The organism is Empedobacter sp. UBA6745 (assembly GCF_002453775.1).
Taxonomy (GTDB): Bacteria; Bacteroidota; Bacteroidia; order Flavobacteriales; family Weeksellaceae; genus Empedobacter; species Empedobacter falsenii_C.
The window spans coordinates 1-106,181 of sequence record NZ_DKHL01000043.1; the positions used below are offsets into that span (position 1 = coordinate 1).

The 106,181-nt window shown below is 32.1% G+C and carries 94 protein-coding genes, 1 tRNA gene and 2 pseudogenes; 48 read left to right on the forward strand and 49 right to left on the reverse strand.

Features of this window, described 5'->3' with window-relative positions:
- Positions 1 to 101: 101 nt before the first annotated feature.
- The 5 genes from B4H69_RS11880 to B4H69_RS11900 all read left to right on the forward strand — a co-directional run bounded on the left by B4H69_RS11880 (position 102) and on the right by B4H69_RS11900 (position 4,291).
- Positions 102 to 449 (forward strand): hypothetical protein, encoded by a 348-nt coding sequence (locus B4H69_RS11880; RefSeq protein WP_280063233.1) that lies wholly within the window; start codon positions 102 to 104, stop codon positions 447 to 449.
- A 7-nt stretch (positions 450 to 456) separates the two neighbouring features.
- Entirely contained in the window at positions 457 to 837 is a 381-nt protein-coding gene (locus B4H69_RS11885; protein ID WP_291094120.1) for a DUF2809 domain-containing protein, read from the forward strand.
- Between the two features lie 84 nt (positions 838 to 921).
- Complete coding sequence (locus B4H69_RS11890) at positions 922 to 2,901, forward strand: urocanate hydratase (protein ID WP_291094122.1); 1,980 nt, start codon at positions 922 to 924, stop codon at positions 2,899 to 2,901.
- Between the two features lie 211 nt (positions 2,902 to 3,112).
- A complete protein-coding gene (locus B4H69_RS11895; protein ID WP_180905278.1) occupies positions 3,113 to 3,985 on the forward strand; it encodes a pirin family protein in 873 nt (290 codons plus the stop codon).
- A gap of 24 nt (positions 3,986 to 4,009) precedes the next feature.
- Positions 4,010 to 4,291: a GNAT family N-acetyltransferase gene (locus B4H69_RS11900; RefSeq protein WP_180905279.1), complete on the forward strand. Its 282-nt coding sequence runs from the start codon at positions 4,010 to 4,012 to the stop codon at positions 4,289 to 4,291.
- 68 nt (positions 4,292 to 4,359) lie between these two features.
- Here the strand turns inward: B4H69_RS11900 and B4H69_RS11905 are convergent, their stop codons facing one another.
- The 7 genes from B4H69_RS11905 to B4H69_RS11935 form a co-directional block, all read right to left on the reverse strand.
- Complete coding sequence (locus tag B4H69_RS11905) at positions 4,360 to 6,321, reverse strand: GEVED domain-containing protein (protein ID WP_180905280.1); 1,962 nt, start codon at positions 6,319 to 6,321, stop codon at positions 4,360 to 4,362.
- A 167-nt stretch (positions 6,322 to 6,488) separates the two neighbouring features.
- The gene (gene ggt, locus B4H69_RS11910) at positions 6,489 to 8,156 is read right to left on the reverse strand and encodes a gamma-glutamyltransferase (RefSeq protein ID WP_180905281.1); all 1,668 of its coding nucleotides are present in this window, start codon (positions 8,154 to 8,156) and stop codon (positions 6,489 to 6,491) included.
- 76 nt (positions 8,157 to 8,232) lie between these two features.
- Complete coding sequence (locus B4H69_RS11915) at positions 8,233 to 11,034, reverse strand: TonB-dependent receptor (RefSeq protein ID WP_280045791.1); 2,802 nt, start codon at positions 11,032 to 11,034, stop codon at positions 8,233 to 8,235.
- A gap of 239 nt (positions 11,035 to 11,273) precedes the next feature.
- On the reverse strand, positions 11,274 to 14,360 hold the full coding sequence (infB, locus tag B4H69_RS11920; RefSeq protein ID WP_280045792.1) for a translation initiation factor IF-2: 3,087 nt from the start codon (positions 14,358 to 14,360) through the stop codon (positions 11,274 to 11,276).
- Between the two features lie 63 nt (positions 14,361 to 14,423).
- Positions 14,424 to 15,659 (reverse strand): transcription termination factor NusA, encoded by a 1,236-nt coding sequence (gene nusA, locus B4H69_RS11925; RefSeq protein WP_038335048.1) that lies wholly within the window; start codon positions 15,657 to 15,659, stop codon positions 14,424 to 14,426.
- Positions 15,660 to 15,674: 15 nt separating this feature from the next.
- Positions 15,675 to 16,136 (reverse strand): ribosome assembly cofactor RimP, encoded by a 462-nt coding sequence (gene rimP / locus B4H69_RS11930; protein WP_219033837.1) that lies wholly within the window; start codon positions 16,134 to 16,136, stop codon positions 15,675 to 15,677.
- A gap of 110 nt (positions 16,137 to 16,246) precedes the next feature.
- Positions 16,247 to 16,732, reverse strand: coding sequence for a DUF456 domain-containing protein (locus tag B4H69_RS11935; RefSeq protein ID WP_125350498.1), 486 nt, complete (start codon positions 16,730 to 16,732; stop codon positions 16,247 to 16,249).
- A gap of 65 nt (positions 16,733 to 16,797) precedes the next feature.
- Here B4H69_RS11935 and B4H69_RS11940 point away from each other — a divergent pair, with 65 nt between their 5' ends.
- From B4H69_RS11940 to B4H69_RS11950, 3 genes are read left to right on the forward strand one after another with little or no spacing between them, the layout of a single operon-like run.
- A complete protein-coding gene (locus B4H69_RS11940; RefSeq protein WP_280051226.1) occupies positions 16,798 to 18,057 on the forward strand; it encodes a mechanosensitive ion channel family protein in 1,260 nt (419 codons plus the stop codon).
- Positions 18,058 to 18,066: 9 nt separating this feature from the next.
- Positions 18,067 to 18,792: a pyridoxine 5'-phosphate synthase gene (locus B4H69_RS11945; RefSeq protein ID WP_125350500.1), complete on the forward strand. Its 726-nt coding sequence runs from the start codon at positions 18,067 to 18,069 to the stop codon at positions 18,790 to 18,792.
- A 3-nt stretch (positions 18,793 to 18,795) separates the two neighbouring features.
- Positions 18,796 to 19,572 (forward strand): alpha/beta fold hydrolase, encoded by a 777-nt coding sequence (locus B4H69_RS11950; RefSeq protein ID WP_280049062.1) that lies wholly within the window; start codon positions 18,796 to 18,798, stop codon positions 19,570 to 19,572.
- Between the two features lie 88 nt (positions 19,573 to 19,660).
- Here B4H69_RS11950 and B4H69_RS11955 read toward each other — a convergent pair whose 3' ends face one another.
- Entirely contained in the window at positions 19,661 to 20,200 is a 540-nt protein-coding gene (locus B4H69_RS11955; protein ID WP_125350502.1) for a GNAT family N-acetyltransferase, read from the reverse strand.
- Positions 20,191 to 21,204 (reverse strand): ABC transporter ATP-binding protein, encoded by a 1,014-nt coding sequence (locus tag B4H69_RS11960; protein WP_280049061.1) that lies wholly within the window; start codon positions 21,202 to 21,204, stop codon positions 20,191 to 20,193. The genes B4H69_RS11955 and B4H69_RS11960 overlap by 10 nt, the downstream gene beginning before the upstream one ends.
- Positions 21,205 to 21,304: 100 nt before the next feature.
- Here B4H69_RS11960 and B4H69_RS11965 point away from each other — a divergent pair, with 100 nt between their 5' ends.
- The 3 genes from B4H69_RS11965 to B4H69_RS11975 all read left to right on the forward strand — a co-directional run bounded on the left by B4H69_RS11965 (position 21,305) and on the right by B4H69_RS11975 (position 23,269).
- Positions 21,305 to 21,991, forward strand: a complete 687-nt coding sequence (locus B4H69_RS11965; RefSeq protein ID WP_291094130.1) for a YceI family protein — start codon at positions 21,305 to 21,307, stop codon at positions 21,989 to 21,991.
- 161 nt (positions 21,992 to 22,152) lie between these two features.
- A complete protein-coding gene (locus tag B4H69_RS11970; RefSeq protein ID WP_291078248.1) occupies positions 22,153 to 22,653 on the forward strand; it encodes a hypothetical protein in 501 nt (166 codons plus the stop codon).
- A 55-nt stretch (positions 22,654 to 22,708) separates the two neighbouring features.
- Positions 22,709 to 23,269 (forward strand): cytochrome b/b6 domain-containing protein, encoded by a 561-nt coding sequence (locus B4H69_RS11975; protein ID WP_291078249.1) that lies wholly within the window; start codon positions 22,709 to 22,711, stop codon positions 23,267 to 23,269.
- 32 nt (positions 23,270 to 23,301) lie between these two features.
- Here the strand turns inward: B4H69_RS11975 and B4H69_RS11980 are convergent, their stop codons facing one another.
- From B4H69_RS11980 to B4H69_RS12005, 6 genes are all read right to left on the reverse strand, one after another.
- The gene (locus B4H69_RS11980; protein ID WP_291078250.1) at positions 23,302 to 23,439 is read right to left on the reverse strand and encodes a hypothetical protein; all 138 of its coding nucleotides are present in this window, start codon (positions 23,437 to 23,439) and stop codon (positions 23,302 to 23,304) included.
- A 409-nt stretch (positions 23,440 to 23,848) separates the two neighbouring features.
- Positions 23,849 to 24,232, reverse strand: a complete 384-nt coding sequence (locus tag B4H69_RS11985) for a DUF423 domain-containing protein (RefSeq protein WP_114997942.1) — start codon at positions 24,230 to 24,232, stop codon at positions 23,849 to 23,851.
- An 18-nt stretch (positions 24,233 to 24,250) separates the two neighbouring features.
- Positions 24,251 to 24,922, reverse strand: a complete 672-nt coding sequence (tsaB, locus tag B4H69_RS11990) for a tRNA (adenosine(37)-N6)-threonylcarbamoyltransferase complex dimerization subunit type 1 TsaB (RefSeq protein ID WP_038335034.1) — start codon at positions 24,920 to 24,922, stop codon at positions 24,251 to 24,253.
- 152 nt (positions 24,923 to 25,074) lie between these two features.
- Entirely contained in the window at positions 25,075 to 26,397 is a 1,323-nt protein-coding gene (locus B4H69_RS11995; protein WP_291094133.1) for a TolC family protein, read from the reverse strand.
- A 96-nt stretch (positions 26,398 to 26,493) separates the two neighbouring features.
- Entirely contained in the window at positions 26,494 to 26,820 is a 327-nt protein-coding gene (gldC, locus tag B4H69_RS12000) for a gliding motility protein GldC (protein ID WP_038335027.1), read from the reverse strand.
- A gap of 17 nt (positions 26,821 to 26,837) precedes the next feature.
- Positions 26,838 to 27,887 (reverse strand): gliding motility protein, GldB, encoded by a 1,050-nt coding sequence (locus B4H69_RS12005; protein ID WP_180905290.1) that lies wholly within the window; start codon positions 27,885 to 27,887, stop codon positions 26,838 to 26,840.
- 100 nt (positions 27,888 to 27,987) lie between these two features.
- Here B4H69_RS12005 and nadE point away from each other — a divergent pair, with 100 nt between their 5' ends.
- The gene (gene nadE / locus B4H69_RS12010) at positions 27,988 to 28,782 is read left to right on the forward strand and encodes an NAD(+) synthase (RefSeq protein ID WP_180905291.1); all 795 of its coding nucleotides are present in this window, start codon (positions 27,988 to 27,990) and stop codon (positions 28,780 to 28,782) included.
- A 255-nt stretch (positions 28,783 to 29,037) separates the two neighbouring features.
- Here nadE and B4H69_RS12015 read toward each other — a convergent pair whose 3' ends face one another.
- The 16 genes from B4H69_RS12015 to B4H69_RS12090 form a co-directional block, all read right to left on the reverse strand.
- Entirely contained in the window at positions 29,038 to 29,448 is a 411-nt protein-coding gene (locus B4H69_RS12015) for a hypothetical protein (RefSeq protein WP_180905292.1), read from the reverse strand.
- 51 nt (positions 29,449 to 29,499) lie between these two features.
- Complete coding sequence (locus tag B4H69_RS12020) at positions 29,500 to 29,880, reverse strand: VanZ family protein (RefSeq protein ID WP_291094136.1); 381 nt, start codon at positions 29,878 to 29,880, stop codon at positions 29,500 to 29,502.
- A complete protein-coding gene (gcvH, locus tag B4H69_RS12025) occupies positions 29,873 to 30,253 on the reverse strand; it encodes a glycine cleavage system protein GcvH (RefSeq protein ID WP_219033849.1) in 381 nt (126 codons plus the stop codon). Before gcvH ends, B4H69_RS12020 begins: the two co-directional genes overlap by 8 nt.
- A gap of 21 nt (positions 30,254 to 30,274) precedes the next feature.
- The gene (gene sprA, locus B4H69_RS12030; RefSeq protein WP_291094139.1) at positions 30,275 to 37,444 is read right to left on the reverse strand and encodes a cell surface protein SprA; all 7,170 of its coding nucleotides are present in this window, start codon (positions 37,442 to 37,444) and stop codon (positions 30,275 to 30,277) included.
- Positions 37,444 to 38,025: a Holliday junction branch migration protein RuvA gene (gene ruvA, locus B4H69_RS12035; RefSeq protein ID WP_280045802.1), complete on the reverse strand. Its 582-nt coding sequence runs from the start codon at positions 38,023 to 38,025 to the stop codon at positions 37,444 to 37,446. The genes sprA and ruvA overlap by 1 nt, the downstream gene beginning before the upstream one ends.
- A gap of 92 nt (positions 38,026 to 38,117) precedes the next feature.
- Positions 38,118 to 39,035 carry a hypothetical protein gene (locus tag B4H69_RS12040; protein ID WP_280045803.1) on the reverse strand — a complete coding sequence of 306 codons (918 nt, stop codon included), beginning with the start codon at positions 39,033 to 39,035 and terminating at the stop codon, positions 38,118 to 38,120.
- Positions 39,036 to 39,178: 143 nt separating this feature from the next.
- The gene (locus tag B4H69_RS12045; protein ID WP_280045804.1) at positions 39,179 to 40,471 is read right to left on the reverse strand and encodes a serine hydrolase; all 1,293 of its coding nucleotides are present in this window, start codon (positions 40,469 to 40,471) and stop codon (positions 39,179 to 39,181) included.
- Positions 40,472 to 40,582: 111 nt separating this feature from the next.
- On the reverse strand, positions 40,583 to 42,088 hold the full coding sequence (locus B4H69_RS12050; protein ID WP_180905296.1) for a serine hydrolase domain-containing protein: 1,506 nt from the start codon (positions 42,086 to 42,088) through the stop codon (positions 40,583 to 40,585).
- Positions 42,089 to 42,213: 125 nt separating this feature from the next.
- Positions 42,214 to 43,350, reverse strand: coding sequence for a helix-turn-helix domain-containing protein (locus B4H69_RS12055; protein ID WP_180905297.1), 1,137 nt, complete (start codon positions 43,348 to 43,350; stop codon positions 42,214 to 42,216).
- A gap of 72 nt (positions 43,351 to 43,422) precedes the next feature.
- Positions 43,423 to 44,139 (reverse strand): sulfite exporter TauE/SafE family protein, encoded by a 717-nt coding sequence (locus B4H69_RS12060; RefSeq protein WP_291094143.1) that lies wholly within the window; start codon positions 44,137 to 44,139, stop codon positions 43,423 to 43,425.
- The gene (locus B4H69_RS12065; RefSeq protein WP_038335014.1) at positions 44,124 to 44,567 is read right to left on the reverse strand and encodes a FixH family protein; all 444 of its coding nucleotides are present in this window, start codon (positions 44,565 to 44,567) and stop codon (positions 44,124 to 44,126) included. The genes B4H69_RS12060 and B4H69_RS12065 overlap by 16 nt, the downstream gene beginning before the upstream one ends.
- A gap of 4 nt (positions 44,568 to 44,571) precedes the next feature.
- The gene (gene ccoG, locus B4H69_RS12070) at positions 44,572 to 46,053 is read right to left on the reverse strand and encodes a cytochrome c oxidase accessory protein CcoG (RefSeq protein ID WP_180905299.1); all 1,482 of its coding nucleotides are present in this window, start codon (positions 46,051 to 46,053) and stop codon (positions 44,572 to 44,574) included.
- A gap of 103 nt (positions 46,054 to 46,156) precedes the next feature.
- Positions 46,157 to 47,104, reverse strand: a complete 948-nt coding sequence (locus tag B4H69_RS12075; RefSeq protein ID WP_180905300.1) for a cbb3-type cytochrome c oxidase N-terminal domain-containing protein — start codon at positions 47,102 to 47,104, stop codon at positions 46,157 to 46,159.
- A 196-nt stretch (positions 47,105 to 47,300) separates the two neighbouring features.
- The gene (gene ccoO / locus B4H69_RS12080) at positions 47,301 to 49,565 is read right to left on the reverse strand and encodes a cytochrome-c oxidase, cbb3-type subunit II (protein WP_291094146.1); all 2,265 of its coding nucleotides are present in this window, start codon (positions 49,563 to 49,565) and stop codon (positions 47,301 to 47,303) included.
- Complete coding sequence (gene ccoS / locus B4H69_RS12085) at positions 49,565 to 49,729, reverse strand: cbb3-type cytochrome oxidase assembly protein CcoS (RefSeq protein ID WP_019974626.1); 165 nt, start codon at positions 49,727 to 49,729, stop codon at positions 49,565 to 49,567. The genes ccoO and ccoS overlap by 1 nt, the downstream gene beginning before the upstream one ends.
- A gap of 79 nt (positions 49,730 to 49,808) precedes the next feature.
- Positions 49,809 to 52,205 carry a heavy metal translocating P-type ATPase gene (locus B4H69_RS12090; RefSeq protein ID WP_180905303.1) on the reverse strand — a complete coding sequence of 799 codons (2,397 nt, stop codon included), beginning with the start codon at positions 52,203 to 52,205 and terminating at the stop codon, positions 49,809 to 49,811.
- 75 nt (positions 52,206 to 52,280) lie between these two features.
- Between B4H69_RS12090 and B4H69_RS12095 the strand changes: the two genes are divergently transcribed.
- On the forward strand, positions 52,281 to 52,988 hold the full coding sequence (locus B4H69_RS12095; protein WP_125349884.1) for a Crp/Fnr family transcriptional regulator: 708 nt from the start codon (positions 52,281 to 52,283) through the stop codon (positions 52,986 to 52,988).
- A 59-nt stretch (positions 52,989 to 53,047) separates the two neighbouring features.
- Here B4H69_RS12095 and B4H69_RS12100 read toward each other — a convergent pair whose 3' ends face one another.
- Positions 53,048 to 53,755, reverse strand: a complete 708-nt coding sequence (locus B4H69_RS12100; protein WP_180905304.1) for a DNA alkylation repair protein — start codon at positions 53,753 to 53,755, stop codon at positions 53,048 to 53,050.
- Between the two features lie 293 nt (positions 53,756 to 54,048).
- Positions 54,049 to 55,275 (reverse strand): GTPase HflX, encoded by a 1,227-nt coding sequence (gene hflX / locus B4H69_RS12105; RefSeq protein ID WP_180905305.1) that lies wholly within the window; start codon positions 55,273 to 55,275, stop codon positions 54,049 to 54,051.
- A gap of 136 nt (positions 55,276 to 55,411) precedes the next feature.
- On the opposite strand from hflX, the gene B4H69_RS12110 reads away from it, so the two are divergent.
- The 16 genes and pseudogenes from B4H69_RS12110 (at position 55,412) to B4H69_RS12185 (ending at position 73,902) form a co-directional block, all read left to right on the forward strand.
- Entirely contained in the window at positions 55,412 to 56,299 is an 888-nt protein-coding gene (locus B4H69_RS12110) for a T9SS type A sorting domain-containing protein (protein ID WP_180905306.1), read from the forward strand.
- Between the two features lie 361 nt (positions 56,300 to 56,660).
- The gene (gene hisG / locus B4H69_RS12115) at positions 56,661 to 57,518 is read left to right on the forward strand and encodes an ATP phosphoribosyltransferase (protein WP_180905307.1); all 858 of its coding nucleotides are present in this window, start codon (positions 56,661 to 56,663) and stop codon (positions 57,516 to 57,518) included.
- A gap of 71 nt (positions 57,519 to 57,589) precedes the next feature.
- Positions 57,590 to 58,889 (forward strand): annotated as a pseudogene (gene hisD / locus B4H69_RS12120) (histidinol dehydrogenase).
- A gap of 72 nt (positions 58,890 to 58,961) precedes the next feature.
- The gene (gene hisC / locus B4H69_RS12125) at positions 58,962 to 60,008 is read left to right on the forward strand and encodes a histidinol-phosphate transaminase (protein ID WP_180905309.1); all 1,047 of its coding nucleotides are present in this window, start codon (positions 58,962 to 58,964) and stop codon (positions 60,006 to 60,008) included.
- A gap of 2 nt (positions 60,009 to 60,010) precedes the next feature.
- Positions 60,011 to 61,144, forward strand: coding sequence for a bifunctional histidinol-phosphatase/imidazoleglycerol-phosphate dehydratase HisB (gene hisB / locus B4H69_RS12130; RefSeq protein ID WP_180905310.1), 1,134 nt, complete (start codon positions 60,011 to 60,013; stop codon positions 61,142 to 61,144).
- A gap of 78 nt (positions 61,145 to 61,222) precedes the next feature.
- On the forward strand, positions 61,223 to 61,801 hold the full coding sequence (gene hisH / locus B4H69_RS12135) for an imidazole glycerol phosphate synthase subunit HisH (RefSeq protein ID WP_180905311.1): 579 nt from the start codon (positions 61,223 to 61,225) through the stop codon (positions 61,799 to 61,801).
- A gap of 19 nt (positions 61,802 to 61,820) precedes the next feature.
- Complete coding sequence (locus B4H69_RS12140; protein WP_280045811.1) at positions 61,821 to 64,940, forward strand: S41 family peptidase; 3,120 nt, start codon at positions 61,821 to 61,823, stop codon at positions 64,938 to 64,940.
- A gap of 75 nt (positions 64,941 to 65,015) precedes the next feature.
- Complete coding sequence (gene hisA, locus B4H69_RS12145) at positions 65,016 to 65,729, forward strand: 1-(5-phosphoribosyl)-5-[(5-phosphoribosylamino)methylideneamino]imidazole-4-carboxamide isomerase (protein ID WP_180905313.1); 714 nt, start codon at positions 65,016 to 65,018, stop codon at positions 65,727 to 65,729.
- Between the two features lie 47 nt (positions 65,730 to 65,776).
- Complete coding sequence (locus B4H69_RS12150) at positions 65,777 to 66,151, forward strand: four helix bundle protein (RefSeq protein WP_180905314.1); 375 nt, start codon at positions 65,777 to 65,779, stop codon at positions 66,149 to 66,151.
- 103 nt (positions 66,152 to 66,254) lie between these two features.
- Positions 66,255 to 67,007 carry an imidazole glycerol phosphate synthase subunit HisF gene (gene hisF, locus B4H69_RS12155; protein WP_180905315.1) on the forward strand — a complete coding sequence of 251 codons (753 nt, stop codon included), beginning with the start codon at positions 66,255 to 66,257 and terminating at the stop codon, positions 67,005 to 67,007.
- On the forward strand, positions 67,004 to 67,615 hold the full coding sequence (hisIE, locus tag B4H69_RS12160) for a bifunctional phosphoribosyl-AMP cyclohydrolase/phosphoribosyl-ATP diphosphatase HisIE (RefSeq protein ID WP_180905316.1): 612 nt from the start codon (positions 67,004 to 67,006) through the stop codon (positions 67,613 to 67,615). The genes hisF and hisIE overlap by 4 nt, the downstream gene beginning before the upstream one ends.
- Before the next feature lie 179 nt (positions 67,616 to 67,794).
- Entirely contained in the window at positions 67,795 to 69,258 is a 1,464-nt protein-coding gene (locus B4H69_RS12165; protein WP_291094156.1) for an ankyrin repeat domain-containing protein, read from the forward strand.
- An 8-nt stretch (positions 69,259 to 69,266) separates the two neighbouring features.
- Positions 69,267 to 69,758 (forward strand): DUF2271 domain-containing protein, encoded by a 492-nt coding sequence (locus tag B4H69_RS12170; RefSeq protein ID WP_180905318.1) that lies wholly within the window; start codon positions 69,267 to 69,269, stop codon positions 69,756 to 69,758.
- A 2-nt stretch (positions 69,759 to 69,760) separates the two neighbouring features.
- The gene (locus B4H69_RS12175; RefSeq protein WP_291094158.1) at positions 69,761 to 71,950 is read left to right on the forward strand and encodes a PepSY domain-containing protein; all 2,190 of its coding nucleotides are present in this window, start codon (positions 69,761 to 69,763) and stop codon (positions 71,948 to 71,950) included.
- A gap of 186 nt (positions 71,951 to 72,136) precedes the next feature.
- Complete coding sequence (locus B4H69_RS12180) at positions 72,137 to 72,424, forward strand: GIY-YIG nuclease family protein (RefSeq protein WP_180906875.1); 288 nt, start codon at positions 72,137 to 72,139, stop codon at positions 72,422 to 72,424.
- Positions 72,425 to 72,951: 527 nt separating this feature from the next.
- On the forward strand, positions 72,952 to 73,902 hold the full coding sequence (locus tag B4H69_RS12185; RefSeq protein ID WP_260442910.1) for an FAD:protein FMN transferase: 951 nt from the start codon (positions 72,952 to 72,954) through the stop codon (positions 73,900 to 73,902).
- A 46-nt stretch (positions 73,903 to 73,948) separates the two neighbouring features.
- On the opposite strand, the gene B4H69_RS12190 is transcribed toward B4H69_RS12185, so the two are convergent.
- The 7 genes from B4H69_RS12190 to B4H69_RS12220 all read right to left on the reverse strand — a co-directional run bounded on the left by B4H69_RS12190 (position 73,949) and on the right by B4H69_RS12220 (position 81,981).
- Positions 73,949 to 74,269 carry a helix-turn-helix domain-containing protein gene (locus B4H69_RS12190; RefSeq protein ID WP_180905321.1) on the reverse strand — a complete coding sequence of 107 codons (321 nt, stop codon included), beginning with the start codon at positions 74,267 to 74,269 and terminating at the stop codon, positions 73,949 to 73,951.
- Positions 74,270 to 74,330: 61 nt separating this feature from the next.
- Positions 74,331 to 74,759 carry a transposase gene (locus B4H69_RS12195; protein WP_180905322.1) on the reverse strand — a complete coding sequence of 143 codons (429 nt, stop codon included), beginning with the start codon at positions 74,757 to 74,759 and terminating at the stop codon, positions 74,331 to 74,333.
- Positions 74,760 to 74,812: 53 nt separating this feature from the next.
- Positions 74,813 to 76,405 carry a hypothetical protein gene (locus B4H69_RS12200; protein ID WP_180905323.1) on the reverse strand — a complete coding sequence of 531 codons (1,593 nt, stop codon included), beginning with the start codon at positions 76,403 to 76,405 and terminating at the stop codon, positions 74,813 to 74,815.
- 336 nt (positions 76,406 to 76,741) lie between these two features.
- Positions 76,742 to 78,469 carry a hypothetical protein gene (locus B4H69_RS12205; protein WP_280045813.1) on the reverse strand — a complete coding sequence of 576 codons (1,728 nt, stop codon included), beginning with the start codon at positions 78,467 to 78,469 and terminating at the stop codon, positions 76,742 to 76,744.
- A gap of 95 nt (positions 78,470 to 78,564) precedes the next feature.
- On the reverse strand, positions 78,565 to 80,256 hold the full coding sequence (locus tag B4H69_RS12210) for a hypothetical protein (RefSeq protein ID WP_291094164.1): 1,692 nt from the start codon (positions 80,254 to 80,256) through the stop codon (positions 78,565 to 78,567).
- Between the two features lie 655 nt (positions 80,257 to 80,911).
- A complete protein-coding gene (locus B4H69_RS12215) occupies positions 80,912 to 81,256 on the reverse strand; it encodes a YciI family protein (protein WP_180905327.1) in 345 nt (114 codons plus the stop codon).
- A gap of 281 nt (positions 81,257 to 81,537) precedes the next feature.
- A complete protein-coding gene (locus tag B4H69_RS12220; protein ID WP_180905328.1) occupies positions 81,538 to 81,981 on the reverse strand; it encodes a nuclear transport factor 2 family protein in 444 nt (147 codons plus the stop codon).
- A gap of 114 nt (positions 81,982 to 82,095) precedes the next feature.
- On the opposite strand from B4H69_RS12220, the gene B4H69_RS12225 reads away from it, so the two are divergent.
- Both B4H69_RS12225 and B4H69_RS12230 read left to right on the forward strand, forming a co-directional pair.
- The gene (locus tag B4H69_RS12225; protein ID WP_244957978.1) at positions 82,096 to 82,464 is read left to right on the forward strand and encodes a winged helix-turn-helix transcriptional regulator; all 369 of its coding nucleotides are present in this window, start codon (positions 82,096 to 82,098) and stop codon (positions 82,462 to 82,464) included.
- Positions 82,465 to 82,658: 194 nt separating this feature from the next.
- Positions 82,659 to 83,270 (forward strand): class I SAM-dependent methyltransferase, encoded by a 612-nt coding sequence (locus tag B4H69_RS12230; protein WP_180905329.1) that lies wholly within the window; start codon positions 82,659 to 82,661, stop codon positions 83,268 to 83,270.
- Between the two features lie 106 nt (positions 83,271 to 83,376).
- On the opposite strand, the gene B4H69_RS12235 is transcribed toward B4H69_RS12230, so the two are convergent.
- Together B4H69_RS12235 and B4H69_RS12240 are read right to left on the reverse strand one after the other, a co-directional pair.
- Positions 83,377 to 84,969, reverse strand: a complete 1,593-nt coding sequence (locus B4H69_RS12235; protein WP_180905330.1) for a S41 family peptidase — start codon at positions 84,967 to 84,969, stop codon at positions 83,377 to 83,379.
- Between the two features lie 33 nt (positions 84,970 to 85,002).
- Positions 85,003 to 85,602 carry an HD domain-containing protein gene (locus B4H69_RS12240; protein ID WP_180905331.1) on the reverse strand — a complete coding sequence of 200 codons (600 nt, stop codon included), beginning with the start codon at positions 85,600 to 85,602 and terminating at the stop codon, positions 85,003 to 85,005.
- Between the two features lie 170 nt (positions 85,603 to 85,772).
- Here B4H69_RS12240 and B4H69_RS12245 point away from each other — a divergent pair, with 170 nt between their 5' ends.
- The 7 genes from B4H69_RS12245 to B4H69_RS12275 all read left to right on the forward strand — a co-directional run bounded on the left by B4H69_RS12245 (position 85,773) and on the right by B4H69_RS12275 (position 92,033).
- The gene (locus B4H69_RS12245) at positions 85,773 to 86,300 is read left to right on the forward strand and encodes a 30S ribosomal protein S16 (protein WP_180905332.1); all 528 of its coding nucleotides are present in this window, start codon (positions 85,773 to 85,775) and stop codon (positions 86,298 to 86,300) included.
- A gap of 24 nt (positions 86,301 to 86,324) precedes the next feature.
- On the forward strand, positions 86,325 to 86,849 hold the full coding sequence (rimM, locus tag B4H69_RS12250) for a ribosome maturation factor RimM (RefSeq protein WP_125349534.1): 525 nt from the start codon (positions 86,325 to 86,327) through the stop codon (positions 86,847 to 86,849).
- 129 nt (positions 86,850 to 86,978) lie between these two features.
- Positions 86,979 to 88,661: a glutamine--tRNA ligase/YqeY domain fusion protein gene (locus B4H69_RS12255; protein ID WP_180905333.1), complete on the forward strand. Its 1,683-nt coding sequence runs from the start codon at positions 86,979 to 86,981 to the stop codon at positions 88,659 to 88,661.
- 78 nt (positions 88,662 to 88,739) lie between these two features.
- Positions 88,740 to 89,213, forward strand: coding sequence for a hypothetical protein (locus B4H69_RS12260; protein WP_180905334.1), 474 nt, complete (start codon positions 88,740 to 88,742; stop codon positions 89,211 to 89,213).
- Positions 89,191 to 89,892: a RadC family protein gene (gene radC, locus B4H69_RS12265; protein ID WP_180905335.1), complete on the forward strand. Its 702-nt coding sequence runs from the start codon at positions 89,191 to 89,193 to the stop codon at positions 89,890 to 89,892. The genes B4H69_RS12260 and radC overlap by 23 nt, the downstream gene beginning before the upstream one ends.
- A 27-nt stretch (positions 89,893 to 89,919) precedes the next feature.
- Positions 89,920 to 91,149, forward strand: a complete 1,230-nt coding sequence (locus tag B4H69_RS12270) for a polysaccharide deacetylase family protein (RefSeq protein WP_180905336.1) — start codon at positions 89,920 to 89,922, stop codon at positions 91,147 to 91,149.
- Positions 91,146 to 92,033, forward strand: coding sequence for a hypothetical protein (locus B4H69_RS12275; RefSeq protein ID WP_180905337.1), 888 nt, complete (start codon positions 91,146 to 91,148; stop codon positions 92,031 to 92,033). Before B4H69_RS12270 ends, B4H69_RS12275 begins: the two co-directional genes overlap by 4 nt.
- On the opposite strand, the gene B4H69_RS12280 is transcribed toward B4H69_RS12275, so the two are convergent.
- Positions 92,007 to 92,780, reverse strand: a complete 774-nt coding sequence (locus tag B4H69_RS12280) for a class I SAM-dependent methyltransferase (protein ID WP_180905338.1) — start codon at positions 92,778 to 92,780, stop codon at positions 92,007 to 92,009. The genes B4H69_RS12275 and B4H69_RS12280 overlap by 27 nt on opposite strands.
- Positions 92,781 to 92,808: 28 nt before the next feature.
- Here B4H69_RS12280 and B4H69_RS12285 point away from each other — a divergent pair, with 28 nt between their 5' ends.
- The 3 genes from B4H69_RS12285 (at position 92,809) to B4H69_RS12295 (ending at position 94,886) form a co-directional block, all read left to right on the forward strand.
- Positions 92,809 to 93,684 (forward strand): polysaccharide deacetylase family protein, encoded by an 876-nt coding sequence (locus tag B4H69_RS12285; protein ID WP_180905339.1) that lies wholly within the window; start codon positions 92,809 to 92,811, stop codon positions 93,682 to 93,684.
- Between the two features lie 10 nt (positions 93,685 to 93,694).
- Positions 93,695 to 94,504, forward strand: coding sequence for a protein O-mannosyl-transferase family (locus B4H69_RS12290; RefSeq protein WP_180905340.1), 810 nt, complete (start codon positions 93,695 to 93,697; stop codon positions 94,502 to 94,504).
- Positions 94,505 to 94,664: 160 nt separating this feature from the next.
- Positions 94,665 to 94,886 carry a hypothetical protein gene (locus tag B4H69_RS12295; RefSeq protein WP_180905341.1) on the forward strand — a complete coding sequence of 74 codons (222 nt, stop codon included), beginning with the start codon at positions 94,665 to 94,667 and terminating at the stop codon, positions 94,884 to 94,886.
- On the opposite strand, the gene B4H69_RS12300 is transcribed toward B4H69_RS12295, so the two are convergent.
- Genes B4H69_RS12300 through B4H69_RS12310 form a run of 3 tightly spaced genes read right to left on the reverse strand, consistent with a single transcriptional unit; the run spans position 94,881 to position 98,513 of the window.
- A complete protein-coding gene (locus tag B4H69_RS12300) occupies positions 94,881 to 96,128 on the reverse strand; it encodes an oligosaccharide flippase family protein (protein WP_180905342.1) in 1,248 nt (415 codons plus the stop codon). The two genes, B4H69_RS12295 and B4H69_RS12300, sit on opposite strands and share 6 nt — an antisense overlap.
- The gene (locus B4H69_RS12305) at positions 96,125 to 97,261 is read right to left on the reverse strand and encodes a glycosyltransferase family 4 protein (RefSeq protein ID WP_180905343.1); all 1,137 of its coding nucleotides are present in this window, start codon (positions 97,259 to 97,261) and stop codon (positions 96,125 to 96,127) included. Before B4H69_RS12305 ends, B4H69_RS12300 begins: the two co-directional genes overlap by 4 nt.
- Entirely contained in the window at positions 97,254 to 98,513 is a 1,260-nt protein-coding gene (locus B4H69_RS12310; RefSeq protein ID WP_180905344.1) for a lipopolysaccharide biosynthesis protein, read from the reverse strand. The genes B4H69_RS12305 and B4H69_RS12310 overlap by 8 nt, the downstream gene beginning before the upstream one ends.
- 51 nt (positions 98,514 to 98,564) lie before the next feature.
- On the opposite strand from B4H69_RS12310, the gene B4H69_RS12315 reads away from it, so the two are divergent.
- The 4 genes and pseudogenes from B4H69_RS12315 (at position 98,565) to B4H69_RS12330 (ending at position 100,618) form a co-directional block, all read left to right on the forward strand.
- Complete coding sequence (locus tag B4H69_RS12315) at positions 98,565 to 99,260, forward strand: YjjG family noncanonical pyrimidine nucleotidase (RefSeq protein ID WP_291094177.1); 696 nt, start codon at positions 98,565 to 98,567, stop codon at positions 99,258 to 99,260.
- Positions 99,261 to 99,330: 70 nt separating this feature from the next.
- A complete protein-coding gene (locus B4H69_RS12320) occupies positions 99,331 to 99,783 on the forward strand; it encodes a lipocalin family protein (protein WP_038336444.1) in 453 nt (150 codons plus the stop codon).
- A 49-nt stretch (positions 99,784 to 99,832) separates the two neighbouring features.
- A pseudogene (locus B4H69_RS12325) lies at positions 99,833 to 100,459 on the forward strand (LURP-one-related family protein); the annotation flags it as partial.
- Between the two features lie 85 nt (positions 100,460 to 100,544).
- Positions 100,545 to 100,618 (forward strand) — tRNA-Arg (locus B4H69_RS12330).
- A gap of 41 nt (positions 100,619 to 100,659) precedes the next feature.
- On the opposite strand, the gene B4H69_RS12335 is transcribed toward B4H69_RS12330, so the two are convergent.
- The 3 genes from B4H69_RS12335 to hisS all read right to left on the reverse strand — a co-directional run bounded on the left by B4H69_RS12335 (position 100,660) and on the right by hisS (position 103,536).
- On the reverse strand, positions 100,660 to 101,103 hold the full coding sequence (locus tag B4H69_RS12335; protein WP_291094180.1) for a hypothetical protein: 444 nt from the start codon (positions 101,101 to 101,103) through the stop codon (positions 100,660 to 100,662).
- Positions 101,104 to 101,197: 94 nt separating this feature from the next.
- On the reverse strand, positions 101,198 to 102,118 hold the full coding sequence (locus B4H69_RS12340) for a PfkB family carbohydrate kinase (RefSeq protein WP_114998038.1): 921 nt from the start codon (positions 102,116 to 102,118) through the stop codon (positions 101,198 to 101,200).
- A 41-nt stretch (positions 102,119 to 102,159) separates the two neighbouring features.
- The gene (gene hisS, locus B4H69_RS12345; protein ID WP_291094182.1) at positions 102,160 to 103,536 is read right to left on the reverse strand and encodes a histidine--tRNA ligase; all 1,377 of its coding nucleotides are present in this window, start codon (positions 103,534 to 103,536) and stop codon (positions 102,160 to 102,162) included.
- A gap of 305 nt (positions 103,537 to 103,841) precedes the next feature.
- On the opposite strand from hisS, the gene recF reads away from it, so the two are divergent.
- From recF to B4H69_RS12360, 3 genes are read left to right on the forward strand one after another with little or no spacing between them, the layout of a single operon-like run.
- Positions 103,842 to 104,921 (forward strand): DNA replication/repair protein RecF, encoded by a 1,080-nt coding sequence (gene recF, locus B4H69_RS12350; RefSeq protein ID WP_291094184.1) that lies wholly within the window; start codon positions 103,842 to 103,844, stop codon positions 104,919 to 104,921.
- Positions 104,918 to 105,220 (forward strand): DUF721 domain-containing protein, encoded by a 303-nt coding sequence (locus B4H69_RS12355; RefSeq protein WP_125350784.1) that lies wholly within the window; start codon positions 104,918 to 104,920, stop codon positions 105,218 to 105,220. Before recF ends, B4H69_RS12355 begins: the two co-directional genes overlap by 4 nt.
- Positions 105,221 to 106,174 carry a YheT family hydrolase gene (locus tag B4H69_RS12360; RefSeq protein ID WP_291094187.1) on the forward strand — a complete coding sequence of 318 codons (954 nt, stop codon included), beginning with the start codon at positions 105,221 to 105,223 and terminating at the stop codon, positions 106,172 to 106,174. It abuts the gene before it with no gap.
- Positions 106,175 to 106,181: the final 7 nt, after the last annotated feature.

The following is a 106,181-nucleotide window of genomic DNA, read 5'->3' on the forward strand; positions in this document are numbered from 1 at the left end:
TTTTATCTTAGAATGCTCAGAGTGACAATAACAACAACGACAGTCAAGTAAATGTCATTCCGACGAATGGAGGAATCTTTTAAAAATTAGAAATAAAAAGAATGGATATTTTACAAGCTATATTAGATTTTTTCAGTGTTACAAGTTATAAAAGTGATAATTCTAAAAAAGACAAAGCAGTACTTTTTTTAATGATTTCTACTTTTTTATCTATTGCTCTTTTATTTTCTGTAAACTCAATTTATGAAAAAAATAATATTTTACTAATCATAGTTTTATTGATTATTTTCAGTTTAATATTAAGTATTTTAATTATTCTTAGTTTAATCAAATTAAAAATAATTCAACCAACAAACTTTAGTAATTTTATATTATATCTCGTTGGTTTCATATTATTTATTGGAAGTTTAACTTTATTTTTTATTGATTATTTTAAAATTATTAATTAAAAATCTAATGTTCAAATTCGATAAAAAATCATTCATCATAGCAATTATTATCTTTTTGATTGAAGTAATTATTGCGTTGTACATCAAAGACAAAATCATTCGTCCTTTTGTTGGTGATATTTTAGTCGTGATTTTCATTTACTATTTTATCAAAGCATTTATCAACACAAAAACGATTAACATTGCAATTTTTACATTGTTTTTTTCTTTTGTAGTAGAAATTTTACAATATTTCAATTTTGTAGAAATGATTGGCTTAGGACATAACAAAGCAGCTCGAATAATTATCGGAACATCTTTTTCGTGGATCGATTTACTATGTTATTTCATCGGATTTATTCTATTATTTTTTATTGATAAAGATTTGAAGAAAAAAAATGTAATTTGAACGAGATTCCTCAACAAGCTCAGAATAACAACAATAAATCGTAAAACTTATAACGTTTAACGCAAAACATAAAAACACAAAAAAATGACTTTTCAAGAACAAATAAAACAAGGTATTCCTTCTGTTTTACCTCAAAAAAAAGACAGAAATCCAAACGTAAGTCACGCACCAAAGCGTAAAGAAATATTATCGGAAGACGAAAAAAAATTAACATTAAAAAATGCGTTACGTTATTTCGAACCAAAAGATCATGCAGAATTAATTCCAGAATTTAAACAAGAATTAGAAGATTTCGGACGAATCTACATGTATCGTTTGATGCCTGATTACAAAATTTTTGCTCGTCCAATTACAGATTATCCAGGAAATTCGGAACAAGCAAAAGCCATTCAATTAATGATTCAAAATAACTTGGATCACGCTGTTGCGCAACATCCAGAAGAATTGATTACTTATGGAGGAAACGGTGCTGTTTTCCAAAACTGGGCGCAATATCTATTAACAATGAAATATTTGTCTGAAATGACAGAAGAGCAAACCTTGGTGATGTATTCTGGACATCCGATGGGATTATTTCCTTCACACAAAAATGCACCGCGAGTTGTCGTTACAAATGGAATGGTAATCCCGAATTATTCGAAACCGGATGATTGGGAAAAGATGAATGCACTAGGCGTTTCTCAATACGGGCAAATGACCGCAGGAAGTTATATGTACATTGGTCCGCAAGGAATTGTTCATGGAACAACGATTACCGTTTTGAATGGTTGTCGCAAAATCGATAATGAAGGTACGGCTGGTAAATTATTTGTAACGGCAGGACTTGGTGGAATGTCAGGTGCTCAACCGAAAGCGGGAAATATCGCAGGTGTTGTTTCTGTAACTGCCGAAGTAAACCCTGCTGCGACATACAAACGTCATGAACAAGGTTGGGTGGACGAAGTGATTACTGATTTGGATGAATTAGTTGCTCGTGTGCGCGAAGCCAAAGAAAATAAAGAAGTTGTTTCGATTGCTTATGACGGAAATGTGGTGGATGTTTGGGAAAAATTTGACCAAGAAAATCTATACATTGATTTAGGTTCAGATCAAACATCTTTGCATAATCCTTGGGCGGGCGGATATTATCCTGTTGGATTATCATTTGATGAAGCCAATGAAATGATGGCAAATAATCCTGAATTATTCAAAGAGAAAGTACAAGAATCGTTGCGTCGTCATGCAGATTCGGTGAATAAACATACCGCAAAAGGAACGTATTTCTTCGATTATGGAAATGCCTTTTTGTTAGAAGCTTCTCGTGCTGGTGCTGATGTAATGGCAGAAAATAATATCGATTTTAAATATCCTTCGTACGTGCAAGACATTATGGGGCCAATGTGTTTCGATTTTGGATTTGGACCTTTCCGTTGGGTTTGTACATCTGGAAAACCAGAAGATTTACAAAAAACAGATGAAATTGCTTGTCAAGTTTTAGAAGAAATCATGCAACATTCTCCGAAGGAAATTCAGCAACAAATGCAAGATAATATTACGTGGATAAAAGGAGCACAAGAAAACAAATTGGTTGTTGGATCTCAAGCACGTATTTTATATGCTGATGCTGAAGGAAGAATTAAAATTGCGAAAGCTTTCAACGATGCTATTGCGAAAGGTGAAATCGGAGCAGTTGTTTTAGGACGTGATCATCATGATGTTTCTGGAACAGATTCTCCTTTCCGTGAAACATCTAATATTTATGATGGCTCAAAATTCACAGCTGATATGGCGATTCACAATGTCATTGGCGACAGTTTCCGTGGTGCAACTTGGGTTTCTATTCACAACGGCGGAGGCGTTGGTTGGGGAGAAGTAATCAATGGAGGTTTCGGAATGTTGCTAGACGGTTCTTCAGATGCTGAACAACGTTTAAAATCAATGTTGCATTGGGATGTGAACAATGGAATTGCTCGTCGCTCTTGGGCAAGAAACGAAGAAGCTATTTTTGCGATAAAACGCGCAATGGAAGAAGAACCATTATTAAAAGTTACTTTACCAAATATCATTGATGAAGATTTATTATAATGATTAACTTCAAACTATAAAAGCATCTCAATTGAGATGCTTTTATAGTTTTAATAACTTAATGCGATCCTGAAACGAGTTCAGGATGACTTTACTTATATCTAAAATCATTCATAATCAAGTAAATCACTTCTTAACCTACATCAATATAATCAACTATTTAGCTTCGTAAATTTGTATAACAAAAATAAAAACATAGAAAAAAATCATTATGAATACAAAAAATATAGAAGCAGTAATTGCGCCAAGAGAGCCACATTTTGTAGGAGACGGTTTTAGAGTTCATAACTTCATTCCAAGTGGATATAATTTAGATATGAGAAGAACGGATCCATTTATTATGTTAGATTACAATTCAAAATTTCATTTTCCAGCAACAGACAAACCAAAAGGTGTTGGCGTGCATCCACACCGTGGTTTCGAAACTGTAACTATTGCTTATGAAGGAAGCGTTTCTCATCATGATAGTTCTGGAGGAGGAGGAACAATTCATCAAGGAGATGTACAATGGATGACAGCAGCTTCTGGTGTTTTACACAAAGAATATCATGCAGAAGAATTTTATAAACAAGGTGGAATTTTTCAAATGGTTCAATTGTGGGTAAATCTTCCTGCAAAAGACAAAATGAGCGCACCAAAATATCAAGCAATTGAACATAAAGATATTCCAACTGTAGAAGTTGAAAATGGTTTTATCGAAGTTATTGCTGGTGAATATAACCAAACAAAAGGTGCTGCATCAACATTTTCTCCTGTTAATATGCTGAATGCAAAATTGAATGAAGGCGGAAAAGCTAATTTTAGTTTTCCTGCAAATTACAATACCGTTTTATTAGTTATTGATGGAGAAGTAAAAGTGAACAACCAAGAAATTGTTCCAACTGATCACTTATTATTGTTTACAAATGAAGGCGAAGATTTCTCAATTGAAGCAACAGAAAATAGTGTGGTATTAATTTTGAGTGGAGAACCTCTTAATGAGCCAATAGCTTCTTATGGTCCTTTTGTGATGAATACACAAGAGCAAATTCGCGAAGCTTTTGAGGATTTTAATAACGGAAAATTTGGTACTTTAGAAGATTAATAAACAACTTAAAAAATAAAACTCATGGAAATTAAACAAATTGATGATAAGAAAAATGGTGCTTTTGTCGTTTTAGATGGCGATAAAAAAGCTGGAGAAATGGCTTACGTTTGGGCTGGTAATGATAAAATTATTATCGATCATACAGAGGTTGACGAAGCATATGGTGGACAAGGTGTTGGTAAAAAAGCTTTATTAGCCTTAGTAGATTGGGTGAGAAAAGATAATATCAAAGTAATTCCTTTATGTCCTTTCGCAAAGGCACAGTTTGATAAAAATCCAGAAATTAGAGACGTTTTATCATAAAAAAACAAAAGGCTATTCGATTAGAATAGCCTTTTTTCATTATTAGTGTTAATTCGTCAAAGATTTATTTAATCTTTGATGATTTTTTGTGTAACAATTCCTTCAGTAGTCTCAATATTTATTATATAAACTCCTTTTGGTAAATGAGAAACATTAACCTGAGGATTCATTTTATTTAATTGTTTATTGTAAACTTCTTGCCCAGCCATATTAATAATTCTTACATTTTTTACCATTGATTTAGAATCGATTGATAAAATATTTTTAACTGGATTTGGATAGATTTTAAGATCTTTTGAATTTATATCAGACATCCCTAAATTTTCTATAAAATTAACCGAGTAATCTTCACTTTGTCCATAAGCATAAGTAGTAGAGCAAGGGTTATCTGGTACCAATCTATATGTCTTCATAATACGCATACGCGTTTTACCTAATTTAGCATTCTCAGGAAGAGTTACTGATTTTGTAACAGTTTTACCATCTGCTCCTGTAGAACCTGTAATTGCACCAACATAATATCCTTCAGTATCTGGATTGAATATTCCATCTTGATTTAAGTCAAAGTAAACAACAAACTCACTAGTTTCTGTTATTCCATTTGTATTTCCTGCTACTGTAATATCGTATGTACCTCCTTGTTTTAAATCTGTCGATTGATCTAAAAAATATTCGTTCTCATTTGCTGTTACATAATTGGTTGTAGTATTATCAATCGTACCAATTTTTACTTTTGTAATAGGTTCTACAATCGCTGTAAATCTAGGTGTACAATAAGAATCTTTTACATAGACTTTGAATGATGCTGAATTAATTACTTTACCTTCAGCATCAACTAAATTGTAAGCAACCGTTGTAATTCCCATAGGAAATTTAGCTCCTGACTCTAAACCATTCACTAAAACTAATTTATAATCTGGACAATCAGAAGTAACTTCATAATTCACCGCAACAGAAGTTTCTCCTAATTTTGATTGAACTTCAATATCAGATGGAACAGTTATATTACATTCCTTTGTATCGAAATAACCATTCAATTTCACTATCCAACCAGGAACAAGATTTCCATTTCCAATTTCATTTCCTCCAATAAAATCCCCATTTTCAGAAACGACACTTGCTGTTCCTAATTTTCCTCCTGGAATTGTGACTTCTATCCCTTGCTCTATTAATAGATCCTTGATTAATTTTGGCTGATCTCCTAGAGAAGAATGATAAATAATAGCATCACGATCAGAAACCATATTTTGAACATATCCTACCAAAATTCCATTTGAAGAACTTATAAAAGTTCCTGTTCTATAACCTGCTGGTAAATCAAATATTTTATATTCGTTTGTATTTAAATTATACATAAATGGTTTTAAACCTACCTCTCCCACTGCAATACCATTATCGTCTACATGCCAAATATGATTATTTATAGGAATAGCATAATCTGTTAGTAGTTTTTCTAACTGACCATCTTTTTTTATAACTGCTAACTCTCTAAAAGTTCCATTAAGATCAGCATCAATCCAACCAACAGTTGTCCCTTCATTATTTACACTATAACCAGCTCCGTATTTGTATCCATTAGGAATTATATTTTTTAATTCTTTTGTTTGAATATCATAGATAAAAGGTACGGATTTCATCTGTCCTACAATATAGCGTCCATTACTACTTATAGAATATACAGTAACTGCATCATCTTTAACTAAATTAGGAAAAACTCCTGTTGAAACCCATTCAGTTGTTCCAGCTAATTTATATACAGGATGAACTAAATCATTAATTTTACTTGTTCCAACGATATCTCCCTTTTCATTCATATTCGCATAACTGATGATACCATTATCTATTTTAACAAATGAATTTGTTTCATAATTATAAGTGTATCCAATCATAACGGCATTACCATTGTTAGCTATGCCTCGAATTCCTGACCTAGGAATATCCATTGCTCTAAGTTCCATCTTTTGCGCATATAAACTAGAAGATATAAAGAGTAAAGCAATAAATTTTTCAAGAATAAAATTTCTTCTCATGTTTTGTAATTTTTATCAAATGAAAACAAATATTAAAAAAAATCACAATACAGCTATACTAATATTCGTGAATTTCAAATCTATTTTCCGAATAAATAAAACTTAAAATATTGATAATCTGCAAAATACAAAACAAACAATTATTTACAATTTTATAATTCATTCGATTAATATCCCACTGCTTTGTCGTCTCCGCGTGGATCTGCACCAGCTTGATATGTTCCGTCTTTGTTGACCAAAATTCCTTCTACACGTCCATAAGGTTTACGCTCTTTCAACGTATAGCCTTTTTGTTTTAACGATTCACGAACGTTTTCTGAAATTGCATTTGGTTCGTAATCGATTTGATCTGGTAACCATTGATGATGAAATCTTGGTGCTGCAACAGCTTCTTGCATCGTCATTCCGAAATCAACAACATTCAAAATTGCTTGAAAAACAGACGTAATAATTGTAGAACCACCTGGTGTTCCCACAACCATAAACAATTTACCATCTTTCTCTAAAATCGAAGGCGTCATCGAACTTAACATTCTTTTCGAAGGCTCTATCGCATTGGCTTTTCCTCCAACCAAACCATACAAATTTGGTGTACCTGGTTTTACAGAAAAATCATCCATTTCATCATTCAACAAAAAACCTGCACCTTCTACAACAACCAAAGATCCGTACGAATTATTCAACGTTGTGGTTACAGAAGCCGCATTTCCATCTTTATCAACAATCACATAATGCGTCGTTTCCATCGATTCTTTACCGATTATTTCACCCGCTTTGATTGCTGAACTTGATGTTGCTTTATCAAACGAAAAATCTTTCATTCGATTCACATTATAACTTTTATCTAATAATTGTTTTTGCGGAACTTTTATAAAATCTGGATCACCTAAATGCTCTGCGCGATCTGCATAAACGCGACGCTCTGCTTCTACCATCACTTGAATTGTAGAATCTGCCTGAAATCCCCATTTATTAATTGGATAATCTTCGATTGATTGAAATAACGAAACCAACGCAATTCCTCCACTTGAAGGCGGCGGCATCGAAATCACTTTAAGACCTTTATAATTTCCAGAAACTGGCGTTCTCCAAACCGATTGATATTCTTTTAAATCTTCGTGCGAAATAATTCCATTCCCACGTTTCATTTCTTTTACAATTAAATCGGCTGTTTTTCCTTCATAAAAACCAGCTCGACCTTTTTGCTGAATTAATTTTAACGTATTAGCTAAATCTTTTTGAATTAGTAAATCACCTTCTTTCCAAGATGATTTAGACGTTAAAGCATTCGTTTTTGAATTATATTTTACAAAATCATTATGCTTATTTGTCAGTTCGCTCGCTTGTTGCTTTGTTATTTTAAATCCTTTTTGAGCTAAATTAATAGCTGGCTGAACTAATTCTTTCCAATTTAATTTACCATACTTTTCATGCGCTTTTACCATTCCGTCGACAGTTCCGGGAACACCTGCAGCAAATTGTCCATACAAACTAAGATCAGTAATTGCATTGCCGTTTTTGTCCCAATACATATCTTCACTCGCTTTCAAAGGTGCTTTTTCACGATAATCTAACGCATCAGTCTTTCCTTTTGCATCACGATAAACCAAAAATCCACCGCCACCAATATTTCCTGCATTTGGATAAACAACCGCCAACGCAAACTGAACTGCAATTGAAGCGTCAATCGCATTTCCACCTTTTTTCAGAATTTCAACTCCAACTTTTGAAGCTTCGGGATGAGCCGTTACAACAACTCCATTTTTGTAAGATTCTTGCGCATTCAGCTGAATAATCGCGAAGAAAGAAACTATAATAAATGATATTTTTTTCATAAAATCGATTTAAACAAAAATACCAAACCTTCATCAATTAAGACAAAGATTTGGTAAAACATATAAACTATTTAAATTATAAACTTAATGATAAACGAGCGAAAGCAAAGCGTCCTCCAGTTCCGAATTGTTGTCCAGTACGTGAATACACAAAATATCCTGCTCCTCTATTTCCTCCAATTTTCGTTTCATCAGGATAAATATCAAATAAATTATTTGCACCGATTGTTAACGAAATATTTTTGTTGAAAGCATAGCCGAAACTCAAATCTGTTACAACTTTTCCGCTAAAAGTTTGCGAATCTGCCACCGTATTTGTCGCCGCATCAACCTCTCCGAAATACACATTTCTTAAGTAAACATTCCATTTATCCAATGAATAATTCAGTGATAAATTGATTTTTGTACGAGGAATAGCTGATTCTAAATAAATACGACTCGAACGATCAAAATAAGTAGACTCTTTTCCTTTTAATAAATCCGAAGCATGAACGTCGCCCACAACATTTGTTTTACTAAAAGTCGCCGATAAATCTCCACGTAATTTTCCTGCGCCTAAACGATCTTGATACGTCAAAACAACATCTATTCCTTTGGTTTCAGTATCAATTGCATTTGCGAAGAAACGAGCCGAAGTTGCATTTGCTTGTTGCAATAATTCGTAAATCTCTTTGTCTTGAGCTGATGCATTTGCTGCATTGCTTCCTGTGAAAGATCCTGTGTAAATGATTCGGTCATCAATTCTGATGAAATATCCATCAACACTCAATTTGAATTTTCCCCAATTTGCCGTTGCTCCAGCCGAAACTGATTTCGATTTTTCTTCGTTCAATTGTGGAATTCCTAATAATTTTGCAGCACGACTATCGTTTGTAAAAGTTCCTGAATTAGAAATTGCTCCATCTAAGAATAAACTTGAAGTTGCGCTAAAATATAATTGATGTAAAGATGGTGCTCTAAATCCTGTACTTGCAGCCGCTCTCAACACATAGTTTCCTAATTTGTATCGAGTCGAAATTTTTCCATTTAATGTTGATCCAAAATCTGAATAATCTTCGTAACGTAACGCAGCAGCTACCAAGAAATCTTTCGTAAAATTAAATTCAGTATCTAAATACGCCGCAACAGAATGACGATTTGCATTGACTTCGTTCGCTGGTAAAAATCCAGGAAAAGCTTGCGCTCCGCCTGCTAAAGCAGTACCATTTGCAGCAAATAAAGTATTGATATTTCCATTAAAATCTTGTACATAAATTGGCTTTCCATTTCCGTCTACACCAATTTGACGAACTTTACCATAATTCGCATAAGATGATTCTTCACCTCCTACTATTTGATAATTTTCATAACGAAATTCTGCACCAAAAGCGACATTAATTCCAGCTAAAACATCATCAAAAAAACGCGTAAAATCTAGGTTGGTTGTATTCTGCGTAAAACGATATCCACCAGCTTCAAAAGATGTTGGCGAAGATTCTTTCATTGATGCGTTAACTGTATTTTTGACTCCAAAATCGATGGTATTATTTCCGTATGTATTCGAAAAATCAACTTTCCAACCGTTAATTTCACTACGAATTCCCGCTGCTAAAGAGCGATCGTAATTATTAGTTTGAATTAATGGTAAAAATCCATTTGGATAAATTGACGCTACTGTTTGATGTAACTGAGCAGGCTGACGACGAAAAGCCGCCGATTCACCCAAACGATAATTTAATCCTCCAAATGCATAAATTTCGGTTTTATCTGAAACTGGAAAAAGTGAATTAATAAAAATCGCTCCTCCTTCATTTTTTGATTGTCCAATGCGCGAAACATAATCAGCACGCGTTTCTCCACGACGCGCTAATTCTTCCTCTGTAATATCTTTTCCAGTTGGATTTGGGTATAAATCTGGTCGATTATAATCTGAGAAAATTGTTCCTGTAAATTCTTTTTGGCGATTGAATGGTTGACGCTTGTCGTAAGAACCTGCAACATTTACAAATCCTCCTTTTTCACCCACTTTTACACCATAATTTACATTCGCTTGAAAAGTTTCACCATCAAAATTATCTTCTGCATTTTTCGAAAGATTTCCTCCATACGAAATTGACGCACGTAGTTTATCTGTCGAATCTTCTAAGACAATATTAATCACACCTGCAATCGCATCAGAACCATATTGGGCAGCAGCTCCATCTCGAAGAATTTCAATTCTTTTGATCGCAGAAGTTGGAATCGCATTCAAATCTGTACCAACAGAACCTTTACCAAACGAACCATTAATATTAACCAATGATGTTGTATGACGACGCTTTCCGTTAATCAAAACCAGTACTTGATCTGGTCCTAAACCACGCAAAGAAGCAGGATCTATATGATCTGTTCCGTCAGAAATAACTTGCGTATTCGAGCTAAAAGATGGCGCAACATAATTTAAGATTTGATTCAACGAAACTTGTCCTACTTCTTTTGTCACCTCTTTAATATCTATCACATCAACTGGTGTTGAAGAATCTAATTGTGTACGTCCAACTGCACGTGAACCAATCAAAACGACTTCGCTAAGATCAGTATCCGAATTGATTGATTGTAAAAAGAAATCTAAAGAAACTTCATTTTCATCAAGCACATTAATCGTTTGCGTCGTTGTTGGCTCACCTATTTTTGAAACAATAATTTCATACTTCCCAGGCTCTAACGTTAATTGATATAAACCATCTGCATCTGTTGTCGTCGTAATATTTGTTCCTTTTACATTAACCGTTGCTTGATCGATTGGTCCATTTATATCTTCAACCGTACCTGTGACTTTAGTTTGGGCGAATAAAAATGTTCCGCCGAAAAGAGCAGTTAGAAAAAATATTTTTTTGAGTGAGTATAATTTCTTGTTCATATTTACAATTTTAAAAGTCTAGCAAATTTATAGACTTTATAGAATATAAAACAAGTCGTTTTTAAATAAAATAAAAGAAAACTTTAAATTAACGTTAAACAGAGATTCTATTCTAAAAATAAGATTAATAACAGAATATAATTCTATATAACAAGTAGAGTATTGATTTTTATTAAATAAAATTTCATAAAAAAAGGAGCTCAAATTGAGCTCCTTTTAAAATATTTGTTGAGAATTGATTATTTCAATTTCTTTTTAACCTCTACAGTTTCGTAAGCTTCGATAATGTCACCTACTTGAATATCGTTGAAGTTTTTGATGTTAAGACCACATTCGTAACCTTTACTAACTTCTTTCACGTCATCTTTGAAACGTTTCAATGAAGCTAATTCACCATCGTGGATTACAACTCCGTCACGAATGATACGAATACTAGAGTTTCTGTAAACTTTACCGTCTAAGACCATACATCCAGCAATAGTACCAACTTTCGTTACTTTGAATGTTTCACGAACCTCAATATTACCTGTTACTTGCTCTTTCAACTCTGGAGATAACATTCCTTCCATCGCTTCTTTGATCTCTTCGATCGCAGCATAAATAATTGAGTAAGTTCTAATTTCAACTTCTTCTTTTTCTGCAATATCACGAGCAGATCCACCAGGACGAACATTAAATCCGATAATAATCGCATCTGAAGCAGAAGCTAATAATACGTCAGATTCTGTAATTTGTCCAACTCCTTTATGTAAGATGTTAACAATAATTTCTTCTGTTGAAAGTTTTTGTAAAGAGTCTGTTAATGCTTCTACAGAACCATCCACGTCCCCTTTCAAGATAATATTCAACTCTTTGAAATCTCCTAAAGCGATACGACGTCCAATCTCATCAAGTGTGATGTGTTTTTGTGTACGAATAGTTTGCTCACGTTGTAATTGATCTCTACGAGTTGCAATTTGTTTCGCTTCGCGTTCGTCTTCGTAAACTTTGAACTTATCACCTGCAGTTGGCGCACCTGCTAATCCTAATATTGTAACTGGTGTTGATGGTCCAGCAACTTTGATATTGTTGCCACGCTCATCTAACATTGCACGAACTTTACCATGGTGAGATCCTGCTAATACATAATCTCCGATGTGTAATGTACCTGTTTGTACAATAATTGTCGAAACATATCCGCGTCCTTTGTCTAATGCAGCTTCTACAACTGTACCAGATGCTTTACGTTTTGGATTCGCTTTAAGGTCTAATACCTCAGCTTCTAATAATACTTTTTCTAATAAATCTTCTACTCCTAAACCAGATTTAGCCGAGATTTCTTGAGATTGGTAAGTCCCACCCCAGTCTTCAACTAATAAGTTCATTTGAGCTAATTGCTCTTTTACTTTTTCTGGATTAGCTGCTGGTTTATCAACTTTGTTGATTGCGAATACCATTGGTACTCCAGCTGCTTGAGCGTGAGAAATTGCTTCACGCGTTTGTGGCATGATTTGGTCATCGGCCGCAATCACAATAATTGCAATATCCGTTACCTGAGCACCACGAGCACGCATCGCTGTAAAGGCCTCGTGACCTGGTGTATCTAAGAACGCTACACGTTTACCACTTGGCAATGTTACGTTGTACGCACCAATATGTTGTGTAATACCTCCAGACTCACCAGCAATTACGTTTGCTTTACGAACATAATCTAATAAAGATGTTTTACCGTGGTCAACGTGTCCCATTACAGTTACGATTGGCGCACGAGTTACTAAATCTTCTTCGTTATCGATTTCTTCTTCTTCAGTTGAGATTTCTTCTTCAGCATTAGCAAATACTGCTTCGAATCCAAAATCATCTGCAACTAATTGAATTGTATCCGCTTCAAGACGTTGGTTCATGGTAACCATGATTCCCAATGACATACATGCAGAGATAACTTCTGTAACAGAAACATCCATTAACGAAGCTAATTCGTTAACCGTTACAAATTCTGTTACATGTAAAGTTTTGTCCATGTCCATTGCTTCTTGCTCTTGCTCAGCAAACTCACGACGTTCTTTACGTTTGTCTCTTCTGTGTTTAGCCCCTTTAGATCCTTTTCCTTTATTAGTAAGTTTATCTAAAGTGTCTTTAATTTGTTTTTTAACATCTTCGTCAGAAAGCTCTACTTGAGGAACTCTTGGTCCACGGTTGTTTCCACCTCTAAAGTTTCCACCACCTTGACGATTACCACCTTGTCCACCTTGACGATTTCCGCCTTGACCTCCTGGGCGATTTCCTCCTTGTCCTTGACTTCCTTGACGGTTGTTATTATTTCCTCCTCCGTGGTTGTTATTACCACCTTGACGGTTATTATTATTTCCTCCTCCGTGGTTGTTGTTACCACCTTGACGATTGTTATTGTTTCCTCCGTTTTCTCCAGCTTTTGCTACATCTTCTGGTTTAACGTTTTTCTGGATACGTTTGCGCTTTTTCTTGTCAGCAGCGTTATTAGCACCTTTTTGATTCCCTTTTTTATCGTCAGTTTTTTTCTTATCAAATTTAGATAAGTCAATCTTTGCACCTGTAAAATTAGGTCCATCTAATTTTGTGTAGACAGTTTCAATTTTTTGAGGTTCAACTGCTGCTACTTCTTCAATTTCTTCTTTCTTCACTTCAGGCTTCGCTTCCGTTTTTATTTCAGGCTTTTTAACCTCTTCCACCTTTTTAGGTTCTTCTTTCTTCACCTCTTTTTTAACTTCCGCCTTCGGTGCTTCCGCCTTTTTAGGTTCTGCTTGCTCTTTTTTAGGAGCTGGAGAATCTTGCTTTTTAGGTTTACCTGTATTATTTATTTTATCAAGATCAATAACCTTAATCACTTTTGGTCCTTTCGGTTCAGCTTTTGATTCGGTTTTAGGTTCAGCTTTTGGAGCTTCCTCTTTCTTGATTTCTTCTTTCATCACCTCTTCTTTTACCGCAGTTTTTTCTACTTTGGCTTTAGGTTTCAAAGCATCTAAGTCTATTTTTCCAACAGTCTTTGGTCCTTCCAATTCAACTTTCGTCGTTTCAATGATTTCAGGTTTCTTTTCTACTGGTTTTTCAGTTGCAGCTTTTGCTTCTGCTTCTTTTTTCTCAGCGGCTTTGATATCTGAAATTTTGTTAATGACTACTTCACCGGAAGCTTGCTTTTGTTTAGCATCAGATCGGAACTCATTAACTAAAATATCGTAAGTTGGCACATCGATTTTAGAGTTCGGATTTTTTTCTACTGTTGTACCCTTCCCTTCTAAAAAATCAACAGCTCTATCTATTGATATATTTAATTCTTTTAATACTTTACTTAATCTTATTGTTTCCGACATATGAAGCTAATCTCTTATTTTAATGTTTGCAAATGTATGAATTGTTTATGACTTGAGTATGAATTAATCTTCAAACTCTTCTTTTAACACACGGATAACGTCTAAGATCGTCTCTTCTTCTAAATCCGTACGTTTGATTAAATCATCAACATCTTGTTCTAAAATACTTTTGGCAGTATCTAACCCGATAGCACTAAATGCTTCGATTACCCATGCATCGATTTCGTCTGAGAATTCTGATAATTCTACGTCTTCGTCTTGGGCTCCTTCTCTGAAAATATCAATTTCCATTCCAACTAATTTAGAAGCTAAACGAACATTGTAACCTCCTTTACCAATTGCTTTCGAAACTTCGTCTGCATTTACGTAAACTAAGGCTTTGTTTTCTTCTTCATTAATTTCGATATTCGAAATTTTAGCTGGGCTTAAAGCGCGTTGAATAAACAAACTCATGTTGTTTGTGTAGTTGATTACGTCGATATTCTCGTTACGTAATTCGCGTACAATTGAATGGATACGAGATCCTTTCATTCCGACACAAGCTCCTACTGGATCGATACGATCGTCGTAAGATTCTACTGCAACTTTTGCTTTATCTCCAGGGATACGAACTACATTTTTGATTGTAATTAATCCGTCTAAAATTTCTGGAATTTCTTGTTCAAATAATTTCTCTAAGAATTTTGGTGATGTTCTAGATAAAATAATTTGAGGTTTTGCTCCTCTTAATTTTACGTCATCTACAACTGCACGTAATGTATCTCCTTTTCTGAAAAAATCTGATGGTATTTGATTTTCTTTTGGTAAAATCATTTCGTTTTGTTCGTCATCCATAATAATCACTTGTTTGTGACGTACATAGTGGATTTCTCCCGAAACTACTTCTCCAATTAAACCTTTAAATTTCTCGTATAAATTAGAGTTATCATGCTCCATTACTTTAGAAACCAATGTTTGGCGTAATGTTAAAATCGCACGACGACCTAATGCTTCGATCGGAATTTTTTCCGATACTTCTTCACCTACTTCAAAATCTGGCTCAATTTTACGTGCTTCAGATAATTCGATATCTGTTGCGTCGTCTTCTGAGAAACCGTCTTCTACAACGATACGGTTGTGCCAAATCTCTAAGTCTCCTTTATCAGGATTTACAATAATATCAAAGTTATCATCTGTACCATATTTCTTTTTCAAAACACTTTTCAGGGTTTCTTCTAAGATTGCCATCAGCGTAATACGGTCGATGTTCTTATCGTCTTTAAAATCTCCAAAAGATTCAATTAATGCAAGATTGTCCATTAAACTTTAATTTTTTTAAAAGGTGACTTTTATAATCGCTTTCTTAATGTCAGCGTAATTTATTTTTTCTTCGTGTTCTACTGTAATTTTTCCTTTTCCTACAGGTTTTGGTTCGCGTGCTTCCCAAAAAATTGTAACACCTTCTTCATCGGCTTCTACAATTTCGCCTTCCATCACTTTGTCGCTTAATGTAGCTTCTAAAGTTCTTCCTACATTTTTGGCAAATTGACGTGGCATGGTTAGGTTACTTCCTACACCAGGAGAGGAAACCTCTAATGCAAAGTCACATTCTTCTCTATCAAGATTATGCTCTACATGTCGGCTTATTCTTACAATTTCTTCGACTGAAAGACCTTCGTCTCCATCTGCTAAAATTACAATTTTATCATCTGGAGTGATTTTCCAATCGATAAGAAACAATGACGGATTTTCCGCAATTGCTTCGTCTATCAGCTGTTTTACTTTACTTGAATCCATATACAACGAAAAAGAGAGCTATAACCAGCCCTCCTCCATTTATTCCTTTAAATTCTTTGCAAATATAGGTCATTTTTTTTTATTGACCTAATTTCAACCATTTAATCTGATTAATTCATCAATTGATATACAAATATTCCGATAAATATTAACGTTAAAATAATGTCGTAACCTGTTGTTAAAATAAATCCTACAAAAGATCCGAAAGCAGATTTTAATGCAACTTTTGGCGAAGCCGCAGTAAAAATTAATTCGCCTAATAATGCTCCCAGAAAAGGACCTACAATAAAACCAATTGGTGGAAAAAATAATCCGATGATTAATCCGATAATAGATCCCCAAATTCCGTATTTGGTTCCACCTAATTTTTTGGTCATGTAAGCTGGTAATAAATAATCTAAAAGCGCACCTAATAACACAAAAAGTCCTGCAATAATTATCGTTCCCCAATTGTAACTACAATCACCACTGAATTTGAAAACCAATAATCCGACCAATGCCAAAGGTGCTCCTGGTAAAACTGGCAAAACAGTTCCGACCAAACCAACAACCAATAAAATTCCACTAATAAGATTTAGTATACTATCGTTATCCATTATTTTAGTATTTTTAAAACTGTAACTTTGCACAAACAAATCTATTTAAACTCAATTCACAGCTTATGCAAGATAAATCTTTTTATGAAGAATTTTCTGATGGTGTAAAATTTTTTTTCAATCAATATTTCAAAATTGATTTGTCTGAAAATCTTTTTAATTTCTTAGAAATTGTCTCTTGGATAGCTATTCTTTTTGTGTTAGATTTTGTGCTAAGAGCTATTATTCTTCCGCTTCTAAAAAAACTGAAAAATTTCACCGAAAACGATTGGTTGAAGTTTTTGTACAAAAACAAAGTCTTTGTTTCAGCTATTCATCTCATTCCAATCAGTTTTGCATTAAGCATGAATGTTATTTTGTTCAAGAATGAAGGAAATATTTTTCATGTTGTTCAACGCATTACACAACTTATTTCATTAATCGTTTTTACGCAACTTATTTTCCGAGTTATCAATACAATTATTGATGTGTACAACGAAGAAAATAGTTATACAACAGTTGGAGTGCGAACTTTTGGGCAAATGTTGAAGTTTATTATCACGTTTTTTGCGATTATTTCTGGAATAATGATTTTGTTTACGGTTGATAAAAACACAATTATTACCGTTCTCGGAGCTTTAACCGCAGCTGTTTTATTGATTTTTCGTGATGCAATTTTCGGATTTGTTTCTGGTTTGCAAATCTCCTATTCTAAAATTGTAAAAGTTGGCGATTGGATTACCGTTTCCAAAGGCGATATTGAAGGAACAGTAAAAGAAATTAACATCAATTTAGTAAAAATTGAGAAGTTTGATAAATCTATTGCAACGGTTCCAACTGTAGATTTGGTATCGTCTCAGGTAACCAATCATATGGCGATGTTGGCAACTGGAACACGTCAAATAAAACGTTCTGTTTCGTTTAATGTAAATTCGTTTCAGTTTTGTAACGAAGAAATGTTAAATCGTTTCGAAAATATTACTTTAATTCATCATTATATTCAACAAAAACGTCACGAAATCTCTATCTATAATCAAAACATTGAAAATTCTGATTTAGATATTAATGGTAAAAACTTAACCAATATTGGTGTTTTTAGAATTTATGTTGAACATTATTTAAAAAGTTTGAAAACAGTTTCGCAAAATGATCCAATTATCGTAAAACAATTACCTGTTTCTCCGCTTGGAATGCCCATAGAAATTGGATGTTTTACAACTTCGGCAAGCAATTTGGAGTTTGAAAGAATTCAGTCTGATATTTTCGATCATTTGTTAACAGCTTGTCGTAAATTTGACTTAGAAATTATGCAAAGCATTTCGCTTTCTGATATAAAAAAATTATAATATAAAATCATGACTAAATTAAGTGTTAATATAAATAAAATTGCTACAATTCGTAATGCGCGTGGTGGAAATACGCCAAATCTTGTAGAAGCGGCAATCAAAATTCAGGAATTCGGAGGACAAGGAATTACGATTCATCCGCGTCCAGACGAACGTCATATTCGTTACCAAGATGTCTACGATTTGAAACCTGTTGTAACAACTGAATTTAATATTGAAGGAAAACCGATTGATAGTTTTATGGAATTGGTTTTAAACTCAAAACCAGAACAAGTTACCTTGGTTCCTGATGCAGAAGATGCGATTACATCAAATGCTGGTTGGGATACAATCAAACATTTTGATTATTTAACAGATGTGATTAAAACGTTTAAAGATGCTGGAATCAGAACTTCTATTTTCTTAGATCCAAATCCTGCTTTAATTGAAAGTGCTGCGAAAACTGGTGCTGATCGAATCGAGTTGTACACAGAAGAATTTGCGACGCAATACGGTTTAGGAAATCTTGACGCAATTCTTCCTTACAAAGAAACAGCAAAATTAGCAATCGAAAATGGATTGGCTGTAAATGCTGGACACGATTTGAGTTTAGATAATATTGAATATTTTATTCGCGAAATTCCAACAATTGCCGAAGTTTCTATTGGTCACGCGTTAATTTCTGAAGCTCTATATTTAGGTTTAGAAAATACGATACAAGCGTATTTACGTAAAATTGAATTAGCAAATTTGTAGAAAATGGCAGAAATCTTACATAGCAAAATTGTCGGCTCTGGTGAAAAACATTTATTGGTTTTTCATGGATTGTTTGGACAATTGGATAATTGGAGCACATTAGGAAAACATTTTGGCGAATATTTTACAACACATTTGATTGATTTACGCAATCATGGACGTAGTTTTCATAGCGAAGATTCTTCTTTAGCAGCGATGGCACAAGATATCGTGAATTATATGGATGCAAATTCTATTGAAAAAGCACATTTGTTGGGACATTCGCTTGGCGGAAGAATTGTGATTGATTTTGCGATGATTCATCAAAATAGATTAGATCATTTGATTGTAGCTGATATGGCACCAAAAGCTTATCAACCTCATCATAATGCGATTTTCAAAGCGTTGAAATCTGTTAATTTTGATCAAGTTGAAACTCGAAAAGATGTAGAAACGACTTTGGAACAATATATTCCTGAAATTGGTGTGCGACAATTTTTATTGAAAAACGTTTACCACGCCGAGAATGGTAAATATGCTTTTCGATTCAATTTAGATATTTTGGATAAATTTTATCAAGAGATGATTGGTTCTGAATTGTTGAAAGGCGAATTTGATGGTCCAACTTTATTTTTGGGTGGCGCAAATTCAAATTACATTATGCCAGAAGATGAAATGATTATCAAGGAGCGTTTTCCAAATGCGGAAATCAAGAAAATTGCAAATGCAGGACATTGGTTACATGCCGAAAATCCGAAAGATTTTACAGCAGAAGTTTTAGATTTCTTGTTGAATAAATAAAAACAAAAAAGCGAAATTCATAATTTGAATTTCGCTTTTTTTATATCTGATTATCATTCCAAGTTTATCGAAAAATCTATTCTTTTCTTTAACTCAATTTATTTTCTCTCAACAACGACCAATAAATCATAGTTGAATCTCTATTCAATTCAGTGAAATTTAGTTTAGTTAAAAGTTTCGTTGAACCAATATTTTCTATCAAACAACAAGCGGTTACTTCTTCTAAAGTTTCTTTTGTAAATGCCCAATTTATCAATTCCGCAGCTGCTTCCACTGCAAAACCTTGCTTTCTTTCTGCTTCGATAATTCCATAACCAATATCACAACTTCTTCCAACAAAATTATAACCTTTAAAACCAATGTCACCAATTATTTCTCGTGTTGATTTCTTGATAATCATCCACGATTCGAAACCTGTTGGTGCATCAACTTTAGACAAGTTCACAATAATTCGAGGCAATGTTTCGATTACATCTGCATCTGGCCAACCTTTTCCTCTAATCAAATTTAATTGCTCTAAATCGGTATAATTATTTTGTAATATATTTTCGCAAATGGAAATCGTGAATGGCATCAAAATTAATCGTTCGCTACACAATTCCGTTACTTGTAAACTTTCTAAATGCATAATTGATGAAATTTTATAACTTCAAAATGTATCAACTCATCTTTCATTAATTTTTGAGAAGAATAAGTCAACAATTCAATGTTTTTGAATGTAAATCTTACCAAATAATCTCTTCCCTGAAATTTTGATAAAATTACTTTTCCTTCAAATTTTCCATTTTTAGAAATTGTAATTTCTTCTGGATAAATGACAATTTTAGAAGAATAAATTCCTAAATCTTGTGAATCATCCAACACATTTACATAACCAAAAAGTTTGGCCACATAAGTTGTCGCAGGAAAATTTCGCACATTCTCGACCTCATCATACTGAATCATTTTTCCGTTTTGCAAAACTAAAATTTTATCCGAAGTATAAAAAGCATCACTCAAATCATGTGTTGTAAAAATCACTGTAATTTGATGCGCTTTACACCAATCCATAATTTTTTCTCGAATGGTTAATTTTAATATTTGATCTAAATTAGAAAAAGGTTCATCCAACAACAAAATTTCGGGTTGTTGTGCCAAAGCTCGTGCAATAGACACACGCTGTCGCTGACCACCACTCAACTTATTCGGAAAAATATGTTTATACTCTAACATTTCAACAACCGTTAACGCTTCGTCAATTTGTTGTTGTTTAAGCTCTAAATCAAAATTACTTAAAAATTTCCCGACATTCTCACCAACCGTTACAAAATCTAACAAATCATAATCTTGCGCTACGTATTTCATCATCTTATGACCTGGAATCAAGTTATAAGCAGGTCCGCGTAATTTTTTGGTATGATAGTAAATTTCTCCTTCTTTAAAATCCAACAATCCATAAATCAATTTCAGTAAAGTTGATTTTCCACTTCCACTTTCTCCGATAATACTTACCACTTCGCCTTTGTTAACTGCAAAATTGATGTTATCGAGTACTTTTTCTTCGAAATCTGGATAATTATAACTGAGTTGTTTTACGTTTAGCACGATTGAATAATTTTTCTTATGTTTGGCTAAGGTATTAGATTTATTCAATATGAAATAATTGTTTAATTATTTCATTTATTGATATAAATCAATATCAACTATTAATTTATATTATAGTTTTGTAAAAGAAAAAATTAAAAAAAGCAATATGAAAAAATTATTCTTAGGATTGGCTGTTGTTTCTGCTGTTGCATTAACTTCTTGTGGAGGAAAAACTGAAACTAAAGCTGCAACTGAAGCTCAAGAAGGAGCAACATCAACTGAAGGAGCTGCAGAATATGCTGTTGATACAACTGCATCTGTTGTAAATTGGAAAGGTGGAAAAACTTTTGACGATATTAACAAACCAGAAGAAGGTCACTACGGAGTTGTAAAATTAAAAGAAGGTTCTGTAAAAGTACACGACGGAGTTTTAGAATCAGGAAAATTTGTTGCTGATTTTGCTTCTTTCGAATCTAAAGATTTAGATGCTGATGCAGAAAGCAAAGGAAAATTAGACGGACACTTAAAATCTGCTGATTTCTTAGACGTTGAAAAATTCCCAACTGCAACTTTCGAAATTACAGGAGTTAAAGCTTTAGAAGGTGGAGATTACAATTCAGAAATTTCTGGAAACTTAGATTTCCGTGGAGTTCCTAAAAATGTTACTTTCAAAGCTAATGTAACTGTTAATGCGAATGGTGTAACAATCAAATCTGAAGAATTTGGAATTAACCGTAAAGATTTCGGAATTGTTTTCACAGGTGGTGGAGGATCTATTGTAAAAGACGAAGTTTTATTACAAGTAGATTTATCAGCTAAACCAGTTGCTGCAACTGAAGAAGCTGCAAAATAATCGAATTGAATATTCATAAAATAATAGAAGCCATTTATCTTAGATAGATGGCTTTTTTGGTTTAGAGGCGAAAAAATATAATTTCTCTCATTTTTTTTGTGATAATTAATTGAACTTAATTATATTCGTACTCATAATTAATAACATACATTAACAAAACAATGAAAACAATTAAGTTCTTCCATCCGGATGAAACATTTAATTATAATATTGAAAAATCGTTATGCAAAGTCGTTTTTCAAGGAAATAAAAAATGTTTGTTGGTCGAAATACATTCGACTGATGACTTAGAACACGTAGAAGGCGATTCGTTACAAAACGATTTTCCTCAACTTTCTTTATTTATTGATGATTTTCCTTTGGATGTAGAATCTGTAGAGGAATTAAACGGTAAAAAAGTTTCTATTCCTTACGGTTTTGCCGAGGAAGAAGACGAAGAAGGTGAAACTGTGGAAGTATATTACACAACGTTGAATGTTTCGGAAGAAGATTACGAAACGGTAAACAACGAATTAACTTTTAGTGTAAATGACAAAGGAATTTTGACCTTGAATTGGAAAGGTGAAGTGCAAGATTTTGTAGAAGAATCTGAAAAAGATATTCCTTTCGAAATAGAATGTACATTTGAAGAATTCGAATTCTCAGAAGACGATTTTGAATAAAAAAATACAACAAAAACCTCTCAATTTTGAGAGGTTTTTTTAATCACTATAAATTATGAAAAAGTTCACTTTAACTCATCGATTATTACATTGGACAATCGGAATATCGATAATTATGCTTTTCTTAACTGGTTTTTTGAGAATGGAATGGATGAACAAGAAAAATCTTTCTGCTTTGATTACTAATGAAGTTTCAAAAGAAGGTTTAAACATTTCTGATGCTACTTTAAAAACAATTGGAAGAAGTTCTTTAGAACCAATGTGGCAATGGCACGAAATATTTGCTTATATCGCTTTGGCTCTTTTTGCTGTCCGAATTGTTTATATGCTGGTAAAGGGAATCCGATTTCCTAATCCTTTGAAAAGTCATTCAACATCTGAAAAATTTCAGGGAATAATTTATATGATTTTCTATTTGTTAATGCTAATTAATATTGTGACAGGATTTTATTTAATGTGGGGAAATGGAACTTACAAAGACCCTATGGAAGAAGTGCATAAAACTGCAATTTATTGGTTTCCTATCTTCTTTCTCATTCATCTCATAGGAGTTATTATCGATGAAGTCAATAAAAATTCTGGAATTGTTTCTAAAATGATAAATGGTAAAGATTAAAAATAAAAAAGACACTTTATAAAGTGTCCTTTTTATTTAAACATTTGATATATTTTATCTTTTTCGTAACCTTCGATAGTTACTTTTTGATCAGTACTATAAAATGTATATTCTCTACGATTATCCGTATCTATAATATAATTCGGAAAAGATTTATTTGGTCTTCTCATTCTTGCTTCTTTGAGATTTTTTCGATCCTTGTTAGAAATCAAAAAAGTCTTTTTATCAAGAATCAAAAAGTAATATTCTTTTTCTAAAGAATAATAGTTGCTTGAAGATTTTACAGTTAAGATTAATTTATTATCCTTTACTTGATAAGTTCCTTCAGCAAAACCATAATCAGCATTATTGATTTCTTTACCGTTTTTATCTAACTCTACAATACAGCTAAGAAGNNTTTGAATTGTTGATTGTTTAACAATTTCAATTCAAAGTCGCTATGTTTAAAGATTAAAGGAATCGTCAATACTAATTTATCTTGCGCTTTTGTATTAATTGCAAGGAAAAATAATAATCCAACCAATAATTTATTCCACAAATTCATATAACTGATTAACAATTATATAAATTTAAAGAAAATTATTTTCCTTTCATAAAAATCCAAGCCAATAAACCCCAACCGATAATCATGAATAATCCTCCAAGTGGCGTAATTGGTCCTAAAAATTTAAGGTTTACGTTCCAATGTTCTGCGAATGACAACAAATAGATACTTACAGAAAAAACAAATGTTCCGGCAATTAAACACCAAGCAGCAGAACGTTCTAATCCGTTATTAAATTGAAAATACATTCCAACAGCTAACAAAACAATTGCGTGATACATTTGATAACGTACTCCGACTTCAAAACTTGCTAATTTTTCGGCTGGTAAAATTTTCTTGAACGCATGAGCTCCGAAAGCGCCTAATATAACCGCCGTCATTCCGTATAATGAAGCAATTGTCAACACAAGATTTTTCATAAATTATCTCTTTTTATTTTATTCAGATTTCTTTTTTCCGGCAACAAAATCTTTCAGATAATATGGCTCGAAATACGCAACATCTTCAAATGATTTTTGGTTAAATTTTTCTTCCGCAACACGAATCATATCTTTTGCCGATGGAAAAGTTTGTATAAACGTAGCATCTAAATGCGCTAAAACTTCTTGACATTTTTCTGCTCCATCACCCACAAAAATAATTTTCTTTCCTTTCAATTCTTCAAAAGAAGTTTCATCGATTACTTTAGCTTCTGTTTCTGTTAACTGATTTCCTTGCTTATCAAACAAAGCTGTATAGACTTCCATTCGTCTTGCATCAATCATCGGAATGATATAATCGACCTCTTGATTCAATTGTGATTCCGCCAAAATTTGCAACGAATTAATTGCCATAAGTGGAATATCAGATCCATATGCAAAACCTTTGGCAGACGAAACGCCAATACGCAAACCTGTGTAAGAACCTGGGCCTTTTGAAACACAAACCGCCTCTATATCTTTCCAATTTATTTGCGCGCCTTCCACGCACCAATCCACAAACTGATTCAGTTTTTCACCATGTGCATAATTTTCATCACTTTCTTCAACCAAACATAGTTGAACGCCATCTTTAGCAATCGAAACCGAACAATTTTTTGTTGAAGTTTCTAAATTTAAGATTGTTGCCATGTTGCAAAGATACACAAGGAAAATTGATGTATAAAGTTTGAATTTATGATTTTAGAATAGATTTAGAAATATTTATTACACTCTGAAACTCTTTTATGAAAATAATTTTCAATAATTTGATTAATATTTTCTCTATTTACTTCATTTAACCTCTATTTTCCTTCCAACGTTATTGGAACGCCAGCATAGAAATCTAATATTTTTTGTTTGAAAATGTAGTTGTATTTCGCTTGTAACATTTGCGATTCTGCCACCATCATGTCATTACGCGAACGGTTAAAATCATATTGATTAATAACTCCAGCATTGTAAGATTTCTGTGCAAAATCGTATGAAATTTTCGCATATTTTACCGCTTCTTTCGACGAATCGTATGACGCATAAGAACTATTTACCTCGAAATAAGCAGACTGAACGTTTTTCAACACTTCTTGTTTCGATTGTAGAAGGTCAACTTTTGCTAAATCCTCGTTGATTAATGCTTTCTGAATATTAATTTTATAGGAGTATTGATTCCAAATTGGAATACTCACACCAACTCCAAAAACGCCTGTTACATTATGTCCTAATTGCTCTAATAATGCATCTTGACGTAATCTTTTATTGAAATATTGTAGATAATTCGTTCCGAAATTGAAACTTCCTGTCACTTTTGGAAATAATGAAGTTCGCGCGATTTGAGTTTCTTTCGCAGCAACATCAATTTGCAATTCGGCATGTTTTACAGAAGGCTGATTTTGATAAGCCGTTTCTACCACATCATCCAAATTATACAATTGAGACGTTACATTATCTGGAATTTTGACATCAGTTACAGCAAAATTTCGGTAATCATTTAATTGCAACAACATCGCTAAATTGAACAATGCACGCTCTATTTCGATTTGTGCATTTACCACTTCACGTGTATTTGTCGCGACTTCAGATTCAGATTGAGCAACAACAGATTGAGCTACTGAACCAGCTTTGAATTTCTTTTGATTTTGATCCAATAATTGTTTCGAAATAGTTAGATTTCCTACTGCAACTTGTTTCAATTCTTTGTTCAATAAAACCGCCAAATAATAATTTGCAACTTGTAACGAAATATCATTTATCGTCATCGCAGTTTGTACTTTCGACGCTTCTAATTCCAAAGCAGCTTTGTCTTTATTCAATTGAACAACTCCACCATTGTAAATATTGATGCTAGATTGTACGCCAAATGAATGCGCAAATTGATAATATCCCTTTTCTATTGTTGGATTATAAGTTCCGATTGTAAAATTAGTATCTACATAACCCGAAACCGTTGGCAACCATGCATTGTAGGTTAACTCTAAATTTTTATTGAAAATTTCTTGGTTGATGGTATTCTGCTGAACAGTCAAATTATTTTTCGAAGCATACTCAATACACTTTTCAATTGTCCATTCTTCTTGGGCAAACGAAGAAAGAGAAGTAATAAATAGTAAAGTAAAAAATAATTGTTTCATAGACTATTCTTGTCAGAAAATTAAAGATATAAAATAAGTCGAATTTCTAACCAAAATGTTACGAAATTCGACTTAAAGTTTTATTTGGTCAGTAAATTAACCTTTAATTTTTGAAGCAATTGCAAATTCTTCTGCAAAAGCAGCGATTCTTTCTGCAACTTCTTTTTCCTCTGTTGCTCTTTCGTAAGAACTAGACATCGAAATTAAAATTTGGTGAAAGAAACGTTTCATATCATCTTGTGTCATTTCTTTTGTCCACAAATCGATGCGCAAAGCTTCTTTTGCTTTATCATCCCAAACAGAAAGTAACATTGCTTTTGTTTCTTCGTGACTAATTCCACCGTCTGGTGCATTCCAAGTCATTTTTTCTGGTACGTGATTTTCGTCCAATTCAATCTCTACCGTAATATTTGTTGTTCTCATAACTTCTAATTATTAGTTTATTTCACAAAATGGTAAACTTTACCATCAATTGTTTTTGTTGTATAATTTGTTGAATTATTACTTTCTAAAGCTGGCTTATATTTAGAATCTTTGAAGATTTTTTGACCATCCATATCATCTAACAAAGCTTTCAATTCTACCTTCGGATTCTCTTTCATGTATTGGCGAATAATTTGCAAACCAATCCAAGCCGCAATTCTTCCTGGAGAATCTTGTTCTATTTCATTATTAAATTTTGAAAATGGACTAACTGCTAAAAAGCGTTTATCCAAAGAAGCATCTGAACTGAATACATAATTTTGCTCCACAAAAAAGTTCCAAATTTGACCTTCGTTCTCAATACACCACTGAATTTGTTCTGGCGTGTAACCAACTTTATATTCGTCTGGTGTAACTGTTAACAATGCATCTTGCAAAATCAATTTCTTCCCTTCATAAATCATTTTATCAATAAATAATTGATTTCTTGGGCTAAATGTTACCACATCATTCGCAATTGCATCAACAGCTTGAGAAGGCAAACGATTAAAATCTAAATTTGTGCGTAAATAACGTTCTACGCCAATGCTATCATATAATTTATTCTTTGACCCCAAATACGCATCCATCGCAATAAACATCAAGCCAGATTGCTGACTAAACATCACAGGATAATCTATATTTTGTAAACCTGATGAATAGGTATAAACCGTCGGAATTTTATATTCTGGAAAATAAAATTGGTAACGTTGAAACATCGGCGTTAACGATTGATTTAAGTTTTTAAAATCTCCAAAAACCTTTCGAGATTGTCCATAAATACTCAATTCTTCTTTATTACGACGTTGACTTTCCCATACGTCATCCGCAGTTTTTGCATCAAAAAAGAAAGGATAATCTTTTCGTAAAGCCGCTAAAGGAATCGAATCGTTAAAAAAATCTTGGCTGATATCATGAATATTCAACTGAACATTTTGTTCTTTGACATCCACTTCCCACGATTTTTCTTTTTTGCACGCAGTAAATAAAATTAAACTCGCAAAAGCTAAGCCATATACAAATTTCATTGCTTGGTTATTTAGCTAACAAAAATAGTAAAATAATCTGTAGTATTTTCAACCCTAATTTTTTTCATAATCTGCTATCTTTGAAATAAATTATTAAACTATGCAAACTGAAAAAGTTGTAGAATATATTGTTTCTTGGTTGAAAGATTATTTGGAAACAGCGCACCAAAAAGGCTTTGTGATTGGAATTTCGGGCGGAATTGATTCGGCTGTAACCTCAACGCTTTGTGCAATGACAGGTTATCCTTTGCTTAATTTGGAAATGCCAATTCATCAAGAAAAAAATCAAGCGGATAGAGCAAAACGTCATATTGAATGGTTAAAAAATAAGTTTTCGTCGCCAATCGATTCGATAGAAGTTGATTTAACCTCAACTTTTGATGCAATGGTTTCGGCTTTACCAGAAACGGAAACGACAGACAAAGTGAATTTAGCGTTGGCCAATACACGCTCTCGTTTACGTATGACAACACTTTATTATTTTGCTGGTTTACACAATTATTTGGTTGCAGGAACAGGAAATAAAGTCGAAGATTTTGGCGTTGGTTTTTATACAAAATACGGTGATGGCGGTGTAGATCTTAGTCCGATTGCTGATTTAATGAAATCGGAAGTGTATAAAATTGCTGAGTTTTTAGGCATTAATACAGATATTCAAAAAGCAAAACCAACCGATGGTTTATTTGGCGATGATCGTTCGGATGAAGATCAATTAGGAGCAAATTACGATGAATTGGAATGGGCGATGAAAGCGAAAGAAGCTGGAAAAACTGCAGATGAATTTGAAGGAAGAGAAAAAGAAGTTTTCGAGATTTATTCGAGATTAAATCGTATTAACCAACACAAGATGGTTCCAATTCCGATTTGTGATATTCCAGAGGAATTGATGAAGTAAGTGAACAGGTAAAACATATTCCGAGTTTCGAAATTCGAACTTCAATAAAACATATAATTAGAATACAATTTAAAAGCAAGCGAAAGTTTGCTTTTTTATTTTGATGTGATGTTGACACGAATTCAACATGACTTACGTATAATGTCATTCTGAATGTAGCGTTAGCGGAATGAAGAATCTCAGATTCCTCGACAAACTCGGAATGACATTTTCTTAATTGATAATATAAATGAAGAAGTCGTAAGTGAAATTTTATTATTTAGCCCAGCTTGGTAACTCTTTCCAACCTTGTGATGGAGCTTCTTTTATATTATCTAGAACAGGTTTATTTATATATAGTTTAGTCGTAAAAAATAGTCTATTAACCCATTCATTTTTATTGATTTTAACTAAAAATCTTTTACCTATTTTACTATTATAGAAAGATGTGCTATCATTATCGAAATAGTCACTACCATTATTTAATTTATCATTATATAAATAATTAAATTTTATTTTATTTGAAGAATTCTTACCTATAAAATCAATTCTAGTCAAAGTAGCAATAGTATATCTGTAATTTTCCTTAGTTGAATTATCAAAATGATTATTCAATAATACATAAATAACTATCAAAAATAAAGAAGAGAAAATTATCATACTCCATATACTTTTTGTTTTAAACATAGTAAATAAATTTTATTTCTAAATATACTAAAAACAAAAAACTCAGTAATACTACTGAGTTTTTTTATATTGTAAATAATATGTTATTGCGATATATGCGAGGGCGATTCCGGATAAGTTTGCCATTAAATCGACAAAATCAAAACTACGATGAAGTGAAGTTAAAACGCCTTGTAAAATTTCGATGAGGAAACTTACCAAAAACGGAATTATCATCAAGCGTAGGTTTGTTAATTTGTATGCGACAAATAACAAAATCGTCATCATCCCAAACATTCCACAATGTACTATTTTATCAAAATTATCAATCTCCAAAAAGATTTCTAATTCTTTGATTGTGCTTAATTTCGAGAAATTTTCTTGTGGAAGTAGCGTCAGATAAAACACCAACGCTACATATGCAAAAAATATTATTTTCTTTGTCTTATGCACCGATTAATTCTCCGTAAGCAGCTGCATCTAATAAAGTATCTAATTGAGAAGCATCTTCAATTTTAACTTTGATAATCCACCCTTTTCCGTAAGGATCAGTATTGATTAATTCTGGCTCACCTTCTAATTCAGTGTTAAATTCTACAACTTCACCGCTAATTGGCATAAATAAATCAGAAACTGTTTTTACTGCTTCTACTGTTCCAAATACTTCTTCTTGACCTAAAGTTTCTCCTTCTGTTTCTACGTCAACATAAACAATATCTCCTAACTCTCCTTGTGCGAAAGCTGTAATACCGATTGTTGCAAAGTCTCCTTCTACAGAAATCCACTCGTGATCTTTACTGTACTTTAAATTGTTTGGAATGCTCATAATGTTTGTTTTATTGTTTTTTTAATTTCCGAATGTAAAGGTAGCACTAAATCCGGCACGAATTTGAGAAATTGGAAAAGCTGTTGAAATTTTATATTTACTCATCATCTGATCCCAATAGAATCTCAAGTTCAAATTCTTACTTACGTTATAATCTGCCGTTAACTTAAACGTCATAATTCGCTGTCCACCTGTGATTTGCGAATCTCCATAAATACTTGTTGGTATGTTTGGATTTTGTACGTCATCAAAGTTATAAATTACTTTTCGAATTGTTGTTTGATTATCTCTTAATGAGAAATCTCCACGAATATTTAAATCACCTTTGATTGTTTTCTGATTTCCTTGGTAACGAATCTTCATTTTGAAATCTTTGAAAATATACCCAAATCCAATAATATATTCAGATCCATAATCTTCTGTATACGTATAATTTGTTGTACTTAATGATAATAAACGATCTCTGTTATATTGCGCACGTAATTGCATACTGTTACGGAATGTTAAATCCACTCCCAATAATGGTGAAAATGATTCGATCATCGTAACCGCTCCATATAAATTCTGCGTATAGAAGTTTCCGTTTTCATCTTTACCAGTCACTTGTCCGCCACCCATAATTCCTGTATCTAACATAAAGTTTGGATTGGACTGAATACCAGTTGTTGTATATGTCGAATTATATGAACTCGAAACCTCAACATTATCAAAATATTTATTGATAATTGGAACAGATTTCAATCCTGTGTACGTTACGCGCCAGTTCGGAACCGGAATAGAACGATTGTATCCTAATTTAGACGAACCTGCATCTTTTCCTTGCACCGCCGCTAAAAATGCTGGTAAAAGTACATCAGAACTTCTTGCATTAAATCCTTCGTAATAACCAAGTCCATCTACATTTCCGCTACCTCTTTTTTGTGCTAAACGTCCAGAAATAGTTTTAGTATTTGTTAGGAATTGCTCAAAAATTGCATCTCCATCTTTGAAAGCTGTTTTGATATTTACGGTCGAAATATTAAGATTTGCTAATTCATCAATGTAAGGATTTTCGACTGCTAAATTGAATCCTGAATGATAAATACGACGATCTTTTGTACGTTTTGCACTCAAATCAATTCGTAAATCTGGAATTGGCTCAATCAAAGCAGTTCCATTAAAATCAGAACCTTTTGTAATTTGATACGCATCTGTCATCAATTCATCTCCTACAATCAATCCTCTTTCAACTAATTGTCGTTTAATATCGAATTGTGTTCCATAAACGAAGCCTAAACTTGGACCATTTTTACCATCAACACCAAAGAAACCTGGCTCGTATAATAATCCTGGAATTACAGCTCCATTTGTTTGATTAAATGTAAAATTAGCACGTTTTAGTGATGATAAAATCATCCAACCATAATCTTTTGCTGTAAATTTATGTTTGAATTTGTATGCTGATTTCTTATTTGTACGACGTTTCTTAGAGAATAAAGTTGTGTAAACTGTATTCAACGAATCTATTTCTGCACGACGGCCTTTCAAAATCGAATCATAGCGTTTGTAACCTTTAAACTCTGGATAGAATTTAGCAAAATCCAAATCTCCCATCAAATTGATCGAATTCGAGTTTTGAGCTGTACCATTTCCTAAATTAACAGGTCTTCCGTCTACTTCAAAATTTCTGTAAGCAGTAGAAGTTGCAACCCAGTTATAATTCGATGTAAATCCTGCTTCAACATTCATCCAATTGAGATATGGGAAGAATTTTAAAGGTAATTTATAATTCACCTGAAATTGTTGATCGTATTGAACTGGACGTCCAATTGTGAACATATTTTGCCAAATCATATCTTGATCTGCACGCTGGAAAGTTGTTCCATCATTCAACGTCATTGTCGAAGATGTTAAATCTAAACGCAACGATTTTGTCAAATCAAAACCTAAATTATATTGCCAATTGAACAAGAAATTGTTACTATATGTCGGACGAATTAAGCTCGAAGAACTTCCTCCTCCTAAATATTGACTGATATCGCGATATTGTCTTTCACTATACGTTCGCGCAATCTCTGTACGGAAAGAGAAACGTGTTGGCAAAGGATTCACATTAAATTCACGAATAAATTGTAAATATTTTCCTGATTCCTCTTTTGGTTGAACCGCACGCCATTTTTTGAAAGGTTCGTAAGATTTTCCTCTAAATCCGAAATTATAATTAATCGACGCTCTTAATTGTTGGTTGATGTTATATTGCGTGTAAATATCACGGTAATAATTATCCGAATACATCATCGAAACTGAGAAGTTAGAAGGATCATAAAAACGAACAGGGTTGTTGTTATTTGTAGATCTAACTTTTCGAATATTGTTAAAGGCAAAACTTTTGAACTGCGTATAAGTACGAACAACTTTTTCTAATTCGGCTTTATTAGGCGCTTCATCAAAAATAATATCGTTGTCTAATGGATTATATTTTGGATCGACAAAACTTTCCTGAATTGTAAAATCGAATGGAATTTCCATTCCCCATTTCTTTGGTAAGAATTTGTCTAATTTTACTTGTGCATTCAACGCGTATTGTAATGATTCGTCCTGATTACGGCTCGCAGGACCTTGATCGATAGCACCGAAACCTACAGAACTTGTACTTCCAGAAACCTGTACATTCGCAAAGTCACCTAAATTGAATTGTACATTTGCAGAAGCTGCATAACCTCCTTCGTTATCAATTTCGCTTAAACGAAGTTCGTTCACCCAAAGTAAAACCTCTTTATCAGTAGGTCCAGAAGTATTACGAACCCCAATCATGATCGAAGATACATTACCCAATGTTGCACGACCTTTTACGTAAATTGTTTTGTTTGGATTCTCTTGATCAAACGCAAAATTGAAACGTTGCAATGTATTAAAATCAACAGCATCCCTTTGTTTTTTAGCATCTGTAAACAAATCTGTATTCAGATCGACAAAGTTTTCATCAGGCCAAACTGTGCTTTCTGTTGCAGAACTTTGCGGCGTATATTTCAACGGCATTTCATATTCGTAGTAGTTATCTGTATAATCACTACCTACACGAATAAATAATTTTGTACCATTATCAATGGCATTTGACGCTCTGTCTAATAAGTTTTGAGCAGATACAAACATTTGTAATTTTTTGTATCGGCGCAAATCTAAATTTGTATTCTTAAAAATAGCTTTTGAAGTGCTACCTAATTTAAACTTCGCTTTCAAAGTCATCGAAGCTTCGTTTTGAGACTGATATCCCGTTGCTCCTTGTGTTTGTTCACGATAAACTCCAGGAGGAATCATATAACGAGGGCGATCTGTACCATTTCGTTCGATACTAACCTCACCAACTTCTAAATCATCAATATTTTTATCCTCTTCAGTTCCTTCTTGATTTCCTGCAGCCATTAAAGGATAAACATTTTTTGTATAACGACGCCACTCAGAACGAACTAAATCAAACGTACCGAAACGAATTGTTGTTTCTTCTTCGAAACCACGCATCACCATACGCATAAAACGAGCAGCTGTTAATACGCTTTCTGCTTGCGCAATAGACGCATCATTGTTTAACTCTTCTACTCCATCTCCGTCAAGATCTAAATCAAAGTTATCAACAGGAATACGAACTTGATACCATTTAACATCATGTTTCGTTTTGTCTGGAAATTCTCCTTGAACTGTTTTTCTTGCAACAATAAATTTATTGTTTGGATCTTCTAACGTTTGACGGTTAATTTTTAACGTATACTGATTATAGTTTTCTGTTTGATCTAAATTGAAATCACCATTGATATCTTCTGTATCTGGTGTTAAAGATGATGCGTGTAAAGGATTATCGGTTGAATTGTTTCCTTGCGGATTTCTGAAATAGCGGTAACGATCTTGAACTGTATTCCCAATTGATGCTCCTCTAAAACGATCATCTAAGAAGAATAAATAATTATCATTCGCAGGATCTAATTCTCCTGTCACTAAATTATTACTCGTAAATCCGTAACGTTGTGCTTCTTCCTCATCTGTTAATCCATTGTACCCTAAATCTTGTTGTTTTCGGGCAGCTCCATCTGTATCAAAAGCATATAAAATTGGATTTAACTGAGGTGTTTTCCCCCATTTTGATTCAACAACTTGAACACCATTATTAGAATGAGGCAATCCATTTTCGTACATCATTTCTCCGTCTTTTAAGACGTCTTCCGAAACATTTCCTAAATGTACCAATAACTCTCCATCGCCTCCTTTTCCATCTGCATAAGGATCCATCATCCAAAACTCGATGTATTCCACATTCGAATCTTTGAAGTTAGAAACTGAAATAGGACGCATAATTGCTCCCCAATTTTTCGTGTCTACTGCATTTGGATTAACGTTATAAGGTCCACGTTCTTGCGGATAGAATGTCATGTCTAATGTACTGATGTACGAATTTGTACCAGCCATTACATCACGTTGATCAAAAAGTTCCTTTAACTTAATGCGGCGTGCCATATGCGTTGACATTTGCTGATCCGTTAAAGGTGAACTTCCTCCCATTCCATAAAAACGAGGATCAATCGTGTACCACGATAACATACGACGACCATTATTAAATGATAAATCGTCATTTTTCATTCCATTCGGGAAGAACGGGTGATAACCAGAAGCAGAATATCCAGCAGGTTTTCCTGGTGTTGATCCAAATTTCCATGAACCAACATCTAATAAACTAATGCGAGATTGCGCATCTTCGAAATCGTCTATATAAGAATAACCTCCCGTAACTTTGTTCATTCCAGGCATCAAATAAGCTGCCTCTGCCTGAACGCTAATGTTCGACATTTGATCAGTTTTGATTCCTGGAATTTTATTTGTTAAACGAGTTAACCACTCAGCTTCTGAGTTATATTGTGTATTAAGTCCAAAAATTGTGTTGTTCACAGGTTCTGAACCAAATTGTGTTTTTTGCGTAACTGGACGTTCTTGGTAATTAATTAAAGTTCCTCCTAACATCAATTTATCACTAAATTTATGCTCGACATTAATTCCCATGAAACGTTTTTTCTGTAAATTAAATGTAGATTGATTTTCTAAAGATACATTAATTGGTGCTCCAGAATTTTTCAATTGTTCGTTGATAATTTTCACTCGACCCAACTGATAATCTACCGTATAATCTACGCCTTCCGTCAACGTTGCTCCACCAGAAGTCACCTTAACAGAACCTTGTGGCACATTAAAAGCTCCTAACGGAATACCATCTGTCACCGTTCCTTTGTAACGACCTTCTAATGTATAACGATTAGCTAATTTTTCGCCAGAAAGAGTATTTGGTAATTGACGATAAATTTGATTGAAAACGTATTCTTCATTTTGACCTTTTAATTTATTGCTCAAATATTTACCAAAAGGCTCTACAGAAGTAAAGATAATGTTTCCTCTTTCTGTATCAATTGTCAATCCTGATTGAAAATCGAATAAACCATCACCTTTACTTCCGTCAGGATTTTGTTGTAATTGTCCGTTCGAATTTAATCTATCCATGTTCAGAACTTGTAATAGCGATTGTTCTGAAACAGCAGAATTTGGTAAATAATTTAATGTTCCCGATGATTCTTTACCATTATCTTTGAAATTAATATTCATCAAGAAATCTTCACTCGAAACACCATAAGCATTTAACGAATAAATATTTTTCATCATCAAATCCCACATTGGCGAGGCCACATTAACAGCAGAATTTGGTTTGATTAATTTCGCAATAATTGGTTTATCTGTGTCGCTCGACATTTGTCCAACTTTGTATAACTTTGTCGGATCAGAGCTTAACGAATATTGAAACGAAACCGCTAACAAATCTTCACCATCAACTAAAGGCGTATTCAAGGAAATGTATCCTAATTTTGGGTAGAAAGTGAATTCGGAAGCATCAAGTTTTCGAACATTTTCATTGACGATAAAGTTTTCTCCATCCTGAAATTGCTCTCCATTAAATTCATGAGTATTTAAGAAGCTTCTCGCATCACTAATTTTAGTAAATTTTTTATCTAAGATTTCTTCATACAACTTATTATTACCATTTTGAGGAGCTGTATCACCTTCTGCGATATCTCGCAAAGCAATAATAGCACGTCTATTTTGTTGATTTCCTCCAGATTTATCGACTTTCCAAACCTCAATATTACTAATGTTGATATTACTATTAATCGCAGGATAATTTTCTAGCGCTTTATCATAACGATCTCTAAAAAATTGGCCTAAGAAAAAGTGTCTATTGTATTCATATTTTTCGGCAGCGACCTTAAAATCAGTCATCACACCACCACCTTGAACCACGATATTTTTAGATTCCGAACGTTGCTCAGAAAAGACAGCCGACACATTTGTACGACCAAATTTAAGATCTGTTCTAACTCCAAAAAGTGACTGCGCACCCGTAATCAACGAAGTACTAAGTGGCATCGAAATATTACCAACCTCTATATTTTGTAGGATATCATCTTCACCTCCAAATGGATCCAATTTATTTCCCAAAGCCTTTCTCCACTGAAGTTTCATTTGATTTTCGAAGCCAAAACCAGCTTGCGTATCATAATTTACTTTCATCTGAAGATTTTCTCCGACTTTCCCCAAAATACTCAATTGCATACGTTGGTTAAGATCCATTGTAAGCGTTTGACGGTTTTGTGGCAACAACATTGGGTTATCTATCTTTTGCAAGAAAACACCCAATTCTAAATTTGCATAACCTTGCGGAATCAATGAAATTTCTGATCCACCAAAAATAGTTTCGAAAGCTTTAGATTTCACCTTAAAACTTGGTAAAATACTTCCTTCTTTTTTTCCTTCCTTATCTCCAAAACGTTCTTCACGATAAAATTGATCGTTGGTTTGAGATTTTACTCGGAAATAATTTTTCATGTCTTGATTCTGAACCAAAGTCAGGTATTCTTGACGTGTCAAATAGATTGGCTCGGAAACTAAACTTGTTCCAATTTGAGGATATAAAATATACTGACGCTTTATCGCATCATATTGTACATCGTATTTTATTTGATTATCTAAAAACAATCCACCTTTTTGATCTCGGATAGGAAACTTAAGCGTATCACTTTCCTGAGCCATAACATCGCTCATAGTTCCCATTGCAAAAAGGAAACACAAAGCCACTATAGTAGAGCCTTTACGAATAGTTTTTGGTTCGTTATGAATCTTCATTAAATTTTCTTCAAGGTTTCTTTTACTAAGAATTCCACGTCTGCATCTGGCTGATCTTGTAGGATTTTGTCCATGATTTTCTCTGCAGATTTTTTAGGAATTCCTAAAACTTCTAAAGCAGATAACGCTTCATTCTTAGATTTATTTTTAACCGAAGTAGAATTAACATCTAATATTAAATTTTGATCCAATTTATCTTTCAAATCGATAATGATTCTTTGCGCAGTTTTAGCACCAATCCCTTTTACACTTTGCAATAATTTGGCATCTTCTTGAGCGATTGCAGTTGCAATTTCTTTGGAAGAAAGTGTCGAAATAATCATCATTCCAGAAGCTGGACCAACACCGTTAACACTAATTAATTTCTGAAAAATTTCTCGTTCTAATTTTGTTGCAAATCCATAAAGTATATGCGCATCTTCGCGAACAATTAAATGTGTAAAAATTGTAACCAATTCTTCGTGTTCCAAAGTAGAATACGTATTCAATGAAATATTGACCCAATATCCGACCCCATTGCAATCTATTACAGTATTTGTTGGATAAATCTCGATTAATTTACCTCTTAATTGTGTTATCATTTTGACGTTTATTTAGTTACACTACATATAGTGATAACGTCAAAAATACGATTTATTTTGTAAGGATGAAAGTTGGATTTATTGATGAGAATCTAATTTGAATTTTCGAAATCATGAATAATACTTTCTGCCCAAAAATTTCCGTACCAATTTAATTTAGAATTTATTTGATATACGCAGGAAAGTGTAATTTTTGTTTGTGTTGAATTTATTTTTTCTAAACGATAATTTATATTTCCAAACTTAAAATAATTTCCTTTCAACACATGTTGATCAGTTGGTTTTTGGCGAAGTTTAGACTTTGAAATATCTATTTTGAAATTTACATATTTGTTTTCTTCCAATTCTGTAACATATTCAAATAACTCCAAATCATCTGTAAATTTTCCGATACGAACCAATTGATTATTTTCTATAAAAGATGTCGATTTTATTGGACGCGGAACACCTATAAATTGATAAAATCCATCTTTATATTCATCTTGCTTTATTTCTTTGACTTCAATCAAATTAGGAAAAATATTTTCGGGTTGATTATTCACAACAATAGAACTTTCTGTGGTAAACAATTCACTTTTATCAGGAAAAACATTTTCAATTGGAAATAAAAACAACGGCAATAATAAAATTGAGTATAGTTTTTTATCATTCTCTCTTTCTGCTGTTCTACTCCCACAAATTAATCCCGCAATTCCTGCAACTATTAAAGCTGGAAATCCCAATATTAATCCACAAACCAAATCTTCAATCCCTGTCATTAAGCACGTCATAATATAAATTACAACTGTAATTATTGGATAAAAAAATTGTTTCAATTTTGATTTATAAATTTCTGTAGAAGAATACAAAATCGGAACTACTCCAATAACAATTGGAATCCCGAAAAGGAAGGTATATGTTAATACTCCATTATCAAAAATATTGTAAGAATTATCACCAATTACTAACCGAAAAAGCAAACCATATAATGCTCCTAAAATAATTCCTATATATTCTGATTTGAACTTCATCGCGTTAATTGTATTTCATTAAATTAAAAGTACAATTTATTTTGTAAGGATGAAAGTTGGATTTTAATGAAAGCCTTGTCAAGATTTAGAACCTTTGATAAGGCTTCGAGTGATTTGAATTAAATATTTTGAGAAATCAATTTTTAGTTTTTTAAGGCTATAATTTTCTCAATCATTCTTTCGGCATTACCGTTGGTGCCGCCAAGATTGATGGCTTTGTTGTACCATTCTAACGCCAAATCATATTGCTTGTTAGTAAGATAAGCTTCGCCCAAACTATCGGCAACACTTGCGTTATTTGGAAACTCTTTTACAACCAGTTGAAATATTTTTATAGACTCGTTAATTTTGCCTGCTCTTAATAATTCGTAACCCAATGTGTTAAGTTCAGTTGGATTTTCAAAACTATACTCTTTTTCGGAAGTATTTTTCAATTGATAATAATTCTCAATCGCTTTATTGACATCAGTTTGCGCTTCTTTTCTTAAAGCTTGATAAATCGATTTTCTAGGAATTTTAAATGTTTTTCCTAGCATAATTTTATGAATCATATGTCCCAAATCCCAAACTTTATTGCGGTTATTCGACGCTAAAATGATAACTACATCATTCTTCATATCATTTAACACCAAAGATTCAAATTTGTAGGAGACACCATTATGACGCTGCAATTCTTCTTCTGCAAAATAATCTCCAAATGATCCACCTTGATGGTCTTTTGTATAGGGATTATTCAATAATGTTTCAAAGGATTTTCTGGAAATCAAACGATTGTGATTCATTGCCTCAACCCATTTGTACATATCATTGGCGTCCATCCAAAGCCAACCGCTGATAAATTCCATTTCTGGGCATCGAACATTGTCCATATCATAACAAGATGTTCGGTTTTTATAGCCTGCTTTTGCATCAAACACAGAATTAGTCATTTTCAAAGGTTTGATAATGTTTTTCGTCACAAAATCTTGAAAAGTCATTCCTGTCATTTTTTCAATAATTCTTCTTTGCAAAAAAACATTGCCATTATCGTATCGGTAATCCTTTCCAGGTTCAAATAACAACGTATCCGTTTTTCGCAGAATCTTCCAAGCTTCATCATCATTTTTCGGGACTATTAGCCCATTTTCTATTCTGGGAATTCCGCTGGCGTAATTAATCAGATGTCTTGTCGTTACTTTTTCTGACCATTTTGGTAAATCTAAATTGTATTTCGAAATCGGCTCGTCAAGATTGAGTTTACCACGCTCCATCAACATCATAATTGCAACTGCATTAAATTCCTTTGCAATAGAGCCAAAATTTAAAATTGAGTTTTTGGTTAAGGGTGTTTTCTTTGTTTCGTCGGTAAAACCAAATGATTTTTGATAGATGATTTTTCCTTTTTTGGCAACCAAAACATTTCCATTGAACAAACCTCTTTCGTAAGATTTTGTCATTAAGGAATCTATTTTTTCGGTGACATTTTGAGCGAAAGTGTAGCATGAAAAAATCATCAAAAGGAAAGGGAAACTGATATTTTTTACGAAATTATGTACTATCATAATTGTCTATTTCTTCAAGTCATTTTCAATTTTTGAAATCATTTCTTTTGCGTTTTGATTGGCCGGTTCCAACTGCAATACTTTTTGATAATCAGCTTTTGATGCTGCGAAATCTTTTTTATCAAAATAAGCTTCAGCACGGCTGTCGTACGCATTTGCTAAATCGGGAAATTGATTAATATTCAAACTGAAAATCTTGATAGCTTCATCAATTTTGTTATTTCTTAAAAATTCGTAGCCCAAGGTATTCAGTTCGCTTGCATCCGAAAAATTGTAATCGTTTGGATTGGTTAGCTTCAATTTTTTGTAAAGTTCAATGCCTTTATCAATATCTTGATTGGCGACTTTTTTAATCGTTAACGAAATAGATTCTTTTATGGGTTCAAAAGGATAATTTTTCCATTTATTTTGATAAGCAATATTTGAAACTATTTCATTGATCAGCTGCATATTTCTACCGTTGGTCATAACAACAACACCGTTTCCATCTTCCAAACTTCCAATGTAATGACAAACAAATCCATCATTTCCTCCGCTGTGACCAAAGTATTTTGTACCATTATAATCTTGAATAAATACGCCTAAATTGTTATCAAGCCTTTTAATTGACATTTCTTTTGAAAGAATTTTATTGGATTTTCCTTGTAAAGACAGTTGAGTTTCGATGATGTATTTCGCCAAATCTGTAGGATTGGTCCATAAACCAGCCGCAGCCTGTTCGGGATAAATATGGTATTTGCCAACAACTTCTACCTTTCCATTATAACCCGTCGCTAAAAGATTTTGCTTGTCCGACGATGGCGGTTGATTAAAAGAACTTTGCGTCATTCCGATAGGTAGCAACACATTCTTTTGCATATAATCTGCATATTTTTCACCAGTTACATCTTCAACAATTAACTGAGAAACAGTCGTGCCGCCTCCTGAATATTGAAACTTGAGACCAGGCTCAAAAATAGAACGAACGGCATTAGAATTTGCAGGTTTTGTGCCATCCAAAATTTGCGTAATCGTCGGTAAAGCTTGTCCCTTTTCATAACCACCAAAACCGCTGACAGAAAGCCCAGCCGTATGACTTAACAATTGTGCGATGTTGATTTTTTTTCCTTTTGAAATCGAATCGTAAGGGAATTTCCATGTTTTCAAAAAAGTGTTAATATCCTGATCCAGATTTAATTTTTTGGCTTCGACCAACTTTAGAACGCCCAAACTGTTAAACGATTTACTAATTGATGCCGCCTGAAAAAGCGTTGCTGTGGTTGCTGGTCTTTTCTCAGAGACATCCGCAAAACCATAGGCTTTTACCCATTCAATCTTGTAATTTTTAACAACAGCAATACTTACTGCATTGACTTCGTAAAAATCCATTCGCTCTTTTAAAGTCGTTTTTTTGGTTTTAGTCTTGTCCCAAGCATTTAAATTATTCTCTAAAGATTTGATTTTTTCGTTGACATTTTGAGAATAAGTGGAACTTGAAAAAATCAAAAAAAGGAAAAGGATTGTATTTTTCATATGCGAAACCATTTGATTGTGATTCATATTCAATAATAATTATTTTTCTGCAAAACTGCGTCAAAATGCTTTAATACACGACCGACTAAAAAAAGTCGAACTCATTTTCCGAGAAATACTACCAATTAATTCGGATTTTTCCTAAAATCTGTCGGCGTTGTACCTGTGTATTTTTTGAATGAAGTACTAAATGATGACTTGGAATTGAAACCTACTTCATAAAGAATTTCTAAAATTGTCAAATCTTTTTTGGATGGATCTCGTAAAATTTCTTTGGCTTTTTCGATTCGATATTCATTAATAAAATCAAAAAAATGTTTGTCCATATACAAATTAATCAAAGCCGATAAATCTTTCACAGGCATCTTGACTTGCTCCGCCAAATTCTGAATCGTTAAGGATGAATCCAAGTAAGGCTCATTTTTAAGCATAAAATCTTTTAAAGATTCGATTGCTGCATTTTTCTCCGCATTAATTTCGGGACTCGGTTTTTCTTCGGTAACTACTTCTTTAATCGGTTTTAAATCCGAATTCACACCTCGGAAGAAATCAGGATTGTTTAATGCGACAAACAAATACCAACAAGTACAAACAAAAAAAGAAATACCATCAAGCATCACAATCCACTCCTTCAATTCTCCATTCCCATAGGTAAAAGTAACCAGCCATCTTATCAATACTAAAAAATGAACAACATAAAATAAAATGTTGATTTTATAAAGAGTATTAAGTATTGAAATATTGGGATTGGTATAATTCTCGAGATAGACCTTTTTTGACTTTCTAATGACCAAAAATGAAGCAATAAAATAAACTTGAAACAGAACTTCAAAAAGAATATAGAAAAATCGCATCATCGGTGATTCGCTCAATTCATTGATAAAACTAATTTTTCCAGCTCTGTCTTGAAAATATATTCCATAAGCCATATACAAATTGAACGCAACAAAAGGAATACAATGCCATAAATGCTTCGGTTTTAATCGGAATTTGGTGTAACAAACCGACAAAACATAGAAATAAAATGATGCGGGAAAGATATAGTTAAAACTCCAGCGGAAAGCTTCAAGGTTCATATAATTGACGGGGAAATCGCGCATCAAAAACTTCAAACCATCTGCAGCAGTCGTAAAAAGAAAAAACGCAAGTAAACAGTTGGAAAATTTATGCTTGGTTTTCACCGTAACCAAAAATAAGGCAAGGACAAGTACAAGGAAAATCCCTATAAAAGCAGCTATTTCTTTAAATGTGAAGTTGTCCATTTTTGTTTTGAATACAAAATCAAATGTAATATTTTTTCACATCTTTGAGAAAATACATTTATTCAATAAAATCTACATACAATGCTCATCCATTCCATTTAGCTGAAGTGATTCTTTGGCTGGTGAGATAAAAGGTATGTTTAATTCTAATCCGCGAAGGATAAATAATACACCCAAAATAAGTGTGATAATTGGTAAGATTTTTAAGATCGTTTGACGCTGTTTCACTGATAAAAAATTACCAAATAAAACGGTTGCAAACATTAAAGGCAAGGTTCCAAGTCCGAAGAAGAACATAAACATCGCACTTTTATAAACAGATCCTAAACCAATGGCTGCTGTAAGTGAAGCGTAAACCATTCCGCAAGGTAAAAGGCCATTTAATAGACCAACTATATAAAGTGAGGAAGAATCTTTCTTGATTAAGAATTTACCAAGAGAGAGTTTTACTTTTACCATCAAGGCATTTACAGGACGAAGTTGCGTAGCACCATTTTCGTAAAATTTTGGAATCATGACCATAATAATCATCAAAACTCCAATCAAAATACTTAGATAATTTTGTAATCCAACAAATGAAAATGATTCACCAATCAATCCTAAAATTGCACCTAAAATTGTATAAGTGGTTACACGTCCTAATTGATAAGTCAAATTACGAAGTGTAAATTTTAGTTTGTTTTGAGATTCTAATCCCAAAGATAAAGCAATAGGTCCGCACATCCCCACGCAATGCAGGGACGATGTAAGACCTATGGATAATGCTATGATAACTATTGTGAAATCCATCGAATGGACTTTTTAATCAAATAAGTTTGATTATTTTCTTTCCAGCTTAAAGTTAATTCGTATTCTCCGTCAATTAACTTAACAGATGGTACTAAAAAATTCTTTTTATCAGATAATTTGATCGGCATTTTGACATCTTTTGTTTCGTCATCATTACGCATCAAAAAAATATCTCCTTTAAAATCGGCAGCAGTAGTTGCTGGAAATTGAAATAAAAATCCATTTGCTTGTACAATAACTTCTGGTTTTTCGGCCAAAGCATTTGCACGTTTTTCAGCATTTATTTCATCCTGAAAATGAATTTCTTTTTCGTAATAATCCTCGGTTACCATTCCGCCTGTATCTCCTGCAAAATATAACAACGATAGAATGAATATCATAAAACATCCCAAAGCAATTGCTACATAATGTCCCCAATTTAACTTCATATGATTAATATTTGAATGGAGCTGAGAAGCTCGTTTCGTATTTATCGATTACTTTTCCTTTTTGATTGACTAATCCAATCACTACTTTTTCTTTGTACGATTTCACTTCATCCATTGGAATTTTCAAGAAGAATTTTCCTTGGATGATTTGACCTTTTTCCATGTTCAATTTATTTTCGCCTTCGTACATTTCTACTTTTGAGTTTTTGTGTGATAGCAATTGAACTGTTACAATCTGGTCTGCATTTGTTTTATTGTACAATGTATACTCGAATTGATTAACGTAGTATTTGCCTTCTACCTTGTAATCTGTTCCAGGAACTTTAAGGTATTTAGATTCTACATCAGAACGAGAGAATAAGAAAGCTGTCATTGCTCCAATTAATAATAATAAAGCAAATGTATAAGCCGCTAATCGTTTTGTGAATTTGAATTTTTCGCCACGTTTGATATCATCTTCCGAAGCATAACGAATCAATCCTGTTGGTAAACCGACTTTTTCCATTACTTCGTCACATGCATCAATACAAGCTGTACAGTTAACACATTCTAATTGGATTCCGTTACGAATATCAATTCCAGTAGGACAAACAACAACACATTGACCACAGTCAATACAATCTCCTTTTCCTTCTGCTTTACGATCTTCGTTCTTTTTGAATTTTGCTCGACCAGCTGTTCCTTCACCACGTTTGAAATCGTATGTTACATTGATTGTATGCGAATCAATTAATACTCCTTGGAAACGTCCGTAAGGACAAACCAATGTACACGCTTGTTCGCGAAACCATGCGAATACGAAATAAAACATTGCTGAGAAGAAAACTAATCCAACCAATGTTCCTACATTTTCGGCTGGTCCTTCTTTTATAACTGCGTATAAAGCGTCAGCACCAATAATATATGCTAAGAAAACATTAGCAATAATAAATGAAATGATAGCGAAGATGGTCCATTTCAATAATTTTTTACGAATTTTTTCTTCGTCCCAATCTTGCTTATCTAATCTAATTTGTTTTGCTCTATCTCCTTCTATGGCGTATTCTATTTTTCGGAAAACCATTTCCAAGAAAATTGTTTGCGGACATACCCATCCGCAGAACAAGCGACCATAAGCCATGGTGAATAATACGATGAAAATAATTGTCGTAATCATTCCTAAAGCTAAAAGGAAGAAATCGGATGTAAAGAACGGAAATCCGAATAAGATGAATTGGCTGTGCAAAACATCAAACTTGAACAATGGATTTCCATTAGGTAATTTAAAGAAAGGCGTTAAGATTAATATTGCTAACAATACATAACTTACATACGTCCTATAGTTTGTAAACTTACCTTTTGGCTTTTTAGGATAAACCCATTTACGTTCTCCAGTTCGCTCCATGGTTCCAATGGAACTACGAACATCTTCTTTCATTTGGTTGTTATCATCCAAATAATCGTCTAAATTAAATTCATCTTTTGGGTCAGAATTTTGAACACTCATTTTAGTGAATTTTAAATGTATACAAATTTACGACTAAAAAAGAAAAGAGAGCTTATAAATAAGCTCTCTTTCAATATGATATTTGTTGTAATTATTTAATGAATTACTTTTGTTTCCATGCTTCCATTAAGTCACCTTGAGGAGCAGCTGCACCTTCTGCAACTGTTTTCGTAGGTTCTTTTTGGTTGATGTAATAAACATAAGAAGCTACTTTCTCAATTGCTAATCCAGATAACTCTTTACGTTGACCAAATGCACGCATTTGAGGATTGTGAGGAGATCCATTATAAACAATGTGATAGATATTTTTGAACAAACTATCTTCTACATGATTCACCCAGTAATCATCAGTTAAGTTTGGTCCAATACCTCCTTTACCACCTTCCATGTGACATTGAGTACAGTTTTGCTCAAAGATTTTTTTACCTTGTTCTACGATTGCAGGATCGTTAGATTTGTTTACAGCTCCTGTGATATCAATATCATTTGCAACTGCCCAAATACTATCTTGCGCATCTTTGTAAACCATTTCTTCTTCGTATTCTTTGTCCATGTGAGCAAAGTCTGTGAAGCTATATGCCATTACGTAAACTACCATAAATACTACACCAAAGTAGAATAATGATAACCACCATTGTGGTAAAGCGTTGTCTAACTCTTTGATTCCGTCAAAACCGTGATCTAAGATAATAGATTCTTCTTCTTCGTCTGATTGTTTTTTACCAGCACTACTGAACAATCTTTTGAAGTAACCTATTTTACCATCTTCTAAATATTTAGCTTGTTCTTCTTCAGATAATCTTTTAAATTTCTCTGCTTCAACAACTTTGTTTAAAGCATTGATGATTAAAAGCATCACGATTGCAACTGCTAATACTGCCCAGAAAATTCCTTGTGCAAACACATGTTTCAAGTGCTCCAATAAATTGTGCATCATTCCTTGAAAACCTGGTTCTGGCACTACATCTACTGGCGTCACCATTGTAAACGCTAAGATTACTGCTAATAGCGTTAATGGAATAAATATATAAGCCGGGGTACGTTGTCTCATTTTGTATTATTTTTTTCGTTCTCTTCTGGTTCTAAATCTAAAGCTGCTGACTCGCTGTCTTTGTAAAACTCTTTTGGTTTTTTCATAACCTTAACAAAAATCGTCACAAAGACTGCTATAAATCCTATTAGGATTAATGTCTGCAATAAAGATGCATACTCATACTGAGAAAGGAATTCTTTATAATATTTTAACATTAGTTACTTGCTGTCTCTACTTGTTCAGCTTTGATATCTGTTCCTAAACGTTGTAAATATGCGATTAACGCTGTAATCTCACGATCTCTTAACGGAACAAACTCTTTACCTTGTTGTTTAGCTTCTGCTTCTTTTTTCGCATATAACTCTTTCAAGTCAGACGCATCTTTAAAGATAGTTTGCTCGATTGCTAAAGCTTGTTTGTTCATAGAAACTTGCATACTGTCAAAATCTTCTTGTTGATAAGGAACACCTAATGCAACCATTGATTTCATTTTATCACGCGTTAATTCACGGTCTAATTTATTATCAATTAACCAAGGGTAACGTGGCATGATAGAACCATCTGATGTAGAACGTGGATTCCACATGTGTTTGTAATGCCAAGCGTCTGGGTTTTTACCTCCTTCGCGGTGTAAGTCTGGACCAGTTCTTTTAGAACCCCATAAGAATGGGTGATCGTAAACAAATTCTCCTGCTTTAGAGTATTCACCATAACGTTTTACTTCGTCACGGAACGGACGAACCATTTGTGTGTGACAAGCATTACATCCTTCACGAATATATAAATCACGTCCTTCTAATTCTAACGGAGTATAAGGTTTGATACTTGCGATTGTAGGTACGTTTGATTTTACTACGATTGTAGGAACAATCTCTACTAAACCACCAACAGCTAAAGTTAATACTGCTCCAATTGTCATTACCAATGGAGTTCTCTCAATCCAAGAGTGAACACCTTCTCCTTGTGCACGTGTAGAAGCTTTTGGTGCTAAAGCTGGTGCCTCTGCTTCCTCGTTTGCAACAAAGTGTCCAGATTTTACAGTTTTCCAAACATTGATAATCATTAAGATTGATCCTAATAAATACAATGTTCCACCAAATGCACGTAATGGATATAACCATTTTTTAAGAATAGTAACCGTTTGTAAGAAGTTACCATATTCTAATGTTCCGTCTGCTGCGAATTGTTTCCACATTAAACCTTGTGTCCATCCTGCAACATACATAGGAATTACCCAGAATAAGATACCGAAAGTACCAATCCAGAAGTGAGCATTAGCCATCTTAACAGATGCTAATTTTGTATTGAATAATTTTGGTGCTAAGTAATAGATCATACCAAATGCGATAAATCCATTCCATCCTAAAGTACCTACGTGTACGTGAGCAGGAACCCAGTCTGTAAAGTGACCAATTTTATTCAATGTTTTTGTTGCTAACATTGGACCTTCAAAAGTAGCCATACCATANNCTAAGGCAACTACGAAGAATTTCAAAATAGGATTTTCTCTTACTTTATCCCATGCACCACGTAATGTTAATAAACCATTTAACATACCTCCCCAAGATGGAGCGATTAACATGATAGAGAAACCTGTTCCTAAAGCTTGCGCCCAACCTGGTAATGCTGTATAAAGCAAGTGGTGAGGACCAGCCCAAATATAAATGAAGATTAATGACCAGAAGTGGATAATAGATAATTTGTATGAGAATACAGGTCTATTAGCTGCTTTTGGTACAAAGTAATACATTAATCCTAAGATAGGTGTCGTTAAGAAGAATGCTACGGCGTTGTGCCCATACCACCATTGTACTAACGCATCTTGAACTCCAGAATATAAAGAGTACGATTTTGGAGCTGTTAAACTAAATGTTACTGGGATTTCTAAATTGTTAAACACATGTAACATTGTAATTGCTGCCCAAGTTCCGATATAGAACCAAATTGCAACGTACAAGTGACGTACACGACGCTTAGCAATCGTTAAGAACATTTGTGCTCCAAACAATACCCAAACTAACGCGATTAAAATATCAATTGGCCATTCATGCTCAGCATACTCTTTAGAAGTGTTGTATCCTAAGATAAATGTTACAAATGATAATACAATAAATAATTGCCATCCCCAGAAAACGATCCAGCTTAAAACATCGCTGTACATTCTGGTTTTCAACAACCTTTGCATTGAATAATAAGCTCCAGTAAAGAAAGAGTTCCCAACAAAGGCGAATACCGCAAATGTTGTGTGAATCATTCTTAATCTACCAAAACCAAGTTTTCCTTGCGAATTGATTAATCCTTGAATGTTTCCTCCAATTGTTCCATCATCCGATCCGAAGATGTATTCTGGTAACGTAGGAAAAAACAACAAAGTTGCAACCAATACTCCAAAGAAAAATGCCATAACTGCCCAAAACAATGTGGCATAAAGGAAATACTTTACGATCTTATTGTCGTAACTAAAAGTCTGCATTTGCATTATGAGTCGATTTTATCTTGTGTTTTTTTATCATCTTTTAACATTCTCACCGCTGGAGATTCGTCTTCGTCAAACTGCCCTTTCTTGTACCCTAAAAAGAATAAAAGAAGGAAAATTGCCCCCAAAGAGACACTAACTAATATCATTAATAATAATATCCCCATAGCTCCACAAAATTACAAAGCCCTAAGTTCTTATCACAATGATTTTGGTCAGAGCAGTATGTATAACTCTAATTTAAAATCAATCTAAATTCCATTTTGTTAATTTATCCGCAATTCGGGTACTTGCCGTTGCAAAAATTAACACTGAAATAGAACTTATTGGCATTAATATAGCCGCTACAACTGGCTGTAAATAACCAGAAACAGCAAAACTAAGCCCAACAATATTATACAAGAAACTGATGAAAAAAGCAATTTTTACAAATTTCATCGTAGTCTTCGATAACTTTAAGAAATTTGGAATTGCAGAAAAACTTTTTGCATCCAAAATTCCATCACACGAAGGTGAAAAACTGTTAATATCCTCAGAAATAGAGATTCCAACTGTACTTTGTTTCAAAGCTCCAGCATCATTCAATCCATCTCCAAGCATCATCACTTTCTTCCCATCTTGTTCCAATTGTTTGATGTATTCTAACTTATCAGTTGGCGATTGATTAAAAATCAATTTTGCATTTGTTGGAAAAATAGTTTCTAAATATTCTTTTTCAGAATCATTATCCCCAGACAAAACGTGTAACTGATAAGCATCCAATTCTTTCAATAAACGATCTAAACCTTTTCTATATCGATTGGTGTAAACAAATTTACCAAAAACTTCTTCATTAATTGATATAAATACTTGAGATTGATTTAAAGTATTTTCATTAAAAATAGCATTCGTAAAACTTCTCGAACCAACTTTTATTTGATATCCATCTACATCAGCTTGCTGACCTTTACCTACAATCTCTTCGTAATTAGAAATCGGTAAATGATCATCAACCGTCAACTTCTTATATAATGTACGACTTAACGGGTGATTAGAGTTTCTAATCAATGCTTTCACCAATTGCTTTTGATACTCAGAAAGTTCTTTCCCTTCATATTGCACTTGCGCTTCATCACTTTCCGTAATTGTACCAGTTTTATCAAAAACTACATCTGTAATTTTTTCCATTCTTTCGACTGTAGATGTATTTTTTACATAGAATTTCTTATTACCGAAAATACGCATCATGTGTCCCAAAATAAACGGAGAAGACAAACCTAACGCACAAGGGCAAGCGATAATTAAGATTGATGTAACAACTTCTAATATTTTTGAAGAATCGTGGAAATACCAATAAACAGCAGAAATTGCTGTAATAATAAGGATGATTAATGTGAAATAATGACTGATTTTATTCGTCAAAGCATTCAACTCAGATTCTTCTTTCTGGAAAGCATCATTGTTCCATAATTGGGTTAAATAACTTTGATTAACATCCGAAATAATTTCCAACTCAATTGCATGACCAGATTGTTTTCCTCCAGCAAATATTTTATCTCCAGCTTTTTTCTGAATCAAGCGAGATTCTCCCGTCACAAACGAGTTATCAATCATCGCTTCACCTTTCATCAAAATAGCATCGGCTGGAATAATTTCTTCATTTCTAATTAAAATTCGATCACCTTTTTTCAAATCAGCTAACAAAATTGGTTGTTCGTAACCATTTTCTAATTTCGCAACTGCAATTGGATAAAACGATTTGTAATCTCGATCAAATGCCAACGCTTGCATTGTTTGTTGCTGAAACCATTTCCCTGTCAACATCAAAAATAGAAGCATCGCTAATGTATCAAAGTAACCTGGCGAAATATCGAAAATGATATCATAGGTCGATTTGAACATAATCACAATAATTCCTAACGCAATAGGTACATCGATATTGATATATTTATTTTTCAGACCTTGCCAAGCCGAAACAAAATAATCGGTAGATGAATAAAAGAAAACAGGCAACGATAACGCGAACATTGTCCAACGGAAATATCCTTTGTTTTGATCTAACCATTGTTCTTTTACATTACCAAAAACTTCGACATATTCTGGAAACGATAAAAGCATAATATTCCCAAAACAGAATCCTGCAATTACCAATTTGCTCACCAAAGAACGATCGACTTTACTTTTTTTCTTTTTGTCTAATGTTTTTAGATTAATCGAAGGTTTATAGCCTAAATTTGTAATAAATCTTGCCAAATCACCTAATTTCAAATCCGCATCACGATACGTAATCTGAACAGTTTTTTGCGTAAAATTGACATTAGAAGATATAATATTTGGATTAATCGTATCCAAACTTTCTAACAACCAAACACACGAAGTACAGTGCATTACAGGCACGTAAAAGGAGACAACTGTAACGCCGTCATCTGAAAAATCGACAACTTTATCAAAGATTTCTTTTGTGTTTAAGAAATCAAATTGATGATTACTTTTTCCATCAGGACGCAAACCTGCATTACGATTAAGGTCGTAATAATCTTTTAGATTATTTACGTTTAAAATCTCGTAAACCGTTTTACAACCCTGACAACAAAAATCCTTTTCATCGAACTGAATAACCTCTTCTTCAATTCGTTGACCACAGTGAAAACAATTCTCTTCCATACTATTTTACAAAATTACTTTCCTTTTATCAGAATTAACGTTAACTTTGTATGAATTAAGTCATAACAACAAGATATGTCAGAGTTTAATGAGAATGTAGTATCGATTAAAGCGATGTTTGATAACCCAGAGTCTTTCGGGGTTTTTAGTAAGGAAGAATTATTGGAGTTTGAGCAAGAAAAGAAAATCATCAACCTAAAAAAAGGAGACGAAATTATACAAGAAGGTCATACACCAAAAGGTATATATTGCGTCATGAAAGGAACTGCTAAGTTGTTCAAAATTGGTTTTAATGGAAAAGAGCAAATTCTACGTTTTATCAACGAAGGTGACATTATCGGTTATCGCTCAATCTTAAGTCAAGAAGTTTTTGGTGCATCTGCAACTGCAATGACGCCAGTTGAAATATATTATATTCCAGAAAAATTCTTCTTAAAATTATTAGAAGTTAATCCAAAATTAGCTTTCAATATTTTACAAAGAATTGCAAAAGATTTGGGAGAATATGCAAGAACAATTACTTATTTAGCACAAAAAACAGTTCGTGAACGTTTGGCTGAAGTTTTAATTTTATTAGAAGGAAAATTAGGAACAGACAAAGACGGATTTATCAACATTTCGTTGACACGCGAAGAAATGGCAAATTTGATTGGAACAGCAACAGAATCTGCAATTCGTTTGATTTCCGAATTCAAAACTGATGAATTAATCGAAGTTGAAGGAAGAAAAATCAAAGTTTTAGATCATCAAAAATTGACGAAATTAGGTCATGTTATTTTGTAAGAATTTATTCTTGATATAAAATCAAAAGTCGCTCTGTGAGCGACTTTTTTTTATGCAAACTATTTCAATTTCATATAATAATCTTTGAGAATTGGATCAATTTTTTCGAGCGCATATCTCAACGTTGTTCTTGGCATTTGCAACGTATATTCGTCCAAAAACTCAATCAACTTTTCTTCGTTCATTTTTCCCATTTCACGCAACATCCAACCATTTGCCTTGTGCATTAAATCGTGTGAATGATTAAGATTTTTCAACACAATTTCTGGAACAATTGAAAATGATTTTTGTTTGATAAAATACATCGTTGATACAATTGCGATTCGTTTTTCCCACAAATCTTCAGAATCCGCCAATTCAAAAAGCAATTCTTCTCGTTTTTGATGAAAACAATAATGTCCCAAAATTTTATAACAACTTGTGTCAACCAAATCCCAATTGTTGATTTGAGAAGTTTGAGCAAGATAAAAATCGATAATTTCTTTTCGTACAAGTTCGTCTTTTGATTTTTCGTACTTCAAAACCAACATCAACAAAGCAGTTAATCTATATTCGTGAATATCGGAACTCAATAAATTTTTGATGTCATTTAACGAAACTTGTTGATAAAATTCTTTCGCAATCAAACGTTGATTCGGAACAGAAATCCCAAAAAAAATATCTCCTTCGCCATATTCTCCTTTTCCAGTTTTGAAAAAACGCATCATAATTTTTGCTTTTCCTTCATCCGCTAAATCTTGCAAAGTTGATTTTAATTGCTCTATCATATTTTATCAATTAGATGTTGAAGTTAACAAAAAAAGAGTCCAAAAACTGAACTCTTATTTATTTTAAAATATTAAATATAAATTTCCTAACTTTAATACAAACTTATAGTTATGAATTTCAAACACAAGCCTCTAATATTATTTTTCTTCCTGATTATAATAATCAATGGTCTTATAAAACTGTACAATAATCCCTCTGAAAACTCGACAAGTCTTAATATTCAAATTGGATTATTGCTTATGGTTATATTAATTCTAATTTTTAATCTTAAAAAATCTAAAAATTAAACCTATTATTCTTCCGTATCATTTTCTTCTTCTTCATCATAATACTGAAAAAGGAAGTTATTATAAGGAAAACGTTTCATGTGAATTTCTTTCACTTCTTCATAAACTGTTTTGCGCAAATCTTCTAAATTATCTTTTTCCGTTGCCGAAATAAACAATGTCGGATAATCTGTTTTCGCCATCCAAGTACGTTTCCAATCTTCTAATGAATAATTTTCAAATTTCTTTTCAGACAAATCATCTTCATCTTGTTTGATATAAGAAAAATTATCAATTTTATTGAAAACCATAATCGTTGGTTTTTCTTTCGATTCAATTTCAGCTAAAATTTGATTCACAGAATTTACATGATCCTCAAAACTTGCATGCGAAATATCTACAACATGCACCAACAAATCTGCTTCACGAACTTCATCTAATGTAGATTTGAACGACTCCACTAATTGTGTAGGCAATTTACGAATAAACCCAACCGTATCCGTTAATAAGAAAGGTAAATTACCAATCACCACTTTACGAACCGTTGTATCTAATGTTGCGAATAATTTATTTTCGGCAAAAACTTCAGATTTCGATAAGACATTCATCAACGTAGATTTCCCAACATTTGTATATCCAACCAACGCAACGCGTACCAATGCACCACGATTTTTACGTTGAGTTGCCATTTGCTTATCGATTCCTTTCAATTTCTCTTTCAATAACGTAATTCGATCACGAATAATACGTCTATCCGTTTCAATTTCCGTTTCACCAGGGCCACGCATACCAATTCCCCCACGCTGACGCTCTAAGTGCGTCCACATTCGTGTTAATCGCGGTAATAAATATTGGTATTGTGCCAATTCTACTTGCGTACGCGCATAAGAAGTTTGCGCTCGTTGAGCAAAAATATCTAAAATCAATTGTGTACGATCGATGATTTTTTTGTTGACAACTTTCTCAATATTTTTCAACTGAGAAGGTGTTAATTCATCATCAAAAATAACTGTATCAATATCATATTCTTCGACAAAAGCTGTGATTTCATCTAACTTCCCGCTTCCTACAAAGAATTTAGAATCAGGTTTGTCCATTCTTTGCGTAAAACGTTCTCCAACTGTCGCTCCAGCTGTATAAGCTAAGAACTCCAATTCGTCCATATATTCCGTCAGTTTTTCTTCGGATTGTTCACGTGTAATCAATCCAACTAAAACTACTTTTTCGTATTGTGCTTCTTGTTTTTCTAACATATATTACTGCAAAAGTAAAAGAAAGTTTTGGATGTCAGACTACTTCGTCTAAAATCTTAACGATAATTTTCACATTCTATTAAAATTAAATCAGATAAAATTTTCATCTTTGCCGATTCACTAAACAATATACTTTATGAAGAAAAATTTACTATTTGGAGCTTTAACTTTATTATCATTGAGTGTTAATGCTCAAAATCAAAAAATATCTTTTGAAGAATCAGAAGGTTTTACAATAGGAAATCTTAATAACCAAAAAAATTGGTTTAATTGGGGATATGTATCAGATAACAACTCTAAAGTCATTAACACATTTGCAAGCGATGGTAAAAATTCAGCACAAGTTATAAATAATGAAATTGAAGAAGGTAATTGGGGAGGAATTGCTTATCCTGTAATTAAGTATCGTAAATATTCTATTTCTGCAGATGTATATTTAGACAACACTGACAATTCTAATTACGAAATGTTAGCATTATACAATGAAAATAATGATTACGATCTAGTTGGTGGTTTACTTTTTTATTACGACGGAGAAGTCGCCTACGAAGACATGGAAACCAGCATAGTTTTGGGAACATGGACTCCTAAAAAATGGTACAATGTAAAAGCAGAAGTCGATTTAAAAACGAAAAAAGTTATTTATTTCTTAGACAATGTAAAAGTAAAAGAAACTAATATTTCTAATTTAAACAATGAAATTACTGAAGTAGATTTTAGTTTTGATAATTATGGTTCTGGATTTATAGTTGATAATGTTAAAATTGTAGATTTAGAGAATTTAGGTACAAATGAAAATAACAAAACAGAAATTTCTATTTATCCTAATCCTGTAAACGATTATCTTAATATAAATTCTGATAAAAAAATCATTGCAATAAGTATTACAGATTTAACTGGAAAAACACTTTTTGAAGGTACAAATTTGAATAAAATAGATGTTAATCATTTATCTAAAGGATTATATTTAATCAAAATAAAAACCGATAATTCTGAATCAATTCAAAAATTCATAAAAAAATAATCATTTTTAAAGCGAAATATAAAATATATATTTCGCTTTAATTTTGAATAAAACTTATTATTTCATCAAAAAAATAGAATAATTTACTTTTTTTGATCTACTTAAGAACTCTTTTCTCTAATTTTAAAAAAATTCATTGTCAATTAAAATTTCCTTTCTACATTTGTTCCAACAAAAAATAAAAATGTACACAAATCAATTACATCATCACCATCATACTTGCACTCAAGCGAGCAGATAGTGGTATGTAATGATTTTATCACAATATCTAAGTCCCGTTTGAGTAAATCGAACGGGATTTTTTGTTACTTCAAGATTTAATCATCGATTTACTCAAACTTAAAAATATAAAATATTAAAAATGAGTAAATTAAAAATAGCCATTCAGAAAAGCGGTCGATTAAGTGAAAAATCACTCGAATTATTGAAAGATTGCGGAATTAAAATCTCTACAAGTAATCGAAAATTAAGAACCGAATCTCCAAATTTCCCTATCGAAGTTTTATTCTTGCGTGACGACGATATTCCGCAATATGTAGAACAAGGGGTTGCTGATATAGGCATTTTAGGCGAAAATGAAGTTTGGGAAAAAGATAAAAATGTCGCACAAATTCGTCAATTAGGTTTTGCAGGTTGCAAACTTTGTTTAGCGATCCCGAAAGATGAAATTTATACGGATTTAAGTTATTTTCAAGATAAAAAAATTGCTACTTCTTATCCACGTATTTTAGGGAAATTCTTCCAAGAAAAAGGAATTAATGTTAAGATTGAAGAAATCGGTGGAAGCGTAGAAATTGCTCCAAGTATCGGTTTGGCAAATGCTATTTTTGATATCGTGTCTACGGGTTCAACGTTATTAACAAATGGCTTGAAACAAGTGGAAACAGTGGTTGAATCACAAGCTGTTTTAATTTCTAATAAAAATCTTGATGCTGAAAAACAAGCTATTGTAGATCGTCTTTTATTTAGAATCGAAGCAGTTAAACAATCTTCTGAAAACAAATATATTTTATTAAACGCACCAAACGAAAAGTTAGAAGAAATCATTGCTTTGTTGCCCGGAATGAAATCTCCAACAGTCTTACCATTGGCCGAGAAAGGTTGGTCATCAATCCACACAGTCATTAAGGAAGATACTTTTTGGGACATCATCGAGCAATTGAAAGCTTTGGGTGCGGAAGGAATTTTAGTGTTAGAAATTGAAAAAATGATTTTATAATTTTTTATTGACGATTTACAATTTACGACTCAATCGTAATTCGTAATTCTAAAATCGTAATTCATAACAAAATGCAAACATATATCAAACCTCAACTTTCAGATTGGTCAACGTTAACAGCTCGACCAACGAAAGAAGCACAAGATTTACAAAAAATCGTTTTAGATGTTTTTGGAAAAATTCAAGCGGAAAAAGACCAAGCATTAATTGATTTTACAGAAAAATTTGATCAAGTTAAGTTAACTTCTTTAGAAATTTCTACTCAAGAAATTGAAGAAGCAAAAACTTTAATTTCTGAAGATTTAAAACAAGCAATTCAATTAGCAGCTTCTAATATTGAAAAATTTCACGCTGAACAACGAGAAGAAATAAAAGTTATTGAAACAACAAGAGGTGTAAATTGTTGGAGAGAATCTCGAGGTATAGAAAATGTAGGAATTTATATTCCAGGTGGAACTGCTCCGTTATTTTCTACGACATTAATGTTAGGGATTCCTGCAAAATTAGCGGGTTGTCAAAATATTATTTTGTGTACTCCTCCAAATAAAGAAGGAAAAATTCACCCAGCGATTTTATATACAGCAAATTTAATTGGAATTGAGAAGATTTATAAAGTTGGCGGAATCCAAGCTATTGGTGCGTTAACTTTTGGTACAGAAACAATACAAAAAGTTGATAAAATTTTTGGACCGGGAAATCAATATGTAACCGCTGCCAAACAAGTGGCTCAAAATTTTGGAGTTGCTATTGATATGCCTGCTGGTCCAAGTGAAGTTTTAGTCATTGCAGATGGAACCTCAGTTCCTAAATATGTCGCAGCTGATTTATTATCGCAAGCCGAACACGGAATAGATTCACAAGTGATTTTATTAACAACTAACGAGCAAACGTTGAACGAAACTATTGTTGAAATTAATGCTCAATTAGAACTTCTACCAAGAAAAGAATTAGCGGCTAAAGCTTTAGAAAATTCGAGAGGAATCGTGTTAAATTCTATCGAAGAATGTGTGAATTTTTCTAATATTTATGCACCAGAACATCTAATTTTTGCTTGCAAAACGGCTGAAAGTTATATCGAAAAAATTATTAATGCAGGCTCTGTTTTCTTAGGAAATTATTCGTGCGAATCCGCTGGAGATTATGCATCAGGAACTAATCACACTTTACCAACCAATGGTTATGCAAAGAATTATTCTGGAGTTTCCTTTGATAGTTTTATCAAGAAAATCACGTTTCAGAAATTAACTGCTGATNNATGAAGGAATTCAAAATATCGGTCCAGCTATTGAATTAATGGCCGAAGCCGAAGAATTATTTGCACACAAAAATGCGGTAACGCTACGTTTGTTAGACTTAAGATCTAAGGCGTAAGTCACAAAGAATAATTCAAAAGTATTAAATAAACAAAATCTTAAGTCTTAGAACTTAAACCTTATAACTAAAATGAATTCATTTAATATAAATAATCTCATTCGTCCCAACGTAAAAGCGATGAAAGCATATTCATCTGCTCGTGACGAATTTCAAGAAATAAATGACAATTTCGTTTTCTTAGATGCGAACGAAAATCCCTTCAATAATGGATTGAATCGTTATCCAGATCCTTTGCAACGCAATGTAAAATCGATTTTAAGTAAAATCAAAAACTTTCCTGCAAATCAGATTTTATTAGGAAATGGAAGTGATGAAGTTTTAGATTTAATTTTCCGTGCATTTTGCGAACCGAATCAAGATAATGTTATTGCGATTTCTCCTTCTTATGGGATGTACGGAGTTTTAGCTAATCTGAATGCAATTGAATACCGAAAATCTTTATTAAATGAAGAAGATTTTCAACCGAATATCAAAGATGTTTTCTCGAAAGTGGATGATAAAACGAAAATGATTTTCTTGTGTTCTCCGAACAATCCAACTGGAGAAATCATCAAAAGAGAATCTATTTTAGAAATTGTAAATCGTTTCAATGGTTTAGTCATTATCGACGAAGCTTATGTTGATTTCGCTAGAGAAACGTCTTGGATTGAAGAAACAAAAAATTATCCAAATGTAATTGTCACACAAACTTTGTCAAAAGCAGTTGGTTTGGCCGGAATCCGTTTAGGAATTTTGTATGCTTCACAAGAAATTGTTGATGTTTTAAACAAGATTAAACCGCCTTATAATATTAATCAATTAACGCAATTAAAAGCGATTGAAATTTTAAGCGATTACGATAAAGTGGTAGCTGTAACAAATACTATTATTCAACAAAAAGAAGTTTTAGAAAATGCTTTAACTGAGATTTCATTTGTAGAGAAAATATATCCAAGCGATGCCAATTTCATTTTAATTAAAGTAGATAATGCGAACGAACGTTACAATCAATTGGTTGAAAAAGGAATTGTTATTCGTAATCGAAACAACGATGATTTATGTCAAAATTGTTTGAGAATCACAGTTGGAACGGAACTTGAAAATCAGAAATTAATACAAACACTTAAAATAATATAACTTTGAAACGTGTACTTTTTATAGATAGAGATGGAACAATGATCTTGGAGCCAGCCGACTACCAAGTTGACAGCTTTTCGAAACTAGAATTCTATCCTGAAGCATTTACTTATTTAGGTAAAATTGCGAAAGAATTGGATTACGAATTAGCAATGGTTACGAACCAAGACGGTTTGGGAACGCCCGCTAATCCAGAAGAATTATTCTGGCCGATTCAAAATTTCGTGGTAAAAGCTTTTGAAAATGAAGGGGTGAAATTCGAGGATATTTACATTGATAAAACTTTTGCCCACGAAAATGCTCCAACGCGTAAACCTGGAACGGCATTATTAACAAAATACATCAATAATACAGAGTACGATTTAGTAAATTCGTTTGTGATTGGTGATCGAATAACAGATGTGAAATTAGCTCAAAATCTTGGTGGAAAAGGAATTTTTATCGCGAATGACGAAGCTTTAGGCGCTGACGAGATCAACTATAACGAAGGTTTAAATGAAACGATTGCTTTAAAAACAACGTCGTGGAAAGAAATTTACGAGTTCTTAAAACTTCAAAATCGCACGGCTTCAATTGTTCGAAACACGAATGAAACAAAGATCAAAATCGATTTGAATTTAGACGGAACTGGAAAATCGGATATTTCGACTGGTTTACACTTTTTCGATCATATGCTAGATCAAATTGCGCGTCATGGACAAATGGATTTAGTAATTAAAGTCAATGGAGATTTAGAAGTGGACGAGCATCACACTATTGAAGATACTGCTATTGCTTTGGGCGAAGTTTTTACTCAAGCTTTAGGAAATAAATTAGGCATCGAACGTTACGGATTCACTTTACCGATGGACGATTGTTTAGCACAAGCAGCGATTGATTTTGGCGGAAGAAATTGGTTGGTTTGGGAAGCTGAATTTAAACGGGAAATGATTGGTCAAATGCCAACAGAAATGTTCTATCACTTTTTCAAATCATTTACAGACGGAGCAAAAGCAAACTTAAACATCAAAGCAGAAGGTACAAACGAACATCACAAAATCGAAGCGATTTTTAAAGCCTTTGCCAAAGCTATAAAAGTGGCGGTTAAGCGCGATCCAGAAAAAATGATTTTACCATCAACAAAAGGACTTTTGTAGACTTAAGTCTTAAGGTATAAATTCTAAGGATTTTCTTTTCCTTATACACCTTATGACTTAGAACTTAGAACTAAAAAAATGATAGCAATAGTAAAATACAATGCAGGAAATGTAAAATCGGTGTACAATGCGGTAACTCGTTTGGGATACGAAGCAATAATTACAGATGATTTTGAAACCTTGCAAAATGCAGACAAAGTAATTTTCCCTGGAGTTGGTGAAGCAAGTTCCGCAATGACCTATTTAAAAGAAAAAGGCTTGGATAAAATTATTAAAAACTTAAAACAACCAACTTTAGGAATATGTTTAGGACAACAATTAATGTGCGCTTATTCGGAAGAAGGAAATACCGATTGTTTAGGAATTTTCCCTATTCAAGTGAAATTATTTCCTTCAACAGAAATTGTTCCTCATATGGGCTGGAATACGATTTATGATTTAAAAACACCTTTGTTTAATGATGTTAAAGAAAACTCCGACATTTATTATGTACACAGTTTTTATTGCGAAAATTCAGAATATACAATCGCGAAAACAGACTATATTTTAGAATATTCAGCTGCTTTAAATAAAGATAATTTTTACGCAACTCAATTTCACCCAGAGAAATCTGCAGGAATAGGAGAACAAATATTAAAAAACTTTCTAAGTTTATAGTAATTATAAATTCACACACATGAAAAAAATAGTTTTTACTTTACTTAGTGCTTTTGCAATTTCACAGGTTTCTGCTCAGGAAAAAGTGTATTTCACCTCTACTCCTTCTTTAAGTCCAGATGCTAAAACGGTTTATTTTAGTTACGATGGCGATATTTGGTCAACTGATATTAATGGCGGAAATGCAGCAAGAATCACAGCTTTAGAAGGCGAAGAAATTAATCCTCGTGTTTCACCAGATGGAAAATGGTTGGCATTTAGTTCTAATCAATATGGGAATTACGATATTTATATAATGCCTATAAATGGTGGACAAATCAAACAATTGACGTTTCATCAAGCCAAAGACGAAGTCGAAAGTTGGAGCTGGGATAGTAAATCGATCTATTTTACATCAAACCAAAATAATGGATTTGGAAGTTTTAAAATTGATTTAGATGGAAAAACACCAGAAGCGCTTTTTACAAATTATTTCAACACAACAAATGGTTTAGTAGAAACTCCTCAAGGCGAATATATTTTCACCAACTCGTCTGAAAGTGCAAGTCAAGTTACACGAAAAAGATATAAAGGAGAAAATAATCCAGATTTATTAGGATATAATCCAACCACAAAAAGTTATAAACAATATACCGATTATAACGGAAAAGATTTTAATCCAACAGTTGATAAAAACGGAATTATTTATTTTATTTCGGACGAAAATAATGGCGAATACAACTTATATCAATTAGCAAATGGTAAAAAAGAAGCGTTAACAAAATTTGAAACTTCGATTAAAAAACCTTTTGTTTCGGCTGATGGTTCAAAAGTTGTTTTCGAAAAAGATTATCAATTATTTGTTTACGATGTAAAAGCAAAAACATCGAAACCACTTATAATTAATGTTAATTCGAATAAATCTTTAGAAAAAGAACAAAATTTTGAAGTTGAAAATAATATTGATTATTTTGATATTTCTCCCGACGGAAAGAAAATGGCTTTTGTAAGTAGAGGAATTATTTTTGTTTCGGATAATGAAGGAAAGTTTGTCAATCAAATTTCTGATGGAAAAGAACGTGTTTTAGAAGTAAAATGGTTGAAAGACAACAAAAATTTAATCTTCAATCAAACCTACAAAGGTTATCAAAATTGGTTTAAAATTTCGGCTGACGGAAAAGGAAAAGTTGAACAATTAACTTCTGATTTAAGAAATAATCGAGACATTACATTCAACAATGATTTATCACAAGCTGTTTATTTAAGTGGACGCGATGAAGTCAGATTATTAGATTTGAAATCACTTAAATCATCAACAATTGTTAAAGATGAAATTTGGGCTTTCCAAAATTCGAAACCATCTTTTTCTCCAAATGATGAATATGTGTTATTCTCTGCAAAACGCAATTTCGAGTTGGATATTTTTATTCACAACATCAAAAAAAATACAACTGTTAATTTAACGAATACTGGTGTTTCTGAAGCTGATCCTACTTGGTCTCCAGACGGAAAATATATTTATTTTTCAAGCGATAGAAAAAATCCGTCCTATCCTTTAGGAATGCAAGAATCAAGTATTTATCGCGCTTCTTTAGATTGGTTTGATCAAGCTTATAAATCAGAGAAATTTGATAATTTATTTGTCGAAGAAAAAAAGGTTGAGAAGAAAGAGAAAAAAGAAGAAAAGAACGATTTTAAAGCATTAACTATTAATCCAGAAGGATTCTTGGAACGAATTGAATTGGTAACAGATCGTTTTGGATATCAGACAAATCCTTTTGTTTTTGCGGATGATAAAAAGCAATTTTTATTCTATAACACCAATCAAGAAAATGGAAAATTTCAGTTATACAGAAAAACAACCACTGATTTTGAAGAAGATAAAACAGATAAAATATTCAACAAAGGCGCTGATTTTATCGTAAAAAATGAGAAAAATCTTTATGCTTTAATCGATAATTCTGTTTACAAATTTGGCATTAGTTCTACAAATCCTGAAAAAGTTAGTATTAAATATAATTTCAATAAAAACTTAGCTTCAGAATTCAATCAAATGTACGAGGAAGCTTGGGCTGGAGTAGAAGAAAATTTCTATGATGAGAATTTTCACGGAATCGATTGGAAAGCTAAAAAAGAGCAATATGCAACGTTTTTACCTTATGTCAACAATCGAAATGATTTGAGAATTTTGTTAAATGATCTATTAGGTGAATTGAATTCTTCGCATTTAGGTTTTTCATCTTTCGGAAAAGAAGAGAGTCGAAGATTGAATTATTTCACCAACGAAACAGGAATTATTTTCAGAAAAGATCAACCTTTTACAGTTGAAAAAATCTTACGAAAATCTCCTGCTTTCCTTAAAAATGTTGATGTTCAAGAAGGTGATATTTTAGTGAGTGTAAATGGGCAAAAAATCGATCAAAACCAAAATCGTGAAACTTATTTTACAACGCCTAAAAAATTAGAAGAATTAACGCTTGAATTTGACCGAAAAGGAAAAACAATTTCGACGAAGATTCATCCAATTTCAAATAACGAATTGAAATCGCTTTTATATGATGAATGGATTTATGAAAATCGTCAGCGTGTAAAAAAATTAAGCAACGATAGAATCGCTTATTCGTACATGAAAAATATGTCTACTTCTGAATTGGATGTGTTTTTATTAGACATGGTAGAGCAAGAGAATAGAAAAGATGGTGTCATTTTAGATTTGCGTTTCAATACAGGTGGAAATGTACATGATAAAGTCTTGAACTTTTTATCGCAAAGACCTTATTTGAAATGGAAATATCGTGAAGGACAATTAACTGTTCAACCGAACTTTGCACCGTCAGGAAAACCAATTGTTTTATTAATTAACGAATACTCATTAAGCGATGCAGAAATGACAGCCGCAGGATTCAAAGCCTTAAAATTAGGAAAAATCATCGGTCAAGAAACGTATCGATGGATCATTTTTACTTCTGGAAAAGGATTAGTTGATGGTTCATTTTATCGTTTACCAAGTTGGGGAACTTATACTTTGGATGGACAAAATTTAGAAAAAACTGGTGTTAAACCTGACATTTATATTAAAAATACATTCTTAGATCGATTAGAAAATAAAGATCCTCAATTGGAGCGTGCAATCCAAGAGGTCATGAAAGAATTAAAATAAATTTAAGACTTAAGTTGTAAGGCGTAAGAAGTTACACCTTAGATCTTATGTCTTACACCTTAAAACTAAAGAATAATGAGAATAATCCCAGCTATAGATATTATCGACGGAAAATGCGTTCGATTATCGCAAGGCGATTACGATACAAAAAAAATATACAACGAAAATCCGTTGGAAGTAGCAAAAGAATTCGAGGATTACGGTATCGAATATTTGCACTTGGTGGATTTGGATGGCGCTAAATCAAAGCAAATCATTAATTATAAAACGTTAGAATTAATTGCTTCTAAAACCAATTTAAAAGTTGATTTTGGAGGTGGAATTAAGGCTAATGATGATATTAGAATTGCTTTTGAATGTGGTGCAAACCAAATTACAGGCGGAAGTATTGCGGTTCAAAATCCGACCTTATTTCAAGAATGGATTGATCAATACGGAAGCGATAAAATCATTTTAGGCGCAGATGCTAAAGATCGAAAAATTGCTACACATGGTTGGTTAGAAACCTCAGAATTAGATGTGATAAATTTTATCCAAGAATATAAAACCAAAGGAATTGATTATGTAATTTGTACAGACATCGCGAAAGATGGTATGTTACAAGGAACTTCAAACGAATTGTACGCTGAAATTTTAGCAGCTTCGGATGTCAAATTAATTGCTTCTGGCGGAGTATCCTCAATTGATGATCTAATCAAAGTAAAAGAATTAGGCTGCGAAGGAGCAATTTTAGGGAAAGCGATTTATGAAGGGAGAATTGATTTGAAAGTTCTTAGTCCTATGCTCTAAGTTCTAAGGAAAATATTTCGTAAATTTTACTTACTAAACTTATAGCTATGAATACATTTGAATCTTTGTTAGTATGGAAAAAATCTCACGAATTAACATTAAAAATTTACGAGATTACCAAAAGTTTTCCAAAAGAAGAAATATTTGGTATCACAAGTCAAATTAGACGTGCCGCATATTCTGTACCTTCAAATATTGTAGAAGGTCGAAAGAAAAGTACAATTCCGCACAGATTAAGTTTCTTATCTCATTCAATAGGATCCTTAGAAGAAGTTAAATATTTTCTACTATTATCTAAAGATTTAGGCTATTTAAATCAAGAAATTTATGATACTATTTTTCCATTAACTGAAGAAGTAGGAAGACTTTTAAATGGTTACGAAAAATTTATAAAGAACGACAACTTTAGTTCTAAGACTTAAGTTGTAATTTTAAAGGTATTTAAATTAATATAAAAAAAACAGTTCTAAATTTAGGATGTAGGATTCTAACCTTAAGTCTTAGAACTTAGAACTTAGAACTAAAATGTTAAAAAAAAGAATCATTCCGTGTCTTGATATCAAAGATGGACGAACAGTAAAAGGCGTTAATTTCGTTGGACTACGCGATGCAGGAGATCCGGTAGAATTGGCAAAAAAATATGTAGAAGAAGGCGCTGATGAATTGGTGTTTTTGGATATTACAGCGACTTTAGAAAAGCGTAAAACCTTAGCTGAAATGGTTGAAAAAATTGCTTCAGCGATTAATATTCCGTTTACGGTTGGTGGCGGAATCAATTCGGTGGAAGATGCTTCGGCAGTCATCAAAGCTGGAGCGGATAAAGTTTCAGTGAATTCTTCTGCTGTTAAAAATCCTCAATTAATAGCAGACTTAGCAGCTCGATTTGGATCGCAATGTGTAGTCGTTGCAGTAGATACTCGCGATGTCAGCGGAACACAAAAAGTTTTCGTAAGCGGTGGTAAAATTGAAACCGAATGGGAAACACTAGATTGGGTCAAAAAAGTAGAAGAATTAGGTGCTGGCGAAATTCTGTTAACATCTATGGATGGCGATGGAACAAAAGCTGGTTTCAAAATTGATATCACGAAAGCGGTTGCTGATGCTGTAAATCTTCCAGTAATTGCTTCTGGAGGAGCTGGAAAAATGGAGCATTTTACAGAAGTTTTTACCCAAACAAAAGCAAGTGGTGGATTGGCTGCAAGTATTTTTCATTTTGGTGAAATTCCAATTCCGACGCTTAAAAATTATTTAAAAGAACAAAATATTCCGATACGATGAACATCGATTTCAATAAAAGTAATGACGGATTAGTTCCTGTTATTATTCAAAATTATCTTAACAACAAAGTTTTGATGTTAGGCTATATGAACGAAGAAGCTTTTAACAAAACCCAAGAAATTGGAAAAGTGACCTTTTACTCTCGTTCAAAAAATAGATTATGGACAAAAGGTGAAGAATCAGGAAACTTTTTAGAAGTAAAATCAATTGCAGTTGATTGCGATAACGATACAGTTCTAATCAAAGCAAAACCTTTTGGACCGACTTGTCATACAGGTTCTACGACTTGTTTTAAAGAAGAAACCAACCACGGATTTGTATATGAATTAGAACAAACCATTAACGATAGAATTGATTTAGACAACGATCCAGATTCGTATACCAACAAATTATTCAAAAGAGGAATCAATAAGGTTGCGCAAAAAGTAGGTGAAGAAGCAGTTGAATTGGTAATTGAAGCCAAAGACAACAACGATAATTTATTTATTAATGAAGCCGCAGATTTAATGTACCACTATTTAATTTTATTAAAAGCCAAAGGTTTCAAATTAGAAGATGTAGAAAATGTTTTGAAATCAAGAGAAAATGGTCCAAGACGAGCTGAATAAAGTAGTTTAGAAATATAAAAGATTGCAGATTAGCAATCTTTTTTTGTTTTCAAAAAACTGATGTTTAGCAGAATTAACCAAATTTATTTAATTTAATTAGAATTAATATAAATAAAAATAATACTTTTGAAATCAAATTAAAATTAGTCTAAATAATCATTACAATATATTCTATTCATATGAAAAAATTATTCATTTCTGCTGCTATCCTTGTCGCTTCATTTATTCAAGCTCAAACGAATACGTTGATAGACGCTAGTTTTTGGAAAAATAATCCAACAATAGAAACTGTAAAAACTGAAATTTCGAAAGGAAATAGCCCTTCTTTTCAAAATGGTGGTTTCTTTGATCCAGTTGTGATAGCAATTAACAACAAAGCAGATTTTAATGTGACTAAATTTTTAATTGAACAAGAAGGAAACTCTGTTAACAAAAAAACGCATCACTCAAGAATTTATCTTCAATGGGCTGCGGCTGCAGGGAACTTAGAATTGGTAAACTATTTATTAGCCAAAGGTTCTGATGTTCACTATAAAGATAGCCACGGTTACGATGTAATTACGTATGCTGCGAGTGCTGGAAATCAAAATATAGCGGTTTACGATGCGTTAATTAAAGCTGGTGCCAATCCAAAAGTGAAAGGAGAAAATGGGACTAATTTAATTATGGAAGCGATTGCAAATGATGATGATTTAAAAGTGACAGAATACTTTATTTCAAAAGGTTTATCATTAAGCGAAAAAGATGCTAACGGACGTACTGTAGCGGATTATGCTGCTAAATTAGGAAACTTATCAATCATAGAGAAATTAATCGCGAAAGGTGTAAAACCTACAGATCAAGCTTTATTTTTTGCCACTCAAGGTTCGAGAACAAAAGAAAATGGCGTAGAAGTTTTCCAAGAATTAATTACAAAATATAAACTAAATCCGAAAGCGTTAAATCCAGACGGACAAACATTATTACATGCTTTATCTCGCAGAGGAAACTCAGAAACAATCAACTTTATCTTATCAAAAGGTGTTGATGCTAAAATTGCAGATAAAGAAGGAAACACTGCATTAATGGTTGCTGCTGGAGGAAAAAACACAGATTTAATCAATACATTTTTATCAAAAGCAAACAATGTAAATGCGGTTAATAAAAATGGTGAATCAGCTTTAACGAAAGCCGTTGCTTCTGGAACATCTCAAATCGTTTCTTTATTATTAGAAAAGGGCGCTAAAGCTAATATTGTTGATAAAGATGGAAATAATTTGGCTTATTATTGGTTCAATTCTTTCAAACCAAATGATGAATCATTCACTGAAAAACAAGCTTTATTAACAAATGCAAAAGTTGATTTTAAAACCACTCAAAGCAAAGGTGCAACTTTGTTACACATCGCTGTTGATAAAGGAAATGTAAATTTGGTGAAGAAAGCGATTGAATTAGGTGTGAATATTAATGCACAAGATGAAGACGGAAATACAGCGTTACACAAAGCAGCTTTGATTGCGAAAGATGATGCAATCTTGAAAACTTTGCTTGCTGCTGGAGCGAAAAAAGATATTAAAACAGAATTTGACGAAACGGCTTATGATTTGGCTGGAGAAAACGAATTCTTAAAGAAAAATAATGTGTCTATTGACTTTTTAAAATAATGAAGGAGATGAAATTTAACTTAATCAAAAAATTAGTTGGATTAGTTGTAATCTTAATGGCAACTGCCACTTTTGCACAAACAACAAAATACAAAACAATGATTCAGATGAATAATTACACAGGAAAAGAAGCCTATGTAGTGATTTCATTAATCAATCCAAAAGGACAATACGAAAAAACTTTAGGGGTTTTAGGAACAGATAACGAGTGGTATAACACGTTAAAAGAATGGCACAAATTCAATAGTAAAAAGAAAGAAAAATTAAACGGAATCACAGGTGCTTCAGTTGCTGGAGGAGCGAGAGCGACACGTGTCATCGAGTTTGATACTGCAAAATTGAATAAAGGATACAAATTACGTTTTGAATCTGCTGTTGAAACTCAAAAATATGTTGCAAAAGACGCTGAAGTTGCATTAAATTCTGCGGATTTAGACAACAAAGCAGGTATCAAAGGTTCAGTTTATATTAAAGCCGTACGTTTTATTAAAGTTCAATAAAAATGACATTATCTATTTGGAGATATGCGCATTTGAGTCTTGCAATTCTATCTTCAGCATTTTTAGTTATCCTATCTATCACAGGAGTAATTTTGGCTGTTGATGCAATAAACGAAAAATCGCCAGCATACAAAGTAGAAAATTTCGATAACATAACACTCGCGCAAGTTTTACCAACTTTGCGCGAGCATTATTTTGAAATAATAGAAGTTAAAGTTGATCACAATGATTTTGTGACGATTGATGCTATGGACGAAGATGGAAATTCGATCAAATCTTACATTGATCCTACAACAGGAAAAAAGATTGGTGAAATTGTTCCAAAAAGTGATTTCATCAATTGGGTCACAGCCTTACACCGTTCATTATTTCTAAAAGAAACAGGGCGAGCAATCGTTGGCGTTGTCTCTTTTTTATTGATGCTAATTTCAATCAGTGGATTAATCTTAATCATAAAACGTCAACAAGGAATTCTAAATTTCTTTACCAAAGTTAACAAAGACTCTTTTTCACAATATTTCCATGTTGTAACTGGACGTTGGTTATTAATTCCAGTTTTAATCATTGCATTAACAGGAACATTAATTTTCTTAGCGCGATTAGAACCTTTAGTTGGTCAACCAAAAGAAATCGAGCATCAAGCCAAAGAAAATTTACAACCAAAAGATTTAAAAGACATTGAATTCTTTAAAAACACGAAATTAAGTAGTGTAGAAAAGATTGAATTTCCTTTTATTCCAGATGATGAAGCAGAACCATTTATCGTCCATTTAAGAAAAAAATCGGTTTCGGTTAATCAAGTAAATGGAGCGATTATTTCAGAATCGCTAAATCCTTATTCTGCAATTGTAGAAAAATTTAATATCGATTTACACACAGGTCGCACCAATGTGATTTGGGCAGCGATTTTAGGAATTGCTTCGCTTAACATTTTATTCTTTATTTGGTCAGGATTTGTAATTACGTTCAAACGTACAAAAACGAAAATTGGCAAAAATAAATATAAAGCCAACGAAGCTGAAATTATCCTTTTAGTTGGTTCAGAAAATGGTGCAACTGTTGGATTTGCCTCAAAAATTCAAGAGCAATTTTTAGCAAATGGAAAAAAATCATTCATCGCTCAAATGAATCAATATGAAATTTTTCCAAAAGCAAAACAACTTATCATTTTTACCTCAACTTATGGAATTGGTGATGCGCCTGCGAATGCTAAGAAATTTGAACAATTAATCACACAATTTCCACAAAACCAATCCATCGAATTTTCTGTTGTAGGATTTGGATCAAGAGCATATTCAGATTATTGTGGCTATGCAGTTAAAGTTGACAAATGGTTGAATGATCAAAAATGGGCTACTCAATTATTGGATTTGAAAACAGTAAATGATAAATCGCCGGAAGAATTCACAAATTGGGTCATTGCATACAAAGAAACGACAGATATTCCTTTAGCAACAACGCCTGCGATGTATGTTGGAAAAGCACCAAAACTGAAAAATGTTAAGGTTATTTCTACCACTAAAATCACACAAGAAGATGCAACATTTAAAGTTGTTTTAGATGTAAAAGAGAAATTCAAATCTGGAGATTTATTAGCAATTTATCCCGAAAGCGATCACAAAGAACGCTTATATTCGGTTGGAAAAGTTGATCATAAATTACAGTTAATTGTAAAATTGCATGAGTTTGGATTAGGTTCTCAATATTTATATAATTTGGTTCAAAATTCTACGATTAAAGCTCGAATTGTAAAAAATAAAGCCTTTAGATTTCCAAAAGCTTCAAAAGTTGTGATGATTGCAAACGGAACAGGAATTGCACCTTTTCTTGGGATGATTGATGAGAATTCAAAAAATATTGAAACGCATTTATACTGTGGTTTCAGACATGATAATGAAACAACAAAATCTTATCAAGAATTTGCTACGAAACAAATTTTTACGAATCATTTGAGTCAATTTCACATTGCATTTTCTCGTGAAGAAAATAAACAGTATGTGATGGATTTAGTCAATCGTGATGCTAAATTCTTTGCTGAAACATTACAAAATGGTGGAATTCTTATGATTTGTGGTGCTCTCACAATGCAACATGATGTAGAGAAAGTTTTGGAACAAATCTGTCAAGAACATTTGAATAAATCATTCGAAGAATTCAAAACAAACGGGCAATTTTTGACGGATTGTTATTAAAATTTATTCCGTCTAATTTTTCGATAATTTTGAAAGATTCTAACGAATATTTCAAACACTCGAAGTGACGGATTAAACGAAATTTTCATCAGTTCGAGTGGTTTTCGTTTCAACAGAATAAGAAAATTGTATCGAGAACTTAGATGAAAATATTAAAAAATGACGGTTTTTATTGTAAATTGTAGAATGCAAATTTCTTTTGTTTACATATTACTTTGTTCAGATAATTCATATTATGTTGGGATTACAAATGACGTATTCAAAAGATTCGAAGAACATCAAGCTGGATATGATTACAAATCATATACATTTAATCGAAGACCTTTGAAATTAATTTTTTACACTTCATTTAGTAATGTTGAAATTGCTATAGAAAAAGAAAAACAAATAAAAAAATGGTCAAAAGCAAAAAAAGAAGCTTTAATAAATGGACAGTTCGAAGATTTACCTAATTTATCTAAAAAGAAGTTTTAAACAAATCCGTCTTACTTCTCGATAATTTTGAAAAATTCTAACGAATATTTCAAACACTCGAAGTGACGGATTAAACGAAATTTTTCGTCAGTTCGAGTGATTTTCGTTTCGACAGAATAAGAAAATCGTATCGAGAACTTAGACGAAAATAATCTGAAATCATAAATAAGTAGTGAAAAATTTTAACGAATATTTAAAACTCTCGAAGTAACGGATTAAACTAAATTTTTCATCAGTTCGAGTGGTTTTCGTTTCGATAGAATAAGAAAATTGTATTGAGAACTTAGACGAAAATAATCTGAAATCATAAATAAGTAATGAAAAATTGAACGAAATTTCTCAAACAATCGAAGTGACGGATTAAACGAAATTTTTCGTCAGTTCGAATGATTTTCGTTTCAACAGAATAAGAAAATTGTATCGAGAACTTAGACGAAAATTTACTCACAATAACAAATGAATAAAACATCATGCAATTCATTCTAAAAAATATATTCACTTTTATACTATTGTATGTTCTAACTCCGATGAATGCTCAAACGGTTGGAGTTAGAGATACAATTTTGATGGGAAGTAAATTCAAAATCACATTGGTTGACACCGATTCTATTTCCGTTGAAAAAAACATCAATAAAGCAATTGATGAAATGATCAGAATCGAGAGTTTGATTTCTGATTGGAAACCTACTTCACAAGTTTCTCTTGTCAATCAAAATGCTGGAATAAAACCCATAAAAGTAGATCGAGAAGTTTTTGACTTAACAAAACGTGCGATTTATTTTTCGGAACTAACCGATGGTGCTTTTGACATTAGCTTTGCAGCAATGGAAAAAATATGGAAATTTGATGGTTCTATGGACAAAATTCCAACTCAGGAAGAAATTTCAAAAGCTATTGAAAAAATTGGTTATCAAAACATTATTTTGGATGAAGAAAATTCAACAATATTCTTAAAAAAAGTTGGAATGAAAATCGGTTTTGGATCAACAGGAAAAGGTTATGCAGCACAAAAAGCACGAACTTTTATGCAAAATTTAGGAATTAATGCTGGTATAATAGATGCTTCTGGTGATATGACAACTTGGGGAAATCAACCGAATGGAGAACTTTGGAAAATTGGAATTACAAATCCATTTAATCGACATAAAATGTTGGATATTCTCTCAATGAAAAATGCTGCTGTTACGACTTCTGGTGATTACGAAAAATTTATTTTGATTGATGGAGTCCGTTATTCACACATTATTAATCCCAAAACGGGGATTCCTGCAACGGGCTTAACTGGCGTTACGGTAATCGGAGAAAATGCTGAAATGTGTAATGGTTTTAGCACTTCTATCATGGTTTTAGGAAAAGAAAAAGGATTGAATTTGATCAATCAACAAAAAGATTACGCAGCTCTTTTGATTACAGATAAAGGAAAAATTACTCGCTCAAAAAACTATAAAAAATTAAAGCAAACATTGAAAAACAACTAAGTTTTTAACTAAAAAATGATTATATAAAGTGCATATTCTTTGCTAACTAGATATAATTCTTTTTCCATTTTGCTACAGTATTTCTACTTAATTTGAAATGTATAGCTAGTTGCGTATTGTTTAATTTATTTATCTTCTGATAATCTAAAATAAATAAAATATCCTTTTCTTGATATGATTTAAATTTTTGATTAACCTTACTATTATTACGATTCTTGTCAAGAAAAATTAATCTATTAAGCTTCGATATATCAAAAAAAGATAATTGTTCTTTATTTAAAATATCTTGATATAACGATAACTCATCTGGATAAAGATCATTAATTATATCCGTATAGAGTGCCTTATAATTTATGCTATTATTCATTTTTTTGGAATTTAAAATCTACTAATCATTTTGAAAAATGATTAGTAGAAAAATTAAAATGTTATTTGTTATATTTATGAAGCCATTTGTATAGAGTTGTTTTCGGAATACGATATCGTTCTATAACTTCTTTTTTTGTCATATTCCCTTTTTCTATTTTATTCAAAATATAATCTATCACTTCTTTTGTATATATATTTTTGCGAAAACTAGGTAATACCGATTGATTACTTTTGGTATTTTTATTATAATTAATGTTTCCTACAGGAGCGTATAAAATGAGATGTTGAGAATACAATCTAAAAAAATCATACTCTAATAACTTACTCCATTTCAAAAGAATATCAGTATCCATACTTTTCATTGTATACATTTGAATTACTTCTTTTTCTGTACAATCCATAAAATTACATATACGTGATATCGTAATTTCTTTCTCAAGAGTAAGTTCTTTTATAAGCTCTCCTATATAAATCGTTTTGTAATTCATATTTTAAAAATTTATTAGTAAAAGACCTAGTTCTATTATATTTTGCTTGTAAATTAAATAGGTGTCTCCGTCAAAGAAAATAATTTAGTAGCTCCAGATTTGTTAGTTATTGTTAATGTTCCAGTACTATCTAAAGTGGCCTGATATTGAAATCCAGAAGAAGTTCCTGTAGCGGCACATATTGGACCATCATCATGAGTAGCTGTAATCTGAGAGGATGTTGAAGTGAAAGAATATGGTAGAATTTGATCGGCAATCAATGCAGTTCCTTGTGTACTTCCCAACATTGCCCATATTGTACTATAACCACCAATGTTAAAGGTAGACATAGCTCTGTGTCCACAGCTATTAACTCCAAGAACAGTTACTTTATAAAAACCATTTGGAACAGTTACTTGTATACTTGCATTATTAGCTAGATTTTGATTCGAAGCTTTATATTCTATAATATCTCTACTGTATAATGTACCTGTATTAGCATCTGTAACCACAGATTTTATTGAGGCAGTACTAGGTATACTAGTTGTTTTTAAACTCTGGAATGTGGCAGTTCCAGTTCCTAATACATTTCCAGCAACATGTAAGCTTTCTGTAGGAGAAACTGTACCAACACCCACTTTTCCTCCGTCTACTACCATTGCAGGAGTATTATTAGTCCCTGTAGGTGAAGAAGATGTTGCATTTGTAAAAAATGCAATTTTGGAAGTCCCAGATGCTCCATTATCACTTCCTTGTGTAGCAATTCTTAACCAATTGTTGCTTTGGTTGTAAACACCAAAATCACCTGAAATTAGACTGCTGCCATTAGTTAAACTATTTGCACGTATATTTCCAATAACATCAAGCTTTTGTGAAGGTGTAGCTGTTCCAATACCGACATCACCACTCCCTGTAATTCTCATTCGTTCAGTTCCGCTTGTCCCTAACATAAGATAACCTGTTGTAGGAGTTTCTGCTAATACAGATAGACTTCCAAACGAATTACTAGGACCATTAAAAATAATTTCACCTATCTTATCCCCTGCAACAACATCAGTTTTAGCAGCATATGTTCCTCTAGATTTTTTAAAATTTAATTGACCTGAGCTCGCATTAGTAGAAACTGATTCTATAAGCATATCATCATTAGCTGCACCTGTACCTGCAATTGTAAAGGCATTCGTAAGAGAACCTCTACTATTGGTATCTCCTGAAAAATTTCCTACCCCAACATAACCAGTTTGATAAATAGCTTCTGAATTTCGAGTTGCTGGGGTTGTTGACCCACCCACATTCCAAGGTTCCTGACTATTAATACTTATAGCCTGCCATATATTACCATCAAAATAATAATACCCTACAGTTGTTATGTTAAGACGTTGTGTAGAACTTCCGCCTGTATCTGTACCAGAAACATCTGTAATATATACAATAGCACCTTTTTGGTTTGTGCCATATTTAGATGTTGTTCCTGACGTTGCTACTAATTCAGCTCGTGTTAACCTAGGCGCCTGTAATCCATATACTTGAGAATTATCAATAGCTGATCCATTCATTTTCACAGAGACATCCAACGTTGACGAAGGTGTAGTTGTGTTAACTCCTACCTGGGAAAAGGTATATGTTGTAGAAAGTACTATAATTAAAAAGGTTAATTTTTTTTTCATAATTTTTAATTTTTATTGTTAAAATAAATAAGCTGTTTTTGAAATTTTCCTGAATGTATATTTTTGCAAAAACTAGATAATACTAATTAGTTACTTTGGGTATTTTCATCATAATTTAATACACCCTACAGAAGTATATAAAATGAGATATTGAAAACTCAACCAGAAAAATCATATTTTTTAAAATTTATAAGTAAAAGGGCTAGTTCAATTATATTTTTGCTTCAACAATTTGAATAAGTTTTTATAACACATCTGTTATTTTACAGTGGTTACATTATTTTTTTCAGTAAATAACAAGTGATAAAAAATATTTATTATAGTACTTGTTTTATATTATAGTACTTGTTTTATATTATAGTAATAAGTTTTGGTTGCAGGACCAGCTGCCCCCGAAGTGTTATATATATAAACGTATCCATTAGAAATATCAACTCCAACTGCCATATTCATGCCATCAGAACCCTCGCCACTAGCACAACCAGTGACATTAGCCTTAAAATAAATTAATCTTACAGTACCAGTATTATTTAGAACCTCCTCTCCACTACTCATTTGATAAGTAGTAGTATTGTTAGTAGCCAAACTACCTTCCAAGCCATATACTCTCCAAGTATTATTCTCCTGACCTCCTACAAGTCTCACTTTTCCATAACCCGTGAAACCACAATAGTTCGTTCTTTTAATAGTTATGTCATATACGCCATCATATTGGTTTGGAAGAGGGTAAATAGAGCTTGGAGATATTGCGCTATTCGGACCAAGAGCAAATTCACCTGTATATTGCCATAACTTGTTGTAATACATGTTGCCTGTAGATTCGTCATATGATAGAGGATATCCGCCACCATTTTGGGTAATCTGTTTCTTAACGACTACACCCGATCCATCAGTAGCTAAAAACTTGGCATTTTGTACATTGGTAAGGGTTAGACCTGACGTGTCTGTCGTACCGGAAGTAATTTGTAATTTGTTAGAAGGTGAAGCAGTACCGATACCTACCTTTCCTCCGTCTACAACCATTGCAGGATTAGTACCAACTCCTATAGGTGAAGCAGATGTAGCATTTGTATAAAATGCAATTTTTGAAGCACCAGATGCACCATTATCAGAACCTTGAGTAGCAATTCTTAGCCAACTACTATTTTGGTTGTAAATACCAAAATCGCCAGAAATTGGGTTCCCGCCATTTGTTATGCTATTCGCTCGTATATTACCAGAAACATCTAATTTTTGAGCTGGGGCGTTGGTCCCAATCCCGACATTACCAGTACCTGTAATTCTCATTCTCTCAGTACCATTTGTGCCCATTGAAAGATAACCTGTCGTGGGAGTTTCTGATCTCACGGTTAGATTTCCAAAGGAATTACTAGGACCATTAAAAAGAATTTCACCTATTTTATCCTCTGCGACAACGTCAATTTTAGCAGCATATGTTCCTCTAGATTTTTTAAAATTTAATTGACCCGAGCTCGCATCAGTAGAAACTGATTCTATAAGCATATCATCATTATTTGCACCTGTACCAGCAATTGTAAAGGCATTCGTAAGAGAGCCTCTATTTATAGTTTCGTTACTAGTACCTTTTGTAGCATCAAAATATCCTATACCAACGTATCCTTTTTGGTAAATATTCTGAACATTAGTTGTCGCAGGTAATTTTGTTTGATTATCATACCAAGGTTCTGTTGATGCTGTTGGAGTACTAGAATCTGTAATTTTCACCCAAACACTTCCGTCAAAATAATAATACCCTGCAGTTGTTATGTTAAGACGTTGCGTAGAACTTCCTCCTGTATCTGTACCAGAAACATCTGTAATATATACAATAGCACCTTTTTGGTTTGCACCATATTTAGATGTTGTTCCTGAAGTTGATATTAATTCAGCTCTCGTTAACCTAGGTGCTTGTAAACCATAGATTTGCGAATTATCAATAGTTGATCCATTCATTTTCACAGAGACATCCAATGTTGACATTGGATTATCAGTATTTACTCCCACCTGAGAAAAGGCATAAGAGGTAGACAGTACTGAAATAAAAAAAGTTAATTTTCTTTTCATAATTTTAGATTTGGTTAGTGTATGTTAGATGTTATAAACAGAGCATATAACATCTATTACTTGATAGCATTTATGAGGTTTTAATTGTTTTTACATTAATTTAATGGCACTGCATAAAGGTAATTACTTGTACTATTCTGCGTTGTAACACTTTGGCTAGCGCTGTAGCTTGTAGTTTTTTCTACTGTACTAAATTTTGGGTAAATCGTTGCAGAAGAAATATTACTTGGAATATTTACAGAAAAAGAGCCTTCTAAAAATGAATTTGCTCCCGATGCTGTTGCTGCTGGAGCCAACCAACCTGAGACCGTATTATTACTACCATTGAAACCCATTCCAAGAGTGAAAGAAGGATTAGCACCATCTACATTTTCAGAAGATAATGTAAGATTCATCCACATATTATCTACACTACTTCCGGGTAAAGTACTTTTTATCATTTGTCCTACTTTTACCAACCAAATTCCTGCAGGTAAAGTGATGGATGAACCTGTTGAAATAAGAGAAGCTACAGATTTTGAACCAGTATTTATATTTCCATAGACGGTGGCACGAACAGGAGTAGGAGTAGGAGAAGTTACACTAATAATATCTCCATATTCATTAGTACCAAGGAAACTAGCATTTGGTAAATTGCTTAACCTAACACCTGATGTGTCAGGTGCATCACTAAGAACCTCCAGTGTATTACCTGGCTCCATTTGCAATATTTTTCCAATACCAATACCAACTTTATTATTATAAGCTGTTAAGGTTTGAAAACCTCCCATAAATTTGTTACTTGCATCTCCATCAGTAAAGAGATTAAACGAACCACCTAGTGCTGTTGTAACAATAATTGAATGATTATAAATTTGATTAACTAAATATGTATCAAAAGTTGAAAGCATACCTGGTTGTGGTGGTGCAGTAATAATACCAGCTGCACCTATTATATCATTAACTTCTAATAACCGACGAGGAGTTGACACATAAATACCCACATTACCATTGGATGTTATTCTCATTTTTTCAGATCCCCATAAACGAGGATATCCCATCGAAAATGCCAAATCTATAGGGAGAGATCCTGCAGAAACAGGACCAGCAGCAACCGCATTTATAGAGGGTCCTGTCCTTTGACCAACTCCATCATTTCCAGAAAAGGTTAGTGATCCTAAAAAGTCTCCAGTAGCAACTGCAGTGGGAGCTGTAGGTGTACCCCCACTTTTTTCAAAACTTATAGTACCTGCTGGGTTAGAAATTGCCGCACCCCCGAATGAGCGTATTGATATAACACCATCAGTAGTCCCACTAGCACCTGTTATATCTAATGCTGACGCTGGATTTACAGTTCTAATACCGATATTTCCCGATTGGTAGATGTTTTGATTGTTAGCAGTAGCCTGGTTAGTAGTACCACTTTGATACCAAGGTTCTGTTGATGCACCTGTGTTAGTTGTATTACCATCTGTAACTTTAACCCAAACAGATCCGTCGAAATAGTAATAACCAATTGCATTTACATTAATTTTTTGTCCAGTAGTTACCCCTCCAGATATATCAGTAATGTAAATCATTGCACCTTTTTGGTCTATACCATAATTGGTTTCTGGGATTGCTGATAGGTCGGCGCGTGATAACCTTGGCGCTTGTAAACCATATGATTGTGTATTATCAATAACCCCTCCTGTATTTTTTACAGAAATATCTAATGTTGATTTTGGATTATCTGTATTAATACCAACCTGAGAAAAAACAGCGGTATTAAACAATAATATCGTTAAACTTGTTAATTTTTTTTTCATAAATTCAGATTTTATAATTCAAATTATTCATGATTCTAAAAGACTTTGTTGGTTAATCATAAAAGGTAGTAGAGAAAATAGGTACATAGGTTAGCTAGTTAGTATTTTAAAAATTATATATTTCTTCTCTTGAATTAAAACGTTTAGTTTTTTTTGAAATAATTTTTAGTTTAATTTATCCATTAAAATATCTGGATAAAAGCAACATATATTATTCTTTATGTTAAGCCTTCATAAGCGCTCTCAGTGACATAGGTGATGTATTTTGAATTATTATTTTTTAAAAACCTTTGCTGTAAAAAATCCTATAAAAAAACCTATAGCTATTAAAACTACAATAGGCATATCAAATCCAAACATGAATAATTTGACCTTTATATTTTCTAAATTCTGTCCTATAAATAGAAGTAACAGAATTAATAAAATAATGTCAATAATTTGACTGATGGAGATAGATTTCATATTTTATTATTTTTAGAATTAATAAAATGATATTAGATACATTCAATCAATAAATATTTAACAATCAGTTAATTATGTTAAAATTATTTTTTAAATAAAATAAAAACATCCTTCTGTCAAAAAAGACTTTAACTAGTTTTATGGTCCTTTTTGATTAAAATTAATCTCAAATTTTTAATAGGTGATATCTCGATTATCGTAACAAAACTTCTCTTACCTCAACACTTCCTCCTGCAATTAGTATAGGATTTGTTTTTGCTATTTTCTTAGCAGATTCTAAGTCTTCGACTTCTATAACTAAAAATCCAGTTAAGAAATGATCTACTTCCTTAAAAGGTCCTTCTTTTATAGAACCATCAGCAAATATTGTACATGCCATTGGTTCTATGGGAGGCATAGTTCCTCCTAAATATTTTACTATTCCTTTTTCTTGAATATCATCTAACCATTTTTTACGATCAGCGACTTCTTTTGGATCTGAGAAAGCTCCTGGATCCATATTTGTGTTTACTCTTAATAATAGGACAAAGTTTTTCATAGTTATTTGGTTGGTTTATGGTTAAAACTTTTAGATAGAGTTACTAATCTTTTCGTTTCTTTAAAATTTTGTTTTTATTATTTCTTAATTGTTTGTTTGATTAAACAATTTCCTATGTAGGTTGACAAAAAATTCTAGAAGAATAAATTATCAATTACCTACATAGTTTTGTTTTAATTTAAGCTGTGAACTCAATAAGATTTGTTATGTCCAAATACATTGTATCCTCTAAGTTAGTGTAGGTTAATCCACTTTTTTTGCAAATCTTATATCTGTAAAATTTAAACACCGCCTGCGTTACCTCCATATTGATTTGGTTGTGCAGAAGTTGCAAATTCTTCCATCTTAGAAATTAAACCATTAGAAATTGTATAAACTTGTACCCAAGAATTCTTGAGATGAGTTCCGTCCTCTTTAGAAATAAAATGTTCATTTCCTAGAATGACAACTGTATTATCTTGTTCTACGAATTGATTAGCTTTAAAAAACACAACATCTAAAGCATTTATATTAAATTCGAAGAACATACGTGCTCCTTCTTTTCCTTGAAATTTGGCTGCAGGCATCACTTGAGTTCCATGATAAATAAGAATAGCATCATCAGAAAAAGTACTTACTACTGCATCTACATCTTTTGCGTTGAATGCTTCTAGCATTTGATCAACAATTTGTCTGGTTTGAGTTGGCATATAACTATTTATATAATTATCAATAAATATTTGCATCAAAAATATATATTAAAGATTTAATAACTATTACTACTCCCCAATAGGGAAGTTGATATACAAAAAGGTATTTTGATATCAAAATATCATTATATTTGAATTAAAATTTAAAATATGGTAAAATATGACGCGCCTAAATTTTGTAGGTACAGAACAAACGCAGTTAAAGACAGTATGACGCTATTAACTGGTAAATGGAAAATACATATTATTGGAACATTGCTATATGGTGGAAAGTTATGTTATACAGATTTACAAAATGAAATAACAGGAATAGGATCAAAAATGTTATCTAAAGAATTACAGGATTTAGAACTTAATCAGTTAGTTACTCGTACTGTTCTAAATACAAAACCTATTACAGTTGAGTATAATTTAACTGAGTTAGGAAGAACATTAGAACCTACTATTGATGCAATAGCACAATGGGGAATAGATTACAGGGAAATACTATTTGGAAATAAAGTAGACCCTAACTCTTAAGTAAGAGCTGTAAACTTTCTACTAACCTTTTTTTTATTTTTCTTTACTACACTTAATATCTAATAACTTTTTGTTTTATACACAATTATGTTAATTTCTCTCTCAACTTAGAAAATTTACATAAAACAATCCTTTTGTATTTTTTGTTACACTTCATTTTAAATTAAAAGGCGAAATTGCACCAAAAAAATACAATGAACGACAATAAAAAAACTCATTGGGAACACATATACGATGTAAAAACTCCAGAAGAAGTGAGTTGGACACAAGAAAAGCCTGAAACTTCTTTAAATTTTATTCATTCTTTTGAAACTGATAAAACAGCTAAAATTATCGATATTGGAGGTGGAGATAGTAAATTGGTTGATTTCTTATTGGAAGAGGGATACGAAAATATTTCGGTTTTGGATATTTCTGCAAATGCGTTGGAAAGAGCAAAAAATCGTTTAGGAAATAAGGCAGAAAAAGTAACTTGGATTGTTGCTGACATCACCGAATTTGAACCTACAGAACAATACGATATTTGGCACGATAGAGCAGTTTTTCATTTCTTGACCGAAGAAAATGATATCAAAAAATACCAAGATTTGGTCGCGAAAGCTGTAAAAGAAAAAATGGTTATTGGAACTTTTTCCACAAACGGACCATTAAAATGTAGTGGTTTGGAAATTAAACAAAATGATGAGACTTCTTTAACTTCTACTTTTGAAACTAATTTTGAAAAAATAGAATGTTTTACAATTGATCATAAAACGCCGTTTGAAACAATACAAAATTTTATTTTTTGTAGTTTTAACAAAAAATAAAATACGTTAGGGATAGCAGTGAAAATCCTTTTTTTAAACGCTGTGTCAACAAAAAAGATTGTAACGAATAGCCCGCTCGAACGCTAAAAATATAAAAATCATCTCCTTAATTAGGGAGATGATTTTCTTTTTTTAAAACTTTATTGTATTCGATATTTCCTTTTTTGATATCATTTATAATCCATTTCAGTTCAGCATCCGTACGCTTAATTTTATCTTGCAAATTAGATTGAATAACTTGGTTTGGATAAACGCCATGTGCTTGTTCATTTCGTTTTTCGATAGGAGAAAGATAAACCGTACCAACTGACATTTTGAGTTTGGAATTGGGCAACGTAAATTTTGGCATCAACCCAGCAACCGTTCCATTAAAATCTCCACCTGTTTCTTCTCCTACAAAATACGCTCGATGTTTTAGTTGAAGATTAGCCGAAATCAGTGCCGAAGCAGAGTAAGAACCACCATTTATAATGACATACAAATTGTGATGATACACAAGATCTTTATCTATTTTGACATGCGAAAAAGGCATGTGCAATTCGTATTCATTTTTCGCATTTCTGGACGTCGAAAAATAAGTATACCCCGAACCTAACCAAAGCAACGGATAGGAATAAGCGGGAAAAAGATTGTACAGCGACTTACCAAAAGAGGTTTTGTTCGCGACGATTTTTTCACCTAAAAATGCCTTGGAATCATCGACCAAATAAGCGTATAAATAGTGCGAATCTTTTAGATAACCACCACCATTGTTGCGAAGATCGAGAACTAAATTTTGAACTTTATGATTCTTGATATCCGTAAAAACTTCTTTATAAAGTTCACGTATTTTTCCTTTTCTGAAATCAGTTACTTTTAACACCGCAATCGTGCTGTCGTTCGTAGGAAAAGTCAAATCTTTGGAATAAGTTTTGGAACTTTTAGAATAACCATATTTCTTTTGTTTTATCCTAACTTTTCGCTCAACTTCTTTTTGCTCTTTTGTAATTTTTGGGGTTTCTGTAGCCTTATCATTTTTGGGCTTAGGATAGGTACGAAATGTTTTTTTTCGGATGATTGAATTCCCCATTTTAAAAGTTAACTCAACCGAATCTTTAATTCCATTTTCTAAAGTAAAATAATTAAGAAAAGTTCGGTTAAACACATTATCCGAAAAAGTTTGATTTTCACCATCACCATATATACTTTTCTTATATTTATCGTATAAATACTTTGTAGAAACACTATCTATATAAAACAAAGCCGAACCTTGATTAATTGGATTGATTTTACTGTAATCTGCCACTAAAAAAATTGAATCATTTTGCCAAAAAAAACTATAATCACTAAACGCTGATTTTGACTCTTTGTACTTCTTTGTCCGTTTTTTATCTAATCGTTTGAATAACGGATAGATATCTGTATGACCATGTTTTAAACTTTCGAAAATCGGAAAAAACTTGACATAAAAATCATTTGGTTTCAATGGTTGATGAATTGTTTTTTTTAGGCTATCAAATTTATAATCAATTTGTTCTTGAGAAGTGTATAAATCTAATTTTGGATGATATCTTTTTAGTTTTTTATAAACAAAATCTACATCTTTTTTCAATTTATTTGCAGGAATCTCTTTATCAATATGTGCATTGTATTTCTCTACAGAAACACAGCTGCATATCAACAAAAATGACAAATAAATTAGAGTAGATTTTAATTGCATTGAGGATAATTAAATGAATAATAAGTTACAATATTATTTTACTTCTTGATAAAATTCTTCGATAAAATTTTTCATATATTGATGACGTTTTAAAGCGATTTCTTTTGCTGTTTTGGTATTCATCAACTCTTTTAATTTAAATAATTTATCATAAAAATGTTGCACACTCGATGCGTCTTTCGAATTATCATAAGGATTATACAAAATATTACCAACACTTCCGCCATATGCAAAACAACGTGCAATACCAACCGCTCCAATCGCATCTAAACGATCAGCATCTTGCACAATCTCCGCCTCGATAGTTGTTGGTTTATTTCCTTTACTAAATGAAACTTGCGAAACTATTTCCAATACTTTCTGAATTGATTCTTCCCCTACATAAATTGATTCTAAAAATTCTCTAATTAATTCCTCCGATTTATCAACTCCATTATGTAATTTATAATCACCAATATCGTGTGTCCAAGCAGCTAATTCAACCAAAAAAGAATCTGCATTTTCAGTCTCTAAAATCTTCTTTGCATTTGTTACCACACGTTCTATATGAAAATAATCGTGTCCAGTTCCTTCATCTAAAAACGTTTTTTTGATATATGCTTGTGTCTGAGTAAGTATTTCTTGTTTATTCATTTTTTATTTATTTCTGAGTTTAAAAATACGTCAGAATCATGATTCAAAAAACTTGATTTTTCGGAATTAATTTAATAATCACTTTTAAAATAATTATTTATCAAAAATATTGTATATTTGCACCTCAAATTTGTAAAACGGGACGAGTTCCCAAAATAATTAGTTATACTATGGCTACAAGAATTAGATTACAAAGACATGGTCGTAAAGGAAAACCATTCTTTCACATCGTAGTTGCTGACTCAAGAGCAAAACGTGATGGTCGTTTCATCGAAAAATTAGGTACTTACAACCCAATTACTAACCCTGCAACTGTAGAATTAAATGTTGATTCTGCTGTAAAATGGTTACAAACTGGTGCTGAGCCTACAAATACTGCTAAAGCTTTATTATCTTACAAAGGTGCTTTTATGAAAAAACACTTATTAGGTGGTGTTGCTAAAGGTGCGTTTTCTCAAGAAGAAGCTGACAAACGTTTCGACGCTTGGTTAGAAGCTAAAGGTGAAAAAGTTCAAGCTAAAAAAGACGGTTTAACTTCAGGTGCTGCTGCTGCTAAAGCTGCTGCATTAGAAGCTGAAAAAGCTGTTAATGAAGCTCGTGTAAAAGCTGCTCAAGAAGCTGAAGCTGCTGCACAAGTTGAAGAAACTCCTGCTGAAGAAGCAGAAGGTACAACTGAAGAAGTTGCTACAGAAGAATAATTTTTAAGTTCAGAGACGTTCCAAATGACAAAAAATGATTGCTACTATTTAGGTAAAGTTACAAAGAGACATGGTTTCAAAGGTAATTTAATCATTCACTTGGATACAGACGAACCAGAATTATACGATACTTTGGAAGCAGTGTTCATCGAGCAAGATGGTACACTGGTTCCATTTTTTTTCGAAACTTCTCAGCCTTATCAAGGCACAAAATTATTAGTAAAGTTTGAAGATGTTGAAGACGAAGATGTCGACAAATTAATCAATCGCGAACTTTATTTACCTCTAAAATCATTACCAGAACTTTCTGGAACAGATTTTTATTACCACGAAATAGTTGGTTTCACTATTTATGATCAAACAAATACAGAAGTTGGTACAATAAAATCTGTAAATGATTCTGCAGCGCAAGCTTATTTCGAAGTAGATGCGAATGGAAAAGAAATCTTAATTCCGATGATTGACGAATGGATTCTTGAAGTTAATCGCGAAGAAAAAGCAATGCTTATCCAAATTCCTGACGGATTATTAGAAATTTATTTGGGATAACTTATCCATTATAAATCACTTATTTACTTCTATTTTTTGATTGAATTTTTCTAATTGTAAAATCCGAAATTTTCGACATTATATTTATTGTCAATTTCGTACCTTTGCAAACTCAATCGTAATTAAAAAATGGAAGAAGAAAAAAAATCATTGAATTTTATTGAGCAAATCATTGAAGATGATTTAGCCAACGGGATGCCAAAAGAAAATTTACGTTTTCGTTTCCCACCAGAACCAAATGGTTATTTGCATATCGGGCATGCAAAAGCAATCTGCTTAAACTTCGGTTTAGGACAGCGTTACAATGCGCCTGTAAACTTACGTTTTGATGACACTAATCCTGACAAAGAAGAGCAAGAATTCGTAGATTCTATCCGCGAAGATGTGAAATGGTTAGGTTTCGAGTGGGCAGAAGAACGCTATGCTTCTGATTATTTCCAGCAGCTTTACGATTGGGCTGTTCAATTAATTAAAGAAGGAAAAGCGTACATCGACGACCAATCTTCGGAAGTAATTAATGAACAACGTAAAACACCTTTTGAACCTGGAATTGAATCTCCTTATAGAAATCGTTCTGTTGAAGAAAATTTAGATCTTTTCGAACGAATGAAATCGGGAGAATTTGAAGAAGGAACACATGTTTTACGTGCAAAAATTGACATGACTTCTCCTAATATGAACATGCGCGACCCTGTTATGTATCGTATTTTGAAACGTCCTCATCACCGTACTGGAGATACATGGAAAATGTACCCAATGTACGATTGGACGCACGGAGAATCTGATTATATCGAAGGAATTTCTCACTCATTGTGTTCGTTAGAATTCAAAAATCACCGCGATTTATATGAATGGTATGCGAATAATGTTGAGTTGCCAAATCAACCTCAAAAACCAAAACAACGCGAATTTGCACGTGGTAATGTTTCATACATGATTACAAGTAAACGTAAGTTGATGAAATTGGTTCAAGAAGGGGTTGTAACAGGTTGGGATGATCCACGTATGCCTACAATTTCAGGTTTGCGTCGTCGCGGTTATACGCCAGAATCGATTAAAAATTTCTGGAATACAGCCGGCGTTGCAAAACGTGATAATGTTTTAGATATTTCGTTATTAGAATTTTCTGTTCGTGATCATTTAAATAAAATTGCTCCTCGTGTTTTTGCTGTCATTGATCCAGTAAAAGTTATCATCGAAAATTATCCTGAAGGGCAAGTGGAGGAATTAGAAATTGAGAATAACCCAGAAGATGAAACTGCTGGAACTCGTATCGTTCCTTTTACTCGTGAAATCTATATTGAACGTGAAGATTTTATGGAAGAAGCGCCTAAAAAATTCTTCCGTTTATCTTTAGGAAATGAAGTTCGTTTGAAAGGTGCATATTTCATTAAAGCTGAAAGAGTAGAAAAAGATGCTGAAGGGAATATCACAACAATTTATGCAACTTACGATCCTGAAACAAAGTCTGGAAGCGGAACTGAAGCTTCTAAACGTAAAGTAAAAGGTACATTACATTGGGTTTCTGCAACAGAGAATATTCCAATCGAAGTGCGCGAATATGATCGTTTATTTACAGTTGAATCGCCAGATGCAGAGAAAGATGTTGACTTTTTACAATTTGTCAATCCAAATTCTTTAACTGTAAAAGAAGGTTTTGCTGAGCCTGCTTTGAAAGAAGCTAAAGTCGAGGATAAATTCCAATTTCAACGCATTGGATATTTTGCTTTAGACCGTGATTCTTCTACAGAAAAATTAATTTTCAATAGAACTGTTACGCTTAAAGATACTTGGGCAAAAGTCAATAAATAAAAAATCTATTTTATTAAATATCAAGCTCGAACAAATTTGTTCGAGCTTTTTTTATTATATTTAATCTAAATTTTTAACATGAAAAATAAAATCACTTATATCATATTTACCATTTTTATTGCTTTATCAAGTTGTCAATCCACAAAAGCTACAACAGAAAAAAAGTCAAATGATTCTATTGATAAAATTGAAAGAACGCAAGAACCAACACTTATAGGAAGATGGAAATTGGTAAAACTTTCAGGCGGAATCGTAGGACGTGAACAACTACCTCCTGCAGATCGTGTTACAGTTGTAGAATTTACATCTACTGAGATGATTACAATTATCAATGGTAAGGAAACAAATCGAGTAACTTATAATATAGCAAAAGGGAAAAGTATTCACAAAACAGAGCTTGTTCCAATGATTTACACCAATGGAAATACATCGATGGGAAAGAGTTTTGAGGTTAAACAAAATACACTTGGAATTAGCGACGAATTTCACGATGGTTTTTATTATACTTATATAAAAATTGCGAGCGACGATGACGGATTACTTAGAGAATAAAAATTCGATAAAAAACTGGAATGAGGATGATCGTCCTCGCGAAAAATTAGCTTTAAAAGGACGTTCGTCGCTTTCTGATGCCGAATTGTTAGCGATTATTATGGGAAGCGGAAATCGCGAAGAATCCGCTGTAGAGTTGGCAAAACGAATCTTAAACTCTGCTAATAATAATTGGAATGAATTAGCTAAATATTCAATTGTAGATTTATGCAAATTCAAAGGAGTTGGAGAAGCAAAAGCAATTTCGATAATCACTGCAATGGAAATTGGAAGAAGAAGAAATTCGCAAGAGGTTCTGGAACGTGACAAAATTACTTCGAGCAAGGATGCTGCGATCATTTTACAACAACAAATTGGCGATTTACCAAACGAAGAATTTTGGGTGATGTTTCTCAATCAAGGAAATCGAATTATAAAAACCGAGCAAATTTCGCGAGGGGGAATTAATCAAACCGCCGTCGATATTCGAGTAATTTTTAAACGAGCCTTAGAATTGATGGCAACTGGAATGATACTTTCGCACAACCATCCCTCTGGAAACCTCACTCCAAGTCAATCTGACATAAATATTACTCGAAAAATTAAAGAAGGTGCCACGCTTTTGGATATTCAAGTTTTAGATCACATTATTGTTTCTCAAAAAGACTTTTATTCATTTGCGGATGATGGCCTAATTTGATATCTTTAAACTTTATTGAAAATTATTTTGAGTCAAGAAATCATCATATTTACAGAAAAAATTACGAATCGAATTGAATATATTTTCGATTTTATTTTTCATGATTTTTCTGGAATCGACTACAAAACGACTACATATTTTGATGAATTTTCTCAATCAATTTTACCAAAAATCAACTTTTCAAATCAATTTTTAGAAAATGAAATCAATTATAAAGTTGATGATATTTTATTAGAAACAACTATTCGAAAAGATGTTGATTATTCAATTTTAAATGAATTTGGTAAATGTTTTTATTGGCTTTCTCGTTATGAAGAATACATTGCAAAACCAGGACAATTTGATCAACACAATCGTTTTTTAGGTTCGGATCTAGATTATTCTAAGCCAATTGTAGATGAAATTTGTATTGAAATTCAAAAAAAGATAAAGTCTAAATTTCCTGAAATATCTTTTAAACAGAGAGTTTTCAAACAAATTAATACTCACGATGTAGATTATTCGTGGAAATATCTTCATCATGCACCTAAAGTAAAATTTGGTTCACTTTTTAAGAAAATTATTAAAGGAAATTTCTCAGAAGCAAAACAGCAAATCAAAGTTTTGAATCAGAAAGAAAAAGATCCTTATGATACATTTGATTATTTGAAAGATTTAGCTGAAAAACATCAAATTGAAACAATTTTTTTTTGGTTATTGGGCGATTATTCTACTTTCGATAAAAATCATCATTGGAAAAATAATGCTCAAAAAGATTTAATAAACAACATTTCAATTTGGGCAAAAATTGGAATCCATCCATCTTATCAATCTAATTTTTATGAAAATAAATTAACAACTGAGATAAATCGATTAGGAAAAATCAGCAATCAACCGATAAAAAAATCACGTCAACATTTCATTAAACTGAGCTTTCCTCACACTTATCAACAATTGTTAATAAATGAAATTTTGGAAGATTACACGATGGGATTCCCACATCAATTAGGCTTTAGAGCTGGAACTTCTACTCCATTCAAATGGTTTGACTTATCAACAAATCAACAAACATTGTTAACAATATATCCTTTTGTCGCAATGGATGTTACATTGAAAAATTATTTAGAATTAACACCGCAACAAGCTCTAGAGGAAATAAAACGATTGAAACAAACAATTAAAGCCACAAACGGAACGTTTATAACATTATTCCACCAATCAAACTTGAACGAAAATTGGAATGAATGGCGAAAAGTTTACGAAAGTATTTTTGAATGATAAAAAGAGTTTCTCGAAAAAAATTAGATGTTAATAAATACACCGAATGTCTCAACAGATCGGTGAATTATCGCATTTATGCAGAAGTTTTTTATTTAGATGCTTTAGTTGATAACAATTGGGATTGTTATGTCTTGAACGATTATGAAGCCATAATGCCTTTGCCTTTTGTTAAGAAATTTGGGTTTAAGTTCATTGTTCAGCCAATTTATTGTCAACAATTAGGTGTTTTTCATCAAGAAAATTTTTCAAAAGAAACTTTCTTACTTTTTGAGAAAAAACTACATCAAAATTTAGTTAGAGCTTATGCTTTTAATGAAGAAAATACGGAAATGTTTGAGCCGAAAGGACTAAGACGTATTAATCAGATTTTGGATTTAAATCAAGATTATGAAAATTTATTTTCAATTTATAGTAGAAACCGAAGAAATGAAATTCGGAAAGTAGAAAAATTTAATTATAAAATTGAAAATGTTACTCAATTAAATCGATTTTTCGAATTAAACTCATCATATGAATATTTAATTACAAACAATTTAATAAATTATTCGCAAGAAAAAATTCAAAGTTTATTTAATCAAAAAATTATTAATATTTATGAAATTTTTGATCAAGAAGAAAATTTACTTGGTTGTCAACTAATCATGATTTCTAAAAATCGAGTTTATAACTTTGCTTTTGCAAGAAATAAGAATTCAAAAAGTAATTTTGGATCAGCTTACATAATAGATTACATTATCAAAACCTTTTCTAATTCAGAATTAGCATTTGATTTCGAAGGTTCTATGGTTCCTTCTATAGCTAAATTTATGCAAGGTTTTGGCGCTATAGAAAAACATTATACAAACTATTCTAATTTAGACTTTTTGACAAAGAAAAATTAATTCACGATAGCCATTTCCAACAGAAAGTTTCTTTGCTAAATTATGATCAACTTTATTTCGATAATCTATTTTTTTGATTAGCATATTTTCACGTTTTAATCTTTCCTGAAAGTCCTGTCCATGCAATCGCAATAAATCTTTTTCTCCATAATTTTTTAATCTTTCTTCTTCTGTCTTAAATTCAGAATTTTCAAACGTATTATTTATTGGATGAATAGGAGTTTGAATCAATGCTTTTCCTCTTTTTTTTAGAACTCGAAACAATTCATCAATTGCTTTTTTTTCATCAGGAATATGCCCTAAAACATGACAACAAATTACATAATCAAATGTGTTGTCAGGATAATTTATTGAAGTAATATCCATTTCTTCATCAGCAAGATTGATATTAATGTCAGCATTGATATAGCCTAAATTATCGGTCTGTTTAAAAATATTTTTCAATGCGTCTTCCGGAGCAATATGCAATAATTTATTAGGTTTAGCTAATAAATCTGTTTCATTTTTTATAAACTCTAACAAAACTCTTGTCCTTTCTAATGAACCACAATTTGGACATTCAGCATTTTCTCGGTTATCTATACCATTAGATTTATCTAAAAACTTAGAAAAAGATTGTTCGCAACAATTGCAATAAAAATTATTTCCTTTCAGAAATAATCCATTCAATTTCTTCAAATTTTTTCTATTATTAATTCTTATCTTTTCGGAAAATAATTTTTTATAAAATGTTTTAATTGCATTCATTACTTACAAACGTTAAGACTGCTATTTTATGATATTAAATTTATTCAAAAAAAATATATTTCCTTTTTACCACACAGTTTCAGATAAACGATTAGTTCATATTGATCAATTATATCCATTAAAATCAATTGATCAATTTCAGCGTGAATTAGATTTTTTTCAGAAAAATTATGTCAATATTTCTATGATTGAATTAATTGATTTATACAAAAAAAATGGTTTTATTCCTCAAGAAAATTACTTTCATCTTAGTTTTGACGATGGTTTGAAAGAATGTTACTCCTTAATTGCTCCAATATTAAAAGAACGAAATTTAGATGCAACTTTTTTTATCAATCCAAATTTTATTGACAATCAAGAAATTTTTTATCGATATAAAGTTGCTTTCATTTTAGAAAACATTACAGACAACAACTTTAAAAAAGAACTTTTAAATTATTCTATTCATGATCTTAAAAAAATTGATGAATTAATTTTAAAACAAGAAATAAAACTAAATGATTTTGAAATTTATTTGAATGAAAATGAAATAAAAGCATTAATTAATCAAGGATATACAATAGGTGCACATTCGATGAATCATCCTTATTATCGCGATATTTCTTTCGAACAACAACTTTTAGAAACGAACGAAAGCTTAGATTTTATCCAACAAAAGTTTAATTTAGATTATCGAGTTTTTTCTTTTCCTTTTACAGATGACGGAGTTTCTAAAAACTTTTTTAATACTATAAAATCAAATCTTACATTTGGTACGGCAGGAATAAAAGATGATGAAGTTTCAACAAATATTCAGCGACTTCCGATGGATAATTGTATTACTGATCCTGCAATTTTTATCAAAAAAAATCGTTATAAATTTTATATTCAAAAGTTACTACAAAAGCATATTGTATCTCATTAATACAAAAAGAGTGAAAAAATTTTATCATTTATTTATTACCTTATTTTTCTTAATCATTTATCGTTTAGGAAGTTTTAGTAAAATAACTTTTGGTGATTCTGCTGGAAAAATTTTGGATATTGAAGCAAATCAATTTACGTTTGAAACCTACTCATTAACTCATTTTTTGTATTTCAACTTCAATATTCTAATTCACAAATTATTTCCTTTTATAGATACCATTGAGATTGGACGTTGGGTAAATATTATTTCTGCTGTAATAGTTTTGAATATTTTATTTTCTATTCTTCAACTCTTAAATAAAAAACTTTGGATTTCTCTTTTAGGTACAGTTGCGTTTGGATTTAGTTTTACTTTTTGGAAAAATACCGAAAATATAGAAGTTTACACTTTTTGTTTAATTTGGATTTCACTTTACGTTTTATTTGCGATAAAATTTGTTCAAAATAAACAATCTAAAACGCTTTTATTTGCAGGAATAATGCTTGGAATTAGCTTATTTTCTCATGTACAAGGCGTTCTATTAATTCCTTCTTATTTTTATTTATGCTACTTGGCTTTTAGAAATAATATTAAAAATAGATTGATTTTTAGCTATTTTTTCATTCCTTTTCTATTTTTGGCATTGCTCTATATTTATCCAATTATTAATAACGAATCTCTGAAAAATGTTTTATCATCTTCAGAAAAATCATGGGTGTCTGATTCTTTGAAGAAAGATTTAGTAAGCTATTCAAAAGATTTAATGAAAGCATTAGGTTATATTATTTATAATTTTTGGTTTACCTGTTTTTTGTTTTGCTACTATTTATGCTGTTAGCGATAATTATGTCTTTTTCTTAAATTTTAATTTAGCTTATTTGATTATTTTAAGTATTGGTTTAAACAATTTCATTACAAAATTTCCGAAGTACACTTCATTAATTTCTATCCTTATTTTCTCAACACCGCTTTATTATTATTCGGCCAAACAACTTGCTATGCAAACAACAAAAGGGAAAGAATTTCATCAACAAAAAGCATACAAAGACGGACTAAATTATTATTTGCTTCCTTGGATGAATAACAACAAAGGTATTTTGGAAGTTATTCTAAATAATGAAGAAACAAATGAAGATATTGAATGGATGAAAGAAACAGGTCAAAAATTAATTGATCTTAAATCTAAAACAATGACAAAAGAAGAAATAAAAAAATTATAATTTTTTTAAATAATTTCTAAATATAAAAGTAGCATATAATCCAGAAACTATATACATAATTAAAAAACCGAAAGCTGCTCCATTTAGTTGATAAAAAGGAATAAGTATAGAATCTGCAATAATAAGTGTGATAATTGAAACAATTGAAACTCGTACACTATATGTAAACAAACCAACTGCACTAAATAAATTAAGAAAAAGAACTCTAAACAACATTGCTAAAACAACTGCTATTGTTGCAATAAAAAAAACTGTATCACCAGCTAAATAACTTTTATTGAAAAATAACTCGATTATAAAATCTCTAAGAAAATAACTTCCTAAAAGAATACTAATTCCTATAAGAATGAATAGCTTATAATAATTTTTTATATAAAATTTTAGAAAATCCTTGTTCTGACTATTTTTAATAATTCGAGGAAAATCGGTTTGAAATAATATAGTCGGAATAAATAATAAATTCATAGGCAGAAGAATCGCAACTTTATACAAAGCAATATCTTTATCTGTCATAAAAATCGCAATCATTGCAATATCAATCGAAAACAATAACTCTGAAGCGAAATAAGCCAAAGATTCCATTCTTCCATATTTCCACATCATTTTCCAATTCATTTCACTTAAATCATTTATTGATTGTTGTAAAATTGTTTTAGAATAGAAAAATAAACTAATAAAAGGTGTAATCGCCAACGAAGTCATATAACCAATTGCTCCAAAATTGATGGTTAAGAAAAATGTAAAAATCAATCCCAAACAATTAATCAACATATTTAATGAAGCAAACTTCTTATTGAAACCATTTATTCGATAATCGATTGTAAGATGAGACTGAAAAAACATCCCGAAAAGACGAACAGAAAACAAGAGAATAATCCATAATAAATGATCAAACTTTATGGCATAAAAATTAGCAATTACAATAAAAATACTACATAAAATAAGCTGATTAATAACGCCATTTCTAAATAATTTTCGACTTAGGTCTTTACGTGTTTGTTCATTTTCTTCGCCAGCACCAAACTTCATCAAAACCTGTAATGAACCTAATCCATTCCATGGCGCAACAAACCCAATAATAGATGCGATAAGTGTTATACGACCAAATTCATCTTGCGGAATCATTTTTACAATGAAAATGGTATTAATCAGCATCACTAATTTTTCTACCACAAAAGATAAAAAAACGTAAAAACCATTGTTTTGTAAAAAAGATTGTATGAATTTGATTAAATCTTTCATTGTAAAATTTTCACATAAACTTCATCAAATTGGTAAGCAATTTCTTCCTTAGAAAAATTATTCAAAGCATACGTATTTAATTCATTTGACGTTGCAAATTCATAACCTTCTATCACCTCAACCATTGCTTTATAAAGTGCTAATTCATCATTTTTATTCACAATAAATCCAAAATTATTTGGCATAAATTCTTTAATTCCGCCTACATCGCTTGCGATAACAGGAATTCCTGAAGCAAAAGCTTCTATTTGAACACAAGGTTGATTTTCGTAGTGACTAAAAAGTACAAAACAATTTGCGTTCTTCATCTTTTGATTCACTTCAAAATGTTGTAATCGCCCAAAAGATTTTACAAAATCATGTAAATTATTTTCTACAATAAAATTATTAATCAAAGTTAAATCTCCATTTCCTCCAATCTGAAATTCAAAATTATAACCATTATCAACTAACTTTTTAGCAACATTCAACATTCCCAAAACATTTTTATGCTCGTTTCCTAAATGCGAAAGATGTAAAAATATTATTTTTTCAACTTTACATTCTTCTTTTACTGAAAACAATTCTACATCCACAACATTTGGAATAATTTTTACATTTGTTATAGGATAAATTTCAAGTATTTTTTGTGCTAAATCATTCGAAACAGGCGTTAAAAAATCTACTTTTCTAAGTATTTTCTTAATTAAGAACTTCTTGTAAAATGAAAATGAAATAAAACGTTCTGGAGAAAACCCTGTCCAATGCTCTGTTAAAACTATTGGTTTTTTGTATTTACTTTTCAAAAATAAAGCAACTAAACCAGCTGGATAAATAACATTGAGATGAATTATATCAAAATTATTAACCAAAGAAACTCCTTTTAGAAAAGCTATAAATTGTTTGATTAAATTAAACGGGCGAAAAAAAGATGGTTTAAAATAAACAATTATTTCTCTTACATTTTGATTGATAGAATCATCTATTTCAAAATTAGATTTTAAATTTTCATCTTTTACTGCATGAACAAGCGTCACATTATTTAAAGTAGAGATAGAACGTAAATGGCGCTGAATAAAATCTCCATTATCTAAAAAAATTCTACTCGGATACCAAGATGCTAAAGCTAAAATATTTTTTCTCGAATTATTCACCTGACTTTTTATAACGTTTCAGCTCTTTCATTACAAAGTAAAGTTGAACTAAATAGCCCATTCCCGCAAAGAAAGAATATAGGGATAACGTCAAAAGTATATTTTTATTTAGTCCGCCAATCACACAAGTAATCAATGTAACGAAAACTAAATAAATATTGAAGTATAGTGCGTAATGATTTTTCTTGATAACCACGACAATTTGCTGAATAGGATTCATTGCAGAACGACACAAAATCCAGAAAGAAAGAATCCACGTCATAATATGTAAACCTCGCCATTCTGGTCCAAGCATCCACTCGAGAATAAAAATTCCGATACAATTCATCAACAAAAGAAAAACAGCAATTGCTCCAACGTTATACAGCACCACTTTTTTCGATAAATCATATAATTGATGCGAACGATGATCAATCATTGCAGCAGATTTCTGAAAGAAAACTTTCGACATCGAATTGGAAAGTAATGTCAAAGGAACAACCAAAACTTTAGCAGAATTTCCTACAAAAGCTACATCTTCTTTCATAAAATAAATCGCAATCATAATGGGGAGCAAATTGTTTGCAATCGCATTCAACGATTCTGAGGGTAATGTATATTTTATGATTTCTTTGTTCTTAGAAATTGTTCGTTTAGCCAAACCAAAATCAATAGAAGAAAATCGTCCTTTTGTAATTGAAAAATAATATGCACAAGACAAAACTGTTCCGAAAATTGTTCCATAAATCAATCCTGTTTCTTTGTAGCCCATCCAATAAAAAATGAATTGAAAAAAAACCGAAAACAGTGCATTAATCACAAATCCAGTCGAAATACTTTTGAATAATTTATACTTCGTAAACAATGTATTTTGAACATTATTCCAAGCTGTAAATAATCCTGCAATACAACTTAAGAAAACAATAAATAAAGACGTTTTGAATGTGAAAATTCCTTCTAAAACTGCATAGCCCAAAAAGAATAAAATCGTTACAATGCTACTCACTAATAATAAAGTTGTGAACAAATTTCGAATCGCTTTTGATGATTTCGAAATCACGAAAATATTCTCTAAACGAAACGTTGTCAAAATAGCTAGAATCGCCACAAAAGCTGAAAAAGCATTGTAAGTTCCCGACGCTTCTGGACCATAAATTCGAGCCAAAATAATTCCGCCAATAAACATAATCACTTGCGCAATCGTGTTCCCTGCCAACAAAGACAAAACACCTTTGGCATTCTTCGTTTTAAATTTTTCTAACTTCGCTTTCAATTGATATTTTCTTCATCAGCAAATCTACATAAAATCCTTAGCTTTGCATTTATGAACACAATAAAACACGTTTTTTTCGATCTTGATAACACACTTTGGGATTTCAGAAAAAATGCAAAATTCGCGCTAGATGAGCTTTACAAAAAGTATGATGTAGAAAATAGATATGGTTTTACATTCGAGGAATTTCATCCATTTTATCACGATAGCAACGAAGGTCTTTGGGCTTTGATTCGTGACAAAAAAATTACAAAAGAAGAATTACGTGCACGTCGTTTCAAAGAAGCTTTTGATAATCTTGGAATTGATAATGATGCTTTGGCAAAGATTTTTGAAGAAGAATACATGGAAACGATTACCAATTATAATGAAGTGGTAGATGGTGCGATGGAATTGTTGGATTATTTGAAACCAAAATATCAATTACACATTATCACAAATGGTTTTCTCGAAGTCTCGAAACGTAAAATTGAAACGTCAGAATTAAATGGTTATTTTGATACGGTAACTTATGCAGACGAAATCAAAATCTTGAAACCTGATCCTCGTATTTTTTCTTTGGCAATGGAAAAATCTGGTGCTAAAAAAGATGAATCAATTTACATTGGTGACGATTGGATTGCAGATGCTGTTGGCGCAAAAGCTTTCGGAATGTCGGCTATTTTCTTTGATCGATTAGATGATAATTTTTCGATGGATGATGTTCCTACAATTACACATTTAGATGAAGTAAAAGAATATTTATAATAATCATTTAATAACCGAATATCTAATATTGTTTTCTTTATTTTCGCCGCAACTAAAAAAAACAATATTTATGAAAAAGTTTATTTTACCAAGCATTTTTGCTTTTGGACTGTTATTTAGCTGTAACAATGATGATGATTCTTCTATTAACTCTGAAAGTATCGTAGGAACTTGGAGTTTTGTAAAATACCAAACACAATTCTCTAAAGACAATCACATCGAAGATCAATATCTAGCAGATGAATGCAGTTCTAAAGACTCGTATACGTTTACTAAAGACAATAAATATTCTGCTATAGGATATGATTCCGATAGAAATAATATTTGTGAAATTGATTGGACTGAAGAAGGCACTTATTCTATTTCAGGAAATAAAGTTCGTTTAACTTACAAGGATGGTGGTTCTGGTGAAGGAGAAATTTCCAAATTAACAAAAAACGAATTGATTTTAAAATCTGATTATGGAGAAGATCTTGATGGTGATGGTAAAAACGAAATAGATATTTTAGTTTTAAAACGATAAAAAGTTAAAGGTTCAGAAATTCTGAACCTTTTTTTATGTCCGAAAAAAATCTATTTTTGATAAAAATTACTCAATACTTATGAATTTAAACAACCTAAAATTTCCGCTTGATATAAAGTTTCATATTGCAACTTTTTCCAATGATTTTTCTGTAACAGACGCTAATAATCAACCTGTGTTTTATGTACGCGAAAAAATTCTTTCGTGGCGAGATGTGATTAAAATCTACCGTGATTCATCGAAAAAAGAAGAACTTTTTCAACTTCGTTCGAATAAAATCATCGATTTTCAACAAACTTTTACCATTACAGATGCGAACGGAAATGTTGTTGGTAAAGCAAAACGAAAAACTTTCAAATCCTTTTGGAAAGCCACTTTTCATATTTACGACGCAAATGATAATCATTTATTTACAATCAACGAACGTAGTGGTTTTACACGTATGATGGACGGATTTGTTGGCGAAATTCCCGTTGTAGGATTTTTCACTGGTTATATTTTCAATCCAAAATATGTTTTAACTGATTTACAAGGAAGAGAAATGATGGAAGTGTCAAAAGAACCTTCATTCTTTGGACGAAAATTTAAATTAAATCAATATCAATCATCCGAAAATGATACACTTTTTGTTTTGAGTTTTATGATGATGCTCATAAGCGATAGAGATCGAGGATAATTTTATTTAAAAAAATAGTTGCAGATTCAAAAATAGTCTTTATATTTGCAGTCCAAAATAAGAACAATAGTTTCTTATCAAGAATGGCCGAGTGGCGCAACTGAATAGCGCACTTGATTACGGCTCAAGAGGTTACAGGTTTGAATCCTGTCTCGGTCACAAAAGCAAAAGCTCATCAAAATTTGATGAGCTTTTTTATTTTAATACACTTCTGTTTCTTGCGGAATTTCTTCTACTTTTTGAGAGTTTTTTGTCATAAAAAATATACAATTCCCAAACCATGTGAACCAAAAAATATAAAATCCGAAATGGAACGTCTTTTTCAATAAACGATGTGAGGTTTCAGTAAAATCGTAATAGCAATAAATTAATCCAATAATTCCCATAAAAAGGAAAATGAGAGGCAATAACAAACGTTTAAAACGTTTCGTTGTTTTCTCATTCCAAATGGATAATACGATAAAAATAACAGCTTGTATAGCGAATAATAACAAGGCTGTTTTCCACCACGATTTCAGGATCGTATATTCGTTGTAAATAATTGTGATTCCTACTTTACCGATGAATGACATTTTCGAGATCATTATTCCAGAAAGTAAAGAGGAAAATGCCAATATGAGAAGATGTATAATTTTGTTTTTCATGATTAAAATTTATTAGTTCAATTTACACAAAAATTAATCCATAAAAAAAACCTCGAGAAGCTCTCGAGGTTAAATATTTTGATGAATAATTCTCTTATAAATTAATTGAGAAATCCATTAATTTTTTGAATGCTTTCAAACGTTCAGCTAAACCATCACGTGTTAAATCTCCTAATGATTCAGTACCAAATTTTTCACATGTTACAGACGCTAATGCAGATCCGTAAACAATTGCACGTTTCATGTTATCGAAAGAAAAATCGTTTGTTTTTGCTAAGTATCCTGAGAAACCACCTGCAAATGTATCTCCTGCTCCTGTTGGATCGAAAACATCTTCTAATGGTAAAGCTGGTGCAAAGAAAACTTGTTCTTCTTGGAATAATAAAGCTCCGTGTTCACCTTTTTTGATGATAACAGTTTTTGGTCCGAATGTCATGATTTTTTTAGCTGCTTTCACTAAACTATATTCACCTGACATTTGACGCGCTTCTTCGTCATTAATAGAAATTACATCAACATCTTTGATCACATCCATCAACTCATTCCAAGCACAATCCATCCAAAAGTTCATTGTATCTAAAACAACCAAACCTGGACGTTTTTCTAATTGTGTCAACACTCCTTTTTGTACCAATGGATGTAAGTTTCCTAACATCAAAACGTCTGGAGATTTACGATCTTGAGGAACAACTGGATTAAACGTTTCTAAAACATTCAACTCTGTTGCTAACGTATCACGTGTGTTCAAATCGTTGTGGTATTTACCTTCCCAAAAGAATGTTTTTCCTTCTTTTACGATTTCTAAACCATCTAAATTAATTCCTTTTGAAATTAATAAATCGATGTATTCTTGTGGAAAATCTCCACCAACAACTGAAACGATTGCAGTATCCACGCCCAATAAAGAAGACGCCATACCGATATATGTAGCGGCACCACCTAAGATTTTATCTGTTTTCCCGAAAGGAGATTCTAATTTATCAAAGGCAACTGTACCAACTGTTAATAAACTCATTTTATATTCTTAATTAAATAGTTTGCAAATATATAGAACTTTTAAGAAATAAGTGCATTCGCTAAATCAACAAAAGCAATTTCAGCTTGTTCTCCCGAAATCATATCTTTTACCGTCGCTTTTTGCTCTGCAATTTCTTTCTCACCCAAAAGAATTACTTTCTTAATTCCTTTTTTATCAGCATATCCCATTTGCTTTTTCATTTTTGCATCATCTGGATATACCTCTGTATTAATTCCACTTTGACGTAATTGTTTCACCAATTTCATTGCCTCAGCAGCTTCTTTCGTTCCGAAATTAATGAACAACGCTTGAATATTTGTTGAATCTTCTAAAGCTGGGAATAAATTATTTTCTTCTAAAACTAAATACGTACGATCTAACCCAAAAGAAATTCCAACACCAGAAATATCTTTCAATCCGAAAATTCCTGTCAAGTCATCGTAGCGACCTCCTCCACCAATAGATGAAGAGAATTCTCCGATTTTCGCTTTCACTTCGAAAATAGCTCCTGTATAATAATCTAAACCACGCGCTAAAGTTAAGTTCAACACTAATTCAGCAGATTGTAAACCAATATTTGTTGTATTTTCAAAAACAAATTCTAATTCTTCAATTCCTTTTAATCCAGTTTCCGAAGATTTTAAAATTTCTTTTAATTGTGCAAATTGAGTTTTATAATCACCGTTCATTGAGAATAAAGGTGATAAAATTTCGATGGCAGAATCAGAAATTCCTTTTCCACGCATTTCTTCTTTTACCGCTTCTTCACCAATTTTATCCAACTTATCTAAAGCCACTGTAAAATCAATCAATTGAGCCGAAATATCTGCTACTTCTGCTAAACCTGATAAAATTTTACGATTGTTGATATGAATTTCAACTGGCGTTTTTAATTCTGTAAAAACTGAATCATATAATTGTACAAAATCAACTTCTTGTAACAACGAATCCGAACCTACAACATCCGCATCACATTGAAAAAACTCACGAAAACGACCTTTTTGAGGACGATCGGCACGCCAAACTGGTTGAATTTGGTAACGCTTAAATGGGAAAGTAATTTCATTCTGATGTTGCACAACGTAACGCGCAAAAGGTACAGTTAAGTCGTAACGCAACGCTTTTTCTGAAATTTGCGAAATTACTTTTTGACTATTTTTATCTGTCAACAATTGCTCATCAACTTTTGCTAAATAATCTCCAGAATTCAAAATCTTGAAAATTAATCGATCTCCTTCTTCTCCATATTTACCTGTTAAAGTTGATAAATTTTCGAATGATGGAGTTTCGATTGGAGAAAATCCGAATAACACGAACTGTTTTTTGATCGTGTTGATAATATATTGACGACGATTCACTTCTAAAGGCGAGAAATCTCTTGTCCCTTTTGGAATCGATGGTTTTTGAATTGCCATTTTTCTATATCTTTCTTTTAAAGATGCAAAAATACATCATTTTGATTTTTAACTCGACATTTTGTTTCAAAATCATTGTTTTAGAAAGAATTTAATTAAAATTCATAAAGTCAACCTGAACTCGTTTCAGGTTCACATCACGTTATTAAAAAATAAATTATGCTGCAGAAAGATTCTGAAACAAGCTCTGAATGATAATTCTATACAAAATTAAAAAGAGGATGAGAAGCTGAAATAAATTCAGCTTGACAATCACTACACAAATCAATCTTATAAATCTTAATTAATATCGTAATTTTGCTTTTATGTATTTAAAAGAACTTAAAGCGCGACAATTCAAGAATTTTGATGAAAATAATTTCGAATTTTCACCAAAAATTAATGCATTTGTAGGACAAAATGGGAAAGGCAAAACCAATGTTTTGGATGCTATTCACTATTTGGCTTTAAGTAAATCGTATCTGAATCATTCGGATGCGATGAATATTCAGTTTGATTGTGATTTTTTTACATTAGAAGGTACTTTTGATCGAAATGAATCTGATGATGTGATTTTTTGCTTAGTTCGTTCTGGTCAGCCCAAACAATTAAAACGAAATTCGAAATCTTATGACCGTATTTCTGATCACATTGGTCAATATCCTTTGGTGATGATTTCTCCTTATGATAACGATTTAATCAAAGAAGGAAGTGAAGTTCGACGTAAATTTTTGGACAATATTATTTCGCAATCAAACAAGCAATATTTAGCTGATTTGATGCGATACAATAAAGTTTTAGTTCAAAGAAATGCATTACTAAAATACTTTACTGCAAATAATACATTTGATTCAACTTCTTTGGAAATTTACGATGAAGAATTAATTCATTTAGGAAAAAAAATTCATGAAGTTAGAAAAGAATTTATTCAAACTTTTTTGGATGCTTTCTTGAAATATTACAATGAAATTTCGGAAGGTCGGGAAAAAGTAAACATCGAATATGTTTCGCAATTAAATGATGCACCTTTTGAAACGGTTCTAAAAGAAGCTTTGTACAAAGATCGTTCGGCACAATATTCGACAGCCGGAATTCATAAAGATGATTTATTGTTTACGATTACCAATTATCCTATCAAGAAATTTGGTTCGCAAGGTCAACAAAAATCGTATTTAATCGCTTTGAAATTGGCTCAATTAGAAGTAATCAAATCTTCATTAAATATTACTCCTTTATTATTATTGGATGATATTTTTGACAAATTGGACGAACACCGTGTAACACAATTGATTAAATTAGTGAACGAAGAACGATTTGGTCAAATTTTTATCACCGATACACATCCCGAAAGAACAGAGCAAATCATTAAACAAATTAATTCTGAAAGTAAAGTTTTCCGTTTATGAAAAAGTACGAAAAAAGAAGTAATCAGCAAACGCTTGGACAAGCTTTGGAGCATTTCATTAAACAAAGTGGAAAGGAAGAATTGATTTGGGAAGTGAAAGCCGAAGAGGCTTGGCAAACGGTGATGGGAAAGTTTTTCGAGAAATATACAGATCGTGTTGAAGTGAGACAGCGTGTTTTGTATGTAAAAATTAATTCTCCTGCAATGCGACAAGAATTATTGATGGGAAAATCGAAGATTTTAACTAATATAAATGAAGAAATTAAAAAGGATTTTTTAGTTGACGTAAAAATATTTTAAATGCCTTACATCGAACATTCTACTTACCTTACACCTAATTTTATCAACAGAAATGCACATCTTTCTACCATTATTCCAGCGAAATTCAAGAAATATTCTGTTCCAGATTACACTAGAGAAAAAATGGAAACTGATGATGGTGATTTTCTGAATTTGGATTGGCGATTTCAAGAAAATAAAGACAAATTAGTTATACTTTTTCACGGATTAGAAGGCGATTCGAAACGAACGTATCTTAATTCGTGTTCAGATTATTTTTATGATAAAGGATTTAATATTCTAGCTTGGAATCATCGCTCTTGTGGAGGTGAAATGAATGACACTTGTCGTTTGTATCATCATGGATCAATTGATGATGTACACAGAGTTGTAGAAAAAGCGTTGAAAGAAAATTATCAAGAAGTTTATTTGATTGGCTATTCGATGGGTGGCGCTTTGATTTTGAATTATCTTGGAAGTTATGAAGTTTCGAATAAGATAAAATGTGGTGTTGTATTTTCTGCACCTATTTCTCTGAAATCTTGTGCTGATACATTAAAGATATTTCCGAATACTGTTTACTTTAAAAATTTCAAACGCACTTTAGTTCCAAAATTTAAAGTAAAAGCTAAACAATTTCCAGGAGTTCTGAATGAAAAAATGATTGATAAAATCAAAACTTTTGATGAAGTAGACGAATATTTTACAGCAGCTTTACATGGCTATTCTTCCAAAGAAGATTATTATCATAAAGCTTCTCCTGCAACTGTTTTAGATTATATCAAAACATCGTGTTTGATTGTTAACGCTGCTAATGATCCTTTTTTAGGAAATGATTGTTATCCTATCGAACGTTTTAAAAACCATAAATTCTGCACATTTGAAATGCCAAAATACGGTGGACATTGTGGCTTCCCTTTAGAAAACAATAAACATTCTTGGGCTGAAATTAGAGCTTGGGAGTTTGTTAAATAAAAAAATC

Coding starts and splice junctions, on each gene's coding strand:
- B4H69_RS11880 (WP_280063233.1), top strand. CDS start 102: ATGGATATTTTACAAGCTATATTAGATTTTTTCAGTGTTACAAGTTAT.
- B4H69_RS11885 (WP_291094120.1), top strand. CDS start 457: ATGTTCAAATTCGATAAAAAATCATTCATCATAGCAATTATTATCTTT.
- B4H69_RS11890 (WP_291094122.1), top strand. CDS start 922: ATGACTTTTCAAGAACAAATAAAACAAGGTATTCCTTCTGTTTTACCT.
- B4H69_RS11895 (WP_180905278.1), top strand. CDS start 3,113: ATGAATACAAAAAATATAGAAGCAGTAATTGCGCCAAGAGAGCCACAT.
- B4H69_RS11900 (WP_180905279.1), top strand. CDS start 4,010: ATGGAAATTAAACAAATTGATGATAAGAAAAATGGTGCTTTTGTCGTT.
- B4H69_RS11905 (WP_180905280.1), bottom strand. CDS start 6,321: ATGAGAAGAAATTTTATTCTTGAAAAATTTATTGCTTTACTCTTTATA.
- ggt (WP_180905281.1), bottom strand. CDS start 8,156: ATGAAAAAAATATCATTTATTATAGTTTCTTTCTTCGCGATTATTCAG.
- B4H69_RS11915 (WP_280045791.1), bottom strand. CDS start 11,034: ATGAACAAGAAATTATACTCACTCAAAAAAATATTTTTTCTAACTGCT.
- infB (WP_280045792.1), bottom strand. CDS start 14,360: ATGTCGGAAACAATAAGATTAAGTAAAGTATTAAAAGAATTAAATATA.
- nusA (WP_038335048.1), bottom strand. CDS start 15,659: ATGGACAATCTTGCATTAATTGAATCTTTTGGAGATTTTAAAGACGAT.
- rimP (WP_219033837.1), bottom strand. CDS start 16,136: ATGGATTCAAGTAAAGTAAAACAGCTGATAGACGAAGCAATTGCGGAA.
- B4H69_RS11935 (WP_125350498.1), bottom strand. CDS start 16,732: ATGGATAACGATAGTATACTAAATCTTATTAGTGGAATTTTATTGGTT.
- B4H69_RS11940 (WP_280051226.1), top strand. CDS start 16,798: ATGCAAGATAAATCTTTTTATGAAGAATTTTCTGATGGTGTAAAATTT.
- B4H69_RS11945 (WP_125350500.1), top strand. CDS start 18,067: ATGACTAAATTAAGTGTTAATATAAATAAAATTGCTACAATTCGTAAT.
- B4H69_RS11950 (WP_280049062.1), top strand. CDS start 18,796: ATGGCAGAAATCTTACATAGCAAAATTGTCGGCTCTGGTGAAAAACAT.
- B4H69_RS11955 (WP_125350502.1), bottom strand. CDS start 20,200: ATGCATTTAGAAAGTTTACAAGTAACGGAATTGTGTAGCGAACGATTA.
- B4H69_RS11965 (WP_291094130.1), top strand. CDS start 21,305: ATGAAAAAATTATTCTTAGGATTGGCTGTTGTTTCTGCTGTTGCATTA.
- B4H69_RS11970 (WP_291078248.1), top strand. CDS start 22,153: ATGAAAACAATTAAGTTCTTCCATCCGGATGAAACATTTAATTATAAT.
- B4H69_RS11975 (WP_291078249.1), top strand. CDS start 22,709: ATGAAAAAGTTCACTTTAACTCATCGATTATTACATTGGACAATCGGA.
- B4H69_RS11980 (WP_291078250.1), bottom strand. CDS start 23,439: ATGAGAAGACCAAATAAATCTTTTCCGAATTATATTATAGATACGGAT.
- B4H69_RS11985 (WP_114997942.1), bottom strand. CDS start 24,232: ATGAAAAATCTTGTGTTGACAATTGCTTCATTATACGGAATGACGGCG.
- tsaB (WP_038335034.1), bottom strand. CDS start 24,922: ATGGCAACAATCTTAAATTTAGAAACTTCAACAAAAAATTGTTCGGTT.
- B4H69_RS11995 (WP_291094133.1), bottom strand. CDS start 26,397: ATGAAACAATTATTTTTTACTTTACTATTTATTACTTCTCTTTCTTCG.
- gldC (WP_038335027.1), bottom strand. CDS start 26,820: ATGAGAACAACAAATATTACGGTAGAGATTGAATTGGACGAAAATCAC.
- B4H69_RS12005 (WP_180905290.1), bottom strand. CDS start 27,887: ATGAAATTTGTATATGGCTTAGCTTTTGCGAGTTTAATTTTATTTACT.
- nadE (WP_180905291.1), top strand. CDS start 27,988: ATGCAAACTGAAAAAGTTGTAGAATATATTGTTTCTTGGTTGAAAGAT.
- B4H69_RS12015 (WP_180905292.1), bottom strand. CDS start 29,448: ATGTTTAAAACAAAAAGTATATGGAGTATGATAATTTTCTCTTCTTTA.
- gcvH (WP_219033849.1), bottom strand. CDS start 30,253: ATGAGCATTCCAAACAATTTAAAGTACAGTAAAGATCACGAGTGGATT.
- sprA (WP_291094139.1), bottom strand. CDS start 37,444: ATGAAGATTCATAACGAACCAAAAACTATTCGTAAAGGCTCTACTATA.
- ruvA (WP_280045802.1), bottom strand. CDS start 38,025: ATGATAACACAATTAAGAGGTAAATTAATCGAGATTTATCCAACAAAT.
- B4H69_RS12040 (WP_280045803.1), bottom strand. CDS start 39,035: ATGAAGTTCAAATCAGAATATATAGGAATTATTTTAGGAGCATTATAT.
- B4H69_RS12045 (WP_280045804.1), bottom strand. CDS start 40,471: ATGACAAAATCTTACGAAAGAGGTTTGTTCAATGGAAATGTTTTGGTT.
- B4H69_RS12050 (WP_180905296.1), bottom strand. CDS start 42,088: ATGAAAAATACAATCCTTTTCCTTTTTTTGATTTTTTCAAGTTCCACT.
- B4H69_RS12055 (WP_180905297.1), bottom strand. CDS start 43,350: ATGGACAACTTCACATTTAAAGAAATAGCTGCTTTTATAGGGATTTTC.
- B4H69_RS12060 (WP_291094143.1), bottom strand. CDS start 44,139: ATGGATTTCACAATAGTTATCATAGCATTATCCATAGGTCTTACATCG.
- B4H69_RS12065 (WP_038335014.1), bottom strand. CDS start 44,567: ATGAAGTTAAATTGGGGACATTATGTAGCAATTGCTTTGGGATGTTTT.
- ccoG (WP_180905299.1), bottom strand. CDS start 46,053: ATGAGTGTTCAAAATTCTGACCCAAAAGATGAATTTAATTTAGACGAT.
- B4H69_RS12075 (WP_180905300.1), bottom strand. CDS start 47,104: ATGAGACAACGTACCCCGGCTTATATATTTATTCCATTAACGCTATTA.
- ccoS (WP_019974626.1), bottom strand. CDS start 49,729: ATGGGGATATTATTATTAATGATATTAGTTAGTGTCTCTTTGGGGGCA.
- B4H69_RS12090 (WP_180905303.1), bottom strand. CDS start 52,205: ATGGAAGAGAATTGTTTTCACTGTGGTCAACGAATTGAAGAAGAGGTT.
- B4H69_RS12095 (WP_125349884.1), top strand. CDS start 52,281: ATGTCAGAGTTTAATGAGAATGTAGTATCGATTAAAGCGATGTTTGAT.
- B4H69_RS12100 (WP_180905304.1), bottom strand. CDS start 53,755: ATGATAGAGCAATTAAAATCAACTTTGCAAGATTTAGCGGATGAAGGA.
- hflX (WP_180905305.1), bottom strand. CDS start 55,275: ATGTTAGAAAAACAAGAAGCACAATACGAAAAAGTAGTTTTAGTTGGA.
- B4H69_RS12110 (WP_180905306.1), top strand. CDS start 55,412: ATGAAGAAAAATTTACTATTTGGAGCTTTAACTTTATTATCATTGAGT.
- hisG (WP_180905307.1), top strand. CDS start 56,661: ATGAGTAAATTAAAAATAGCCATTCAGAAAAGCGGTCGATTAAGTGAA.
- hisC (WP_180905309.1), top strand. CDS start 58,962: ATGAATTCATTTAATATAAATAATCTCATTCGTCCCAACGTAAAAGCG.
- hisH (WP_180905311.1), top strand. CDS start 61,223: ATGATAGCAATAGTAAAATACAATGCAGGAAATGTAAAATCGGTGTAC.
- B4H69_RS12140 (WP_280045811.1), top strand. CDS start 61,821: ATGAAAAAAATAGTTTTTACTTTACTTAGTGCTTTTGCAATTTCACAG.
- hisA (WP_180905313.1), top strand. CDS start 65,016: ATGAGAATAATCCCAGCTATAGATATTATCGACGGAAAATGCGTTCGA.
- B4H69_RS12150 (WP_180905314.1), top strand. CDS start 65,777: ATGAATACATTTGAATCTTTGTTAGTATGGAAAAAATCTCACGAATTA.
- hisF (WP_180905315.1), top strand. CDS start 66,255: ATGTTAAAAAAAAGAATCATTCCGTGTCTTGATATCAAAGATGGACGA.
- hisIE (WP_180905316.1), top strand. CDS start 67,004: ATGAACATCGATTTCAATAAAAGTAATGACGGATTAGTTCCTGTTATT.
- B4H69_RS12165 (WP_291094156.1), top strand. CDS start 67,795: ATGAAAAAATTATTCATTTCTGCTGCTATCCTTGTCGCTTCATTTATT.
- B4H69_RS12170 (WP_180905318.1), top strand. CDS start 69,267: ATGAAATTTAACTTAATCAAAAAATTAGTTGGATTAGTTGTAATCTTA.
- B4H69_RS12175 (WP_291094158.1), top strand. CDS start 69,761: ATGACATTATCTATTTGGAGATATGCGCATTTGAGTCTTGCAATTCTA.
- B4H69_RS12180 (WP_180906875.1), top strand. CDS start 72,137: ATGCAAATTTCTTTTGTTTACATATTACTTTGTTCAGATAATTCATAT.
- B4H69_RS12185 (WP_260442910.1), top strand. CDS start 72,952: ATGAATGCTCAAACGGTTGGAGTTAGAGATACAATTTTGATGGGAAGT.
- B4H69_RS12190 (WP_180905321.1), bottom strand. CDS start 74,269: ATGAATAATAGCATAAATTATAAGGCACTCTATACGGATATAATTAAT.
- B4H69_RS12195 (WP_180905322.1), bottom strand. CDS start 74,759: ATGAATTACAAAACGATTTATATAGGAGAGCTTATAAAAGAACTTACT.
- B4H69_RS12200 (WP_180905323.1), bottom strand. CDS start 76,405: ATGAAAAAAAAATTAACCTTTTTAATTATAGTACTTTCTACAACATAT.
- B4H69_RS12205 (WP_280045813.1), bottom strand. CDS start 78,469: ATGAAAAGAAAATTAACTTTTTTTATTTCAGTACTGTCTACCTCTTAT.
- B4H69_RS12210 (WP_291094164.1), bottom strand. CDS start 80,256: ATGAAAAAAAAATTAACAAGTTTAACGATATTATTGTTTAATACCGCT.
- B4H69_RS12215 (WP_180905327.1), bottom strand. CDS start 81,256: ATGAAAAACTTTGTCCTATTATTAAGAGTAAACACAAATATGGATCCA.
- B4H69_RS12220 (WP_180905328.1), bottom strand. CDS start 81,981: ATGCAAATATTTATTGATAATTATATAAATAGTTATATGCCAACTCAA.
- B4H69_RS12225 (WP_244957978.1), top strand. CDS start 82,096: ATGGTAAAATATGACGCGCCTAAATTTTGTAGGTACAGAACAAACGCA.
- B4H69_RS12230 (WP_180905329.1), top strand. CDS start 82,659: ATGAACGACAATAAAAAAACTCATTGGGAACACATATACGATGTAAAA.
- B4H69_RS12235 (WP_180905330.1), bottom strand. CDS start 84,969: ATGCAATTAAAATCTACTCTAATTTATTTGTCATTTTTGTTGATATGC.
- B4H69_RS12240 (WP_180905331.1), bottom strand. CDS start 85,602: ATGAATAAACAAGAAATACTTACTCAGACACAAGCATATATCAAAAAA.
- B4H69_RS12245 (WP_180905332.1), top strand. CDS start 85,773: ATGGCTACAAGAATTAGATTACAAAGACATGGTCGTAAAGGAAAACCA.
- rimM (WP_125349534.1), top strand. CDS start 86,325: ATGACAAAAAATGATTGCTACTATTTAGGTAAAGTTACAAAGAGACAT.
- B4H69_RS12255 (WP_180905333.1), top strand. CDS start 86,979: ATGGAAGAAGAAAAAAAATCATTGAATTTTATTGAGCAAATCATTGAA.
- B4H69_RS12260 (WP_180905334.1), top strand. CDS start 88,740: ATGAAAAATAAAATCACTTATATCATATTTACCATTTTTATTGCTTTA.
- radC (WP_180905335.1), top strand. CDS start 89,191: ATGACGGATTACTTAGAGAATAAAAATTCGATAAAAAACTGGAATGAG.
- B4H69_RS12275 (WP_180905337.1), top strand. CDS start 91,146: ATGATAAAAAGAGTTTCTCGAAAAAAATTAGATGTTAATAAATACACC.
- B4H69_RS12280 (WP_180905338.1), bottom strand. CDS start 92,780: ATGAATGCAATTAAAACATTTTATAAAAAATTATTTTCCGAAAAGATA.
- B4H69_RS12285 (WP_180905339.1), top strand. CDS start 92,809: ATGATATTAAATTTATTCAAAAAAAATATATTTCCTTTTTACCACACA.
- B4H69_RS12295 (WP_180905341.1), top strand. CDS start 94,665: ATGCAAACAACAAAAGGGAAAGAATTTCATCAACAAAAAGCATACAAA.
- B4H69_RS12300 (WP_180905342.1), bottom strand. CDS start 96,128: ATGAAAGATTTAATCAAATTCATACAATCTTTTTTACAAAACAATGGT.
- B4H69_RS12315 (WP_291094177.1), top strand. CDS start 98,565: ATGAACACAATAAAACACGTTTTTTTCGATCTTGATAACACACTTTGG.
- B4H69_RS12320 (WP_038336444.1), top strand. CDS start 99,331: ATGAAAAAGTTTATTTTACCAAGCATTTTTGCTTTTGGACTGTTATTT.
- B4H69_RS12335 (WP_291094180.1), bottom strand. CDS start 101,103: ATGAAAAACAAAATTATACATCTTCTCATATTGGCATTTTCCTCTTTA.
- B4H69_RS12340 (WP_114998038.1), bottom strand. CDS start 102,118: ATGAGTTTATTAACAGTTGGTACAGTTGCCTTTGATAAATTAGAATCT.
- hisS (WP_291094182.1), bottom strand. CDS start 103,536: ATGGCAATTCAAAAACCATCGATTCCAAAAGGGACAAGAGATTTCTCG.
- recF (WP_291094184.1), top strand. CDS start 103,842: ATGTATTTAAAAGAACTTAAAGCGCGACAATTCAAGAATTTTGATGAA.
- B4H69_RS12355 (WP_125350784.1), top strand. CDS start 104,918: ATGAAAAAGTACGAAAAAAGAAGTAATCAGCAAACGCTTGGACAAGCT.
- B4H69_RS12360 (WP_291094187.1), top strand. CDS start 105,221: ATGCCTTACATCGAACATTCTACTTACCTTACACCTAATTTTATCAAC.